This window comes from Streptomyces sp. NPDC045955, assembly GCF_056430805.1.
In genome coordinates, this window is the sequence record NZ_JBWKKY010000019.1 from 21,818 (window position 1) to 135,070 (window position 113,253).

Genomic DNA, 113,253 nt, shown 5'->3' on the forward strand with positions numbered 1-113,253 from the left:
CGCACACCTGCGTGCGTGCCGCGTTGCCGCGCCTCGCACGCTCGCCTACCTGGCGTGCAGTGCTGCCCCGCCCACTCGCCTGCCGTGCAGTGCTGCCCTGGCCCTGCCCGCGTGCCCTGCCGCCGCGAGCAACCCCCGCCTCAGTCGCCCACCCGCTCCAGCAACGCCACCGGCAGCCGCTCGAAAAGTTCCTCCGCGCGCGCGTGTCCCGTGAACTCGCGTGCCGGTTCCAGTACATCCGCCCAGCGGCCGGGCGGCAGTGGCAGTCGGGTGTCCTGCCAGCCGCCCGCCTCCGCGAGCCGTAGTGACAGGCGGGTCACGGCCGTCAGTACCTCTCCGGACCGGGCGAACGCCAGGCAGTGGGCCGCCGCCCGTCCCTGGGCGGGCAGCGGCAGGTACGTCGCCGTGTCGCCGAAGGCGTCGGGGCGTCGTGCCCGCAGCCCCAGTGCCGCCCGCGTCACCGCGATCTTCTCCGCGGACGTCCCGCCGGACTCCTCGGGCGGGAAGCTCACCGCCCGCCGGTTGTCGGGGTCGACCAGCGCCCGGTACTCGGCCTCCGTGCCCTGGTAGACGTCCGGCACACCCGGCATCGTCAGCTGGACCAGGGTCGTGCCCAGCACGTTCGCCCGGATGTACGGCCCGAGAGAGTCCCGGAACGCGGCGATCCGCTCACTCGGCGTCCCGCACGGCCCGGCCGCCACGAACCGCGCCACCGCCTCCTCGTACGGCGGCTCCTGCTCGGTCCAGCTGGTGAACAGGCCCGCCTCGCGCACGTGCTTCAGCAGCGCCCCCTGCACCCGCTCCAGGGCCCCGGACGCCGGGCCGAGCCCGAACACCGTCTGCCAGGCCGCCCAGGCCAGTTGCGCGTCCGGCACGCCTTCGCCCGTGCGCGTCACCTCGGCGAGGACGTCCGCCCAGCGGCCGGGGCACTCGGTGAGCACGTGCAGCGCCGCCCGGACGTCGGCACTGCGCTTCGTGTCGTGCGTCGAGGCGACCGTCCCGGTCACCGGCCAGTCGCGCTGCACGCGCGCGCAGTACGCGTGGAACTCCTCCGGCGACAGCGCCGGACGGCCCGGATTACCGCCCACCTCGGTCGCCGACAGCAGCGGCACGTACCGGTAGAACGCCGTGTCCTCCACGGACTTCGCCCGCAGCGCCGACGAGGTCTGCGCGAACCGCGTCCGGAACTCCAGTTGCGCGGGCCCGTCGCCGTACCGCCCCAGTACGAGGTCCCGTACGACGTCCACCGCGCCGGCCTCCTCGGGCACGGTGAAGGCGAGCCGGGCCTCGGCGGCGGCCTCCTCGGTGACCACGGACGCCGCGTCGACGGACTCGTACGGCCGGTAGACCTCCATCCGCACCAGCAGTTCCTGGAGCGCCGTGCGCAGCGCCCAGGGCGCGCGGTCGCGCAGCGCCGGCTCCGGCGAGGTCGCGCACAGCCGGTCCGCCACCCGCACCAGCCGGTCGGTCTCGGTCGCCAGCTCGTGCGTGAGGACCTTGTACGCCGCCCGCCGCACCGTCGCCTCCCACTGCCCGCCCCGGTCCGTCTGCGGGGCCGCGAAGCGCCGGTACTGCCCCAGCAGCTCCCCGAACCCGGCGGGATCCGTGAAGAGCCCGTCCACGTGCCGCAGGGCGTCGTATCCGGTGGTGCCCGCGACGGGCCAGGAGGCCGGCAGCCGCTCACCGTCGGCCAGGATCTTCTCCACGACGGTCCAGCGGCCCCCCGTCGCCTCGTGCAGCCGCCGGAGGTAGCCGTCGGGGTCGGCGAGCCCGTCGGGGTGGTCGACGCGCAGCCCGTCGATCACGCCCTCGTGGAGCAGCTGGAGGATCTTGTCGTGGGTGGCCTCGAACACCCTCGGGTCCTCCACCCGCACCCCGATCAGCTCCGAGATGCTGAAGAACCGACGGTAGTTGAGCTCGGTCCGGGCCAGCCGCCACCACACGGGGCGGTACCACTGCCCGTCCAGCAGGTGCGGCAGCGGAAGGTCCTCGGTGCCCTCGCGCAACGGGAAGACATGGTCGTAGTAGCGCAGGACGTCACCGTCGACGCGCAGCTCCCCGAGCACCTCGCCCAGCGGCCCGCCGAGCACCGGCAGCAGCACCTGGCCGTTCTGGGCCTCCCAGTCGATGTCGAACCAGCGCGCGTAGGGCGACTTCGGTCCCTCGCGGAGCACCTCCCACAGGGCGCGGTTGTGGCGCGGGGCCATGGCCATGTGGTTCGGGACGATGTCCACCACCAGTCCGAGCCCGTGCTCGCGCGCCGTGCGCGCCAGCGCCCGCAGGCCCTTCTCGCCGCCCAGTTCCTCCCGCACGCGCGCGTGGTCGACGACGTCGTAGCCGTGCATCGAGCCCGGCACGGCCTCCAGGACGGGGGACAGATGCAGGTGCGAGACGCCGAGCGAGGCCAGATACGGCACGACGGCCGCCGCGGCCCCGAACGGGAACTCGGGCTGCAGTTGCAGCCGGTACGTGGCCGTGGGCACCACGGGGTCAGGTCGCTCAGGTGTCATGGAGAGCTACGTACCCGCCCCGCCGCCGTTCGTGTCATCGCCCTCCCCAGGTGCGCCGCGCGTCGCCCGGACGAGTGGCTCTGTCCGGGCGACGAACCTGGGGCGAACCGGGCGAACCGAACCTGGGGCGAACCGGGCTCCGTGCCGTCGGCTACACGGGCCGCTGGAGCACGGTCATGCTCCGGTCGGTCAGGGTCAGCCGGTCCCCGGCCTGCACCTTCGGGCCCGTGCCGGGCGGCACACCGTCCGCTCGGGCCGTGTCGACGACCACCTGCCACTGCCGCCCGTGGTTCACCGGAACCAGGAACTCCAGCGGCTTGGGCGAAGCGTTGAACATCAGCAGGAACGAGTCGTCGGTGATGCGCTCCCCACGCGGGCCCGGCTCCGAGATCGCGTTGCCGTTGAGGAACACCGTCAGCGCCGAGGCCCGTGCCGAGTCCCAGTCCCGCTGGGTCATCTCCCGGCCCTCGGGGGTGAACCAGGCGATGTCGGACAGATCGTCGTGCGTGCCCTCCACGGGCCGGCCGTGGAAGAAGCGCCGGCGGCGGAAGACCGGGTGGTCCCGGCGCAGCCACACCATCGCGCGGGTGAAGGCCAGCAGCTCCCGGCTCAGTCCCCCCTCGGTGTCCTCCCCTCCCTCTTCGGGCCACTCGACCCAGGCCAGTTCGTTGTCCTGGCAGTAGGCGTTGTTGTTGCCGCGCTGGGTGCGGGCGAACTCGTCGCCGTGGCTGATCATGGGCACGCCCTGGGACAGCATCAGCGTCGCGATGAAGTTCCGCATCTGCCGGGCCCGCAGCCGCAGCACGTCCGGGTCGCCGGTCTCGCCCTCGGTCCCGCAGTTCCAGGACCGGTTGTGGCTCTCGCCGTCCCGGTTGCCCTCGCCGTTGGCCTCGTTGCGCTTGTCGTTGTACGACACGAGATCGTGCAGTGTGAAGCCGTCGTGGCAGGTCACGAAGTTGATGGAGGCCAGCGGGCGCCGCCCGTCGTCCTGGTACAGGTCGGACGAGCCGGTCAGCCGCGAGGCGAACTCCGCGAGCGTGCGCTGCTCGCCCCGCCACAGGTCCCGCACGGTGTCCCGGTACTTGCCGTTCCACTCCGTCCACAGCGGCGGGAAGTTCCCCACCTGGTAGCCGCCCTCGCCCACGTCCCACGGCTCGGCGATCAGCTTCACCTGCGAGACCACCGGGTCCTGCTGCACCAGGTCGAAGAACGACGACAGCCGGTCCACCTCGTGGAACTGCCGGGCGAGCGTCGCCGCCAGGTCGAAGCGGAACCCGTCGACGTGCATCTCCGTGACCCAGTACCGCAGGGAGTCCATGATCAGCTGGAGGACGTGCGGGGACCGCATGAGCAGGGAGTTCCCGGTCCCTGTCGTGTCCATGTAGTAGCGGGGGTCGTCCGTCAGCCGGTAGTAGCGCGAGTTGTCCAGGCCCTTGAAGGACAGGGTCGGGCCCAGGTGGTTGCCCTCGGCGGTGTGGTTGTACACCACGTCGAGGATCACCTCGATCCCGGCCTCGTGCAGCGCCTTCACCGCCGATTTGAACTCCAGCACCTGCTGGCCTCGGTCGCCCCAGGAGGCGTAGGCGTTGTGCGGGGCGAAGAAACCGATCGTGTTGTAGCCCCAGTAGTTGTTCAGGCCCATGTCGACCAGGCGGTGGTCGTTCACGAACTGGTGGACGGGCATCAGCTCCAGTGCGGTGACCCCGAGCTCGGTGAGGTGCTCGATGATCGCCGGGTGCGCGAGGGCCGCGTAGGTGCCGCGCAGCTCCTCCGGCAGGCCCGGGTGCCGCATGGTGAGGCCCTTGACGTGGGCCTCGTAGATCACCGTGTGGTGGTACTCGGTGCGCGGCAGGCGGTCGTCGCCCCAGTCGAAGTACGGATTGACCACGACCGACGTCATCGTGTGCGGCGCCGAGTCGAGATCATTGCGCCGGTCGGGATCGTCGAAGTGGTAGCCGTAGACCTCCTCGCCCCAGCTGATCGAACCGCTGATCGCACGCGCGTACGGGTCGAGCAGCAGTTTCGCGGAGTTGCAGCGCAGCCCGCGCTCCGGGGCGTACGGGCCGTGCACCCGGAACCCGTACCGCTGCCCCGGCATGACGCCCGGCAGGTACGCGTGCCGTACGAACGCGTCGCTCTCCCGGAGCTCGACCGCCGTCTCCGAGCCGTCGTCGTGCAGCAGACACAGCTCTACTCGGTCCGCGGCCTCCGAGAAGACCGCGAAGTTCGTGCCGGCGCCGTCATACGTGGCACCGAGTGGATATGCCTCTCCAGGCCAGACCTGCATGGATACGACTCTTTCAGGTGAGCGGCGCCGGTGGGGACGCCTTGGCCCCGAGTCTCCCCGAAAGTGAGGGAACCTCCTATGACTTATGTCCCTCTTACCGAGTGACCAGTGCATATGCGTGATGCCGAACCAGTGGGACCCGTGATGTTTCCGGGGCTTTTGGGGGAGTAGGGGGCGAGTCGAGAAGATCGCGTCCCCCTCGGCGCCGGCAAGGAGCTCACCGTCCCGGACCGGCTCCGCCGCACGGCTGAGAACTACCCTGCCCATCCGGCTGCACCGTCGACCGCTCCCGGAGTACCCTTCCTTGATCGTTGGGTGGGGCCTGGCGTGCCAGACGCCGCGGAGCAGACGGGAAGATGGTGCCAGGCCCCTCGGGAGTGCTCGGGGGAGCGGAAGGCGGTGCGCGGGTGGGCTCGGGAGGGCTGGAGCTGCCCCCTGGTGACGAGGGTCACGAGGGGAACTCCGCAGACGTCCCGACCGCTGCCGTGTCCCTGGCGCGGCCGATGGACGCGACGGGCTCGATCGGCCCGGAGCTGGACTGGGACGCCGACGCCTGGCGCGAGGTGCGCACCCGCGCCCAGCGGGCCGGCCGGGCCTACATCTGGCTGAACCTCGTCGAGCAGCGGCTGCGCGCGGTCGTCGCCGCCGTCCTGCGCCCCGTGTACGAACCCGTCCACGGCGAGGACTGGGTGGTGGCCGCCGCCGGACCCGCCGGGCAGGAGTGGGTGCAGCGGGCGGTCGCCGTACGCGAGGTCAGCCGCCGCAAGGGCTATCTGCTCGACCCGGCCGACGACAACGTCCTGTCCTTCCTCACCCTGCCGCAGCTGCGCGAGCTGATGGTGCAGCACTGGCCCTGCTTCGAGCCCTACTTCGAGGACCGCCGGGACGTGGAGCTCGCCCTGGACGAGCTGGAGGTGACCCGGAACGTCGTCTCCCGCAACCGGGCCCTGTCCGAGGCCGTCCTGAACCAGGCCGAGCGTGCCTCCGCCCGGCTGCTGGAGATGCTCGGCGCCGGCGGTGACGTGCCGTCCGCGCGCCGGCTGCCCATCGACGCGGTCGAGGACCTGGTCGGCGACCGGTACGCCGACGTGGTCGCCGTCCACCCGGACCGGGTGCGGCTGATGCGCCAGTTCCCGGCCGAGGACATCTTCGGCGGCGCCCGCCGCCTCGACGCCATCGGCATCGGCCTCAACCTGCTCGTGCAGAACTTCTCCGGCCGCCGTCTGGTCCGGCTGGCCGAGTCCGGCTGCCGGGTGCGGCTGCTGTTCCTCAACCCGGCCTCCAGCGCGGTCAAGCGGCGCGAGCGCGAGCTGGGCATCAAGCGCGGCGAGCTCAGCCGGGCCGTCGAGATGAACATCCTGCACATGCGCCGGGTGCGGGCGCGGCTGCGCGACCCGGGGGCCTTCGAGATCCAGGTCTTCGACGAGACGCCCCGCTTCACGGCGTACCTGGTCGACGGCGACGGTGCGGACGGCATCGCGGTCGTGCAGAACTATCTGCGCCGGACCCGCGGGATGGAAGCGCCGGTGTTCGTGCTGCGCAACAGCGGCAAGGTGGTCAAGTCGGGCGAGATCGACGAAAGCGGCCTCTTCCCCACCTATCGCGAGGAGTTCGAGGTGATGTGGGCGGATTCACGGCCGGTGTCGTGAACCGTCCCTCCGGGTCGAGTGGTTCGGCGCCTGAGCGGAACGCGGTCCTCTGATTGTCAGTGGTGCATGGGAAGGTGGAGACCACTGGGGGAACGCACCATAGAAGGGGGGCCGCCCATGGGCTGGCACCGGGAGCTGCTGATCGGCTTCGACCTGGAGACGACGGGCACGGATCCGCGCGAGGCGCGCATCGTCACGGCAGCCGTGATCGAAGTCAGGGCCGGGGAGCCGATGGGGCGCCGGGAGTGGCTGGCCGACCCGGGGGTGCCGATCCCCGAGGAAGCGGTGGCGGTGCACGGCATCAGCAACGAGCGCGCGGCGACCGAGGGCCGACCGGCCGACCAGGTGGCGGACGCCCTCGCCGAGGTCCTCACCTCCTACTGGAAGGCGGGCGTGCCGGTCGTCGCCTACAACGCCGCCTTCGACCTGACCCTGCTCTCCGCCGAGCTGCGCCGCCACGGACTGCCGTCCCTGCGCGACCGCCTGGGCGGCGTGGACCCCGCCCCGGTCATCGACCCGTACACCATCGACCGCTGGGTCGACCGCTACCGCCGGGGCAAACGCAACCTCGAAGCGGTCTGCGCCGAGTACGGCGTCGTCCTCGACTCCGCCCATGACGCCCTGGCCGACGCCCTGGCAGCGGCCCGCCTGGCCGGTGCGATAGCCGCCCGCCACCCCAAGATCGCGTCCCTCGGCCCGGCGGACCTCCACCGCCGCCAGATCGAGTGGTACGCGCAGTGGGCGGCGGACTTCCAGAACTTCCTGCGCGGCAAGGGCGATGCGACGGCCCTGGTGGACGGGACATGGCCGTTGCGGGAGCTGGCGGACGCGTAAGCCGCGCCCGGGCCTCAGCAGGCTCGGCCCTCAGCAGGCCCGGCCCCGTCCCACGGCCCGGCCCCGTCAGACGGCCCGGCGCTCTCTCCGTCACGCCGGCGCGGGCGTCGCGATGCGTGCGATGCGGGGCTTGGCCAGTCGCTCGTAGTCGGAGCCCGAGATGAGGAGCGAGCGGTCGAGCCGGGCCGCGTTGAAGTACAGCTTCGGCAGCGCCACGACGTCCGGGTCGGCGACCAGTTCCAGGTCGGGATCGAAGCTGAACGGCAGGACCGTGCCGGGCACGGCGCGGGCCAGCCGTTCGGCGGTCCCGGGGTCGCTGAAGCCCACGTAGCGGGCCGCGAACAGCGCTCTGACGGCGTCCAGGTCCACCCGCCGGTCCCCGGGGACGACCGCGAGGACGTGGCGTGTGGTGCGACGGTCCATTTTGACCCGCAGCACGATGCACTTCGCGGCCTCGCCGGCCGGATGCCCGCGCAACGCGCAGACGGCTTCGGTGGCGCCTTCGGGCTCGTGGTCGATGAGCTGGTAATCGACGCCGGCCGAGTCGAACAGGGAGATCAGGTGGCCGTAGGTGTCGTGCCGATCGGTGTCGTGCCGGCCGGTGTCGTGCCGGCCGGTGTCGTGAGGGCTGGGGTCGTGCGGGCTGGCGTCGCGGTGGGTGCCGTCGGGCATGCGGAGTCCTTGTCGGGGGAGTGGGACGGGGGAGGCAGGGGGGCCGGTGCGCTTCGGTGCGTCCGTTCCACCGCCTGCCCCCAGTACGTACCGGCCACCATGAGGGCCGCCCCGAGGCCGGTGAGGGGCGTGAGGTGTTCGCCGCCGAGGGCTGTGCCCACCGCGACGGCCCAGACCGGCTCGGTGCCCAGCAGCAGGCTGGCCCGGCTGGCGGAGGTGCGCTGCACGGCCCAGGTCTGGGCCAGGAAGGCGAACACACTGCAGAACAGGGCGAGATAGACCAGCTGGGCCCAGGTCGCCGGGTTCGTGCGGACCAGCGTCGGCAGGTCGTGGGCGGTGACCGGCAGGAACAGGGCCGTGCCGACGAGGGTCTGCACCGTCGTCAGATGCAGGGGCCGAACGGCCCGCCCGGTCGTGAAGCGGCCGACCAGCGCGACATGCACGGCCCGGATCAGCGCGGCGCCGAGCATCAGCAGGTCGCCGAGGCGTGGCGCGTGGAAGCCGTTGCCGGACATCAGCAGTCCGACGGCCAGGACGCACACGCCGGTCGCGGCGAAGAAGGAGACAGGCAGCGCGCCGCGGTGGCCGCCGCGGTCGAGGAAAGGGGTGAGGACGATGGTCAGACTGATGATGAGCCCGGCGTTGGCGGCGCTGGTGTGCGCGACGCCGTACGTCTCCACGACCAGGACCGCGGCCTGGGTGAGCCCCAGCGGCACCCCGGCCCGCAGTTCGTCCCGCGTCCACCGGCGCGACCCGCGTCCTCGGGTGGCGACGACGCCGAGGCAGGCCAGGGCGGAGAGGGCATAGCGGGCGAACAGCACCAGCAGGACGGGGAGCGCGGCAGTGGCCGTCTGGGCGGACAGGTAACTGGAACCCCAGACGAGCGCGACAAGGAGGAGTACCGCATCGGTACGGCGGACGTCGGACACCCGCCTACGGTGCACCGGAGCCATCATGAAGCCCAGTACCAGTCTCTAAAACGATCATTTAGCAGCCCTACATCGTCCCTACACTGGGGCGATGGACGAACGTCAGCTGCGGATCCTGCGGGAACTCGGCGAACTGGGCAGCGTCACGGCGGTCGCCGAGGCGCTGCTGGTGACGCCGTCGGCGATCTCCCAGCAGCTGCGGCTGCTTCAGCGCGCGATCCCCGTGCCGCTCACCGAGCGCCAGGGGCGACGGCTGGTGCTCACCGACGCCGGGCAGGCGCTGGCGGGCGCGGCCGTGGAGGTGGAGAGGGCGCTGGCACGCGCACGGCACACCGTCGAGGAGTTCCTCGGACGGCCTGACGGCGAGGTGTCGGTGGCGGCGTTCCACAGCGCGGGCGCCGCGTTCTTCCCGCCGCTGCTGCGCGCGCTGGCCGGTCCGGGCAAGCCGGTGCCGAGGCTGGCCGACGAGGACGTACCGCAGGAGGACTTCCCCCGGCTCACCCGGGAGTACGACGTGGTCCTGGCCCACCGTCTGGACCACGCCCCGCCATGGCCGGACACGGTGGCCACGACGACGCTGCTGCGCGAGCCGCTGGACGTGGCCATGCCCGCCGACCACCCCCTGGCCGCCAAGCGTCGCGTCACCCCGCGCGACGTGGCCGACGAGCCGTGGATCACCGTGCACGAAGGGTTCCCGGTCCTGGCGACCATCGAGGCCATCGCCGCCGCGGCGGGCCGCAGGCTCCGTCTCGCCCATCGCATCAACGAGTTCTCGGTGGTCGCCGAGGCCGTGGCCGCCGGGGGCGGTATCGCCCTCATGCCGCGCTGGACCATGCGCCCGCATCCGGCGCTCGTGCTCCGGCCGCTCAGCGGAGTGAGGGCGCGACGCCACATCGACGCCCTGTGCCGCCCCGAGCGCACGGCCCGCACAGCGGTCCGCACGGTCCTCACGGAGCTACGCCGGGCCGCCCGGAGTGTCCAGGGCAGAGAACCCTAGGCGCTCAGAACGGATACCACCGTACCGTCTCGTCCCCCTCCCGCAGTGAAGCCACCCGCCGCCGGAACTCCGCCAGCGCCTTCGGATTGCTCGGCGCATGCTGAGCGACCCATGCGCAACTGGCCGTCTCCCGGGCGCCGCGCAACACCGAGCACCCCTCCCACTCCCGCACATCCCAGCCGTACGCCTCGGTGAAGGAGTCGTACGCCTCGTCCGGGAGCCCGTACCGGTCGTGGGAGAGGGCCATCACCACCAAGTCGTGCTCGCGCAGGTCGGACGAGACCGTCTCCAGGTCGACCAGAACCGGACCCTCCGGCCCCACATGCACATTGCGCGGCAGCGCGTCCCCGTGGATCGGCCCCGGCGGCAGATGCGGCGTCAGCCCGCCCGCCTCCGCCGCGAACCCGTCCCGCCGCTCCCGCAGATACGCCGCGTCCGCCGGATCGATCGCGTCCCCGGCGAGCCGCAGCCAGCGCTCCACACCGCCCAGCAGATCGCGGGGCGGCAGATCGAAGGAAGGAGGGGGCGTGGCGTGCACGACCCGTAGCAGTTCGGCCAAGTCCCGCGGCTCGGCGGGCCGTACGGCATCCGGCAGCCGGTGCCACACGGTCACCGGGTGCCCGTCGACCAGCAGCGGCCTGGGCTCGGCCGCCCGGACCGCCGGGACACCCGCCTCGGCGAGCCACAGCGCGATGTCGAGTTCGCGTCGCGCCCGGTCGAGGAGTTCGGCGTCGCGGCCCACCTTGACGACCAGCTCACCGGCGGCGAACACCGCGTTCTCGCCCAGCGCGAGCAGCCGTGCCCCGCGGGCCGCACCGGGCAGCACCCCCGCCTTCGCCAGTACGTCCCGGGCCCGTACCTCGTCCATCGTCCGCCTCCGTCGTCACGCTCTCCGCCGTCGTCCTCGTCCTGTGCCGTCGGGTTCCGGCCATCCGCCGGCCAGTGTCGCATCGGCACAGGTCGGGCGGCGTGCGCGGTGCCGTGACGAGGCAGGACGCCTTCACGGCCATGACCTGGCCGGCCGAGCCGTCAAAAGGGCTGATCCCGTGACACTGGTGACCGAGTCTTCGCCCCCCTCGCCACCGAGGAGGACGACCAGCTCCTGACGGTCTTCGAGGGCGGCGAGGCACCCGACATCATCCACGACGCCTCCGACGGCCTCGCCGACTTCGCCTACGGCGGCTACCTCGCCGACCTCACCGATCTGCTGCCCGCCCGGCTGAAGTCGGACATCCCGCGGCGCAGTCGGGAGACCACCACCTTCGGGGACGGTGTCTACGGCGTGCCGTTCCTCCAGGAGCCGCGCGTGCTGATCGCCAACGCGACGTGGCTCAAGCGGTCCGGAGTACGGATCCCGACCCCTGAGAGGCCGTGGAGCTGGGCGGAGTTCCGCCGGATCACCGAACGGCTCAGCGGCCGGGGGACGTACGGCGTCGCCTGGCCCCTGAAGGAACCGGTCTCCGCCACGCTCAACCTCTCCCTGTCGGCGGGCGGACAGCTCTTCCACCGCGGGGCCGACGGCAAGGTGACGGTCCGGTTCGAGGCGGCCGACCAGGTGGTGCCGCGCACCATCCACGCCCAGGCCGGCACCGACCGCAGTGCCTCGCCCACGACCCTGGGCGGCGGCGGCTCGGACACCCTGCCCGGCTTCTTCGGCGGCAGATACGCGATGGTGCCGCTGGGCTTCTCCTACCGCCAGCAGATCGTGCAGCAGGCCCCGAAGGGCTTCGCCTGGCAGGTGCTGCCCGCCCCCGGCGGGCGCCGGGGGACTCACCCAGGGCGTCAGTCCGCAGACGCTGTCCGTCGCCGAGGACTCCCCGCACAAGAAGGAGGCCGCCGCCTTCATCGACTTCCTGCTCAGGCCCAAGAACATGGTCCGCCTCGCCCTCGGCGACTGGATGCCGCCGACCGGCAGCCGGGCGCTGAACGATCCGGCCCTGCGCACGCCCGAGCACGGCTGGGCGACGGGCACCGCGCTCGCCGCCCACCTGCGCCCGGCGCCCGCACAGACCGTACGGGGCTATCCCGAGTGGAAGGACAAGGGGGCGACCCCGGCCCTCCAGGAGTACTACAGCGGCGCCATCGGCCTCCGTGAGCTGCGCAGACGCCTGGAGGAGGACGGCACCCTGGTGCTGGCGCGCTACCAGCGCTGAACCCGCCGACGCGGACCCGTCCAAAACGATTGCACGAGACGTACCGTCTCGCGTACGTTCGGGCGCATGACCAGTCGCGCCCACATCGCCATGTTCTCCATCGCCGCCCACGGCCACGTGAACCCGAGTCTGGAAGTGATCCGGGAGCTCGTGGCGCGTGGCCACCGCGTGACGTACGCGATCCCGCCGGTTTTCGCGGAGAAGGTCGCGGACACCGGTGCCGAGGTGAAGCCGTGGCACTCGACGCTGCCCTCGCCCGACGACGACCCGGAGGCCTGGGGGACCACGCTGCTGGACAACGTGGAGCCGTTCCTCGACGACGCGATCCAGGCCCTCCCGCAGCTGATCGAGGCGTACGAGGGCGACGAGCCGGACCTCGTGCTGCACGACATCGCCTCCTACCCGGCCCGTGTCCTGGCCCACCGCTGGGGCGTGCCCGCGATCTCCCTGTCACCGGCCATGGTCGCCTGGGAGGGGTACGAGGAGGAGGTCGCGGAGCCCATGTGGGAGGAGCCGAAGAGGACCGAGCGCGGCCGTGCCTACTACGCCCGCTTCCACGCCTGGCTGCAGGAGAACGGGATCACTCAGCACCCCGACGCCTTCGGCGGCCGTCCCGACCGCTCGATCGTCCTGATCCCCAAGGCCCTCCAGCCGAACGCGGACCGCGTCGACGAGACCGTGTACTCCTTCGTCGGAGCCTGCCAGGGCGACCGCACCGCGGAGGGCGGCTGGCAGCGTCCGGCCGGTGCCGAGAAGGTCGTGCTCGTGTCACTCGGGTCCGCCTTCACCAAGCAGCCCGGCTTCTACCGGGAGTGCGTCAAGGCGTTCGGCGACCTGCCCGGCTGGCACCTGGTGCTCTCGGTCGGCAAGCACATCGACCCGGCCGAGCTCGGGGAGACCCCCGCGAACGTCGAGGTGCGCTCCTGGGTGCCGCAACTGGCGATCCTGAAGCAGGCCGACCTGTTCGTCACGCACGCCGGCGCGGGCGGCAGCCAGGAGGGCCTGGCCACGGCCACGCCGATGATCGCCGTACCGCAGGCCGCGGACCAGTTCGGCAACGCGCAGGTGCTCCAGGGCCTCGGTGTCGCGCGGTGTCTCCCGACGGAGGAGGCGACCGGCGAGGCGCTGCGCGAGGCGGCGCTCGCCCTCGTCTGCGACCCGGAGGTCGCCCACCGCCTGAAGGAGATCCAGGCGGAGACGGCCCGGGAGGGCGGCACGCGGCGCGCGGCCGACCTCATCGAGGCCGAACTGCCCGCGCGCCTGGGGTAGTCGGGACGGTGGCCCCTCGCCGGTCCGGCACACCGTGCTCACCGGCTGGAAGGGCCCGGCGGTTCCCCCGGAACCGACGGGCCCCGCACGCAGCGGCGGGGGAGCGGGGGATCAGACCGCGACGGGTTCGCCCTCGTCGTCCCGCGCCGCCGGTCCCACGACCGCCTGCGGCGTCTCGTCGTGCGTGAGGTCGGGCAGCCGGTGCAGCCACTTGGGCAGGTACCAGTTGCGCTCCCCGAGCAGTGCCATCACCGCCGGCAGCAGCACGCCCCGGATGATCGTCGCGTCGATCAGCACGGCGGCCGCGAGGCCGACGCCCATCTGCTTCATGGACTGCATGGACAGCGTCCCGAAGATCGCGAACACGGCGACCATGATGACCGCGGCGCTGGTGACGACACCCGCCGTGGTGACCACGCCGTGCTGGATCGCGTCCTTCGTCGTACGGCCCCTCAGACGGGCCTCGCGGATCCGCGACACCACGAACACGTGGTAGTCCATCGACAGGCCGAACAGGATCACGAAGAGGAACAGCGGCAGCCAGGTGATGATCGCGCCGACGCCCTCCGCCCCCACCAGCGAGGCGCCCCAGCCGTGCTGGAAGACCGCGACGAGGATGCCGTAGGCCGCGCCCACCGACAGCAGGTTCAGCAGGATCGACGTGAGCGCGACGGTCAGCGAGCGGAACGACAGCAGCATCAGCGCGAAGGCGAAGACCACGACGAACGCGAAGACCGGGACGACGGCTCCCGCCAGCTGGTCGTTGAAGTCCTTCGAACCCGCGACCTGCCCGGTGATGGGGGCCTCGACACCGTCGACCTCGCCGAGCGTGGCGGGCCGCACGTCGTCGCGCAGCTTGTCCAGGCTGGCGCCCGCCTTGTCGAGGTCGGAGCCGCCGACCAGCGGGACGGAGACGACGGCGAGGTTCTGCGCGTCGTGCAGCTCGATCTCCACCGGGCCGCGCGAGGCGCCCGAACTGACCGCCCGCTCACGGAAGTCGGCGAGCGCCGACCGCACCGCGGGCGCGTTGATGTCGTCGGCCTTCACGATCACCTGGGCCGGGTCCGAGCCGCCCGGGAAGGCCTCGTTGAGCCGGTTGTACGTCTGCACGATCGGCAGCGAGTCGCCGAACTCCTGGTCCAGCGTGAGGTTCTGGGTCTTCATGCCGACCGCGGGAGCCGCGATGGCCAGCAGCGCACCGGTCGCCACCGCGACGGACACGACCGGCTTGGCGAGCACACGCCGCAGGACGGCCGTCCAGAACCGGCTCTCCCCGTTGCCGCCCTGCCCGCGCCGGCGCAGGAACGGGATACGGCCCTTCTCCACGCGCTCACCCAGCAGCGACAGCAGCGCGGGCAGCACGGTCACGGACCCCACCATGGCCACGGCCACCACGATCAGCGAGGCCAGACCCATCGCCTCGAACTCGGCGAGCCCGGTGAACAGCATGCCCGCCATGGCCACGCACACCGTGACGCCGGAGACCACGATCGCCCGGCCGCTGGTCGCGGCGGCGATCCGCAGCGCCGTCTGCGCGTCCCGGCCCGCGGCGCGCTCCTCCCGCTCACGGCGCAGATAGAACAGGCAGTAGTCGACACCGACGGCCAGACCGACGAGCAGCATCACGGAGTTCGCGGCGTCCGTCATCGGCACCGCGTGGCTGATCACCCCCATCAGGCCCATCGTCGCCATGATCGCGGTGAGCGCCAGCGCCACCGGCAGCAGCGCCGCCACCAGCGCGCCGAAGGCGATGAGCAGAATGCCGAATGCCACCGGCACCGCGGAGTACTCGGCCTTCTTGAAGTCGTCCCCGAACGCGTCGGCGAATGTCTTCATCATGCTGGCGCCGCCGATCTCCTCGATCCGCAGCGACCCGTGGTCCTGCTGGACGCCCTCCACGGCCTTCAGCACCGGCTCGACCCGCTCACCGGCGGTGTCCGGCTCGCCGCGCATGTCGAACTGCACGAGCGCGCTGCGCCCGTCCTTCGAGATCGTCTTCGTGTCGTACGGCGAGGTCACGTGGGTGACGCGGCCGGTCCCCTCGACGGCCCGGACCACGGCCGTGACGGCGTCCCGGAACTCGGCGTCGGTGACCTTCAGACCGGAGCCCTTGGCCTGTATCAGCACGGTCTCGCCGGCCGGTTCGTCGATGCCGGCGTCCTCGATGATCTTCGCGGCGGTGTGCGTCTCGCCCTTCAGCTGGTCGCTGTCCTTGACGTCGACCCGGCCCGCCGCCGAACCGAGCCCCGTCGCCAGGACGACGAACAGCACCCAGATCCCGACGGCAGCCCATCGATGCCGGGCGCTCCAGCCGCCGGCCCGGGCGGCCAGGCCCCGCACCCGTGCTTCTCCGTTCTCCATGACGGGCTTGCCCCCTCGTGATGCGAGGGCGGCCCCCTGCCGCCCCCTTCCCACTCGAAGGTATGGGCCGGATAAAGCCGGCACGTCGTGCTGACCGGTGACGTCACGGGGCCGGATCTCATCCCCCCGGTGCCCACCCTCTCCCCACCGGGGAGGACCGGAAAGGGCCGTGGCCCCTTACACCTATCGCTCTCCTCGACTGTGTGGATCCTGAGCAGAAGGTTGTGCCCCGCCATGACCGATGAGTAATTTACGGGACTCGGGCATCCGCCCACCGGCCGTCGTGCCCACCCCCACGGGGCACGACGGCCGCCTGATGTCATGGCATCTCTCTCGGCGGGACACCGAGGGCCGGTCGAACCACGCGGCGTCACCTTCCGGACCGGCCACCGTCGGGCACGGCAGCGCGCACCCGGCGACGTCTTCCCGTCCACGCGCCCACAGACGCGGGCACGGAGCTGATGCGGGCCACGGCGGCGGGCGTGACGACGGCCGAATCCCGGCAGCACCTCTTAAGGTGTGCGGATGACGACGTATGCGGCACTGTTGCGCGGAATCAACGTGGGCGGCAGCAGAAAGGTCCCGATGGCGGACCTGCGCACACTCCTGGCCGGCCTCGGCTACGAGGCCGTGACGACGTACCTCCAGAGCGGCCAGGCCGTGTTCGCCTCAGGCCACGGCGACGAGGAGTCCCTGGCCGCCGAGATCACGAACGCCGTCCACGAGCACTTCGGTTTCGCCGTCGACGTGATCGTGCGCGACCACGCCTACCTGAAGGCGATCGTCGACGCCTGCCCGTTCCCGGCCGCCGACCTGGAGCCCAAGCAGCTCCACGTCACGTACTTCTCCGCCCCCGTGACCCCCGAGCGCTTCGCGGAGATCGACCAGTCCGCCTACCTCCCCGAGGAGTTCCGTCTCGGCGACCGCGCCCTGTACCTGTACGCCCCGAACGGCCTGGGCCGCTCCAAGCTGGCCGAACACCTCGCGAAGCCGCGCATCAACAAGGGGATCGTCGCCACGACCCGCAACTGGAACACCGTCGTCAAGCTGGTGGAACTGACCGGTACCTGAGCCCGGCCTCCGCCCCGGTGCCAGATCGACGGCACCGCATGTTTGGCCGAATCACGCCCGCACGGACCAGGGCCTTGGCACGGTAGGACCATGACGAGCACCGATGACCAGGCGACCCCATCCGGCCGTACGACGGCCGTCCAGGCCATGCGCGGCGCGGCGGCCCAGCTTGCCGAACTGCTCGGCACGACCCCCGACTCCGTCACCGCCGTCCGCCCCACCCCCGACGGCTGGACCGCCGACGTGGAGGTCGTGGAGCTGGAGCGGGTCCCCGACACCATGACCATCATGGCGACCTACCGGGTCACCCTCGACCCGGAGGGCCGGCTCCTGGGCTACGAACGGGTCCGCCGGTACGCCCGCGGCCAGCTCGACCGGGGCCGCTAGGCCGCCCTCTCGGCTTCCCGCCGCTGAGACCCGTTTCGGTGTTTGCGTGAACACGCCCGCCGCCACCCCCGTACCTACGGGCGGCACGAGAACGAGTCTCGCGAGAGGAATCGCACCGTGACCGTCATGACGCAGACCGGCGGGATGCAACCCGCCGCCACTTCCAGCGGGTCGGGGACCGGCGGCCTCTTCGACATCCTCGAACTGATCCTGGACCGCGGGCTCGTGATCGACGTGTTCGTCCGTGTCTCCCTGGTCGGCATCGAGATCCTCAAGATCGACGTACGGATCGTCATCGCGAGCGTCGACACCTACCTCCGGTTCGCCGAGGCCTGCAACCGCCTCGACCTCGAGTCCGGCCGCAAGGCACCCGACAAGCTCACCGACATCGTCGGCAATCTCGTCGAGAGCGGCGCCCGGGGCAAGACCGGCGGCGCGATCGGCGGCGCCATCGACGCGATCGGCGACATCTTCGACCGCGACGACAAGGACGGCAAGGAGGACGAGCGGTGAGCGGCGTCTACGTCTACGCCGTCACCCGCTCCGACCACCCCCTGCGGCTGGACGGCCTGCGCACCGTCGGCGGGACCGACGACTCCCCGCGCGTGGTCGTGCACGGCCCGCTCGCCGCCGTGGTCAGCGCCGCACCCCCCGATCTGCGGCCCAAACGGCGCGACCTCGCCGCCCACCAGGAACTCCAGGAACGGCTCATGGCCGACGGCACGGTCCTGCCCATGCGGTTCGGTCTGCTCGCCCCCGACGACACCGCCGTCCGGACGGCCCTGGAGGAGCGGGGCCAGGCCTACGCCCGCAGGCTCGGCGAACTGCACGGCACCGCCGAGTTCAACCTCAAGGCCGCCCGCGACCAGGACGACCTGCTGCGCGAGGTGCTCGACGAGTCGGAGGAGGCCCGCCGGCTCAACCAGCGCACCCGCGACGGCACCGGAAGCCACGAGGACCGCCTCGCCCTCGGCGAACTGGTCGCCCGGCAGGTCGACGCACGGCAGCGGCGGCAGGCCGAGGAGATCGTCGGACGGCTGTCCTCACTCGCCAGGTCCAGCGTCGTGGCGGACCCGTCCAAGGACGACTTCCTCAACGTGTCGTTCCTCGTCGACCGCGCCCGCGCCGAGGAGTTCACCACGGCCGGCCGGCGCCTGGCCCAGGACTACGGCACCGCCTACGACTTCCGGCTGCGCGGGCCGCTGCCCCCGTACAGCTTCGCCGCCTGACATGGGCCTGCTCACCGGCATCCTCACCCTCCCGCTCGCGCCCGTACGCACCACCCTCTGGGCCGCCGAGCAACTCCAGGCGGCCGCCGAGGCGCAGTACTACGACCCGGCCCCCGTCCGGCAGGCCCTCGTCGACCTGGAACGGGCCCTGCTGGAAGGACGCGTCGACGAGGACGAGTACGACCGCCGCGAGGACGAACTGCTGGACCGACTCGACGAGATCGACGCCCGGAGACGAGCCCTGCGACCATGACCCATCCGGCAACAGGCGGACTCACCGGGCCGCCCCGCCTTCCCTCCCCCTACGGCCACGGGCCCGGCGCCCAGAGCGCCAACCTCGCCGACATCCTCGAACGCGTCCTCGACAAGGGTGTGGTCATCGCCGGCGACATCCGGATCAACCTGCTCGACATCGAACTGCTCACCATCAAGCTGCGCCTGCTCGTCGCTTCCGTCGACAAGGCGAAGGAGATGGGCATCGACTGGTGGGAACACGATCCCTCCCTCTCCTCCCGCGCCGCTCGCCCCGAGCGGTCCCTGGCCGACGAGAACGCACGGCTGCGCGCCGAGATCGCCGCCCTCAAGGCGGCCGACAGGAGGCCGGAGCCATGACCGACCCGACCGACCAGGACGTCGTCTACGTCTACGCAGTGCTGCGCGGCACCCCCGAGGCCGCCGCGGCGGTCGCGGACGTACGCGGGGTCGCCGGCGACCGGATCCACCTGGTGACGCCCGCCTCCGATCCCACCTCCCGGCTCGCCTTCGCCGTCGGCCACGTCCCGGCCGCCGACTACGCCGAGGCACCCCTCCAGGCCCACCTCGACGACCTGGACTGGATGGAGTCCACGGTCCGGTCCCACCACGCCGTCGTCGCCGCGCTCGTCGCGAGCGGCACCGCCGTCCTGCCCCTGCGCCTGGCCACCGTCTACCCCGACGAGGACCGCGCCCGGCAGGCCCTCGACATCCGCCGTGCGTACTTCCAGTCCCTCCTGCACCGTCTGACGGGCCATGTCGAACTCGGCGTCAGGATCTACGCCACACCCGACATCACACCCCCCGAACCGGACACCGACGACGGAGGGGAAACGCACACCGGCCTCGGCGTCGGCCGCGCCTACCTGTCGATCCGCCGCCGCAGACAACGCAGAAACGAGGAAGCCTGGCGTACGGTCGCGCAGGCCGCCGCACACCTCACGCAGACCGCCGGCACGCTCGCCGTCGACCGCGTCGCACACACCCCGCAACGCGGAAGCCTCGCCGGCCCGGCGCCCGGCACCAACGTCGGCAACGACGCCTACCTCGTCCCCGCCGACCGCGTCGACGCCTTCCGCGCCGCCGTGCTGGCGGCCGCCGAGGGCATCCCCGGCCTCCGCGTCGAGGTCAGCGGCCCGTGGGCCCCCTACTCCTTCGCACTCCAGCCGGAGCCGGAACCCGCCGCGTGAGGGCCCGTCGGGGCCCCTGACCCGATGGCCGGTTCCCCGTCAGGCGCCCACAGCCGTCAACGCCGGTACCCCAGCCGCCTCGTAGCGTTCCAGCACCACCCGCGCCACCTCCGGCGCCGGCCCCAGTACGTCCGCCAGGACGTCCGCCTGAGCCGCGGCCCGGGCGATGCGGTCCGGGAGGAAGCCGGGGGCGAGGACGTAAGGGGCGACCGCCACTCGGGTACAGCCGAGGGACCGGAGTTCGCGGACGGCGTCCTGGGTGCGGGGGAGAGACGCGGAGGCGAACGCAGGCCGCACGGCGCACCAACCGGTGTGCCGCCACTCCCGCGCGATGTCTGCGATCACTGCGATCGCCTCCGGGTCGGTGGACCCCGCCGAGGCCAGCACGACCCCGGTCGAGGACTTGTCGGCGGGGGACAGGCCCGCCTCGTACAGGCGTCGCTCCAGGGCGGAGAGCAACAGGGGCGACGGGCCCAGGACCTCCGCCTGGCGGATGCGAAGCTGCGGGGGAGCGTCCGCGAGGACCGCCGGGATGTCCGCCTTCGCGTGGAACGCCCGGGTCAGCAGGAGGGGGAGGGCCACGACGTCACGGACGCCCTGGACCGCCAGGGACTCCAGCACTCCCTGTACCGAGGGCACGTTGAAGTCCAGGAAGCCCGTCTCCACGCGGACGTCGGGGCGCAGGGAGCGGACCCGGCGCACCAGGGCGTGCACCGTCGCGGCGTGCCGCGGGTCGCGGCTGCCGTGGGCGATGACGAGGAGAACGGGCTTGTTGATCACGGGTCACTTCACCAGCAGGCCGCGGCTGCGCAGCACCCACCGCTCCAGCGGGCTGAAGATCAGCAGGTCGATCGCGATGCCGACGATGAGGATGAGGAGGATGGCTTCGAAGACCATGGCCATGTCGCTGGCGTTGCGGCCGTTCTCCAGGAGCTGTCCGAGGCCGACGCCGAGGTCGGGGAAGGAGGCGATGATCTCGGCGGCCATCAGGGAGCGCCAGGAGAAGGCCCAGCCCTGCTTCAGACCCGCCACGTAGCCGGGCAGCGCGGCCGGGAGCACGATGTGCCAGGTTCCCTTCAGGCCGGTCGCACCGAGCGTGCGGCCCGCGCGCAGGAACAGCGGGGGCACCTGGTCGACGCCCGAGACGAGGCCGTTGGCGATGGAGGGGACCGCGCCGAGCAGGATGACGGCGTACATCATCGAGTTGTTCAGGCCCAGCCAGATGACGGCCGGCGGGACCCAGGCGACCGAGGGCAGGGATTGCAGGCCGGACAGGATCGGGCCGATGGCCGCGCGGATGAACTTCACGCGGGCCACCAGCAGGCCCAGCGGGGTGCCGATGACCAGGGCGAAGCAGAAACCGAGCAGACCGCGCGAGACGCTGGTCCAGATGTAGCCGAGCAGTTCGCCCTGGAGCCACGCCTGGTGGACGACGTCCCACACCGCCGACGGCGCGGGCAGCTTGGTCGGGTCGTCGACGACCTTGAAGGAGACCAGTGCCTGCCAGACCGCCAGGACGAGGGCGACGGCGAGGACGGGCGGCAGGATCTTCTCGGTGAGGGTCTGCCGGAACGGTGTGCGGCTGGTCTGCCGCGTCTCCAGCGCGTCGAGGCCCGCCTCCAGCCCGGCGAGGTCGTTGCCGTCCTTGTCGACGGTCGTCGTCGAGTCAGTGCTGGCCATGACGGCGGATCTCCCCACGCAGTTGTTCGGTGATCTCGACGGACAGCTCCGCCACGGCGGTGTCCTCGATGCGGCGCGGCTGCGGGATGTCCACCGTCCACTCGCGGGCGATCCGTCCCGGACGGGAGGACAGCAGCACCACACGCTGCGCGAGGCGGACCGCCTCGCGCACGTTGTGCGTGACGAACAGGACGGACACCTGCGTCTCGCGCCAGATACGGGTCAGCTCGTCGTGCAGCACGTCCCGCGTGATCGCGTCCAGTGCCGCGAACGGCTCGTCCATCAGCAGGAGCCTGCTCTCCTGGGCCAGCGCGCGGGCCAGGGCGACCCGCTGGCGCATACCGCCCGACAGCTCGTGCACCCGCTTGCCGTACGCGCCCTTGAGCCGGACGAGTTCGAGCAGCCGCTCCGCCCGCTCGCGGCGCTCCGCCTTCGGCACACCGCTGAGCTTCAGGGCCAGTTCGATGTTCTTGCCGGCGGTCAGCCACGGGAACAGGGCGTGTTCCTGGAACATCAGGGCGGGGCGGCCGTCGGTGGTGATGTCGCCGGCGGTGGGCCGGTCCAGGCCCGCCACCAGGTTGAGCAGGGTGGACTTGCCGCAGCCCGAGGCTCCCAGGAGGGTGACGAACTCGCCGGGCGCGACATCGAGGGTGATGTCGTCCAGCACGAGCTGCTGCCCGGCGGGGCCCGCGAACGACTTCGAGACGTGCTCGATCCGGGCGGCGTGGGTGGCCGCCTCCGTGCCGTCGGCGGCCTTGGCGAGGGTCGTGGCCATGGTCGTCACCTCCTGGGACTCTTCGGGATCCGGGCTTACTTCGCGCCGAGACCGGCGTCGTCGACCGTGGGCTCGCCCTCGGCCTTGAGGACCTTGTTCAGCGGCGCGAGGTCGTAGATGCCCTTCAGGTCGGGCTTCTGCAGCAGCCCCGCCTTCACGGCGTGCTCGGCCTCGGTGCTGAGGGTGGAGGCCAGCGGGTCGTCGGTGAACCGGATCGACTTCCAGGCCGGGTCCAGTACATCGGCGGGCAGCGCCTTGCCGGAGTCGGCCTCCAGCTGCTTGTTCGCCGCCGCCTTCGCCGCGTCCGGGTGGGCGTTGATCCACTTGTTGGTCTCGACCGAGCCCTTCAGCACGGCCTCGACGACCTTCGGGTGCTTCCTGAGGAACTCCTGGCGCACGATGATGTTCGTGATCACGAACTTCTTGTCCGGCCACAGCGACGCCTCGTCGAGGAGGACCTTGCCGCCCTCGGCGACCAGCTTCGACGCGGTCGGCTCCGGCACCCACGCACCGTCCACCGAGCCGGACTTGTAGGCGTCGGGGGTGACCTTGTTGTCACTGCGTACGACCGTGACGTCGCCCTTGCCGCTCTGCGGGTCGATCTTCCAGCCCTGGTCGGCGGCCCAGTTGAGGAACGCCACGTCCTGGGTGTTGCCGAGCTGCGGGGTCGCGATCCGCTTGCCCTTGACGTCCTTCAGGGACTTGATCTTGTCCGGGTTGACCACGAGCTTCACACCGCCGGACGCCGAACCGCCGATGATCCGCAGGTTCTTGCCCTGGGACTTGACGTAGCCGTTGATGGCCGGGGAGGGGCCGATCCAGCCGATGTCGATGGAGCCGGAGTTGAGGGCCTCGATCTCGGAGGGCCCGGCGTTGAAGAGCGCGGGCTCGGCCCTGGTGGCGCCGAGGGCCTTCTGGAAGAAGCCCTTCTGCATGCCCACCAGTGCGGTGCCGTGGGTGAGGTTGCCGAAGTAGCCGATCTTGACGGTGTCGAGACCGTCGATCTTCTTCGCCCCGGCGGCGACCTTGGTGGTGCCGTCGTCCTTGGCCTGGGAGCCGTAGCCGCAGGCGGCCAGTGTGAGCAGGGGCAGCGCGGCGAGTACCGCCAAGGATCGGCGCAGAGCGGATGGTGCAGGCACGGGAGGGTTTCCTCTCGGAGGCCCCGGCGGTCACGGTCTGTCAGGTCGTGGCCGGGAGGTCGGCAGGTTTTCGTCTACGGCGGTGGGGGGTGAGGGCGCGCGAGCGGTGCGCGTACGTCAGCGCACACATCGCGCGACTCCGCCCTGCCCACTGCCGAGAGCACCGCTGCCGACGCGGCCGCCCTCCTTCGCGAACATCGAGTAGAAGTCGGGGGAGTTCATGTCAGAAGTCCCACCCGTCGTCCTCGGACGCGTCCTTGACCGGATCGGGGGCGGCGAAGGACTCGCCGACCATGCCGGCGGTCAGCGTCGTGCCGTCGTACGGGTCGATCAGGATGAACGAGCCGGTGCGCCGCGAGTCGGCGTAGGAGTCGACCGGAAGCGGCTCGGCGGTGCGGATCTTCACCCGGCCGATGTCGTTGGCGACGAGCTGTCCCGGGTGCGGGTGCAGGGACAGGTCGGCCAGCGTGAGGCGGGAGGGGATGTCCTTGACGATCGCCTTGACCGTGCGGGTGCCGTGCTTGAGCAGCACCCGGTGGCCGATGGTCAGGGGAGCGTCGGCGACGTGGCAGACGGTGGCCTCGATGTCCTGCGTGGTCGCGGGCGCGTCCTTGGTCGGCACGATCAGGTCACCGCGCGAGATGTCGATGTCGTCCTCCAGCAGGAGGGTCACCGACTGCGTCGTCCAGGCCACCTCGACCGGCTCACCCAGCAGATCGATACCCGAGATCTTCGAGGTGCGGCCCGACGGCAGCACCGTCACCTCCTCCCCGACGTGGAAGGAACCGGCCGCGATCTGCCCGGCGTAGCCGCGGTAGTCGGGGTGGTCCGCGCTCTGCGGCCGGATCACGTACTGCACCGGCAGCCGGGCGTGGCAGTGGCTCAGGTCGTGCGCGACCGGGACCGTCTCCAGGTGCTCCAGCACCGTCGGCCCGCCGTACCAGTCCATGTTCGCCGAGGGGTCCACGACGTTGTCGCCGACGAGGGCGGAGATCGGGATCGCGGTGACCTCCGGCACGCCCAGCTCGGTCGCGTACGCCGTGAACTCCTCGGCGATCGCGGCGAACACCGTCTCGTCGTAGCCGACCAGGTCCATCTTGTTCACCGCCAGCACCGCGTGCGGCACCCGCAGCAGCGCGGCGATCGCGGCATGCCGGCGGGTCTGCTCCACCACGCCGTTGCGGGCGTCGACCAGGATCACCGTCAGCTCGGCGGTGGAGGCACCGGTGACCATGTTGCGGGTGTACTGCACATGGCCGGGGGTGTCGGCGAGGATGAACCGGCGCCGGGGCGTGGCGAAGTAGCGGTAGGCCACGTCGATGGTGATGCCCTGCTCCCGCTCGGCCCGCAGACCGTCGGTCAGCAGCGCCAGGTCCGGTGCCTCCTGGCCCCGGCTGGCGGAAGCGCGCTCGACGGCCTCCAGCTGGTCCGTGAGGACGGACTTGGAGTCGTGCAGGAGCCGCCCGACGAGCGTGGACTTGCCGTCGTCGACGGAACCGGCGGTGGCGAACCGCAGCAGCGTGGTGGCCGAGAGCTCCTCGGTCGTGATCGTGCTCATCTCTAGAAGTACCCCTCGCGCTTGCGGTCTTCCATCGCCGCTTCGGACATCTTGTCGTCGGCGCGGGTGGCGCCCCGCTCGGTCAGCCGGGACGCGGCGATCTCCACGATCACCTTCTCGATCGTGTCGGCGTCGGAGTCGACGGCACCGGTGCAGGACATGTCACCGACCGTGCGGTAGCGCACCAGGCGCTTCTCCACGGTCTCGCCGTCCTTCGGGCCGCCCCACTCACCGGCCGTCAGCCACATGCCGCTGCGCCGGAACACCTCACGCTCGTGCGCGTAGTAGATCTCCGGCAGCTCGATGCCCTCCCGGGCGATGTACTGCCACACGTCCAGCTCGGTCCAGTTCGACAGCGGGAACACGCGGACGTGCTCGCCCGGGGCGTGCCGGCCGTTGTAGAGGTTCCACAGTTCCGGGCGCTGGCGGCGCGGGTCCCACTGGGAGAACTCGTCCCGCAGGGAGAACACCCGCTCCTTGGCCCGGGCCTTCTCCTCGTCGCGGCGGCCGCCGCCGAAGACCGCGTCGAACTTCTCCTGCTGGATCTTCTCCGTCAGCGGCAGCGTCTGCAGTGGATTGCGGGTGCCGTCCGGGCGCTCCTTGAGCACACCCCGGTCGATGTAGTCCTGCACCGAGGCGACATGCAGCCGGAGCCCGTGCCGGGCGACCGTGCGGTCCCGGTAGTCGAGGACCTCGGGGAAGTTGTGCCCGGTGTCCACGTGCAGCAGCGAGAACGGCACCGCCGCCGGCCGGAAGGCCTTCAGCGCGAGATGCAGCATGACGATGGAGTCCTTGCCGCCGGAGAAGAGAATCACCGGCCGCTCGAACTCGCCCGCCACCTCACGGAAGATGTGCACCGCCTCCGACTCGAGAGCGTCGAGGTGGGAGAGCGCGTACGGGCTGTCGGTCTCCTCGGAAACCGTGGCGGCGGTCGTCATGCCAGTCCCCTTTCGCTGAGCAGGGCGTACACGGACGCCGCGGACTCCTGCACGGTCTGGTTCTGCGACTCGATGCGCAGATCGGGCGACTCGGGAGCCTCGTACGGGTCGTCGACCCCGGTGAGCCCCTTGAGCTCGCCCGCGGCCTGCTTGGCGTACAGGCCCTTCACGTCCCGCTCGCTGCACACCTCCACCGGAGTCGCCACGTGGATCTCCACGTACGCGGTGCCGTTCGTCTGGTGCCGCTTGCGCACCGCCTCGCGGCTGTCCTGGTACGGCGCGATGACCGGGACGAGGGCGAGCACGCCGTTACGGGCGAGCAGTTCGGCGACGAAGCCGATGCGCTGCACGTTGGTGTGCCGGTCCTCGCGGCTGAAGCCGAGGCCCGCCGAGATGAACTCGCGGATCTCGTCGCCGTCGAGCACCTCGACGCGGTGGCCCTCGGCGCGGAGCCGGCCGGCCAGCTCGTAGGCGATGGTGGTCTTGCCGGCACTCGGCAGACCCGTGAGCCAGACGGTGGCTCCGGTCGTCACGTCGGTCTCCTGAATCGTCTGAGTCTGAGTCGTCTGAGGCGTCTGGGTCTGAGACGTCTGAATCTGAGGCGCCGTCATCCGTGCAGCCCGCACTCGGTCTTGCTGCGGCCCGCCCAGCGGCCGGCGCGCGCGTCCTCGCCCTGAAGGACCCGGCGGGTGCAGGGGGCGCAGCCGACGGAGGCGTAGCCGTCCATCAGCAGCGGGTTCGTCAGGACGCCGTGTTCCGTGACGTACGCGTCCACGTCGTCCTGGGTCCAGCGGGCGATCGGGGAGATCTTGACCTTCTGCCGCTTCTCGTCCCAGCCGACGACCGGGGTGTTCGCCCGGGTCGGGGACTCGTCGCGGCGCAGCCCGGTCGCCCAGGCCTGGTAGTTCTTCAGGCCTCGCTCCAGAGGCTCCACCTTGCGCATGGCGCAGCACAGGTCGGGGTTGCGGTCGTGCAGCTTCGGGCCGAACTCCGCGTCCTGCTCGGCGACCGTCTGGCGGGGCGTGAGCGTGATGACGTTGACGTCCATCACGGCGTCGACCGCGTCACGGGTGCCGATGGTCTCCTCGAAGTGATAGCCGGTGTCGAGGAAGACGACGTCGACGCCGGGCATCGCCCGGGACGCCAGGTGGGCGACGACCGCGTCCTCCATCGAGGAGGTCACGCAGAAGCGCTTGCCGAACGTCTCGGCCGCCCACTGGAGGATCTCCAGCGCGGAGGCGTCCTCCAGGTCGCGGCCCGCCTGCTCGGCGAGGGCCTTGAGCTCCTCGGCCGTGCGCTGTTCCTGAACCGTGGTCATATCTTCGCCCCTCCCGTGTCGGATCGCTTCAGTCCCTGGGCCAGCAGCCCGAGGAACTTCAGCTGAAAGGCTCGGTTGCACGCCGCGCATTCCCACGCGCCGTGCCCCTCCTCGCTCGGACGCAGGTCCTCGTCGCCGCAGTAGGGGCAGTAGAAGGGGGCCGCTCGTTCGCTCACGACAGGGCCTCCTCGCCGGCCCGGGCCGCCCACGTGGCGAACCGCTCGCCGTCCTCGCGCTCCGCCTGGAAACGCTTCAGGACGCGCTCGACGTAGTCGGGCAGCTCCTCGGAGGTGACCTTCAGGCCGCGCACCTTGCGGCCGAAGCCCGCCTCCAGGCCGAGCGCGCCGCCCAGGTGCACCTGGTAGCCCTCGACCTGCTCGCCCTTGTCGTTGACGACCAGCTGGCCCTTGAGACCGATGTCCGCCACCTGGATGCGGGCGCAGGCGTTCGGGCAGCCGTTGAGGTTGATGGTGATCGGCTCGTCGAAGTCCGGCATACGGCGCTCCAGCTCGTCGATGAGCTGCGAGCCGCGCTGCTTGGTCTCGACGATGGCGAGCTTGCAGAACTCGATGCCGGTGCAGGCCATGGTGCCGCGCCGGAACGTGGACGGCCGGGCGGTCAGGTCGAGCGCCTCCAGGCCCTCGACGAGCGACTCGACCTTGTCCTCCTCGACATCGAGGACGATCATCTTCTGCTCGACGGTGGTGCGCACCCGGCCCGAGCCGTGGGCCTCCGCGAGGTCGGCGATCTTCGTGAGCGTCGCGCCGTCGACGCGTCCCACGCGCGGGGCGAAGCCGACGTAGAAGCGGCCGTCCTTCTGCCGGTGCACGCCGATGTGGTCGCGCCACTGCTGCGACGGCTGCTCGGGAGCGGGGCCGTCGACCAGCTTGCGCTTCAGGTACTCGTCCTCCAGCACCTGGCGGAACTTCTCCGCGCCCCAGTCGGCGACGAGGAACTTCAGGCGGGCACGGTTGCGCAGCCGGCGGTAGCCGTAGTCGCGGAAGATCGAGATGACGCCCTCGTAGACGTCCGGGACCTCGTCGATCGGCACCCAGGCGCCCAGCCGCACGCCCAGCTTGGGGTTGGTGGACAGGCCGCCGCCGACCCACACGTCGAAGCCCGGGCCGTGCTCGGGGTGCACGACGCCGACGAACGCGACGTCGTTGATCTCGTGCACCACGTCCAGCAGCGGCGAGCCCGAGATGGCCGTCTTGAACTTCCGGGGGAGGTTCGAGTACGCCTTGTTGTTCAGCACCCGGCGCTTCATCTCCTCCAGCGCCGGGGTGGCGTCGATGATCTCGTCCTCGGCGATGCCCGCCACCGGGGAGCCGATCATCACACGCGGGGTGTCGCCGCAGGCGGTGACGGTGGACAGGCCCACGCCCTCCAGCCGGTTCCAGATCTCGGGCACGTCCTCGATCCGGATCCAGTGGTACTGCACGTTCTGCCGGTCGGTGATGTCGGCCGTGCCGCGCGCGAACTCCTGCGAGATCTCGCCGATGACCCTCAGCTGCCGGGTGGTCAGCGCCCCGCCGTCGATGCGGACGCGCAGCATGAAGTACTCGTCGTCCAGCTCCTCCGGCTCCAGGACCGCCGTCTTGCCGCCGTCGATCCCGGGACGGCGCTGGGTGTACAGGCCCCACCAGCGCATCCGGCCGCGCAGGTCGTTCGGGTCGATCGAGTCGAAGCCCCGCTTGGAGTAGATCGTCTCAATGCGTGTCCGCACGTTGAGACCGTCGTCGTCCTTCTTGAACTGCTCGTTGCCGTTGAGCGGGGTGTGGTGCCCCGCGGCCCACTGACCCTCACCGCGGTGACGGCTCACCTTGCGGCGGGGAGTCGCGGCGGCAGGGTTCTGCGGGGTGGCGGCCATGGTGGATACGTCCTTCGGGACAGGCGGGAAAGCGGCTCTGACCTGCGCGTGCGGGCGCATGGGCAGAGGGCGCGTCATTGCGCGGGAATGCGACGAAAAAGGGGGATGTCGGGCGTTGCGTGAGTGCTCTCAGCGCGCCGGACAGATGGCGCTGGACATGCGGCCGAGGTCGACGTGGCGTCGACTCACCAAGGCGATCCCAGTTCCAGGCATGACGGAAGCGTGGCACGGCGATCTGGACACAGTCCAGCTTCGTCCAAGATTCGGACACTCGCGTCTCGCTATGTAAGACGTGAGTGTCCTTGGTCACATCGGCCCGCCCCAGGGTGTCCGACCAGGTCAGACGGGGAACGCCCCAGGCCACGGTCCCGGAGCGGTGACGTCCGGTTCGTCCTCGACCTTGGTGTCGAACAGCTTGAAGCCGCGGCGCTCGTAGTTGGCCATCGCGTGCTCGCCGTCCTTGCTGCAGGTGTGCAGCCAGACCCGCTTCGTCGGCGTCAGTCCCGCCCAGCGGTCCGCGAGGTCCCAGGCACGGGCCGTGCCGTACGACAGCAGGTGCCCGCCGATGCGCCGGCCGCGAAAAGCGGGGAGCAGACCGAAGTAGGTGATCTCCACGACCGCGTCGTCCTGCGCCTCCAGCTCCACATAGCCCGCGGGTGTGCCCCGGTCGTACGCCACCCACGTCTCCACGCCGGGCCGCTCCAGGTGCTCCAGCCACCGCGCGTACGACCAGCTGAGCCGGTCCGTCCACAGGATGTCGCCGCCGACCGAGGCGTACAGGTACCGGCTGAACTCGGGCGAGGGCACCTCGGAGCGGACGACCCGGACGTCCCCGTCCGGCGCGGCGGCCGGCAGCAGGTCGGTCGGGGCGGTCTGCTCCAGGGACCAGGTGGTCACGGCGATGGTGGTCATGCGGGTCAGAAAACCATCTGACCCACTGGTCTGTCGATCGCGGCCTACCGGTCCGCCGGCCGGCCCAGGGACCGGTCCACCGACGCCAGCGGCAGCGCGAACAGCATCCGCCCCGACTGGGACCAGACCTCGCCGGTCTCCTCCCAGTAGGAAAGGGAACCCGCCCGGCCGCTCCAGCAGTGGCGCGTCTCGTCCGTCGCGCACTCCGTCGCCCGCGCGCCCTTCGTGTCCTGGCGCCACAGCGTCCCGTGCCCGCCGGGCGAGCCCGCCGCGCGGTCGAGATACCAGCCCGAACGGTACGACAGCACGCCCCGCACGTCGGCCGTCTTCGTCTCGTACGCCTCGACCGGGTCCGCGCGCCCCGAGGAGGCTGTGGCCAGCAGGCCGGACCGGGCCGGCTCCCGGCTCAGCGCGTAGCGCCACAGCCGGGTGCGCCGGTCGCCGTCCGCCGGCACCCACTCGCTCGCCACCAGGCTGTCGGGGGAGGTGCTGCGGTCGAGGGAGACCGCGGCCGGGTGCGGCACGTCGCGCCCGCCGGGCAGGGCGTAGGACGCGACCGCGGGCAGCACGTACCGGTTGCCGTACGCCGACCAGCCGCCCCGCACCCGGCCGACCGCGTCGGAGTCGACCGTGGCGCGCTGGATGCGGTCCATGTCGTACACGTACAGCGCGTCCCGGTCGCCCTCGCGGGTCGTCACCAGCAGCTTGTCCTGGTACCAGACCATGCCGGACAGCGGGGAGACCAGCCCCCGGTAGTCCCGCCCGCCGTCCACCGGGACGGCCAGCAGTGCCCAGGTGTAGCGGAGCCGGTCGGGGTCGTTCGCGTCGACGAAGGCGACCTTCGCCAGGCCCCGCTCGGGGGCCGGGCCGTCCAGGGAGCCGCCCCCGGCACCGCCGCGGGTCCAGCCGGAGAGGATCACGCGGTGGTGGCCCCAGCGGCCGTCGTCGTCCGCGTCGCCCGAGGTGGTGACCGCGCCGGGCCGCCAGCCCCGGGTGTCGGCGCCGCCGAAGCAGTACGCGCGCGTGGCTGCCGGCTCGACCGGCAGGCTGTGCTTCTCGGCGCTCGGACAGCCGTCCGCGTTCCGCAGCGTACGGTCGGCGCCGTCCAGCACCGTGCCGGCACCGACGGGCCGGCCCATCTCCGAGGCCAGCCGGTCGAGCCACGGCCCGGGCACCCGCTGCTCGGCCAGCGGCAGCCGCCCGGCCCCGGCGGACGCGGAGATGGGCTTCAGGGCCCCGGGCGCGTCGGCGACCGTGGCCTGCGAGGCGCTGATCAGGGTGGCGGCGGCGGTGAGCGCGAGAGCCGTCCCGGCCAGGGTCCCACGCAGAACCCTGCCCCGCCTGCGCCGCCGGTGTCTGCCGCGATGCTTCATAACGTCCTCCCGAGGCGGGCCAACTGCGCCTTGTGGTCCGTAGGTTGACGGAGGAGCAGGTGGGGTGGCCCGTAGGGGATGCTACGGCAGGTGGGCGGGGCGGGGGGCGAAGACCATGCAAATATGCGCAAGATGCACCCCTGGGGCGGCCGGACGGCACGTCCCGTGAACCTCAGGGGGCCGGTGCGGAGCCGCGCAGCCTCCCCACCGCCGGTGCCGTCGAGTGCGGCAGCAGGTCGTTCGGGTCGTCCGGGGGGAGCACCTCGACCTCGGCGTCCTCGGCGAAGCGGTACGGCCGGTGTTCCAGGAACGCGCCGAGGTAGCGCCGTACCCGCGACATCTCGGCGCGTACCGTCACCGTGCGGGCCGGATCGCCGAACACGTCGCCGGCCAGGTCCGAGGCGCTGCGGCCGGTGCGGTGGACGGCGAGGAGGTACAGCAACTCGGCGTGCCGGGGACTCAGTTCGCGCGTCCAGGAGCCCGCGCCGCCGGACACCGCCACCGTCCATCTGCGGGCCTGTCTCAGGTCCAGCACGATGCTGCTCGCCCCGCGCGCCGCCGGCTCGTCGGCGGCCGCCCGCAGCAGCCAGCCCCCGGCCAGCGGCTCCACCGAGCACAGCCCGAGCGCCGGCACCCACCTCGGGCCCGGCGACAGGGACTTGGGCAGGGCCACGCGCCGCGTGTACGGCATCCCGCTGACCGCGGCGGTCCAGCCGTCCCGGTCGACGACCAGGGCCCGCCCGGCGAGCCGGGCCAGCACCGGCGCCGCCACCGCGCGCAGCCGCTCCAGCGACTCCAGGTGCCTCTCCCGCAGGCGGGCCTCGGCGAGTTTGGCCACCGAGTCGACCCAGGCGAGCGTGGCCGGATGCATCGTCTCCAGCGGGCCGCTCACGTCCACCACGCCGAGCAGCCGGCCGTCCCGCGGATCCGTCAGCGGAGCGCCGGCACACGTCCACACGGCCTGGGAGCGCACGAAGTGCTCGGAGGCGAAGACCTGTACGGGCCGGCGCACCACCGCCGGGGTGCCCAGACCGTTGGTGCCGACGACGTCCTCACGCCAGTCCGCGCCGAGTTCGAAACCGAGCCCGTCCGCCTTGCGCAGCACCGGCGCGCTGCCCTCGCGCCACAGCACCCGCCCCTCCTCGTCGGCGACCACCATGATGTGGTGGGCGACGTCCGCGAACCCCAGCAGCCCCTCCCGCAGCACCGGCAGCACATGGCGCAGCGCCGACGTCTCGCGCCGCCGCTGCACCTCCTCGCGGGACAGCAGATCCGCCCGGAAGTCGTGGTCGGGATCCACACCGCTGCGCAGCATCCGCTCCCAGGACTGCTCGATCACCGGGCGCGGCGGCACGGGCGCGGGCTGCCCGGACAACCGGGCGGAACGGACCTCGCTGAGCACCCGGGCCGCTCGCGAGGTGTCCCTGGCGGCGAGCTGCGTGACGTCCATAGGCGTGTGCCCCCCGGTGTCTTCTCACTGCCCGTCGGAGTCCATCGACCGTCCGCCGGAGTCCTGACTGTCTGTCGGAGCCTTTTGACTGTCCGTCTCATAGTGCCGTCTGCCCCACCGCGGCGCGCGCAGTCCGCCCACAGTCAGCAGCAAGTTGCAACCCCTTGCAACCCTGGTGGACAGCCCGGCCGTGTCCGAAACTTGAGCGGCGCCGTCCCGAGCGGCGTTCAGTGGCTCGAACGGGCCAGTGCGGCGGGGGTGGTGCCGTGTCGGCGCAGCACCACTCCCGCTTTCCGCTGCCCGGATCAGGCCACCGGCCGGGCCCGCTCCACCACCGACGCCAGATCGAGGGTGTGCGGGAGCGTCCCGAACGCCGCGCCCCCGTCGCCGCCCAGCCGCGCCGCGCAGAACGCGTCGGCAACCTGCGGTGGCGCGAAACGCACCAGCAGCGACCCCTGGAGCACCAGCGCCAGCCGCTCCGCCAGCCGCCGCGCCCGCCCCTGAACGCCCTCCAGATCGGCGAGGTCGGTCAGCAGGTTCTTGATGGCCCCGTCGAGCCGGTGATCGGCGCCGCGCGCCTGCCCGACCTCCCGCAGATACGCGTCGAGCGCCCCCGGCTCCCGCTGCAACGCCCGCAGCACGTCGAGGGCCTGGACGTTGCCCGCGCCCTCCCAGATCGAGTTGAGCGGCGACTCGCGCACCAGCCTGGGCAGCCCGGACTCCTCGACGTAGCCGTTGCCGCCCAGGCACTCGGCCGCCTCCACCGCCACCGGCGGGCACCGCTTGGTCACCCAGTACTTGGCCGCCGGCACCGCGATCCGCAGCAGCGCCCGCTCCTGCTCGCCGCCGTCGTCGTAGGCCGCCGCGAGCCGCAGCGCCAGCGTCGTCGCCGCCTCCGACTCCAGGGCGAGATCGGCGAGGACGTTGCGCATCAGCGGCTTGTCGGCGAGCTTCCCGCCGAACGCCTCCCGGTACGTGCAGTGGTGCACCGCCTGCGCCACGGCCTGCCGCATCAGCCCCGCCGATCCCAGCACACAGTCGAGCCGGGTCGCCGCCACCATCTCGATGATGGTGCGCACCCCGCGCCCCTCCTCGCCCACCCGGCGCGCCCAGGTCCCGTCGAACTCGACCTCGGCCGAGGCGTTCGACCGGTTGCCGAGCTTGTCCTTGAGCCGCTGGAGCAGGAACACGTTGCGCGTGCCGTCCGCCAGCACCCGCGGGACCAGGAAGCAGGTGAGCCCGCCCGGAGCCTGCGCCAGCACCAGGAAACCGTCGGACATCGGCGCCGAGCAGAACCACTTGTGCCCGGTCAGCTCGTACGTCCCGTCCTCGGCGAGCGGCCGCGCGGACGTCGTGTTGGCGCGTACGTCGCTGCCGCCCTGCTTCTCCGTCATGCCCATCCCGAACAGCGCCCCGGCCTTGAGGCGGGCGGGCCTGAGCTCACGGTCGTAGACCATGGACGTCAGCCGCGGCTCCCACTCGGCGGCCAGGTCCGGGTCCGCGCGCAGGGCGGGCACCGCCGCGTGCGTCATCGACAGCGGGCAGCCGTTGCCGGCCTCGACCTGCGTCCACACCAGGAACGCGGCGGCCCGCCGCAGATGCCCGGCCGGCCGGTCCCAGGCCGCGGTCAGACCGGCCGAGACGCCCTTGCCGAGCAGCCGGTGCCAGGACGGGTGGAACTCGACCTCGTCGATCCGGTGGCCGTACCGGTCGTGGGTGCGCAGCCGGGGCGGGTTCTCGTTGGCCTGCGCCCCCCACTCCTGCACCTGGGCCGAGCCGGAGGTCCGCCCCAGCGCCGAGAGCTCTCCGAGCACCTCGTCGCGCAGGCCGGGATCGAGATGCCGTTCGACCGCCGCCGTGAGGGCCCGGTCGGCGGAGAAGACGTCGTACCCGACCAACGGCGGGACCTGGTTGTTCACGGAGTGGGTGCTGCCAGCCATGCTGCGAAAGTACCCCGGGGCGGCCCCCTGGTCACCAAGGGGCGGGGCCCGGGCGCCGGAGCCCCACCTGTGGGTGAGTACGGTCAGGCACGACGGATACCGTTAGGGGGTGCAGCCAGCAAGTGAAACCCCCGACACACACTCCGGGCGCCTCCACCGGGCGCGTGCTCTCTACCGGAACGTCTCCAAGCGCAGGACCGCCTGGCTGTTGCTCAAGGACACCGTCAACTCCTGCATCGAGTACCGCATCCTGGGCCTGGCGGCGGAGGCCGCGTTCTTCACGCTGCTGTCGGTGCCGCCCCTGCTGCTGAGCATGATCGGGCTGCTCGGCTATGTCGACGCCTGGACCGGCGCCGACACCATCGAGAGCCTCGAGACCAACATCCTGGAGGCCGCCCGCACGGTGCTGTCCGACCGGGGCGTGCGGCAGATCGCCGAGCCGATCCTGAACGACGTGATGAAGGGCGGCCGGCCCGACGTCATCTCCATCGGCTTCCTGTTCGCCCTGTGGTCCGGCTCCCGCGCCGTGAACGTCTTCATAGACACGATCACCGTCATGTACGGCCTCGACGGCGTCCGCGGCATCGTGAAGACCCGCCTGATGGCCTTCGCGCTGTTCATCGTCGCCCTGCTGATCGGCTCCATCGCGCTGCCGCTGATGGTGGCCGGGCCGGACGCGGTGGTACGGATCGTGCCGTGGTCGACGACGGTCGTGCAGATCCTCTACTGGCCGGTCGTCATCCTCCTGTCCATCGCCTTCCTGACCACGCTCTACCACGTGTCCGTCCCCGTCCGCTCCCCGTGGATCGAGGACGTGCCCGGCGCGCTCGTCGCCCTCGGCATGTGGGTCCTCGGCAGCTTCCTGCTGCGGATCTACCTGACCAGCACGGTAGAGGGCCCGACGATCTACGGCTCCCTGGCCGCGCCCGTCGCCGTGCTGCTGTGGATCGGTGTGGCCGCGTTCGCCGTGCTCGTCGGGGCCGCGGTCAACGCCGCCATCGACCGGGTCTGGCCGGCCGCCGCGACGGCAGCGGCCCGCGAGGCCAACGAACGCCTGCGGCAGGCGCAGGTCGCCGAGTACGTCGCCCGCGCCGCCGCCGCGGGCGAGTCCGACCCCGACATGCCCTCCGAGTTCCCCGAACGCTGGTCCCGCTTCCTCCCCCCGGAGGACGTCACGGCCCGCCTGCGCACCCACGTGAAGAGCACCCACACGAAGCACCCCGACCAGTCCGACGGGGAGCCACCACCGCCCGTGAACAAGTAACGGCCCGCACACCACGGCAGCGCCGCCTGTGCCGCTCCGGCCGTGGTCCGGCCACGACGGGCACCGCTGCCGTCAGCCCTGCCACGTTCCCGTCGTCGTCTCCTCCCGTACGAAGTCCGTGAAGTCCCTGGGCGCGCGGCCCAGAACCTCCTGTACGCCGTGTGAGACGTGGGCGTTGCGGCCGTCGAGGAGGGTGTCGAAGATTTCGGTCAGGGCTGTGACCTCCTGCGGGGGCAGGCCGAACTCGGCAAGCCTCTTGCCGTAGTCCTGTGTCGACACGGCCCGGTAGGTGAGCGGGCGCCCCGTCGCCCGGGCGATTTCCGCGACCGCCTCGCCGAAGGTGAGCAGGCGTGGCCCGGACAGGGTGAGCGTCCGGTCCACGTACCGGTCACCGGACGTCAGCGCGGTCACCGTCACGTCCGCGATGTCCCGTACGTCGAGGAACGGCTCGCGCACCTCGCCGGCCGGGAACACCAGCTCCCCGCGCTCCCGCAGCTCCGCCACCAGCGGCCCCTCGCTGAAGTTCTGCGCGAACCACGCGGCCCGCAGGACCGTCCAGTCCGCCCCCGACGCGTGCAGCGCCTCCTCGGTGGGCAGGGCCTGATCCTCGCCGCGCCCGGACAGCAGCACCAGCCGCCGCACCCCGAGCCCGACCGCCTCCCGCGCGAGGTCCCCGACCGCCTCGGCGGCGCCCGGCGCGCCGACGTCCGAGGGGTACACGAGGTAGGCCGCGTCGGCGCCGCGCAGGGCGTCCGCCCAGGTCGAGCGGTCCCACCAGTCGAAACCGGTCGCCCGCGACGCCGCCCGTACCGTGAGCCCGGCGGCCCGCGCCGCCCGGGTCACGCGGCTCCCCGTACGGCCCGAGGCACCTGTCACCACAACCGTCATGTCCCGCGAGTCACGTGTCGTGTTCGTCATGCCGTCGAGTCAACTGCCGTACACCGCACGGAACCATCGCTGAACGGCTCATTCCCATACGACCGCGTCTACGCTGACCCCATGGATGCGCCCCCACGCTCGAACACGCTCATGCCGGGGGACCCCCTTGCAGGGTTGCTGGAGGGCCCGCGCGCCAGGGGCGCGTTCATGATCAGGGCGTGCTTCGACCCGCCCTGGGCGGTACGCGTGGAGGACCGGGCGCCGCTCACCGTGATGCTCGTCGCGCGCGGCGAGGCCTGGGTCCTGCCCGACCGGGGCGAACCGACCCGGCTGCGGGCCGGGGACCTGGCCATCGCCCGCGGCCCGGACCCCTACACCTGCGCAGACGCCCCCGGCACGGCACCGCATGCGCTGATCCTGCCCGGCCAGGAGTGCCGCCACCCCGACGGACGCCCCCTCAACGGCTCCATGGACCTGGGCGTGCGCACCTGGGGCGACCGGCTCGACGGTGCCACGGTGCTGCTGATCGGCACCTACCCGATGCAGGGCGAGATCAGCGGGCGGCTGCTGGACGCGCTGCCGCCGCTGCTCGCCCTCACGTCCGACGTGTGGGACTGCCCGCTCACGCCGTACGTCTCCGAGGAGATCGTGCGGGACGAGCCCGGCCAGGAGGTGGTCCTGGACCGGCTGCTGGACCTGCTGGTCATCGCCGCGCTGCGCGCCTGGTTCGCCCGCCCGGAGGCGGAGGCGCCCGCCTGGTACCGCGCCCTCGCCGACCCGGTCGTCGGCGGTGTCCTGCGCCTGCTCCAGGACGATCCCGCCCATCCGTGGACCGTCGCCGCGCTCGCCGCCAAGGTGGGTGTGTCCCGCGCCGCACTCGCCCGCCGCTTCACCGCCCTGGTCGGCGAGCCTCCGATGACGTACCTCACCGGCTGGCGCCTCGCCCTCGCCGCCGACCGCCTGCGCCACTCCGAGGACACGCTCGACGCGGTGGCCCGCCGGGTGGGGTACGGCAGCGCGTTCGCCTTGTCGACGGCGTTCAAGCGGGAGTACGGGATGAGCCCGGCGGAGTACCGGGGGCGGGTGCAGTAGGGGCGGGGGAGCGCCGCGGTGTCCCGGTCAGCGGCGGGGGCAAGCCCGGGCCGGGACGCTTGCGGCAGCCTCGTCGCCCGCGGCGTAGCCTGGCTCACGTGTACGTGGAGCGGGCGTCACGGCTGGCGGGAGCGGTCGTGTGGAGCAATGCCCCGGAGCGGGACGGGGCGGCGCGTGTGCTGCCCGACGGGTGCATGGATCTGCTGTGGCACCAAGGACGGCTGCTGGTCGCCGGGCCCGATACCCACGCCCATGTCACGGACGGCGAGAACGGCGCCTGGGCCGGCGTCCGCTTCTACCCGGGCACGGCCCCGGCCCTGCTCGGCGTACCGGCGCACGAGCTGCGTGACCGCCGTGTCGAGCTCGCGGATCTGTGGCCGGCCGCGGAGGTACGGCGACTGGAGGCACGGGTGAACGCGGCCCCCGACCCGGTGAGCGGCCTGGAGGACCTCGCCCTGCGGCAGGCGGCCGGGGCCGATCCGCCGGATCCGCTGCTGCGGCAGGTCGTGACCGCCCTCGGCGCGGGCCGGCCGGTCGCCGCGACCGCCGACGAACTCGGCCTCGGAGCCCGCCAGTTGCACCGCCGTTCGCTGACCGCGTTCGGCTACGGACCCAAGACCCTGGCCCGGATTTTGCGGCTGCGCCGCGCCCTCGCGCTGGCCCGGCGCGGTGTGCCCTTCGCGGACACGGCCGCCCGGGCCGGTTACGCCGACCAGGCTCATCTGGCCCGGGATGTCAGGGAGTTGGCGGGCCTGCCGCTGGGTGAGCTACTCGCCGGCCGCGGCTAGCGGAGCGAACAGGTCGACCCCGTTGCCGTCCGGGTCGAGCACGACGGCGTACCGCTGCCCCCAGAAGGCGTCCCAGGGCTTCAGTTCACCGTGGCACCCGGCGTCCACCAACTCCGCGTACAGCGCGTCCACTTCCTCCGGCCCGTCGCAGCGCAGGGCCAGCGAGGCCCGGCCGCCGTCCGCCGGCGGCCGCCACTCGGGCCGGAAGGAGCGGACCGTCTCCTCGGTGTCGAACATCAGCCGCAGCCCGCCGGGCAGTTCGGCCTCGGCGTGCGGCTGGTTCTCGGCGCCCTCGGGGAAGGCGAACCCGAGCCGGCGGTAGAAGGCGACGGAGGCGGCCATGTCGGAGACGACCAGGCCGATGGCATCGAATCGTGCAGTCATGAGCTCAGCCTAGGCAGGCCTGCGAGGCCCGGTCTTGAAGGAATCGGACACCGGTCGCGGGGGTGTCCGATCCGTTCAAGACAGCCCTCCGGGCAGGCCCGTAACGTCGCCGCCATGACGACCACGACACGGCAGTCCCGACACCTGGGCATCTCCATCGACCGACCCGCACAGGAGGTCTACGACTACGTCTCGGATCCCGTCAACGTCCCGGGCTGGGCTCCAGGACTGGCCCGTTCCATCGAGTTGGTGGACGGCCGGTGGGTGGGGGAGTCGCCCATGGGGCGGGTCGTGGTGGACTTCACGCCCAGGAACGACTTCGGCGTGCTCGACCACGACGTCACCCTGCCCTCGGGGGAGACCGTCCACAATCCGATGCGGGTGCTCGCCGACGGCCCCGGCTGCGAGGTGGTGTTCACCCTGCGGCGGCAGCCCTGGATGAGCGACGAGGAGTTCCACCGCGACGCGGAGGCGGTGACCGCCGACCTCACCGCCCTCAAGCGGCTGATGGAACGCACCTAGTCTTCCAACAGGTCTCCCATGTCTTCTTGCCCGGATACGGAAAGCGATTACTACCGTAGGCTGAGTTCCGGCCACTCGAAAACCGCCCGTGCGACGACGAAGCCGAGCTTGCCGAGCCGTCCCCGTCATTGGGGCGTTGACAAGCGGAACCCGAGACGGGAGCGGCGGTGTGGCGCTGTGCGCTCCTGCTGGTGATCCGGTGAGCACCGGTGGTGAACTGCCCCGTTCGACATGCTGTACCGGTCGCCCGGCCTCTCGTGCCCTGAGCCGCCCATGCTTCCGGAAGGCGCCCGCGACCGGGTAGTCCGTGCACATGGGGCGTCTGTGGGCCTGGCCTGATAGCAGGTTCCGCGTCCTTCGCAACCCGTGGAACAGTGACCACTCGTCAATCGTCGTTCCACTCGACTCGCCGGGCTTCGCCAGGTGAGCTGCGGCAATGCATCGGAGCCGGGATGCCTGTACACCTGAGTCGACTGATCGCGCGGCACCCGGACGGCTCCGCCGTGCCCGGGGCGCTCATTGCTCTGGTGACTGCCGCGGTGCTCACGGTAAGCGGTTGCAGCGGGGCCGAGAACAACCCGGACAAGGCGAAGGCGACGAAATCCACTCGCACCGTCGCCGGGTCGAACACGGCAGGGAGTTGCCGCCCCGCGGTGAAACAGGGCTCCCTTCCCTCGTGGGCGCGCAAGGGATTCCCGCGCGACGTAGCTCAGCGACACATCATCGGCGACAAGGGCGAAATCGCCGCGGTGCTCTTCGGATACCCGTACCACGCGCCGGCAGCCAAGGGCCGGGACAACAAGATCCTCTGGGTGGCGAAGGACGCCGAGGGTGCCGCCGACATGGGGCCTGACGACCGGTTGACCATCAAGGCCAGCCTCGCTGGCACGAACGAAGTGGTCACTCGCTCGGTCACCGGGGGGCCCGGCCCTTCCCTCATCGACATGCCGAAGCCGGGATGCTGGAAGTTCTCCCTCTCCTGGGCCGGACATTCCGACAACCTCGACGTCGAGTACCTCGCCGGCTGACATCGGGCCGTAGCGCGTACGGCAATCAACGGGGGACACATGACATTCACTGACGCCTTACTGGTGTGTGCCGACGCGGTCGTCGTCGCACTGCTCGTGAGGGGCGGCGCGGCCAAGATGGTCGCGCCGGCGCTCGGGGCGGCGGCCGCAGGGGAGCTTCGTCCCGGCAGGGGATCCGTGCCCGCGGCTGTCATCCGTGCCCTGGCCATCGTGGAGATCACGGTGGCCGTGGCCATGGCGCTCCCCTCCTTTCGGGGGCCGGCTCATGTGCCGCTGGCGGCGCTCGGGCTCCTGTTCGCCGGTGCCGGCATCCTCGGACTGCTGCGGGGCAGCACCGAGCCGTGCGGCTGCTTCGGTGCCGACAGCACCCGCCCGCTCGGTGTCAGCAACGTTCTGATGGGAGTCGCCATCCTGGCCGACGCGGTGTCCGCGCTGTGGGTGCACGGCGTGGGCACGTCCGGGACGGACTCCGCGTCCGCCGGTGTCGCGGGGCTGGGGGCGATCATGACAGGAGGCTGGCTGCTCCACTCGCATCGCAAGCACGCATACACGGTGGTCGGAAATCTACTCACACAGCCGGAGTCCGCCGCATGACCGTCCTGCTCTCAGTGGCACTGCTCGTTCTGACCGTAGCCGTCGCACTGCTCTTCGCGATGATGGGGGAACTCTCCTCACGCGTGCCCGACCCGGGTGAAGAGCAGTCCGTCGTCCCGTTGCGGGACGTGACCCTGGGTGTCGCGCCGGCCGACTGGCCGGACGCGCTGCGTGCGCACATGTACCGGGGCCGCAGGGTCCTGCTGGTCCTCAGCCCGGTGTGCGCCACGTGCAGCAAGGTGGGTGAGGAACTCTCCCATCTGGCGACGGAGGAACTCGGCGACCAGTACACGCTGATCGTCTCCTCCGGCAGCGCCGAGGCGGGCGCGGAGTTCGTCTCTCGCCACGCGCTGCAGAAGATCCCCCACCACGTCGACGAGGGCGGTACCTGGACCGTCGGAAGTCTGGGTGTCAACAGCAGCCCCGCCGCCTTGGTGTTCGAGGAAGGAGTGCTGACCGACGCCTACACCTTCGGAACGTTCCGTGCGATCCAGCAGAAGGTCCAGACCGTGATGACAGGAGGACTCAGATGAAGTTCCGCAGACGGGCCGCGTCAGCGGAAGGCACCGAGCCCAAGAAGGGCATGGGGCGCCGTCGGCTCCTCGGCCGCGTCGGCGCCACCGGCCTCGCGGCCTCGGCGGGTGTCTTCGCCGGCGCGCAGGAAGCCGCGGCCGCGCCCGCGTGCTGCAACCTGGCCAACTATCCCGAGAACACCACGTACAGCTACTGCAAGGCGCACGCGGCCTACATCTGGTACTGCGAAACCTCCACCGGCTTTCTCCGCTGCGCCTGCTGCGAAACGGCAGGCAACAGGCTGTCCGCGGCCCAGTGCCTGCACAGCTGACGGGGACTGCGCGATGGTGACATGGATGGTGATCGCCGGTGTCGCGGCGGTCCTTCAGGTCTTCAGCCCTTGAGGCCAGTCCATGGCCGGGGTCGCCGGTCCCATGCTGCGCCGCAACAAACCGCAGGGAACCAGGTTCCTGACGGGGCTTCTCGTCGGAGGATCCGTCGCCTCACTGCTCCTCGCAGCGGTCCTCTTCGGACTCGGCACACTGCTGGAGTGGTGGCTGCCGCCACATGTCCGGCTGGTGGCGGTCGCGGTGACGCTGGTGGTGCTTGGCCTGGCCGACATCGCCAACCGCACACCGCACACCTGGCGCCAAGTACCACAGGCGTACGTCCGCAGCATCCCCCCTGGGAGGCTGGGCCTGGTCTGGGGGTTCGACCTGTCCTTGCTGTTCACGACGCAGAAGAGCACCTCGTTGACCTGGGCGGCTCTCGCCGGAACGGGGCTGCTGGTCCCGTCCGCCGCAGGGTATGCCCTGGTTGGCATGACCGTGGTCGGTGTGCTGACGATCGCGGTGCGGAGCGTCTACTACAGCGTCAAAGGAATGCCCGACCAGGGCGACAGAACTCGGCCCTGGTTCACCTTGATCCGAAGGACCTGCGGTGTCGCGTTGCTGGCGGTCGCCGCGGTCGTCACCCTGGGGAACTGGTGAGATGACCGGACATCGGCGCGTCAGTGATCCGCGGGGGCAGGTGGTCCTCACCCGTTTCGAGTGCCGCGGCCTGCTCTCCCTGCTGCTCATCCTCGCCCTGCACCACAGGGTCAAGCGGGAGGTGCGCAGGGTGGCTGACGGCTACCTCGGTCACACCACGCTCGTCCAGTGGCGCAGCCGGACCCTCCTGAGCTTCTCGCTCTGGGACCGGCTGGACAGTGTCTACGCCATGGGCGAGTCCCAGCGTCACATCACGGCGTCGCGCCTACCGGCCCGTCTGCGGGCCACCACGTCCTGTGGGATCTACGCCTACAGCGGCGAGTGGAAGCAGGTCATGTTCGGTACGCCGCCGACCGCCGCACAGGAACCGCTGTTCGCCGCGGATTCCGCCCTTCACGCAGACCTTCACACAGACAGGAGGAACCACTCATGATCACTCGTACTCCGACAGACCGGGGCGTCGCCTTCATCAAGAACAATCCTGACGGCACCTCGAACGTCTACGTGGCTGCCGACGTCGCTGCCGACGGCAGCCCTCAGGACGTCATCTCGATGCACCTGAACCGCCCGGGAGTCGACGTCGACGAAGCGATACGTCTGGTGTCCGTCGGCTCCATGCGGCGTACGGCCGGACAGGTACGCGTCACGTCGGGACCCGAGGACGTGGTCCTCGTCAAGCCGGGCCGCTCCGGTATGGGACCGCTGCTCGGCTGAGCAATGGCTCAAGACCGGTGCCGGGCCGAGAGGAGCGGCCCGGCACCGGTCTCCGGAGCGGCGAAAGCCGCTCCGCCCGGCGGAGGCGGACGGGAATCGAACCCGCCGGGCGAGGATGCCTCGCCCCACCCGCTTTGAAGGCGGGGAGGCCCACCAGGAACCCTGACGCCTCCGGGCGCCACCGTAGCCGACCCGTCCCTCGCACGGCAGCCGAACCGATCACGGAAGCGCCTTTCGACAGTGGGAAGCATGAACACCGACACCCAGCCCCAGCGGACCCGTTCCGCCCCACGGACACCCGACGTACGGCTGACGCAATACGCCCGCGGCGGAGGTTGTGCCTGCAAGATCGACCCAGGCCGACTCGAATCCATGGTGGCTCAGCTGCCCGATCCTTCAGGAGACTTCGGCCAGGGGGAACTGATCGTCGGACTGGACGGCGGCGACGACGCGGCCGTCGTACGTCTGCAGGGCACGCAGGCGACCATTCTCACCACCGACTTCTTCACACCGGTCGTCGACGACGCCTACGACTGGGGCCGCATCGCGGCCGCCAACGCCCTCTCCGACGTCTACGCCATGGGTGGCACACCTCTCGTCGCCGTGAACCTGCTGGCCTGGCCGACCGACGTCCTGCCCATGGAACTCGCCGGGGAGGTGCTGCGTGGCGGGCTCGACGTCACCCGCGTCGCCAACTGCCATCTGGCGGGCGGGCACAGCATCGACGACGCCGATCCCAAGTACGGCCTGGCGGTGACCGGGATCGCCGACGCGGACCGACTCCTGCGCAACGACGCCGGCCGGCCCGGTCTGCCCCTGTCACTGACCAAGCCGCTGGGGACCGGCGTCCTCAACACACGCCACAAACGCACCGGGGAGAACTTCCCGCAAGCTGTCGCAGCCATGACCACGCTGAACCGGGACGCCTCATCTGCGGCGCTGTCCGCGGGCGCCGTCTGCGCGACCGACGTCACCGGCTTCGGACTGCTGGGACACCTCCACAAGTTGGCGCGCGCGAGCGGCGTCACAGCCAGGGTGGACCCGGCCGCCGTTCCCTATCTCGACGGTGCCCGCGAGGCGGTTCGGGACGGATTCGTCAGTGGCGGGAGCAGGCGCAATCTCGCCTGGATCGACCCTCACACACGGTGGGGCGCGGCCGTCGACGAGGAGGAGCGTCTGCTGCTCGCCGACGCCCAGACGTCCGGCGGACTGCTGATCGTCGGCGAGATACCCGGGGCCCCGGTCATCGGCGAACTGGTGCCCGCCCAGGACCACACCCTCGTCGTCGGATGATGACGGCGAAGCGCGCCGAGGACGATCCGCGCCGACGCGTCCCGGGCACCGACTCCGTGCTGGCCGACCTCCGTCTCGCCGACGCGGCCCGCCGGCTCGGGCATGCTGTCGTCAAGGAAGCCGTCCATGAGGCGCAGCGGCGGGCGCGCGGCGGAGAGATACCACCCGAAGCCGTGGCCGACCTGGCCTCGGCGTTGTTGCCCCGGACCGCCACCACACTGCGTCCGGTCCTCAACGCGACAGGCGTCGTCCTGCACACCAACCTCGGTCGCGCCCCCCTGTCCGCAGCCGCTGTCGAGGCCGTACAGGCGGCCAGCGGCTATGTGGACGTGGAGTTCGACACAGCGAGCGGGAGCAGAGCCCGCCGGGGGCGGGGCACCCTGGCGGCACTGCGCGCGATCGTACCCAGGGCCGAAGAAGCCCATGTCGTCAACAACGGCGCCGCTGCCCTGGTCCTCGCCGCCACGGTCCTCGCCGCGGGACGGGAGATCGTCGTCAGCCGAGGGGAACTCATCGAGATCGGAGACGGCTTCCGCCTGCCCGACCTCTTGGTCAGCACCGGCGCCCGCCTGCGTGAGGTCGGGACGACCAATCGCACACATCTCGACGACTATCGCCGTGCGATCGGCCCCGGCACGGGCTTCCTCCTGAAGATCCACCCGTCCAACTTCCGCGTCGAGGGCTTCACCAGCGCCGTCTCCGTCACCGACCTGGCCACGCTCGGCCCACCGGTGGTCGCCGACATCGGTTCCGGCCTGCTCACCGGCGACCCGGTGCTCCCGGAGGAGCCCGATGCCGACGACTGGCTCGCACAGGGAGCGGACCTGGTCACCGCCAGTGGCGACAAGCTTCTGGGCGGTCCGCAGGCGGGCCTGCTGCTCGGCACTCGCGAGGTCGTCGACGCCCTGCGCGCCCACCCTCTCGCCCGGGCCCTGCGCGTGGACAAGCTGACCCTCGCCGCCCTGGAGGCGACCCTCATCGGGCCCAGGCCACCCGCCTTCGCATTCCTGCACGCGGACCCCGAGGCGCTGCGCGCCCGCGCCGAGAAAATGGCCCGCCGACTCACCGGCCGGCATATCCCCGCTGGTGCGGTACCGAGTGACGGCATCGTCGGTGGCGGTGGAGCCCCGGGCGTCCGGCTGCCCGGCTGGGCGGTCCGTCTGCCCTCCGGTTATACACAGGCGCTACGCGCGGGTGAGCCGTGCGTGGTGGGGCGGGACGAACGCGGGCATTGCCTTCTGGACCTGCGGTGCGTTCCGGCGGAACGCGACGACGAGCTGGCAGAGGCCGTCCTGCGCGCCTCCACGGTTGCGGGGGCGGAGCACGCAGGTGGGAGGAGCGCGGGAGGGAAGCGGGGCGCGGGCTCCCCGGGACGAGGGCAGACCGCATGCGAGTGATAGCCACCGCCGGTCATGTGGACCATGGCAAGACCGCGCTGCTCAGGGCTCTGACGGGGATGGAGACCGACCGGCTGCCCGAGGAGAGGCGCCGCGGCATGACCATCGAGCTCGGATACGCGTGGACCACCCTCCCGGGCGGCGAGACGGCGGCCTTCGTCGACGTTCCCGGGCATGAGCGGTTCCTCACCACCATGCTGGCCGGCGTGGGACCCGCGCCTGCGGCTCTGCTGGCGGTGGCGGCCGACGGGGGATGGGCGAGGCAGACCGAGGAGCATCTCGCCGCACTCGATGCCCTCGACGTGCGGTATGGCGTTCTCGCCGTGACCCGCGCCGATCTCGCCGACCCCGCGCCGACTGTCGCGGCGGCTCGTGAGCGCCTGGCCGGCTCGTCGTTGGCGGCCGTGGAGATCGTGGAAACCAGTGCGGTCACCGGACAGGGCATGGAACGCCTGCGGGAAACCCTCGCGAAGCTGGTCGCCCGGATGCCCATGCCGGATTCAGGGCGGCCCGCCCGGTTGTGGGTCGACCGGGTCTTCACCGTGCAGGGTGCGGGCACCGTGGTCACCGGGACGCTCGGCAGTGGGAGCATCGCCGTCGGCGACGAGCTGCGGATCGCCTCGACCGGCCGCACCGTCCGCGTCCGCTCGATGGAAAGCCTCAAGACGACGGTGAGCGGCGCGGCCGCGGTCTCCCGCGTCGCTCTCAACCTGCGCGGCAGCGCCTCCTCCTCGGTAAGGCGGGGGCAGGCGCTGATCAGCTCCGAAGGATGGACGGTCACCGGCGAACTGGACGTCCGCCTGACGCGGGTGGTGGAGCGACTGCCCAACGAACTCGTGTTCCATCTCGGCTCCGCCGCGATACCCGTGCGGCTCAGGCCTCTGGGCTCGGACACCGCACGTCTGCGACTCGCCGGCCCGGTCGCGGTGCACCAGGGCGAACGCGGTGTGATCCGCGCGCCGGGGAACCGGAAGATCATTGTCGGCGCGGTCGTCCTCGATGTCCTGCCGCCGCCGCTCAACCGGCGTGGGGCGGCAGCGGCGCGCAGCGCGGCACTCGCCGACGTGCCCGACCTTCCCGAACCGGCCCTGGAAGTCGCCCGTCTGGGCGCTGTCACCCGAAGCAGGTTGCTGGCGACGGGGGTCCTGCCCACAGGCAGCGAACCGGCCTTGGACGCCGTCACCGTCGGAGACTGGCTGGTTCATCCGAGACAGTGGGACACGTGGAAGACGCGGCTGCGCCGGGTCACCGACCAGTGGGCGAGCGAACACCCGCTGACGCCCGGGATGTCCCGCGAGACGGCCATGCGGGAACTGGCGCTGCCCGACCCCGGTCTGCTCGACGCTCTGGTCGGCGAGGCCGGTCTGGTCCACGACGCGACCGGAGTGCACCGTGCGGGTGCGAGGCCCGCGTTGCCGGAAGCCGTCGAACGCGCGATGCGATCCATTCGCGATCGCCTGACCGAGGCACCCTTCGGCGCTCCCTCGGTGGACGAACTGCTGTCGCTGGGGCTGACGGAACGGCATCTCGCCGCGGCCGCCCGCAACGGCCTGCTGCTGCGCCTGCCGGGGAGCGTCGTACTGCTGCCCGACGCACCGCAGGTGGCCCGGCAGCGTCTGTCGGCCCTCCCCGAGCCGTTCACACTCAGCCAGGCCCGACAGGCACTGGGAACCACCCGCCGCGTCGCGGTGCCACTGCTGGAACTGATGGACCGGACGGGGCTCACCAAGCGCATCGACGCGACACACAGGCGATGCACGTGAGCTCGCCCCTCGCCACCGTTCCCCGCGCTCACCACGTCACATCGCCCTCGCCACGTCTGAGAACTCCGCAGTGCGGAACACGCGGTCGTCCAAGCGGACTCGCCGGCGCGGTCGAGTGCCTTGTACTCCTCGGCGGCGCGCGCGTACCGGGCCATCTCGGCGTCGTCGTACTGGTACAGCATGGCCCACAGCTCGCACATGCCGCTGAAGAGCGGGCGTCGTGCGGCGTGGCCATGAGCGCGCCGCAGGGCTGCCAGCCGTAGCGGCCGCGCTCGACCACGCCGAAACCGGTGGGCGCAGCACGGGGTCCGGGTGCGTGGCCACCGCCTTTCTCGGAGTCCGCGCGGACGTCGGAGGGGAATCGGGCGCCCGAGTACGCGAACTCGCGCAGCCCAGCCGCAGCGCCCGCCGCCAGGAGGTCCGGGCGGACCGGGTCGAGCACGAAGCCGACGTCCGGGGACGTGGTGTCCTTGGCCTGCCTGTCCACGACTGCCGTGCCGGCTCCGGGTCGGTGAGGCGCGGCGGCTCCAGTCCGTCGTCGTTGCAGCGGGCGAACTCGTCACCGCGCACCACGCGGTAGCCGAACGAACCAACAAAGGCTGTGTCGGGAACGCAAGACGGTGGTCCCCGGCCCACGCGGGTCCCGGACGTCCCACCCTCCGGCGGGACGCCGCCGGGTGACGGCGGTTCGGAAAGGAAGACCGCATGAGCATGCGCATTCGGGCCATGGCGTTGGTGACGGCCGTACTGCTGGGGGCCGGGGCCACCGGAATCGCCCTGGCGCCGGCCGCAGGCGCCGCGCCCGGTAACGCGTCCGGAAGCGGCCGCCAGCGTGTCATGGTCGTCCCCCCACTGCCCGCCGCCGCCCCGGGCAACGGCCCTTCCCCACCGCATCGTTCGACGCCGACCGGTTCCGGCCAGTTCCCCACCACGACGGGCGCGCGGCGCGCGCAAGGGGTGCGCGGCTGCGGGTCGGGCGACCGCCACGGGCGTGCATCGCGCCGGGGCGGCGTGCCGCGAGGGCCGCGGGCGACGACCGGGCGCAGGCAGCTCAGCGTTGGCGCGGGACGCACGCCAGACAGCGCAGGCGCGTGATGCACGCCTGCGGCTCGCCGGATCCCTGCCCGGGCGGCCGCTGCGCGCCGCGGCTACCCGCGCGGCGCCGCCGTGCTCGCCCGTTCCACCAGCCGCGTCGACAGCTCCGTCCGCGTGCTCTCCGGGTGGTGGCCGTCCATCAGGCGCAGCAGCGAGCGCAGGGCCGTCGCGGCCATCTCCGACAGCGGCTGGCGGACCGTGGTCAGCGCGGGGGAGGCCCAGCGCGCCTCGGGCAGGTCGTCGAAGCCCACCACACTGACGTCGTCCGGGACGCTCAACCCCCGTTCGGCCAGGGCCTGGTAGACCCCCAGCGCCATCCGGTCCGAGCAGACGAAGACCGCCGTCGGCGGCTCGGGCAGGTCGAGCAGCTCCCCCATGCGGCGGCGGGCCTGGCTCTCGTCGAAGCCGGCGTGCCGGACGTACTCGGCGCGATGCCGGAGCCCGGCCGACGCGAGCGCCGAGCGGTAACCGGCGACCCGGGCGCTGCTGCACATCGTGCGCCGGTGACCGGCGATGACGGCGATGCGCTCGTGCCCCAAGGACAGCAGATGCTCCGTGGCCGTCAGACCGCCCTGCCAGTTCGCCGCGCCCACCGACGCCACGCCCTCCGGCGGTTCCTGGACCGGGTCGATCATCACGAACGGAATGCGGTGCTGCTCCAGCCAGGCGTACTGGGAATCGCTCAGCTCGGCCAGGTTGAACAGGACCCCGGAGGAACCCCGGGCGACCAGCTTGTCCAGCCAGCCGCGCTCCGGGCGCCCGGCCCGGGTGCGGGTGAGGGCCGCCGACACCACGACCTCCAGGCCCGCGTCGTGCGCCGCCTCCTCCACCCCGTGCAGCACCGCGCCCGACCAGGAGCTGTCCAGCGAGTGCACGACCAGGTCCACCAGCCGGGGTGCCTTCGACGCGTCGAACCGGGGTCTGCGCACATAGCCGAGCCGGTCGAGCGCCTCGGTGACGCGGCGGCGCGTCTCGGGCGCCACGTCCTCCCGGCCGTTGACCACCTTGGACGCGGTCGGCACCGACACCCCCGCCTCGCGCGCCACGACCGCCAGCGTCGGACCTGCCGCCACGCTCGCACTCGCCGTACGGACCATCGGGAACCCACCTCTCCGGCCCGCCCGAGGGCCGTGGAAAGTTTCGACCAGCGCTGCTCCCCGCAATCCCGGAGTCCGACCGGGCAGAAAGCGCTTCCTACTGTAGGTGCGGCGCAGGACGGCGGGAAGACAAGTGAATTCACGGGTTCTCGCCGGTCAAAACTTTCGAAACCCCGAACAACGCCATCAGCCGGGTGCAGGGGTCCGCCGCGGGGACGCGCCCGCCGGGTGCGCGGGGCAGCCGACCGTACGCGTCAGTCGGGTGTGCGAGTCCGCTGGGTGTGCGGGCCCGCCGGGCGTGCGGGGCAGTCGGATCAGGTCAGCCGGAGCAGGTCAGCCGGAACCCCGTGAAGTCCGCAGTGAACGCCGCGTCGACGAGGTCCCGGGCGTGGATGCCCGCCATCGCACCGGTGAAGCGCAGCCGGGACCCGTGGTCGTCGGAGAGCCGGCTGAAGTCCAGGGCCGGACCGATCGCCGTCCCCACCCCGTCCCGGACGTACCAGAAACGTGCCTCGGCTCCCTCGATCGTCACTCCCAGCGTCACGGGCGCCGCCACCGGCACCTCCACGATCGCGGCCTGCCGGACGCCCCCCTCGTCGCGCTCCACGAGACTGAGCACCGTACGGCCCCCCGCGCCGGGCGTGCCCCGCCACTGCTGTCCGCCCTGCGGCTCACCGTCGGGCTCCGCCCAGGTCAGGTCCAGGCTGAGATACGCCTCGGGGTTGTACCAGAGCACCAGCCCGGCGGCCTGGGTGAAGGTGACCGGCCGCGCCTCGACGGTGACCTCGGCCTGAGCGCGGTGCTCGGTGATGCGCTGGGCCAGCAGGCTGCTCGCCCAGCGGGACTCCGGCCCGTGCCGGCCGCGCAGCCGGATCCAGCCGGGCCGGGCCGCCGTGTCGGCCCAGGACGGGTCCGGTGGCTCGCGCCGGGAGCTCCACGGCCAGGACAGGCCCTCGGGCGGGGCGGCGGGAGGCAGCGGGTGCGGCCGCGTCGGTACGTCGACTTCCACCGCCGGGTGCCAACCGCCCTGCCGCAGCCGGGGCCAGCCCTCGGCGTCCCAGGTCACCGCCTGGATAGCGGTCTCCCGGCCGAGCGGGCAGCGGCGGCCCTGCGGCGTGTGCAGCGGACGGGCCGTCAGATGGCCGATCAGCCACTGCCCGTCCGGCGTCTCGACCAGCTCTCCGTGCCCGGCCTTCTGCAACGGCCCGTCCGGGTCGTCCCGGGTGGTCAGCAGCGGCCGTTCGTCGAGTTCGTACGGCCCGGTCAGCTCCCGGCTGCGGGCCACCCGCACCCCGTGCTCCCAGCCCGTGCCGCCCTCCGCGAGCACCAGGTAGTACCAGCCCGCGTGCCGCAGCAACTTCGGCCCCTCGATGAGCCGGTCGTGCTGGAGCAGCAGACGCGTCGGCCCGACGGGTGCCAGGGTGTCCCGGTCCAGCTCCGTGACAACGATCCCGGCGAACCTCCGGCCGCCCGGCCGGTGGTCGTTCTGGAGGTTCAGCAGCCACAGCCTGCCGTCCTCGTGGAACAGGGCCGGGTCGAAACCGTGGCTCGCGATCCGGCGCGGAGCGCTCCACTCACCGCTCACCTCTGTGGCCGTCGACACGTAGGTGTCCAGGTCGAAGTACGGCGTGCCGACCGAGCGCACGACGGTGTACGTCACCCAGAAGCGCTCCCCGTCCCAGCTCAGCGACGGCGCCCAGATGCCCCCGGAGTCGGGCACCCCGGCCAGCGAACCGCCGGGGGCCGCGCCCCGGACGTGCCCCGCGTACTCCCAGTGGGCCAGGTCGCGGGAGCGGTGGACCGGGATCGTCGGGAACCACTCGAAGGAGCTGGTCGCCACGTAGTACCAGTCGCCGACCCGGATCAGGGAGGGGTCGGGGGCGAAGCCGCGCAGGACGGGGTTGTGCAGAACGGTCACGTGAGGGCTCCGGGAGGGGTGGGCGCCCGGGGGCCGCAGGGAGTCAGGGTCACCTGCGGCCCCCGGAGTCAGTCGGCGGCGAGGGAGATCACTTGAGGGCACCGGTGACGTAAGGGCACCGGTCGCCTGAGCGCGCCGGTCACTTGAGGGCGCCGAGCGTCACGCCCGACCGCCAGTAGCGGCGCATCGCGACCATCATGATCGCCATCGGCACGATGGACAGCAGCGCACCGGTCAGCACCAGGCCCGTCAGGTCGATGCCGGACTCCAGGCGGGTGCCGGTCCAGTTGTACAGGCCCAGGTTGAGCGTCCAGTTCTCCTTGCCGCGCAGCACGGTCAGCGGCAGGAAGAAGGCGTTCCAGGTGTTGACGAAGGCCAGCAGGAACACCGTCGCGCCGCCCGTCGTCATCATCCGCAGCACGATGCTGAAGAAGATCCGCAGCTCGCCGGCGCCGTCGATCCGGGCCGCCTCCAGCAACTCGTAGGGGATCGTCGCCTCGGTGTACACCTTGGCCAGATACACGCTGAACGGGTTGATCAGGCAGGGGATCAGCATCGCCCACGGGGTGTCCACCATGCCGAGCGCGGAGAACAGCAGATACAGCGGCAGCGTGAGCAGGGCGATCGGGATCAGGAACGAGCCCACGACACACGCGAAGATGGCGTTGCGGCCGGGGAAGTCGAACCGGGCAAGGCCGTAACCGGTTGCGAGCGCGATCAGCGTGCCGCCGAGCGAGCCGACCCCGGCGTACAGGAACGAGTTGGCCGTCCACCGCAGGAAGATGCCGTCCTGGTAGGTGAACACCTGCCGCAAGTTGTCCCACAGGTGCCAGCCGGAGAACCACAGGCCGTTGCTCTGGTACAGCGCCGTGCGGTCCTTGGTCGCGGCGACGATCAGCCACCACACCGGGAACAGGCTGTAGACGCTGGCCAGGATCAGCCCGACCAGCAGGAAGCGCTGACCACCCCGCCCGCGGGAGGCCGCGTCCGGGCGGGTCAGGCGCCGGACGCTGCGGACGGGGGGCCGCTCGGTGGCGTGCTCGGTCAGCACCATCAGTCGGCCTCCTTCGAGGTGAGCCGGTAGAAGAGGAAGGAGGCCACGCCCAGGATCAGGGCGAGCAGCACGGACAGGGCCGCCGCGTAGTTGTAGTTGCCCGCGTTGAACGCCTGGTTGTAGATGATCATGATCGGGGTGAAGCTGTCGCTGACCGTCTGCGGGGTGATGTTCCGGAACAGCGCCGGCTCGTTGAAGATCTGGAGCATCTGGATGATCGACAGCAGACCCGTCAGCACCAGCGCCCCGCGCACGTACGGGATCTTGATGCTGCGCGCGATCCGCAGCTCGGAGGCGCCGTCGAGCCGGGCCGCCTCGAACAGCTCCCGGGGCACGCCCTGGAGCGCCGAGTAGATGATCACCATGTTGTAGCCGATGCCGTGCCAGGTCAGCAGGTTGCCGATGGACGGCCACACCATCGACGGCGCGAAGAAGTTCCAGTCGAACCCGAGGGCCTTGCCGATCGGGGTCAGCGGGCCGACGTCCGGGCTGTAGAGGTTGACCCACACGATCGCCGCGACCACGCCCGGGATCATGTACGGCACCAGCAGCAGGATCCGGAACCGGCTCGCCACCCTGGAGGCGACCGCGTCCAGGAACAGTGCCAGCAGCAGGCTGATCAGCAGCATGAACGGGATCTGGACACAGGCGAAGAGCACCACCCGCAGGATGGAGTTCATGAACGCCGAGTCCGTCAGCCCCTGGGTGTAGTTGTCGAACCCGACGAACTCCGTCGTCGCACCGCCGAGGCCGAGCCCGGACTGCTTCTCCGTGTACAGCGACTCGTAGACGGCGTAGCCGATGGGCAGCAGATACAGAAAGACGAAGCCGAGCTGGAAGGGCACCGTGAACGCGGCACCCTTCCAGCGCAGTGAGCGAATCATCGAATTCCTCAGCCCTTGACGCTGATACCGCGGGACTTCAGGTCCTTGACCGTCCACTCCTGCATGTGCGCGAGCAGGTCGGTGACCGTCTGCTCCTTGCTGACGACCTTGGCCCAGCCCGCCTGCAGCTCGGTGAACATCGCGGTCCAGTTGGGTCCGAAGGTCCAGTCGGTGGTGACGGTGCCCAGGCTGTCCGTCACGACCTTCTGCGCCGGCTCGTAGTTCTTGCCGAGCAGCTTCTGCGAGATCGACTCACCGACGTAGGACTTGCTGTCCGCCAGCGCCGGCATCACGCCGTTGCCCGTCTCCGGGCTCGCCATCGTCTTGACCGCGTCCTGGTTCGTGGACATCCACAGCGCGGCCTTCGCGGCCTGCTCCTGGTTCTTGCACTGCTTGGTCACCAGCGTCACGCTGCCGGTCAGGTTGGTACCGGCCGGCGTCTTGGGCGCCTCGCCCTTGTACGTCGGCCAGGGTGCCAGGGCCCAGTCGCCGAAGGACTTGGTGAAGTTCTGCACCATGCCGGCCATCTGCCAGGTGGAGATCTGCCGGGTGGCGGTGGCGCCGGTGTCGTAGCTGCGCTGCACGGCCGCGTAGTCGGCGAAGGACAGCTTGGCGTTCAGGTCGTTGTCGATGATCTCCTGGATCACCTTCGCGGCCTTGAGGGTGCCCTCGTCCTGGAAGTTCACCTTCCAGGCGTCGCCGTCGATCGCGTACCAGTGCGCACCGGCCTGCATGGCGAGCACCTCCAGGGTGCTCGGGTCCTCACCGGCGTAGTTGGTGATCTTGATGTTGTGCTTCTTCAGCTCCTTGCCCGCGGCGATGAAGTCGTCCCAGGTCGCCGGGGGCTTCAGGCCGTACTTCTTGAAGATGTCCGTGCGGTAGATCGTGAACTGGGGCGCCGAGCTGGTCGGCACGCCGTAGAGCTTGCCCTGCACCTGCGCGCTCGCCCAGGCGCCGGTGTTGAACTTGTCCTTCTCGCCCTCGACGTAACTCGTGATGTCGGCGAGCGCGCCCTGCGAGACCCAGCTGGTCACGTACTCGGCGGTGTTCTGCACCAGGCAGGGGGCGTTGCCGGCCTTCACCGCGTTGGTCAGCTGCTTCTGCATGGTCAGCTGGTCGGTGACCTTGGTGTACTTCAGCTGGATGTCCTTGTGCGAGGCGTTGAACGCCTTGACGACCGCCTCCTGGCCGTTGGCCCAGCCCCAGAAGGGGAGGGTGACCGGGCCGGACTTCGACGCGGCGTCGTCACCCGAGCCGGACCCGCCGCAGGCGGAGAGCAGACCTGTCAGTGCGATACCCGCGACTGCGGCGGAGGCGAACCTTCTCCGGGGGTTGGTGAAGTTCATCTGACCGTGATCCTTCGGAATAGGGCGTTCTCAGAAGCGAGAGGACGGCAGCGGCTCGGTGGTGCTGGCCAGGAACGGCGGCCGGAAACCGTCGGCTCGCGGTTGCGGGGGGTTCGGCCAAGCTAAGCAGAAGCTGTAGTAAGCGGTTGCTGGGACCGTAGGCGGATCGCTCGGCTCTTAGCAAGAGGTCAGCGGCAATTTGTTACGGCGGATTGTCCGACGGGTGATCTCCGGACACCGGGCGGACGCCCGCTCGCCGCCTCATGTAAGCGCAGGTCAAATGCGGTGCCGGACGCCGAGACCCAAGGCCTCGGCGAGCACGCCGACGAAACCTCGAACGGGTCGCAAAGACTCCGGAAACCGGTTACGTAACTACCTCTGGTCGTTATCCGTGCTGACCCGGCGGCTGCACTGAGTTGCGGACCACGACATGCGTGCCCAGTACCAGGTGGTCGCCGTCGGCGCTCTTGCGGCGCCCCGCGCCGCCCTCGCGCCGGTCGGCCACCGCGCGCAGCGCGACGCGGCCCATCTCCTCGTACGGCACGTGCACGGTGGTCAGTTGGGGTGTGAGCTGGGACGCGAGCGGGATGTCGTCGTAGCCGACGATCGAGACGTCCTCGGGCACCCGCAGGCCCGCCGCGCGCAGGGCCTGCATGGCGCCCGCCGCGACCACGTCCGTCCCCGCCAGCACGGCGGTGAAGTCCGGCGTCTCGTGCAGGGCCGCCTCGACGGCCTCGTAGCCGTGCTCGTAGTCGTAGGGGCCGTGCCGGACCATGCCCGGGTCGAACGGCACGCCGTACGCCTCGAAGGCCCGCTGCGCTCCCCTCAACCGGCCCTGCGCGGTGGTCAGTTCGGCATGTCCCGGCAGGACCAGGACGCGCCGGTGACCGGCCGACAGCAGGTGGCTGGCCATCGCGTAGGCGCCGCCCTCGTTGTCGTAGTCGACGGTCGTGGCCGGGACGTCGCCCTCCAGTGGAGGCCTGCCCACCAGGACCAGGTGCGAGCCTGCCGCGTCCAGCGAGCGGGCGAAGCGGGCCATGCGCAGCTGGTACTCGTCGTAGTCGTAGGCGCCGCCGAGCAGGATCACGGCCGCCACGCCCTGCTGGCGCATCAAGTTCACCAGGGCCAGCTCCCGCTCCGGGTCGTCGCCGGTCGTACCGACCAGGGAGAGCCAGCCGCGCAGGGTGGCGGCGCCCTCGACGCCCTTGGCGACATGCGCGAACGCGGCGCCGGTGATGTTGTTGATGAGGATCGCCACCGTCGGTGTGCCGCCGCCGGCGAGGGAACGGGCGTGGGCGTTGGTGACGTAGTCCAGGTCCCGGACCACCTTCATCACGCGGCGGCGCAGCTCCTCCGACACCGGGTAGTTGCCGGACAGGACCCGCGAGACGCTGGCCACGGAGACGCCGGCCCGCTCCGCGACGTCGCGAATGGTCGCCCGTCCGGCGTCGCTGGTCGCCTTGCGCTGACTCACCCTTGCGGCTCCTTCACCGTTGCGTCCCGATCCGGCGCCGGGGCTGTGCCCCCACCCGTGCGGAAACCGTATCCCATCGTTACTCCAGCCTGGAGGGCCTGTGGACGGCAGGCTGGAGGGCCCGTCCGACGTACTGCGGGCCGCCCTGGCGTGGGCCGGATGCGCTGTCGTGCCGCGATCCGGACCCGCGGCCGTGCCGCAAGCCGGCCCGGGGTCGTCTGCGGGGCGAGGCTCGGGCAGCATCGAGGCACGGCAGGCCGGGGCGTCGGGAACGCCGACGTGGCAAGGCGTCCTGTCGCGGCACGGCGGGGAGGCCGTCGACTCCGCCGCGCCGTCACGCCACCCGCACGAGGTCCGCACGCCGCACCTCGTGCTCCGGTGGCAGGCCCGCCACCAGGCGCTCCAGTTCCTCGACGACGATGCGGCCGAGCCGCTCCAGCTCGTTGCCCAGTGAGCCGGCGATGTGCGGGGTGAGGAACACGTTGGGCAGCTGGTACAGCGGGGAACCGGCCGGCAGCGGCTCCGGGTCCGTGACGTCGAGGACCGCGCTGAGCCGGCCGGAGACCAGCTCGTCGGCCAGCGCGTCATGGTCGACGAGCGCGCCGCGGGCGGTGTTGATGAGCACGCCACCGTCCCGGACCAGGGCGAGCCGATCGCGGTCGAGCATGTGGTGGGTCTCGGGGATGTCCGGGGCGTGCAGACTCACGATGTCGCTGTGTCTGAGCAGGTCCTCCAGCGACAGCGACTCCGCACCGAGGGCGGCGGCCTCGGCCGGGCTCACGTAGGGGTCGTGCAGCAGGACCGTGAGGTCGAACGGCCGCAGCAGCTCCAGCAGCCGGCGGCCCACCCGGGACGCGCCGATAACACCGACCCGGCGGCCGAGGTTGCCCGTCGCCGCGGTCTCGGCGGGGCCCGGGTAGGTGTGGGTGCGGCGGAAGCGCTCACGGTGGTGGAAGGCGTCCTTGCCCACGAGCAGGATCATCGCGAGCGTGAACTCCGCGACGGGCACGGCGTTGCCCGTCACCGCGCTGGAGACCTTCACGCCGCGTTCCCACAGGGCGTCGCCGACCAGGGAGCGCACGGAGCCGGCCGCGTGCAGGACGGCGTCCAGCTTCGGGGCCGCCGCGAGGGCACCGGCGTCCAGGTGCGGGCAGCCCCAGCCGGTGATCAACACCTCGGCGGAGGCCAGGGCGGAGGCCGCGGCCGGATCGGTGAAGTCCCGCACGACCAACCCGGGGTCGATGTCGGCCGTGCGCCTCAGCCGCTCCATCAGCGGCGGAGGAAAGAGCAGCGGGAGGTGTACCGGGTCCATCGCGAACACGGCCCGCGGCAGCTGAGGGCTGGGCATGACTCTCCTGGAGCAGAGGACGGAAACAGTTTCAGAAAGCGCCTTCTACCGTAGATCCGCGGGGAAGCAGCGGTCAATCGGCAGGCCGGGGCGAGAGCTGTGAGTGTCCGGCCGGAGTCGCCGCTGCTCGGCGTGGCTCGACATGGCCGTGATGCGGAAATCGATTACCAGCGTTTCCGTACGCGGCTATGGAGAGCGACCGCACCGCCGCCGGCGCCTGAGCGCCCGGAGGAGCACGACAGCAACCGGTTCCCAGGTCGTTTGCCGAGAGGAGAACCAGGACACTCCTGGTCAGGGCTGGTCCGGTCACCCGTCGATGGCTTGATCGCGACGCCCTGAAACAGCACTCACCCGCACTTTGGCTGATGACGCCGAGGTTACACAGTCTTTTCGAAAATTCGTCAAGGCTCTTGACGCGCCATCCTGACCGCAAGAAGCTCTGCCCCACGCACAACAACCGGTTGCTGAAGCGAGCCCCGGAAAAGCAAGGAGGTGGTGCGTTCATGCGCCCACATGCTGGTGCTTCCCTGAGCCGCCGCCGTTTCCTCGCCCTGTCCGCGGCCGGCGCCGCGACCGGCGCGGCAGCGCTGAGCGGCTGCGCGATGCAGGTCTCCGGTGGTGTCAGCGGCGGCGGCGAGACGGTCACGCTGATGGTCAAGCCCGACGACATCTCCCCGGAGCTGGTCAGACAGGCCCAGAAGGACATCGGCGTCAAGATCGTCACGGTGCGCTACGACATCACCAAGCTCATCGGCATGATGACCAACGGCGCCCCACCCGACCTGGTCCGCGGTGTCGGCGCCACCGACGCGCCCTACTTCGCGGCGCGGGACGTGATGGAGGACCTGGACCCCTACTTCGCCAGGAGCAGCATCCTCAGGGTCGACGACCTGGACCCGGTCAACGACCTGTGGCGCTTCGACGGCCGCACCCAGGGCAAGGGCCCCCGCTACGGCATGGCGAAGGACTTCTCCCAGGACTCCATGTTCTGGTACAACACCGCCCTCTTCGACAAGGCGGGCGTCGACTACCCACCCGAGACCGAGCCGGTCACCTTCGAGGAGTGGCTGGAGAGCGCCAAGCGGCTCACCCGGCGCAAGAGCGGCCAGACGACCGTCTTCGGCGGCAGCTACAACGGCGTCTCCACCCCCAACCTCCTGGCGAGCCTGACAGCGGCGGCGGGAGGGAGCCTGTTCACCGACGACTTCTCCCGGGTCGACTTCACCACGCCCGAGGCCCGCAAGGCGCTGAACTGGTACATCGAGTACGGCCGGACCCGCGTCGGCCCCAGCATCATCCAGCCGGACCCCAACACCTGGGACGGGCCCACGTTCCAGGCGAACCGCATGGCCATGTCCAACTCCGGCTACTGGCTCGGCGGCCTGATCAACGCGGACAAGAAGCTGGCGCCACTCGCCCGCCTCGCCCCGGCTCCCAAGTTCGAAGGCGGTCAGCGGATCAGCCCCTGCCAGGCCGGCACCGGACTGTGGATGCCGAAGAAGGCGAAGAACAAGGACGCCGCCTGGCGGGTCTTCGAGTGGTTCTTCGGCGAGGGACCGGCCAAGGCCCGCGCCTCCAGCGGATGGGGCATCCCCACCCTGAAGTCGCTGCGCCCGCTGATGCCCGCCCAGGAGGACTACCAGAAGCGGGTGCTGAAGGTGCAGAACGCCGAGCTGGAGCACTTCTCGGTGATCGCCTACACCCCCTACGCCACGGCGGACTCGCTCTACGCCCTCTTCAACCAGGAGGCCCCGGCCGCGATGAACGGCCGGATGTCCGTCGACACCCTTGCGGGCCGTCTGAACTCGGCCATGAACGAGCAGCTCAAGCGCGGTAAGGAGCAGGTGGGATGACGGTCGACCAGATACCCGTCACGGGGCGGACCGGCCCGGCCACGAGTGCCGGCCGCACCACGCCGGCTCAGCGGCCCCGGCTGTCCATGACCGCCCGCAGGCACCGCGCTTTCTACCTGTTCACCGCGCCCTGGATCATCGGTTTCCTGCTGCTGACGATCGTGCCGATGGCGTACGCGCTGTGGCTGAGCTTCACCACCTACGACGGCATCTCGCCGCACTGGCGCTACGTCGGCCTCGGCAACTACTCCGAGTTGTTCTCCGACCCGCAGACCTGGAACTCCCTGGGCCGAACCGGCCTGTTCGCGATCACGTCGGTGCCCCTGTCGATCATCGCCGGGCTCGGGCTCGCCGTCCTGGTCAACCGGCCGATCAAGGCGCGCGGGGTGTTCCGCACCCTGCTCTACCTGCCGGCCGTGGTGCCCCCGGTCGGTGTGGGCCTCACCTTCAAGGCGCTCTTCGACCAGAACTCCGGTGCCGCCAACGGCGTCATCACCCTGTTCGGCTTCGACGCGCTGGGCTGGCTCGCCGACCCCTACGCCCGCTACGTGCTGCTGATGAGTGTGCTGTGGGCCGCCGGAAACGTCATGATCATCTCGCTGGCGGGACTCCAGGACGTGCCCAGGGAACTCCACGAGGCCGCCCGGATCGACGGGGCGAGTGCCTGGCGGACCTTCCGCAGCATCACCGTGCCGCTGTTGTCGCCGGTGCTGCTCTTCCAGACGGTGACCGGCGTGATCGCCTCCGTGCAGACCATCATGCCGCTGCTGCTCTCACCGGACGGCACCACGGCCGGCGTCACGGCCCTGCCGCAGTCCAACTACCTGTACATGATGCACGTCTTCTCGCAGTACTTCGCGCTCGGCCGCTATGGCTACGCCTCCGCACTGCTGTGGGTGCTCTTCGTTCTGATCCTCATCGTGACCGGACTCATCTTCAAGTTCACGTCCGGCGTGGTGTTCTACAACGTCGACCCGGAGGCGAAGAAGTGACCGCCACCAGCCTGCCCCCGAACTCCGCGCCCAGGGTGCGGGTACGCGTCAACCGCCTCGTGCTCTACACGGTCCTCGTCGCCCTCACCGGGCTGTTCATCGGGCCCTTCGGCTGGCTCATCCTCTCCGGCCTGAAGACCCCGGCGGAACTGGCCGCCTCGCCCGTGCACTGGCTGCCCACCCACATCCAGTGGCACAACTTCACCGACGCCTTCCATCTGATCGACTTCGTCGGCTACGCCCGCAACTCCCTGATCATCGCCCTGATCTACGCCACGCTCGTCACGCTCAGCTCGGCCTGGGTCGGCTTCGGCTTCGCCCGCCTGGACGCCCCCGGCAAGAAGACCCTGTTCGGCATCCTCATCGGCTCGATGATGCTGCCCCAGATGATCACCCTGCTGCCGACCTACCTGATCTTCGCCAAGCTCGGCATGGTCGACACGTACTGGCCGTGGGTGTTCTGGGGACTGGCGGCCGCCCCCTATCTGGTCTTCCTCTTCCGGCAGTTCTTCGCCGGACTGCCCCGTGAGCTGGAGGAAGCCGCGATCGTCGACGGCTGCGGCTACGGCACGATCTTCTGGCGGATCTTCCTGCCGCAGTCCTGGCCGGTGCTGTCCGCGAGCTTCGTGATCGCCTTCACCTGGTCCTGGGGCGACTACATCGCCCCGCAGCTGCTGCTGTCGACCGACAAGTCGACGCTGGCCGTCGCCGTCATGACCACCTACGTGACATCGGCCGGAACGCCCGTCGCCAACCTCCAGGCCGCGGCCTCCGTGATGTACGTCGTGCCGATCCTGCTGATCTTCCTGATCGCCCAGCGCGGTTTCGTCGCCGGCATGTCCACCACCGGACTGAAGTGACCCCTCTTACCGAACCCTTTGCAAGGAGTTGCGCATGAACACGCCCCTGTCACGCCGGACGACACTCCAGGCCGCCGGTGTCATCGCTGCCGCGGGCCTGGCCGGCAGCATCGCCGGCACCGCACAGGCCGCCGCGGCGGAGGAGAACGGCACCACCGGCGACAGCGTGGTCATCCACCCCACCCTTCCGCAGGTGCCTGTCAACAACTCCTTCACGGTCAAGGTGCGGCCGCTCGGAGGCACCTGGCAGAAGCTCGGCGTCTACCTTGCCAGGCTCGCACTGATCGACGCGAACACCGGCAGCAACAAGGCCCAGAGCTCCTCCTGGGCCGCCTTCGACTTCTCCGGCACCGTCGAGGTCGAGGTCACGTACAACCCGGGCGGCGGCGAGAAGGTCCGCATCCGCCCGGACTCGTACGGCATCAAGCCCGAGGTGCTCGGCAGCACCGCGCGCTTCACCCTGGACCGGCCCCGCAACCTCGTCGTCCAGATCGACGACAAGATCTTCGACTGCCTGCACCTGTTCGCGAACCCGCTGGAGCAGGACGTGCCCGCCGAGGGCGACAAGAAGGTCATGTACTTCGGGCCCGGGCTGCACACCACCACCGACCGGTTGCTGAAGGTGCCCAGCGGCACCACCGTCTATCTGGCCGCCGGTGCCGTCCTCACCTCGCAGGTGATCTTCGAGAACGTGGAGAACTCCCGGCTGATCGGCCGCGGCGTGCTCTACAACTCTCCCAACGGGGCGCTCTTCATCCGCAAGACCGAGAACGTCACCATCGACGGCGTCACGATCCTCAACCCCCGCTACGAGAACGTCCGGGTCGCCGAGTCGCAGAACCTCACCATCAAGAACCTGCGCGCCTTCAGTCACCAGGGCTGGGGCGACGGCATCCAGCTCTACTGCTCCGAGAACGTCACGATCGACGGCTGCTTCCTGCGCACGTCCGACGACTGCGTCGCCCTCTACACCCACCGCTGGGACTTCTACGGCGACACCCGCAACATCACGGTCAAGAACTGCTCACTCTGGGCCGACGTCGCCCACCCGATCAACATCGGCGTGCACGGCAACTCCGAGAAACCGGAGATGCTGGAGAACCTGACCTACGAGAACATCGACATCCTCGACCACCGCGAGCCGCAGGTGACCTATCAAGGCGCCATCGCCTTCATGGTCGGCGACAGCAACCTCGTCCGGGACGTCAAGTTCGACAACATCCGCGTGGAGGACTTCCGCTGGGGCCAGCTCGTCCACATCCGGGTCGAGTACAACCCGAAGTACAACACCTCGGCAGGCCGCGGCATCGAGAACGTCTACATCAAGGACCTCAGTTACAACGGCAAGAACGCCGACCTCTCGATCATGGCCGGCCTCGACGCGGAGCACGCGATCAAGGACGTCACCTTCGAGAACCTCCGCGTCAACGGCAAGGTGATCGCCGACAGCACGGGCAAGCCGAAGTGGTATCTGGCCTCGGACGGCGTGCCCATGTTCGTCAACGAGCACGTGACGAACCTCAAGTTCCTCACCACCGCCGAGGCCGCGGCGGCCGCCGCGTCATGAGCACCGTCCCCGTGAGAAGCACTGCCATGAGCACTCCCGCACCGAGCCGCCGGGGCTTCCTCGGCGGCGCGGCCGCCCTGCTGCTGGCGTCGGGCGCGAGCGGCCTGCTCGCGTCCGGCACCGCCCGGGCCGCCGCCCAGGACGACAAGACCCGGCTCCGCGCCTTCACTCACCCCGGTCTGCTGCACAGCGCCGACGACCTCGCCCGCATGAAGGCCGCGGTCGCCGCGAAGGAATCGCCGATCTATGACGGCTACCTCGCCCTCGCCGCCCACGCGCGCTCGAAGTCGACGTACACCGTCCAGAACACCGGCCAGATCACCTCCTGGGGCCGCGGCCCCACCAACTTCCAGAACCAGGCCGTCGCCGACTCGGCCGCCGCCTACCAGACCGCGCTGATGTGGTGCATCACGGGCGACCGGGCGTACGCCGACAAGTCCCGCGACATCCTCAACGCCTGGTCGGCGTCCCTGACGGCCGTCACCGGCGCCGACGGGCCGCTCGGCGCGGGCCTCCAGGTCTTCAAGTTCGTCAACGCCGCCGAACTGTTGCGGCACAGCGGCTACGACGGCTGGACGAAAGAGGACATCGCGCGCTGCGAGGAGTCCTTCCTGCGCGTCTGGTATCCGGCGATCTCCGGCTACATGCTCTACGCCAACGGCAACTGGGACCTGACGTCCGTCCAGTCCATCCTGGCCATCGCCGTGTTCTGCGAGGAGCCCACCCTCTTCGAGGACGCGCTGCGCTTCGCCGCCGCCGGCGCGGGCAACGGCAGCGTCCCGCACCGCATCGTCACCGACGCGGGACAGGGCCAGGAGTCCGGCCGCGACCAGGGCCACGAGCAGCTCGCCGTCGGCCTGCTCGCGGACGCCGCGCAGGTCGCCTGGAACCAGGGCGTCGACCTGTACGCCTTCGACGACAACCGGCTGCTGAAGAACGTCGAGTACGCCGCCCGCTACAACCTCGGCGGGGACGTGCCGTTCGTCCCCGACCTGGACCGCACCGGCAAGTACATCAAGACGTCCGTCTCCGCCGTCGGGCGCGCAAACCTGCCGCCGATCTACGAGATGGCCTACGCGCACTACGCCGGTGTCCGGGGTCTCGACACCCCGTACACGAAGGCGGCCGTCTTCCGCGGCACGGGCGGCGCCCGCGTCGTCGAGGGCAGCAACGACGACCTGCCGAGCTGGGGCACCCTCACCTTCGCCGGCACCAAGGCCCCGGCCCCGGCCGAGCCCACGGCTCCGGCCGGTGTCACGGCGGTGGGCGGCGACAAGTCCGTCACCGTGGCCTGGCTGCCGTCGGCGTGGGCCGAGTCGTACACGGTCCTGCGGGCCACCGGCGCCGACGGGCCGTACGAGACGATCGCGACCGGCCTCGGCAAGCCGGAGTACACCGACCGTGACGCCCGCGCGGGCAGGCCCTCCTACTACACGGTCACGGCCACCAACTCTCAGGGAACCAGCGCGCGTTCCGCCTGGGCGGCGGCGGTCCCGGGGCTGCCCGACCCCTGGGAGACGCGGGACGTCGGGGACGTGAAGATCCCCGGCTCGGCCGTCTTCGACGGCGAGCGGTTCGTGCTGGAGGCGTCCGGCACCGCCGACACCCACCGCCTGGCGTACCTGCCGCTGCGCGGCGACGGCACGATCACCGCGCGGATCGTGTATCCGCTCAGCTCCCAGTACTCCAGGATCGGCGTCACCGTACGGGCCGGCCTGGACGCGGACGCGGCCCACGCCGCCATGCTGATCCAGGGCCTGCCGCTGCACACCTGGAGCGGCGTGTGGTCCGTACGGACCGAGGCGGGAGCCGCCGTCAAGGGCACCGGCAGCACACCCGTGCCGCCGTCCCAGCAGCAGTCGATCACCACCGGCGCCGCCTTCCCGATCTCCTCCCTCGGCACACTGCCCGAGTCGGCGACCCCGCTCCAGGCCCCGTACGTCGAGGGCGCGGGCGACGGCTACCGGCTGCGCATGCCGTACTGGGTCCGCGTCACCCGCCGCGGCAACCGCTGCACCGGCGCCATCTCCCCGGACGGCATCCGCTGGACCGACGTCGGCTCCACCGACGTCGCCCTCGGCAGCACGGCGTACGCCGGTCTCACCCTCACCTCCTGCCTCGGCGTGGACGAGGACTACGCCGAGACCGGCACGGGCGCCTTCGACAACGTCAGCGTCGTCTCCCGGACCGCGGGCGAGGTCTGGACCGTGCCCCGCCCGGCCACCGCCGCCGGCGACCTGCGGGCCACCGCGGGCGCCGACGCGGCCGAACTGGCCTGGACCGACCCGGACCTCTCCGCCCGCTACAAGGTGCTGCGCGCCACCGCGGCCGACGGCCCCTACGAGACGATCGCCACCGGCATCGGCCCGGTCGGCTTCGGCACCCGCTTCCGGTACGCCGACGCCACCGGCACACCCGGCACCACGTACCACTACGCCGTCGCCAAGACCAACTGCGCCGGACGCGGCCCCCTGTCGGAGTCCGCCGCCGTCGCGATGCCGACACCCTCCGTGCCCCAGCTCACCTCGGCCGGCACGGCGTTCGCGAACAAGGGCGTGCCCTTCACGTTCCTCCTGCGCGCCTCCCACGAACCGATCCGGTTCGTCGCGGACGGACTGCCCGACGGCCTGCGCGTCGACCGGCGCACCGGCCTGATCTCCGGAACCCCCACGGAGACGGGCGAGTTCGAGGTCACCACCACCGCGGGCAACGCGGCCGGGGACGCCACCGGCACCCTCACCCTCACGGTCGGCACCCCGCCGCCCGCGCCCTGGACCTACGGCGACCTCGGTGACGTCGTCCTCGACGACCGCGCCTACGGCACCCTCGGCGTGGTCGCCGTCCGCACCCCCGGCAGCACCGCCCACGAGGACGGGACCTTCGTGGTCCGGGGCGCCGGAACCGACCTCACCGTCAACAACCAGGGCATGACGGGCCAGTTCGTACGACGGCCCGTCACCGGCGACTGCGAGGTCACCGCCCGCCTGGTCTCCCGCGCCGGAGCCACCGGCGACCGGGTCGGCCTGCTCATGGCCAAGTCCCTGTCGCCGTTCGACCAGGCGGCCGGGGCGATCGTCACCGGCGGCACCAGCGCCCAGCTGATGCTGCGCCCGACCGTCGCCGGCAAGTCCACGTTCACGGGCAACGGGGCGGTCACCGCCCCCTGCCTGCTGCGGCTGAAGCGCACCGGGACGCACTTCACCGCATCCGCCTCGACCGATGACGGCGCCACCTGGACCCCCCTCGCCGAGGGAGACATCCCCGGCTTCGGTGACGCCCCCTACTACGTGGGCCTCGTGGTCTGTTCCCGCAGCCCTCTGGCCCGCAGCACCACCGAGTTCGACGAGGTGAGCATCACCCCCATGTAATCCTCACGGATTGGAGATGCACCACATGAGCCGCACTTCCCCCCACACGCACCACGACAGCGGCGCAGTGAGCCGCCGCGGTCTGCTCAAGACCGCCGGCGGCCTCACCGCGGCCCTCGCCCTGGGCGCCACCGCCACCGCCACCACGGCGGACGCGGCCCCGGCGACCTTCACCCACCCCGGCATGCTGCACACCTGGGGCGACATCAACCGGGCCAAGGTCCGGGTCGCCGCGGGCGACGACCCCTGGGCCTCCGGCTGGCGCAGACTGACCGCCAACTCCCACTCGGCGTCCACCTGGACGCCCCGCCCCACCGCCACGATCATCCGCGGCGGCACCGGCGAGAACTACCCCCAGCTCTACAACGACATCCACGCCGCCTACCAGAACGCGCTGCGCTGGCACGTCGGCGGCACCGCCGCCAACGCCGACTGCGCCGTGCGCATCCTCAACGCCTGGTCGTCGACGCTCACCAGCATCACCGGCAACGCCGACCGGTACCTGGCGGCCGGCCTCTACGGCTGGCAGTTCGCCAACGTCGCCGAACTCATGCGCGGCTACGCCGGTTTCGACCTGGGCCGGTTCAAGACGATGATGCTCAACGTCTTCTACCCGCTGAACGACCGGTTCCTGCGCGAGCACAACGACGCCTGCATCACCAACTACTGGGCCAACTGGGACCTGTGCAACATGGCCTCGATCATGGCCATCGGGATCCTGTGCGACGACGGCGCCAAGTACGACCAGGCCGTGAACTACTTCAAGAACGGCGGCGGCAACGGCCAGATCCAGCGGGCCGTGCCGTTCCTCTACCCGAACATCGAGGGCTACGACCTCGGCCAGTGGCAGGAGTCCGGCCGCGACCAGGGCCACACCGTCATGGGCATGGGCCAGATGGGCGCCCTGTGCGAGATGGCCTGGAACCAGGGCGACGACCTGTACTCCTACGACGGCCGCCGCTTCATGAAGGCCGCCCAGTACGTCGCCAAGTACAACCTGAACATGAACGTGCCCTATACCACCTACACCTGGGGCAGCGGGCAGACCTGCTCCCAGCAGTCACAGACGGTGATCGGGTCCGGATCCCGCGGCCAGGTCCGCCCTGTGTGGGCGATGCTGCACTACCACTACGGCCGGCGCCTGCTCCTCGACGACAAGTACATCGCCCAGATGTGCTTCTCCGTCGCCCCTGAGGGCGGAGGAGGCGACTACGGCACCACCAGCGGCGGCTTCGACCAGCTCGGCTTCGGCACGCTGATGTACGCCAAATAGCGTGTCCGCATAGCCTGTCCGCTGCCCAAGACTGAGCCAAACAGCGGTCAAGCCGACTCGTGCACCGGAATACCGATGAGGGATGTGGTGCTCTGGTGTTTCCGGTGCACGAGCGCGGCGAAGGGCTGGTGGGCGTATGACGGCAGGCCAGACGGATCCCGTGGTCAGGAGCCCCTACGGGGCCGTACGCGGCAGATACGAGGGGGGAGTCGCGGTGTTCCGCGGCATCCCGTACGCGGCGCCCCCGTTCGGCCCTCGCCGTTTCCGCCCGCCCGTACCCCTCCCACCCTGGGACGGTGTCCGCGACGCCGGCGCCTTCGGCCCCACCCCGCCGAAACCCCCGTACTCCGAGGCCTTCGCGCGCTACCTCTCCGACCCGGTAGTGCCGGGTGACGACTGCCTCAACCTCAACATCTGGACCCCGGAGCCGGATCCCGGAGCCCGCCTCCCTGTCCTGGTCTGGCTGCACGGTGGCGCCCTGACCAGGGGTTCGTCCGCCGTCCCCGTCTATGACGGTCACGCCTTCGCCCGCGACGGCGTGGTCTGCGTCTCCGTCAACTACCGGCTGGGCGTCGAGGGCTACGGACTGTTCCCGGACACGCCCCCGAACCCGGGCCTGCGCGACCAGATCGCCGCCCTGACCTGGGTGCACGAGGCCATCGAGGCCTTCGGCGGCGACCCCGGCCGCATCACTCTCTTCGGCCAGTCCGCCGGGGCGATCAGCATCGGCGCCCTCATCGCCGCCCCGCAGACGCAGGGACTGGTCCGGCGGGCGGTCCTGCAGAGCGGGCCGCCCGAGGCGTCCGAGCGGGCCAAGGTACGGCGGATGGTGCGCCGCATGGCGTCCCGGCTGAAGATCCCCGCCACCGCGGAGGCCTTCGCCGCCGTCGACCGCGACCTGCTGCTGCACACCCAGGCCGAGGTGGGCAAACTCAGCAGCCCGGTGGTCGGCGGCCCCGCCTTCGGCATCGTCATCGACGGCGACACCGTCCCGCGCGACCCCCTTCAGGCCCTCACCGAGGGCGGCGCCGCCGAGGGCGTCGAACTGATGATGGGCTGGACCCGCGACGAGTACCGGCTGTGGCTGGTCCCGGGCGGCCTCCTGGAGCGCGTCGACCGCCTGGGAGCCGTCGCGTTCGCGGGAGCCATGGCCCGCTGCCACTGCGGCAGCGAGGTCCCACGCGGCTACCGTGCCCTGCACCCCGAGGCGGGCACTGCGGAGATCGTCGGCCAGCTGGTCACCGACCACCTCCTGCGCATTCCCCTGCACCACCTGGCCGACGCCCGTACGGAGCCGTCGTACGTCTACGAGTTCGCCTGGCCTTCGAACCTTCCCGACCTCGGCTCCTGCCACGCGCTGGAGCTCGGCTTCGTCTTCGACACCGGGGAAGTCCCGGAGGCCCGCAAACTGGCCGGGGAAGGCGCCCCGCAGGCACTGGCCGACATCATGCACGCCGCCTGGGTGCGCTTCGCCAAGGACGGCGACCCGGGCTGGGAACGCTGGGACGCGGCCCACCCGGTGCGGGTCTTCGGAGACCGCGCACCGGACGCCGAGAACGGCGTGGCCTACACGGCGTACGGCCCCCGCGACCGCGAACTCGCCCTGTGGGCGACCGACGCCGCCGCCGTCACTCCTGAGGAGCCAGTGCCGACAGGAAGGCGGTCCAGGTGGCGGGGGTGATCGTGAGGTGGGGGGTGGTAGGGGTTTTGCTGTCGCGTATGTGGACTGCGGTGGAGTGAGCTGACACTTCGACGCAGTTGCCGCCCTCGCTGCCGCTGTAGCTGGACTTGAACCACTCAGGTGCGGTGCTGCTCATGCCTCTCCCAGAAGACGGTCCAGCAGGTCCCTCGTGTCCTCGGGAGTGAGGGCCTGTGACCGCAGCATCGCACACTTCTGCGTCAGGATCGCCACCTCATCCGGGTCGGCGATGAGCTGGCTGCCGCGCTGGTTCTCCGTGTAGACGAGCCGCTGGTGTTCGGGCGTTTCCAGCAGGACGAACGGGCCGTCGAGGGAGGCGTGGCTGGTGCGATTCAGCGGCAGGACCTGGAACATGAGACCCGGCAGTTCCGAGCACGCCCGCAGGTGCCGCAGCTGCTCGACCCAGACCTCCCTGCCGCCGATGGGCGCTCGTAAGACCGGCTCCCAGACCACGAAGCAGGTGATGGGCGGGTTCTTGCCTTGCAGGATCCCCTGGCGTTCGATGCGCGCCGCCACCAACTGGGCGATCGTGTCCTCGTCGTAGAACGGCACGCGACTGCGGAACACCGCCCACGCATACGGCTCCGTCTGGAGCAGGCCCGGCAGCACCTGGTTCTCGTAGGACGAGATCGCGATCGCCTCTCGCTCCCGATCCAGGAACTCCTCCGCCCACAACGGAATGAGATCCACCTCCGGCATCTCCGACAAGGCAGCCACCAACGCCCCCTTCGTATCAAGGAGTTGGTCCAACTGCTCCGCGAGATCCATCTTCAACGGCCGTCTGCCCTGCTCGATGGACGCGATCTGCTGCTCGCCGACGACGAAGATCTCCCCGAGGGACTTCTGCGTGTACCCGGCCGCCTCGCGGAAGAGGGCGAGCAGCGCGCCCACCATCCTCATCGCCGAGGCGTTCCTGCGTGACCGTCGTGACCGTGTCGTGGTGCTCATGGCGGCGAACTCCCCACCCGCGCGCGTACTTGCACTGTCGCGCGCACGTACAACAAGGCTGTACGAGTGCGCGCCCTGTTCCATGATGACCACGGAGTGTGACTCTCGTCCCGTGAATGACGAGACTCCACTCCTGCTCCAACCTCCGTCCCCCCGCGAGCGGTTCTACCGCCGGGAGCGCCAGTCGGTTCCGGCCGCACGCGGGTTCGCACGCGACGCGCTCCAAGACTGGGGCGGCTACGGGCGCGCGGAGGACGTGCTGCTCTGTGTGAGCGAACTGGCGACGAACGCGCTGGTGCACGGCGTGCCGCCCGGCCGTGGATTCCTGCTGAGGCTGGTGCCGTTCGGCGAGGGCGGTGGCGTACGGGTCGAGGTGCACGACAGTGGTGAGGGCGTGCCGGTGCTGCCGCGGCAGGACGTCCTGGAGCCCTGCGAGGGCGGGCGGGGCCTGCTGCTGGTGTCGACGCTGGCGGACAAGTGGGGGGTGGGGGCGAGGTGTCCCGGAAAGATCGTGTGGTGCGAGTTCGAAGGCCGGGGTCACTGCGGTGGTGGCGGGTCCTCGGAGACACGTGCCGGTCGGCCATGCTGTCAGGCCGTCGCCCCGGTCGCTTCGGCGTCCTGGTCGCGGTGCTCGTAGGCGAGGGATGTCGCGATGCCCTGTCGCCACAGGTCACAGAGCGCCTCGTTGGCTTTGGTCTCCGCTTCCATGTCGGAGGGCTCCGGCAGTCGCAGTGCGCGGAGCAGATCGAAACGGTGGAGGTCGAACGCCACGTGCACGGCCTCAGCGTAGGCGAGCGCGGCCCGGACGGCGCCCGCGTAGGCCACCAGGGACACCGGCAGGGGGAGGAGCGCGAGCAGCGCCCACCATCCCGAGCGCATCAGCAGAACGGCCGACGCCACGGCGACGACGAACCCCATGACAGTGAGCCGCGCGGACGTATCCAGGTTGTCTCGGCGGTCGTCGACGACGGCTCGTGCGGCGGCACCGAGTACCGGATACAGGCGCGGCCACGCCACGACCGCGTCCATGCCGTACATCCTCCCGGCGGTGTCCTCCATGGCGGTCAGGACGTTGCCCAGGGCGGTGGGCCGCAGCAGATGGTCGGCGGCCGGGAAACAGCGTCGCAACCGTGCGTCCGCAGCACCAGCCCGCTGCACGGCAGCGGGCGTGGGCTCCTCGTCCTGGGGAAGCAGCGCGGCCTCGGCCATCCGCCGTTTCCGAACCGGTCGATGTCATCCGTCAGGCCGGTGCACTGGAAGCGCAGCCGGTGGACGGTTCCCAGCCGGTGCCGGGCGACGAGGACCTCGGACGGCACCGGCTGCGCGATGACCAGTGCCTGCCGGAGCAGGGCAGCCGCCTCGTCCAGAGCCGAGACGCGGCTCGCGGTATCACCGGGCCGTTCGGCCCGTGCGACCGCCGCCTCACTGAGCACCGTGACCTTCAGGGACACCAGGCGAGCGTCGCCTTCTTCCACGAAGGCGCGCAGGGGCGGGGCCAACAGGCCGGGGTCGATGTCGTACAGAACACGGCAGAGCCGGAGGGCCGTACGGAGATCTTCCTCGGCGAGTGCGGGCGGCAGCGCTTGGTAGCGCATCCAGTGCAGCGAGGCCACAACCGTGAGGACGCCGACATCCACACCGCCGGGCCACTCCCGGCTGTGCCACGCCCTGAGTTCGCGGGCCGCCCGTAACGCCTCCGGATCCAGACAGTGACCGAGGTCGTGGTCGGCGAAGACGCGACTGACCGTGGTCGTGATCCGGGAAATCAGCGTGTCGCGCATGCAATGGCCCCCTCCGCCCCAGAACGGCCCCCCGCCGGAGTCGGCCCAGGGTAGCGCCGATCGTCATCCTTGAGCAGCAGGTTTCGCCCGATTCGTCTCCCCTCGACAGCGCATGCCTCATCCGCAGCGCCGGACTCGGCGCGAAGGGCCCGCGCTACTACGACTGGGCCGGCGGCCCCACCGAGTCGCGTACGACGACGTGAGTGCCCAGCAGCAGGTGTTCGTCCGCGGCGCCCGGCGTGTGTTCGAGGGCCGTGCGGACGGCGAGGCGGCCGAGTTCCTCGTAGGGGACGTGGACCGTCGTCAGGGCGGGGTGCAGATCGCGGGCGAAGGGGATGTCGTCGTAGCCGGCGAGAGAGACGTCGCCGGGGACGGTCAGGCCCGCCTCGTGCAGGGCGGTGAGGGCGCCCGCCGCGACCATGTCCGTGGCCGCCACCACCGCCGTGAACTCCAGGCCGTCCTTGAGCGCTTGCTGCATCAGGCGGTGGCCCGCGTCGCGGGTGAAGTCGCCGTGCAGGAGGAGGGACGGGTCGGGGGTCAGGCCCCGGGCCCGGTGGGCCGCGAGATAGCCGCGTTCGCGGCCCAGGGCGGTGGTGTGGTCCGTCCGGCCGCCGAGGAACAGCACCCGGTCGTGGCCCTGGGCGAGCACATGGGCGACCAGGGTGTAGGCGCCGCCCTCGTTGTCGTACTCGATGACCGTGACCGGGGCGCCGGGGTCCAGCGGCGGACGGCCGCAGAGGACCAGGCGGGAACCGGCCGAGGCGAGGGAGTCGGCCATGCGGTGGGTGCGTTCGCGGTACTCGGGGGTGTCGGCGGTGCCGCCGACCAGGATCACGGCGGCGGCGCGCTGGGCGCGCATCATCTCGACGAACTCCAGCTCGTGCTGGACGTCGCCCTCCGTGCTGCACACCAGGCAGAGGTGGCCGAGGCGGGTCGCCTCGCGTTCGACGCCATGGGCCATGTGCGCGAAGGAGGGGCCGGTGATGTCCTCCAGGACGAAGGCGAGTGTGGGGGTGCCGACGCCCGCGATGGCCTTCGCCCGCGCGTCCGCCACATAGTCCAGGTCACGGACCGCCCGCATCACGCGCCCGCGCGTCGCCGCGCTCACCGGGTACACGCCGCCGAGCACCCGGGACACCGTGGACGCCGAGACCCCGGCGCGGGCGGCCACGTCCCGGATGGTGCTGCGGCTCGCGTCCCCGCTCTTCCTCGTCATGACTGCCTCGTCTCTCCCGGGCGCCGGTCCGCACCCACCCCTCGGGAACTGCGGCAACGGTATGACAACCGGTTCCCTGGACGGAGGCTAGCAGTGCTGAGGGGAGGGGGAGGAGGGTTGTGCGCGGACCGGTGGCGAGGTGTGAGGCGGACCGGTGGCCCGGTGGTGAGCCCGTCCGCTCCTACGCCGCCCTCAGCGTCCCCGCGATGCCCGCGATCGCCTCCGGGCCCACCCGGCAGCAGCCGCCGATCAGCCGGGCTCCGGACTGCCGCCAGCCCTTCACCTGGTCGGCGCTGAAGGTGGAACGGCCCGTCCAGGCGCGGGCGCCGGCGTCCCAGGTCTCGCCGCTGTTGGGGTAGACGACGACCGGCTTGCCGGTGACCCGGGCCGCGAGCGCGGCGGCGGTGTCCGCGCCCTCGGGCGCGCAGCAGTTCACGCCGACCGCGATCACCTCGTCCGCGTCGGCGGCCAGCGCGAAGGCCTCCTCCAGCGGCTGCCCGGCGCGGGTGCGGCCACCGGCGACGGAGTACGTCAGCCAGGCCGGCACCCCGAGCCCGCGCACCGCCCGCAGCAGGGCCGTGGCCTCGTCGGCGTCGGGGACCGTCTCCAGGGCGAGGACGTCGGGACGGGCAGCGGCCAGCACCTCCAGGCGGGGGCGGTGGAAGCGCTCCAGTTCGTCGACCGTGAGGCCGTAACGCCCCCGGTACTCGGAACCGTCCGCGAGCATCGCCCCGTACGGGCCGGCCGAGGCCGCCACCCACAACGGGCGGGAGGCGCGGGCCAGGTGGGCCGCGTCCCGGGCCAACTCAACGCTGAGGGCCATGAGTTCCGCTGCCCGGTCGTGGTCGATGCCGCGCTTGGCGAAGCCCTCGAACGTGGCCTGGTAGCTGGCGGTGATCGCCACGTCCGCGCCCGCCCGGAAGTAGGCGAGATGCGCCTCCGTGATCGCCTCCGGCTGCTGCGCGAGCAGCCGCGCCGACCACAGCTCGTCGCTCAGGTCGTGCCCGGCCGACTCGAGCTGGTTGGACAGGCCGCCGTCGAGGACGACCGTCCCCGCGGTGAGGGCTTCGGCGAGGGTGAGGGTGCTGGTCATACGGACGACCGTAGTCCAGATCCGGCGCCGGACCCCAGCCGAGTGTGTCCAGTACATGAACAGATTGCCCAACATGTGGGACGGCGGGTTACGATCACGGCTCTCCCCCCTCTCCGCTCGTCAGGAACGCCCATGACCGTCCCCCGCTCCGCCGAGACCGCCGAACCCGTCGAGCCGGCCCCGGCGCCCCCGCCGCGCCGCACCTTCGGCCTGGCCGCCGCCACGGCCCTCGTCATGGGCAACATCATCGGCGGCGGCATCTTCGCCCTCCCCGCCACCGTCGCCCCCTACGGCACGATCAGCCTGCTCGCCTTCGTCGTGCTCTCGGTCGGCGCGGTCGCCCTCGCGCTGCTCTTCGGCAAGCTGGCGCGGCGCAGCCCGGTCACGGGCGGGCTGTACGTCTACCCGCGGGACGCGTTCGGCGATTTCGCCGGGTTCCTGTCGGCCTGGTCGTACTGGACGATGTGCTGGGTCAGCATCGCCGCCCTGGCCGTCGCGGTCGTCGGCTACGTCGACGTCCTGATACCCCTGCACGGCAACCACGTCTTCCAGGCCGCCGTGGCCATGGCAGCCCTGTGGCTGCCCGCCGCCGCCAACTTCGCGGGCACCCGCTGGGTCGGCGCGGTGCAGGTCGTCTCCACCGTCCTGAAGTTCGTGCCGCTGCTCCTGCTCGCCACGGTCGGCCTGTTCTTCGTCGACGCGGACAACTTCGGTCCGTTCAACGCCTCCGGTCAGAGCGTCTCCGGCGCGCTGGCCGCCTCCGCCGCGCTGCTGCTGTACAGCTTCCTCGGCGTCGAGTCGGCCGCCGTCAGCGCCGGCGAGGTCCGCGATCCCGAGCGCACGGTCGTCCGGGCGAGCGTCCTCGGCACGCTGGCGTCGGCCCTGGTCTACATCCTGGGCACGGTCGCGGTGTTCGGCCTCGTCCCGCACGGCGAACTCGTCGACTCCGGCGCCCCGTTCGCCGACGCGGTGAACGCCCTCACCGGCAGCTCCTGGGGCGGCACGGCCATCGCCCTGGTCGCCGTCGTCTCGATCACCGGCTGCCTCAACGGCTGGATCCTCATGGCCGCGCAGATGCCGTACGCCGCCGCCCGCGACGGCCTCTTCCCCGCACCCTTCGCCCGGGTCGGCAAGGGCGGCGTGCCCGGCTTCGGCGTCTGGGCCTGCGCGGTCCTCGGCACGCTCCTCATCGCCCTCAACTACACGGCGGGCCCGGACACCACGTTCCGCGTCCTCGTCCTGATCACCACGTTCACCGGCTGCGTTCCGTACCTGCTGTCAGCCGCCGCCCAGCTGTACTGGCTGGCCCGCGGCACGGGAGACCGGGTCCGCCCCGCCGGCCTGGTCCGCGACCTGATCGTCGCCGTCCTCTCCTTCGGTTTCTCGTTCTGGCTGATCGCGGGCGCCGGATACGCCGCCGTCTACCAGGGTGTGCTGTTCCTGTTCGCCGGGATTCCGGTGTACGTGTGGCTGCGGGGACGCAAGGACAAGACGGAGGCGCCGGGTTCCCAGCGGGCATAGCATCGGGGCATGCCCGAGGTCGCTGTCGCTGATGCCGAAGTACGTGAGGTCCTGGGAGTCCCGGCGGAGAAGGCGGTGTTCGAGCCGCTCACGCACAATCCGTGGAACGGCGTCACGGCCGGGGTCTGGCGGGTCACCGCCGGCGGCCGGTCGGCCGTCCTGAAGGTGCTGACGCGGACCAAGGAGGTCGGCGTCTCCTGGGCCGCCTCCAACGACCCCCGGCACTGGAACTTCTGGCGCCGCGAGGCGTACGTCTACCAGTCGGGTCTCGCCCAGGTCTGGCAGCGCCACGGCATCCGCGCCCCCCGGCTGCTGGCCTGCGTCGAACGCCCCGGCGGTGACCTGGCGTTGTGGCTGGAGGACGTGCAGGGCGAACCGGCGACGGCCTGGCCGCTCGACCGGCACGTGGAGCACGCGCACCGGCTCGGGGCCGCGCAGGGCGCGGTGGGAGCGGGAGAGGACCGGCCGTGGCTGTCGCAGCGCTTCCTGCGCGACTACACGGCCGGCAAGACGACGGGCCAGGACCTGCTGGATGACGACGAGGCCTGGCGACACCCCCTGGTCCGGGAGCACTTCCCGGCGGGCCTGCGCGAGGACATGGTCCGCCTCCACCACGACCGCGAGTGGTTCCTCACGGTCATGGAGGCCCTGCCGCGCGCCTTCTGCCATCTCGACCATTGGCCGGCCAACGTCCGCTCCGACGGCCGCGACAGTGTCGTTCTCGACTGGGCGTTCGCCGGGGAAGGCGCGCTCGGCGAGGACCTCGGCAACTACCTCCCCGACTGCGTCTTCGACCTGTTCGTCCCCGCCGCCGACCTCCCCGGCCTGGCCAAGGCGGCGTACGACGCCTACCTGCACGGCCTGCGCGTCAGCGGCTGGCGCGGAGACGAACGGCTCGTCCGGCTCGGCGTGTGCGCCTCGGCCGTGAAGTACGACTGGCTCACCGCGCTGATGCTCGCCCGGGCCGACGACGAGCAGGTGGACTACGGCGCCCAGGGCGCCGTCCACGCTGAACTCCGCTACCGCGAACGCGGTCTGACCCTCGCCTTCCTCGCCGGCTGGGCGAGAGAGGCCCGGCTGCTGGCGCCTCGGCTGGGCTTCACGGAGGCGCCGAGCGGCCGCTGACGGCGGATGCGTGAGGCGCACTGCCGGGAGAGGGGAAGGGCATGGTCTCGTTGCCGAAGCGTTTGCCGGACTCCCCGTCGGCGGCCAGGAACATCCGCGCCGCCCGCCACCGATCCCGCCAGGCCGCCTCCTCCAGCCCGGCCTGGCCCAGGTGGTGACGCAGATGAGCGAGCTGCTTGCCGCCCCGCACCACGTGCACCCGGCCCGCCGCCCAGTCCGCCTCCAGACCGGCGAGCCGGTCCTTCAGCGTGTGCAGGCGGCGGGACTTGGCGTGCCACTCCGCCCGCGAGCCGTACCCGCGCACCAGTCCTTCGCGTTTGTGCGCCTTGGCGCCCAGCGGGCGGGCCAGCCGGGCCTCGATCGAGGCGATCTGCCCACGCAGCCACACCAGCTCGGCCGATTGGCCACGCCGGGCCAGCGCCCACTGGTCATGGGTGGCCTTGGTGATGCTACCCGCCCACCGCGCCGACGAACTCCCGGTCAGCTCCCGCTTACGAGCGGCCCACATGGCGGCATCGTGAGCCAGACCCTGCCGGGAGCGTGCTGCGAGATCCCGGGACGCCAGCGCACCCAGGAACCTGCCGACCTCGGCCAACACAGCCGCGTCCGCCTCCGACACCCGCAACCGGGCCCGGATCGCCACCCCCGAAGGGCCGGACACCACAAACGGCGCCGCCACCTCCCGCAGCCCACCCACCCGTCACCCCCGGCCCGGCATCGAACAACCCGTTCACCCACCCAACGAACCCCACACGCCAAGGTCACGCATTCGATACGCAGACTCTCGTTCCCTTCCATCGGGGCCCGCCCACGCCCTCCGGTCGACCGCACCTGGTCGTCAGCGAGGAAGGCGTATACCGGACCCAGCGCCGGGATCCCCGGCTGGCCGTTCCAGCCGGCCGTCACGGCCGACGGCGAACGCCTCACGCTCAGCGCGCCGCAGACCGAAGCCCTGCACCTTCGCGTGGACACCTCCGGTGCCCGGCGGAAGGTCGACCCGGTCGGAACGGCCTATCAGGGCATCGACTAGGGCGAGGGCGGCGTCGCCTTCGGCGCGAAGTTCGCCGTGCTGCGGCCGGGCCGGGTGTCCGTCGGCGACCACGCGGTCGTCACGTCGTGGGGCGAGTCCGAGCTGTGAGCCTCACCGCCGTGCGCGGCCCGCGTGCCGGCCGCCGCCACGGTGCCGCCGGCCGCGCCGCGTCACCACCGGCACGGCGAGGCTGACGACGAGGCCCAGCCCGAGTGCGTACGGCCACCAGCCGAAGCCGGCGTCCTCCGACGCGCCGGCGCTCCGGGGTGCCACGGGGCCGGACGCGGACGCCCCGGGCGCGGTGGGGGAGGGGCTCGGGACGGTTCCGGCGGTCAGGGCGACGTCGTTCCCGTCCCCGGCCCGGTAGTCGATGCGGTAGGTGATGTCGCCCAGCTTCAGACGGGCGCCCTGCCGCAGCCCCTTGAACGTTCCCGAGATCCTGCCGTCGCCCTTGTGTTCGAGGATGGTGACCTCACGAGCCGGCCGGCCCTGGCCCCCGAGGGCCGAGACGTCCAGGTCCCCGGCCAGCCGCACGGGCCCGGTCACCTGCAACGGCTCGTCCCGCAGGACCAGGGTGCCCTCGGAGCTCTGGGTGTAGGCGCCGTTCACGGTGAGGCCGGTCGTGACGGCACCGTCGTTCGTCACCGCTCCCGTGACCGTGCCCTTGCCGGTGAGCGTGGTCGCGACGCGCAGGCCCGCCGGGCCCGCGTCCAGCCGGGCCCCGGCCGCCGTGAGGCGTATGGCCCTGCTGTGCGTGAGCGTGGCGCCCTCGCGCAGGGCCAGCGTGCCCCTGGAGACGGTGGTCGTCCCGGTGTATGTGACGGCGGGCCCCGTCAGGGTCGTCGTAGCGGCTCCCGCCTGGGTGAGCGAGCCGCTGCCGCCGATGCGGGAGAGGGCGAGAGGCCGCTTCGTGTTGCGCAGGACGAGTGAGCCGTCGTTGACGACCTTGTAGTGGCCGCCCGCCGTGTACAGCCCGCTGTCCCCGCCCCGCTTCCCGCTGCCCAGCCGGAGCACCGCGCCCTTCTCGACAGTCGTCGAGCCGTCGTAGTACTGGACGGCCGCGAAGGTCACGTCGTTGCCGGGGGTTCCGGCGATGACGATGTCGCCGGCGCCGGGGGCCGAGAGGGTGTCGTGGAACCTGCCGCCGCCGATGGGGGCGCCGAGCGTCACCGGGCCGTCGTAGTCGAAGGTGAGGCGGGAACGGGAGCGGGCGGCCAGGAGGTTGATGTAGACCGTCTCGGCGGTGCCCGGCATGAAGATCTTGTCGGTCGTGCCGTCGCCCCACTGGACGTTCGCGCCCTTGATGTTGGTGCCGCGTTTGTTGACGTTCTTGCGGGCGGGCGTCCAGTTGAGGGCCGGGTCGCTGAGCGACGGGTCGCTGTCGCCGCCCCGGTCCGACCAGCTGTACTGGCCGGTGAGGACGACCTTGCCGCCGGGCCGCGACTGGACGTTGATGTCGCTGCCGTACTCGCGCTGGTAGAAGTCCATGCCCATCGTGACGGTCCGGCCGAGCGGCGTGTCGACCGTCCAGGTGCCCTGGTTGAGGACCTTGCGAACGTTCGGGAGCGAGGTCGCGTACTCCGGGCGGCCCGCGTTCAGCTGTGTGCCGTTGTCGATCACCCCGGAGAAGGAGTGGGTGCCCGACAGATCCCAGGTGCCCCAGAGGAACCTCGGCTGGGTGATCAGCCCGGAGCCGCTGATGGTGCCGAGGTTGTACGCGCTCCTCAGTGACAGCCGCAGCGTGCCGTCGACCCGGATGTTGTCCTGGTTCAGGCGGAACGCCGGGGTGTCGTACGGGAAGCGGCCGATCAGTCCGGTCGTACCGCCGTCGCCGTACTGGAGCGTCGCACCGCGCGCCACCGTGACCGCCGGCGGGTCGGGGCGGGTGACGGTGACGTACGGGTGGTTCCCGCCCGCCGTCCGCACCCGCTGCCGTCGCTGCGACTCGGGGAGCGTGAAGTCGCTGTCCCTGGTGAGGACCAGGGTCCCGCTGCCGCGCACCGTGAGCGTCCCCTCGCCGCGGAACACGCCGTCGTACGTCGTCGTCCCCGGCGGCACGGTGACGACGGTGTCGCCCGTGAGCGTCACGTCCCGGCCGGCCAGCACGTCGGCGGTGACGTCCCGGGCCCCGGCGGCCGCCGCCGGGGGAGCGACGAGCAGGGAGACGACCGCCGCGAGGACTCCGGCGGCCGCTGCTGTGGTGTGGGTGAGTCTGCGCACGGAGGGGAGACGCGGGCGACGGGCGGCCGATAACAGAAAATCGGCGGTTGCCGTCCGACCGCTCAGTGCCGGGCGAACTGCACTCGCGTCGACTGTTTGACGTCCGGGCGGATCGCGACGCCCTCGACGGTGAGCTGTTCGCCATAGATATCGGTGAGCCTCAGGGGGCCGCCGCAGCCCGTGCCGGCGGGGGAGAGGAAGTAGTTGTACTCGGTCCGGGTCAGCCGGCTCCAGCCGCTGCCCGTCCTGACCTCCAGCCGGGCGAGCGGGTTGCGGTGACCGAGCGCCTGGATGCCGCACCAGTGGCTGCTGGAGCCGGTCTTGTAGCGGATCGAGACGGTGTCGGACGTGCCCGGGCTCAGCAGGCTCCAGGTCACCGGGATCCGGCCGGCGGAGAGGCCGGCGAGTTTCGCGAAGGCCTCTTTGCTGAGGTCGAGCTGGCCGGGGGCGCAGGGCAGTGGGCATTCGTTGGTGATCCGGACCGTGACGGAGGCGCCGTTCGCCGCGCGGACGAGGATGTACGCCCCGCACGCCTTGGACGTCTCGTAGTCGGTGTGGTTCATCGCCGCGACCATGAGATCGGGGCTCGGGCCGTACAGGCAGGCTCCGTCGCCGTCCGCGGCGTCGTAGTGGGTGGCGACCCCCTTGTAGGTGACCTGGGGCTGGATACGTCCCGCCAGCGGTGCCGTGCCGGACGCCGGCCGCGGTGAGGACCGCGGGGCGCCGGTGGGCGAGGGCCGTGCCGACGGGGTGGTCGCGGTCGGCGTCGGGGAGGCCTTGGACGGCTTCGGCTTCGGCTTCTGTTTCGGGCTCGGTTCGGCCCTCTGTTCCGGTGTCGCGGCCGGGGCACTCGACCGGTTGCCGGCGGCGGGCTCGGCAGCGGCTCGCACGGCGTTCTGCTCGCTGTCGGGGCGGAGTGCCATCACCAGGGACAGCAGAACTCCCACCGCTGCCATGGCGACGGCGAGGCCGAGGGCCGTTCGCCGCTTGCGGTGGGGACGGCGGCGGGAGTGGGATGCCACGGTTGCGTCCTTACGTGGTTCAGGGGCATACGCGCTTTCGACCCACCAGTCGCCGCCGGGGCCGGAAAGGTTGCCCCCATTCCCGCAGCCGTCCCTCTTCGTCCCGCCAGACCCGTTGACCTCCTGGTGGCACACCCTTACCTTTTCGGCGTTCGTAATGACAGATGCTGTTCGAAATGCCAGACGACACATCAAGTGACGCATCAGACGACGCATCAGGCGACGTGTCAAACGACGCATCAGGCAACGCCGTGTGTCCCCCAGTGAGAGGCAGGCCCCACCGCATGAGCCGCGACCGCGACCACGCTCTGCCCGAACCCCCCAGCCGCAGACTGCTGCTGAAGGGCGCCGCAGCCGCCGGTGCCCTGGCCGCCGTCCCCGCCGTCCCGGGTGTGGCCCAGGCCGCCACCCCCGCCAGGCCCCCGAAGCCGGCACCCTTCGTGAACCCGCTCGTCCGCAACCGCGCCGACCCGCACATCAACCGGCACAAGGACGGCTTCTACTACTTCACCGCCACCGCCCCCGAGTACGACCGCATCATCCTGCGCCGCTCCCGCACCCTGAACGGCCTGGGCACGGCGGACGAGTCCGTGATCTGGCGCGCCCACCCCACGGGCAACATGGGCGCGCACATCTGGGCGCCCGAACTGCACCGCATCGGCGGCAAGTGGTACATCTACTTCGCCTCCGCGCCCGCCGAGGACGTGTGGGCGATCCGCATATGGGTGCTGGAGAACGCCCATCCCAACCCCTTCAAGGGCACCTGGGTGGAGAAGGGCCAGGTGAAGACGGCCTGGGAAACGTTCTCCCTGGACGCCACCACCTTCACCCACCGGGGCAAGCGCTACCTCGCCTGGGCGCAGCACGAGCCCGGACTGGACAACAACACCGGCATCTTCCTGTCCGAGATGGCGAACCCCTGGACCCTGAAGGGATCCCAGGTCCGGCTCTCCACCCCCGAGTACGACTGGGAGTGCATCGGCTTCAAGGTCAACGAGGGCCCGTACGTCCTCAAGCGCAACGGCCGCCTCTTCATGACGTACTCGGCCAGCGCCACCGACTTCAACTACTGCATGGGCCTGCTGACGGCGGACGCCGACAGTCACCTCCTGGACCCGATGAGCTGGTCCAAGTCGCCGACGCCGGTCTTCACCAGCAACGACACCACCAAGCAGTACGGCCCCGGCCACAACTGCTTCACCGTCGCCGAGGACGGCCGCACCGACGTCCTCGTCTACCACGCCCGCCAGTACAAGGAGATCAACGGCGACCCGCTGAACGACCCCAACCGCCACACCCGCGTCCAGAAGTTCGGCTGGAAGCCCGACGGCACCCCGGACTTCGGCATCCCGGTCGCCGACACCGTGAAGGCGGGTGACTGAGATGAGACGTGCGTACGCGCTCCTCCTCGCCCTGTGCCTGGGCCTGTTCGGCGCCCTCGCCACCGCCGGCCCCGCCCAGGCCGCACCCCAGCTCATCACCAACGGCACCCAGTTCAAGGACACTTCCGGCAACCCGGTCCACGCGCACGGCGGCGGGGTCCTCAAGGTCGGCTCGTACTACTACTGGTTCGGCGAGCACCGCAACGCCGACAACACCTTCCGGTACGTCGACGCCTACCGCTCGACGGACCTGAAGAACTGGGAGTTCCGCAACCACGTCCTGACCGAGGCCAGCGACCCCGAGCTGGCGACCGCCAACATCGAGCGGCCGAAGGTCATGTACAACGCGTCCACCGGCAAGTTCGTGATGTGGATGCACAAGGAGAACGGCACCGACTACAGCGAGGCCCGCGCGGCCGTCGCCGTCTCCGACACCGTCGACGGCAACTACACATGGAAGGGCAGTTTCCGTCCGCTCGGCCAGCACATGTCCCGCGACATCACGGTCTTCGTCGACACCGACGGCGCCGGGTACATGGTCTCCGCCGCCCGCGAGAACTACGACCTCCAGATCTACCGCCTCACCGCCGACTACACCGGTATCGCGAGCCTGGTCGCCAACCCCTGGCCGGGCGGCCACCGCGAGGCCCCGGCCCTGTTCAAGCGGAACGGCGTGTACTTCATGCTGACCTCGGGCGCCACGGGCTGGAACCCCAACCAGCAGCAGTACGCCACGGCCACCAGCATCGCCGGACCCTGGTCGGCCATGAAGAACATCGGCGACTCGACGGCCTACGGCTCGCAGACCGCGTTCGTGCTGCCGGTCCAGGGCACTTCCGGCACCTCGTACCTCTACCTGGGCGACCGCTGGGGCAATTCCTTCGGCGGGACCGTCAACGATTCGCGGTACGTCTGGCTGCCGCTGACCTTTTCCAACTCGACCACGATGGCCATGTCCTGGTCACCCGAGGTCACCATCGACACGGCCGCCGGAACCGTCTCCGGCACGAGCGCCACGTACAACACCCTCATCGCCCGCCACTCCTCCAAGTGCGCGGACGTGACCAGCCAGTCGCTCTGGGCGGGCGCCCAGCTGAAGCAGTACGACTGCAACGGCGGCACCCACCAGAAGTACTGGTTCAAGTCCGTCGGAAGCGGTTACTACCAGCTGATGGTCAGGAACAGCTCCCTGTGCGTGCAGGAGAACGCGAGCACGGTCACGCAGGAGAACTGCTCCTCCGCGACGAGCCAGCAGTGGTCGCTGACCACCACCGGCTCGTACGTGAACGTCAGGTCGCGTGCGACCGGCGAGTGCCTGGACGTGAACGGCGCGTCCACCGCCAACGGCGCCGCGCTCATCACGTACACGTGCAACGGGGGCACCAACCAGCAGTGGACGCGCGGTACCTGACAATCGCCGGGTCGGCCCCTACGTCAGCAGGTCGATCGCGTCGATCGCCGTCCCCGCACTGAGGAAGCCGGTCGTCCCCGACCCGCTCACCACGTCGATCCTGAGCACGTTGTACTGGCTCGCGTCCGTCTTCCAGGCGGACGCCGGGACGCTGTACGTGAACGTGTGGTTGTTGCCGCGGTACGAACCGTTGGTCAGCGACCGGGTGTTCGGCTGGGTGGGCGGGGAGGGGACGGCGGATGTCCAGGCATCGTTCACCGTCACCTGCGGGCGGCCGTTGGCGTACGCCGTCGTCACCCCGATGCGCAGGGTGTGCGCGGCCGCCGCCTGGGCCGCCGTCAGCCGGAAGTACACCAGGATCCCGCTGTTGACGTCCTTCCAGAGGTAGCAGGGGAAGGCCGCGGTCTCGCCGTCGCCGACGACGACGTTCCCCGTCCAGGACGCGGCCCGTACGTCGGACGGATGCGCGTACGTCATCAGGTCCGCGTTCTTGAACCCGCCCGGCGTGCCGTTCCAGTCGCCGATCCGCCAGATCGCGCTCGCGTGGGACGGGTCGTTGGAGGACGGGATGGCGATCGTGTTCAGGGTGGTCGTGCCGCCCGCCGACACGCTCACCGACGTGGTGTACACCGCCAGTTCGCCCTTGAAGACGGTCAGCGTGTACGTGCCCGGCAGCACACCCGTGATGGAGAAGAAGCCGTCCGAGGCACGCGCCGAACCCCAGTACTGCGCGGCCGCGTTGGCCAGCCCGACCGTGTACGGGTACGCGGTGTTCCGCCCGGATATCCCGACCCCCGCCACCTTGCCACGGCCGCTCGCCGGCACGTACCCGGCGATGCCGAGCGAGTCGGCCCACGGCGTGGTCAGCGTGCCCGGGAACAATCCCGAGGAGGGCGCCCCGCCGTCCGTGAAGGCGATCACATACGGGCCCTGGAGGCCGAACCGCTGGTCCTCGGTCTGGTTCTGGCCGTAGTGGAGGATCTCGTACAGGCCGCCGCCGTCCGCGCTCTGGTGGCGCAGCAGCGAGCGGTAGAAGGGGCCGCCGGAGGCCTTCTCGTGGTTGCTGCGCACCATCCACAGGCCGACGCCGCCGGAAGACCAGCCGATGTGGTCGTAGTCCATGACGCGCCGCTTGGAGTAGTGCTTGGAGCGGGTCTGCCCGTCGGACTTGCGGAACACGTCCGAGGCCTCGATGGCGGTGGGCGCGTACGTGTACGAGTCGGGCTCGTCGTTGAGGAACGCGCCCTTCTTCACGCGCACGATGTACCGGGTCGCGGAGACGGACGTGTCGGCCTTGTTCGTCCACAGGTAGACGTTGTTCTCGCCGCTGCGGGCCGCGTAGTAGTGCCGGAGCGTGCCGTGCGTGACCGAGACGAGGATCGTCGAGCCGGACTGCCCGATGCTCACGGTGGAGGCGCCGAGGCCGGACTCGATGTGCGAGTTCATGCCGCCGTAGCCCTGGTACTCCGTGCCCCGGTAGACCAGGGAGGTCAGGTCGCCGGTGGACTTGCTCACCTTGAAGACCAGTTGGGCGCCGGTGTCGACGACGTAGGTGGAGCCGTCGTCGCTCCAGCCGAAGCCGGCTGCGTGTGCCGTGCCGGTGAGGGCCGTGCCGGCGGCGGCGGTGGCGCCGAGGACGAAGGCGCGGCGGCGGACCGGTCTGTTCACGGATCCGGGCATGGGGGGTGCCTCCTTCGGGAGGTGGGGGGTTGCGGGCGAGAGCGAGAGTGACAGTTGAATCGATTTCGCGAAAGGGCTTTCGCAGCCGCGTAGGCAGGATCCTCGGGAAATCGGGCCTAGGTCTAGAAAGCGCTTGCCAGAGGCGATACGTTCAGCCGCCAAGCCTTGTCACCGTGACGGAGGAGTTGCGAGTGAGACGTTTCACCATCGCCGCGCTGGCGGCCGTGACGAGCACCGCCCTGGCCGCCGTACCCGCCCACGCGGACGAGGCCGGCGGAAGGCCGGGCCTCGCGCACTGCGCCGACGGCGCCTGCCACTTCGACGTCCCGCCCGGCACGTACGACGTGCGGGTCGTGCTCGGTGGCCAGAGCGCGTCCGCCACCAGCATCAGCGGCGAGACCCGCCGGTCCCTGCTGCCGGAGACGGCCGCACCGGCGGGCGAGCGCGTCACCCGCAGCTTCACCGTGAACGTCCGCACCCCCGAGGGCGAGCCCACCGGCCCCGACGGAACCCCCGGCCTCGACCTGCGCGTCGGCGGTTCCGCCCCCGCCCTGGCCGGCATCCAGGTCACCCCCGCCCGGCACACTCGCCAGATCTTCCTGGTCGGCGACTCCACCGTCTGCGACCAGCCCGGCGACCCGTACTCCGGCTGGGGCCAGCAGCTGCCCCAGTACCTCCGCCGGGGCGTGTCCGTCGCCAACTACGCCGACTCCGGGGAGAGTACGGTCACGTATCTGGGGAACCCGCGGCTGTGGGCCACCGTACGGCCCCTCATCCGCCCCGGCGACCTGGTCCTCGTCCAGCTCGCCCACAACGACAAGACCACGGACGAGGCCACCTACCGGGCCAACCTGGAGGCTCTGGTGGCGGGAGTCCGCGAGCGGGGTGGACAGCCGGTCCTTGTCACTCCCATCGTGCGGCGCTGGTTCAACACCGACGGCACGCTGAACAACGGAACCGCGCTCCTGGTCAACGGCCTGGGCGTCGACCACCCGGCGGTCACCCGCTCCGTCGCCGCCGAGCGAGACGTCCCGCTGATCGACCTCACCGCCAGGACGAAGGCACTCGTCGAGTCCCTGGGCGTGGAGGGCTCCAAGGCCCTGTACCTCACCAACGAGGCGCGGGACAACACGCACACCTCCGTGCGCGGTGCCACGGCCTACGCGGGCCTGGTCCGCGACGAACTCGTCACCCGGCATCTGGTGCCGAAGGGCAAGGTGCGGGTGGGATGAACCCCTGGGGCGCCCCGACCGGAACCGGGGCGCTCCAGGTCCAGCCCGTTCGCCCGTTCCGACCTGTCCCAGCACGAAAGAGACGCGATGCAGCTGCCTCCCGCCGACCGCACGGCCTCCTCGATCACCGGCTACACCCGCGCCCACTGGGAGGCGGCGGCCGATGCCCTGCTCACCGCAGTCGAGCCGTACGCGACCGGGGACCGCGCGCTCTACCACCTGCCCGGCGACCGCACCAGCTGGTCGGGCCGCCTCTCCGACGGCCTGGAGGGCTACGCCCGCACGCTGCTGCTGGCCGCCTTCCGCCGCGACGAGAAGGCGCTGGAGAGCTACGCCGAGGGACTGGCCGCCGGAGTCTCGGGCGTCTGGCCCCGCATCGAGGACCGCAGCCAGCCCCTGGTGGAGGCGGCGTCGATCGCACTCGCCCTGCGGCTGACCCGGGAACTGCTGTGGGACCGGCTGGACGACGGCGTACGGCAGCGGGCGGCCGGCTGGCTCGGCGACGCGCTCACCGCCGAGGCCTGGCCCTGCAACTGGGAGCTGTTCCCGGTCACGGTGGGCGGCTTCCTGGCCGAGATCGGACACGAGCCGGACGCGTCCCGCGCGGCGATCGACCGCGGCCTGGAGCGCATCGAGCAGTGGTACCTGGGCGACGGCTGGTACACCGACGGCGACGGCCGCAAGTTCGACTACTACAACGGCTGGGCCATGCACCTCTACCCGGTGCTGCACGCCTGGCTGGAGCGGGACGAGCGCCTGCTGGACCTGTACGGGACGCGCCTCGAACGCCATCTCTCCGACTACGCCCGCCTGTTCGGCGGCGACGGCGCTCCCCTGCACCAGGGCCGCTCCCTGACCTACCGCTTCGCGACGACGGCACCGCTGTGGCTGGGCGCCCTGACCGGCCGTACGCCGCTCTCCCCGGGCGAGACCCGGCGCCTGGCCTCGGGAGCACTGCGCTACTTCCTCGACCGGGGCGCGGTCGACGACCGGGGGCTGCTGTCCCTGGGCTGGCACGGCCCCGACGAGTCGGTCCTCCAGGGCTACTCGGGCCCGGCCTCCCCGTACTGGGCCAGCAAGGGCTTCCTCGGCCTGCTCCTGCCGCCCGGCCACGAGGTGTGGACGGCGGCTGAGGAACCGGCCCCGGCCGAACGCGCGGACGCCGTCACCCCTGTCGGCCCGCCCAACTGGCTGCTCCAGTCCACCCGTCGCGACGGCGTGGTCCGCCTGCACAACCACGGCAGTGAGGACGTCCGCTACGACCCGTACTACACGCGCCTGGCCTACTCGACCGTGACGGCGCCCTCCCCCTCCTACGACAACAGCGTGCTCGTCGGCGACGACCCGAGCCGCACCGGCATCGAACCGCTGGGCGTCGGCGAGGGCTGGGCGGCCTCGGGCCACACCGCGGGCGGGGGAGCCCGGGTGACGAGCGTGGTGCTCGCGCACGGGGCGGCGGAGGTGCGGGCGCATCTGGTGACGGGCACGGAGCCCGGGACGCCGGTGCGGATGACCGGCTGGCCGGCGGGAGAGGGCTTGCGGGCCGAACTCCTGCCCGCCGCGGGCCTCGACGACACCCTCTCCGGTGTCACCGGCGAGGGCGCCACGCTCTTCGTCGCCCTGGCCCGGCTGACGGGGGAGCCGGATCCGGTCCCGCTGGCGGAGCTGGTCTCCGTGCGGGTGGACGAGACAGGGGTGGTCGAGGTCCGCTGGAGCGACGGGGACGGGGCGCGGGTCCGGCTGGACGATTCGGGAGTGGAAGTAGCGCCGCTCACATGACGCGCCGACCCTTCGAAACCGCCGACGACATGGCAAAGGCAAGGAGAGAACTCTCCTTGCCACTCTCAACGTATAGCGCACCGGGGGGCTTGCCGCAAGGCCCGGGTCAGGGCGCAGAATCGCCGGCCGGTGCCACACACTGCGGAAATGGGGAACGCGTCGGATGGCTGAGCACTACGTGCGGGATCTTCAAGAGATCGACGAGACACAGGTCGCGGTCGTCGGCGGCAAGGGAGCGCACCTGGGCAGGCTCTCGCGGATCGAGGGCGTCCGCGTACCGGCCGGCTTCTGCGTGACGACGGAGGCCTTCCGGCGGATCATGGCGGAAGCGCCGTCGATCGACGATCTGCTCGACCGGTTGTCGCGCGTGAACCCGGACGACCGGGAGGCGGTCCGCACGCTCAGCGCGCGGATCCGCCGCACCATCGAAGGCATCGCCATCCCGGGCGATCTCGCGGCGGCGATCACCCGCGCGCTTTCCCGCCACGGCGAGCAGGCCGCCTACGCCGTCCGGTCCAGCGCGACGGCGGAGGACCTGCCGACGGCATCCTTCGCCGGCCAGCAGGACACGTACCTGAACATCGTGGGGCCGGCGGCGGTCCTGCGGCACGTCAGCCGGTGCTGGGCCTCGCTGTTCACCGAGCGGGCCGTGACCTACCGCCGGCGCGGCGGCATCGACCACCGTACGGTCCACATGGCCGTGGTCGTGCAGCGGATGGTCTTTCCGCGGGCGGCCGGCATCCTGTTCACGGCCGACCCCGTCACCGGCAACCGGAAGGTCGCCACCGTGGACGCCGGCCTCGGCCTCGGCGAGGCCCTGGTCTCCGGCCTGGTGAACCCGGACGTCTTCAAGGTGCGCGACGGCGAAGTCGCGGCCAGGACGATCGCCGCCAAACAGCGTGCCGTGCACGCCCTGCCGGGCGGCGGCACGCACGAGGTGGCGATCGACGCGCCGCGGCAGGAGCAGCCGGCGCTGACGGATGAGCAGGTCGTGCGGCTCGTGCGGCTCGGGCGGCGGATCGAGGCGCACTTCGGCCGCCCGCAGGACATCGAGTGGTGCCTGGACGGTGATGACTTCCACATCGTCCAGAGCCGGCCGATCACGACGCTGTTCCCCATCCCGGAGACCGGCGACCAGGAGAATCACGTCTACGTCTCCGTCGGACATCAGCAGATGATGACCGACGCCATGAAGCCCCTGGGGCTTTCCCTGTGGCAGCTGACGGCCATGGTGCCGATGCGCGAGGCAGGCGGGAGGCTGTTCGTCGACGTCACCCGGCGCCTGGCCTCGCCCGCCAGTCGCGCCGGCCTCCTCGACATGGTGGGGAGAGGCGATCCGCTGGTCAGGGACGCGCTGGAGACCGTCCTCGACCGCGACGACTTCGTCCCGTCGCTCCCGGACGCGGGCCCCGGTGGGCGGCCTTCGGGCGGTCGCGCGTCCGCCCCGATCGAGACCGATCCGGCCATCGTCACCGAGCTGATCGAGCGCAGCCAGGCCTCCGTCGCCGCCCTGGAGCGCGACATCCGGACGAAGACCGGCCCGGCGTTGTTCGACTTCCTGCTGGAGGCCTTCGAGGAGCACAAGCGCGTCCTCGGTGATCCGCTGAGCATGCAGGTGATCATGGCGGGGATGGAGGCCACGTGGTGGCTCAACGACAAGCTGCAGGAGTGGCTGGGCGAGAAGAACGCGGCTGACACGCTCACCCTGTCCGCGCCCGACAACATCACCTCGGAGATGGGACTGGCGCTGCTCGACGTCGCGGACGCGATCCGCCCCCATCCGGAGGTCGTGGCGTTCCTGGAGGGCGTCGAGGACGACGGCTTCCTGGACGAGCTGGTGAAGCTCCCGGGCGGTACCGAGGCGCGTGACGCCATCGAGACCTACCTCGACCGGTACGGCATGCGCTGCGTCGGCGAGATCGACATCACGAGGCCGCGCTGGCGCGAACGACCCAGCACGCTCGTGCCCGTGATCCTCGACAACGTCAGGCACTTCGGGCCGGGCGCCGCCGAGCGCCGCTTCGAGGAAGGCCGGCGGAAGGCGCTGCAGCGGGAACAGGATGTGCTGGCACGCCTGCGGGCCCTGCCGGACGGGCAGCGGAAAGCCGACGAGACCAAGCGGATGATCGACCGGGTCCGCACCTTCATCGGGTACCGGGAGTATCCGAAGTACGGCATCGTCAGCCGCTACTTCGTCTACAAGCAGGCCTTGATGGAGGAGGCCGGGCGCCTCGTGCGGGCAGGCGTGCTCGCCGAGCAGGAGGACGTCTTCTACCTCACGTTCCAGGAACTCCACGACGTCGTGCGCTCGAACCAGGTGGACGACCGGCTCATCCGGGAGCGCAAGGACGCCTTCCGGTCGTACCAGGCGCTCACCCCGCCCCGGGTGCTCACCTCGGATGGCGAGGCCGTCACCGGGGCGTACCGGCGCGACGACGTGCCGGCCGGTGCCCTGGTCGGCCTGCCGGTCTCCGCCGGGACTGTCGAGGGGAGGGCCCGCGTCATCCTCGACATGGCGGAGGCCGATCTCGAGGCGGGCGACATCCTGGTCACGACCTACACGGACCCCAGCTGGTCGCCGCTGTTCGTCTCCGTCGCGGGTCTGGTGACGGAGGTGGGCGGCCTGATGACCCATGGCGCGGTGATCGCCCGGGAGTACGGTTTGCCGGCCGTGGTGGGCGTGGAGCAGGCCACCCGGCTGATCCGGGACGGGCAGCGGATCCGTGTGCACGGGACCGACGGGTACGTCGAGATCCTGTCTTGATCCACCTGGCTAGTGCCGCGACAGGAACGTTTGCCCGCCAAGGAGCGGCGTCCGGTGCGTGCTCTCGGCGTGCCGCCCGGAAGCCCTCGTACTGGACGTACTTGGGCTTCCGGACGGTGCGGCGAGAGGGCGTACCGGGCGTCGCGACGGGGCGAACGTTGCCTGTCGCGGCACTAGCGTGGCCCCATGACCGCTCATCCGAAGCAGACACCGGACGCGGGGGCCGACGCCGCCTTCGCCGCCCTTCACCACGCCGAGGAGCCCCTCCTGCTGCCCAACGCCTGGGACTGCGCGTCCGCGCGGGCCCTGGCCGGGCAGGGGTTCCGGGCGATCGGGACGACGAGCCTGGGCGTCGCCGCGGCCGCGGGACTTCCCGACGGCGCGGCGGCGACCCGCGCGGAGACGCTCCGGCTGGCCCGTTCTCTCGGCCAGGAGCCGTGGCTGTTGTCCGTCGACGCCGAGGGAGGCTTCAGCGACGACCCGGACGAGGTGGCGCAGTTCGCGTGCGAGCTGTACGCCGTGGGGGTCGTCGCCATCAACCTGGAGGACGGACTCGGGCCGACCGACCGGCACGCGGCGAAGATCGCCGCGGTCAAGGAGGCCGTCCCCGGCCTCTTCGTCAACGCCCGCACCGACACTCACTGGCTCGGCGACGGCGACGCCACGGAAACGTTCGCCCGGCTCGACGCCTACCAACAGGCGGGCGCGGACGGCGTGTTCGTCCCCGGCCTCGCCGACCTGCGGCAGATCACCGCCCTGGTGCGCCACGTGCACGCACCCCTCAACATCCTCTACTCGCCGGCCGGTCCCGCCGTCTCCCACCTCGCCGACGCCGGCGTACGCCGGATCAGCCTCGGCTCGCTGCTGTACCGCCGGGCGCTGGGCGCGGCCCTGGAGGCGGTGGCGGAGATCCGGGCCGGCCGGACGCCGGCGGGGCGGACACCGTCGTACCGGGAAGTGGCCGATCAGGTCCCACCGCGGTAGGCCGCCGCGTCAGGTGCCGAGCGCGGCGACCAGCCGCGACACGGCGGCGAGGTCCGGCAGGCTCCGCAGACAGGTGAGGACCTGCCGGCCCGCGAACTCTCGCTGCGCCGCGGTCACCGCCGGATCGACGGCGCACTCGGCCTGCACACGGATGTAGTTCAGGTCCGTGGCGAAGAGCATCGAGAACGACTCCGGGCCGGTGACCTCGGCCCGGCCCCCGGCATCGCGGTAGGCCCGGGTCAGGCGCCGGGCGGCCGCGATGTCCACCTCGCCCCGGCCCGACCACACGTACACGGCACGCGCGAACTCCCGTGCAGCCGAGACCGGCCCGGCGTTGTCCCAGTCGAGGAGGACCGGCCCGGCGCGGCCGACCAGGACGTTCTGGGGGTGGAGATCGAGGTGCGACATCACGAGGCCGCCGGCGTCCGACGGCGTCACCCAGTGCGCCAGCCGGGGAGCGGACGTCGTGATGAACCGGTCCAGTTCGTCCGCCCACGGCAGGCCGGCGTCCCGCACCTTCTTCAGGACGTCCTCCCAGTCGGCCTCGTCGGGACACCGCTCGTACCAGTCTCCCGGCATCTCGTCGGCGCCCTCACCGGCCCGGTGCAACAGCGCCATGGTCCGGCCGAACCAGTCCAGGACGTCCGGGTCGGAGGCGTCCGCGCGGGTGCCGTCGACCCAGTCGTACAGCTTCACGCACGACCCGCCCGGGCCGAGCCGGGAGACGTGCGCGCCCCGCCGGTTCGGGTGGAGCCGGGGCGAGGCGATGCCCAGGCCGGCCGCTGAGTCCCGGAGCGTGGCCTCGCGGCGGACCTGCTCCTCGTCGCAGCCGAAGAGCAGCTCCTTCACGGCCCACGAGGACCCGTTCCCGGTGAGCTTCCAGATCTGGCCCAGGGCGCCCCGCGTGACGGGCGTCATCGACCAGGGGCCGGTGCCGAGCGAGTAGATCTCCGCTATGGAGCCGGCTGTGTCACGCATCGGTCGTCCTCTTCTCGCGGGGCCAGTTCTGAAGCAGTACGTGCAGGGCGTCGATCGACCTGTCCCAGGACGCCTGTACGTCACGGGGCGCGCCGAAGGCGCCGGTGGACTCCAGGGCGCAGTAGCCGTGGAAGGTGCTGCGCAGCAGGCGCACGGCGTCCGTGAGGTCGGGTTCCTCCAGGCCGTAGGCGCGGAGCATGCCGTAGGTGACGTCGGCCGTGCGGCGCATCGCGGGGGAGTCCGTGAGGAGGTCCTGGTCGATCGGGAGCTGGGTCGCCGCGTACCGGCCGGGGTGTTCCAGGGCGTAGGCCCGGTAGGCGCCGGCGAAGGCGCCGAGCGTGTCCCGGCCGGCCTCCCGCCCCTCGACCGCCGCCGCGATCCGGTCGATCATCTCGCCGCCCGCGAGGAGGGCCAGGCGGGTGCGCAGGTCCTTCAGGTTCCGGACGTGCGTGTACAGACTCGCGTCCTTCACGCCGAAGCGGCGGGCCAGGGCGGAGAGGGTGACATGGTCCAGGCCGGCCTCGTCGGCGAGGTCGGCCGCGGCGGCGACGAGGCGGTCGGGGGTGAGGCCGGCTCTGGGCATGAGGGAAGAGCGTAGTACGGGCTCAGCGGATCGGCGCGTAGATCACACCCAACTTGTCGATCTCCGCGCCCGCGCGGCCCGTGAAGCCCACGATCTGCCGGCCCGCGGGGGCCGTGAAGGTCTTCGCGTCGGACGTGGCGGTGCCGGCGGACAGGCTGCGGTTCTTGTCGGTCGTGAAGGACGCCGAGAAGATCCTGGTGCGGCCGTCCTTCTGGCCCTGCGTCAGCTTCACCGAGGTCAGGTGCTCGCCCGGGGCCAGCGTCAGCGAGGCCGCCGTGCCGCCCGTGCCGCCGTGGGTGAGGGCCGTACCGCCGTCATGGGTCAGGGACACCGAGTCCAGGCGGGTGGCGCCGCGCAGGGTGAGGGTGCGGGGAGCGGGGTTCGCCGGCAGGTCGTCCGCGTCGTTGAAGGCCGTGCCGTGCGGGCCGCCGAAGAAGTCGCTCGCGCGCAGGGACGAGTCGAGCGTGTAGGAGAAGTCGACCGCGTGCGGGAAGTGGTCGGAGAGATGCTTGCCGTCCGAGCGGAGGAAATCCTTCCAGTCGTTGGCGTAGCGGGTCGCGGTCAGGGTCAGCAGCTTGCTGCCCCGGTACAGGACCTTGTCCACGACCTCGCAGTCGTTCGCCGGCGCCGCTTCGTCACAGACCAGCGCGTCACTGCCCTGGGCCGGGGGCGTACCGCCCTTGATCAGCTTCACCCACGCGTCCGTCAGGCCGTTCTCGGACAGCAGGGTGCGGATGTTGTCACCGGTGCGGGTGTACCGCGTGTTCGTGTCGCCCATGACGATGACCGCGTTGCCCGCCGAGTTCGCCTGGATGAAGTCCGAGAGCTGCTCGACGTTGGCCCGGCGTGCGGCGAGCGCGTCGTCGGTCGAGTCGGCGTTGGTGTGGACGTTGTACAGGTCGACGAAGACGCCCTCCGCGATCCTGACCCGCGCCAGCGAGAATCCCTTGGGCGTCAGGCAGTTGGTGCCCGTGCAGTCCTTCCACTTCACCCGCTGGAAGTCCTCGAAGGGGTGGTCCGAGAGGGTGTTGAGCCCGTCGCCGAAGGCCGCGCCACCGCTGGTCGCCGTGCGGTACGGGTGCTTGTCGCCGGCGTACAGCGAGGCGTGGTAGTTGAAGTCCTCCTGCACGTTCACGATGTCGTACGGCCCGAGCCGCTGCCCGATCAGCGGGGTGTTGGTCTCGGGGTCGCTGTCGCCTAGCCCCAGGGGGAGGCCCGCGATGTTGTACGTCAGCACGTTGAAGGAACCGGAGTCCGCGGCGGCGGCGGGCGTCGCGGAGGTCGCGGTCAGTCCGGTGAGGGTCACAGCGGCAGCGGCGAGGGTGCCGAGGAGTCGTCTCATGGTGGGGGTGTCTCCGGTCGGGGAGGCGGAGCGGGACATGAACGATGTTCAGGTTCGACGCCAACTCGGGTGATGCGCAAGGGACTCGGGGGAAACAGTTGAAGATGAAACGGCGGACAGACCCTAGGACCGCGCCCACGGCCGCAGCTTCTCCGGGTTGCGGACCGCCCAGATCCGGGTGACGCGCCCGTCGGAGACGTCGAACGCGGCCACGGTCATGACGACGCCGTCCCGTTGGGCCACCAGCCCCGGAACGCCGTTGACCGTCCGCTCCAGGAGTTCGAGCCCCGGAGCCTTGTCGGCGATGGCGGCCATGTACTGGGCGATGCGCGCGCCGCCCTCGACCGGGCGCAGGGCGGCGCCGCCCATGCCGCCGCCGTCGGCGGTCATCACGGCGGCCGGGTCGAGGACGCCGACGAGAGCCGCGATGTCCTTGCTCTCCCAGGCCTCTTTGACGTGCCTCACCACGTCGGCCCGGCCGGTCGCCGGCACTGGAGCGCTCGCGGCGCCCACCCGCCGCCGGGCGGAGGCCGCCAGCTGTTTGCAGGCCGCTGGAGTCCGGCCGAGGACGCGGGCGATCTCGGCGAACGGATAGCGGAAGACGTCATGCAGGACGAACGCCACCCGCTCCGCGGGCGTCATCGACTCCAGGACGACGAGGAAGGCCATGGACACCGACTCGTCCAGGACGATCTGGTCGGCGGGGTCCGCGGGACCGGTCGGGCCGGTGCCGCCCGCCCGGTCCCACTCGGTCCGGTCGGGCAGCGGCTCGGGCAGCCACGCGCCCACATAGCGTTCCCGGCGGGCCCGGGCCGAGCCCAGCAGGTCCAGGCAGATGCGGCCGGTCACCGTCGTCAGCCAGGCGCCCGGGGACCGGATCTCCTCCTGCCGGCTGCGCGGCAGCCCGTACCAGCGGGCGTAGGCATCCTGCACCGCGTCCTCGGCCTCGGTCACCGAACCCAGCAAACGGTAGGCGACATTGATCAGTTGGCGTCGCTCGCCGGCTATCCCGTCCGTGCCGCCCCCGGCAGTCCCCATGCTTCCGGCCGCCCCCTCGCCTTACCTTTCGCAGGCCCGCGTCGTCGAACTGGTGAGACCTTATCGATCCACTGCCCGAGGGCGGACAAGGGGAACTGTGACATGGCCACTCAGGTGACGGCGACGGCGACGGCTACGGCGGACGTACAGCGCGGCTCCTCCTTCCTGCGGGTCGCGATCGCCCTGCAGACCCTGACCATCTTCCTCCAGGCGGTCTCCGCGGGACTGCTGCTGACCTCGTCCTACGGAGAGACGCTGCACAGTGCCGGAGCCCGCGTGATGTACGGGGCGTCGATGCTGTACCTGCTCGCGGCGGTGCTGGCGTGGAAGCCGGGCGGCGGCTGTGCCCGGCCCATCTGGCACGCGTCGGGTTTCCTCGTCCTCGCCTCGGTCCAGGTCGTGCTCGGCATCGCGCACGTCCCGTCGGTCCATCTCCCGCTGGGTGTCCTGATGTTCGGTCTGAGTGTGCTGGCGCTGGTCCGGCGCTGAGGCCCCGGTGAGTCAGGGGTGACGCAGCAGCTCCAGATCCGCGCCCCAGGCGTCGAGCACCGGGTCGTGGCCGGCCCGCCGTGCCGCCTCCTCGATACCGGCGAAGAGGGCCCGCTGGGTGGGCGGGTCGCCGTCGGCCAGGATGCGGCGGACGACCGGCAGGAGCCGGCCCGCGTCCCACCGGGGTTCCCCCAGCGGCTGCCGCTCCAGCTCCCACTGGAGGTACTTGTTGTAGGGCCGGACGCGGCGGTGCAGGGCGAAGAGCACCTCCAGCGCGTGGGGGACGGACTCGGCGGCGTCCAGGTGGCCCATGGCGGGGCGGCCGTCGCGGTAGCTCTTCAGAGAGCGGTAGGTCTGGTTGACGTACGCGTCGAGCCGGCCGTCGACGGCCGCCCGGGCCTCGGTTTCGCCCAGCGTCCGCTTCTGGTCGAGGATCGCTCGGCACCATCACCGGTGCGCTGCTCGTGGCCCGGTTCCGTCGCCGCCTCGGCTTCGGCCCGACGTGGACCGGCTCGGTCGCGGTGTGCGGGCTGGCCTTCGCCGGTCTCGGCTGGGCCCGGGACGTGCCGGTCGTGGCGGCCCTGACTGCCGCGTTCCTCGCCTGCGTCGGCATGGCGGGCACCTGCTCGATGTCGCTGCGCCAGGAGGTCACGCCCGAGCACCTCCTGGGCCGCGTCACCTCCGCCTTCTGGACCCTCCAGTACGCGGCGGCACCCATCGGCGCGGCCTTGCTGACCTGGGCCGCCGAGGAGCAGGGCACGACCCCGGTGGCCGTGGCCGCCGGAGCCACCTGCGTCCTGCTCGCCGTGACCGCCCCGTTCACGCCGGTCCGCGGGGCCGGCCGGTCACCCGTTGACCCCGCTGTAGTGCCGCAGACTCCACCGCCACACCAGCCGGGATCCCAGGTACGCCAGCAGCCCGAGCAGCGGTGACGCCGCCGCCAGCCAGAACGGCACGCCCGTCGTGTGGCCGTGGCCGGTCAGGACCGCGGCCGGGAAGTAGGCGACGAACGCGAGCGGAAGACCGTACGTCAGGAAGCCGCCCACCGCCTTGGGCAGGACGTTCAGCGGGTAGCTGCCGAACGTGCCGAGGAGTTCCTCCAGCCAGCGGCCCCAGTGGTCGGCGGCCGGGAAACGCAGGGACGCGCTGGCCACGACCGTGAACAGGGCCGCCTCCAGCAGCATGCCGCCGAGCACGGCCGCGACCAGGTACGTGATCCGGCCCGCCGTCCAGTCCAGGTCGCTGCGGGTCAGCGCCCCCACCATCAGACCCGCCGCGACCGTCAGGTCCCCGATGGCGTTGGTGGGGAAGAACGCCAGCTGGATCTGCCGGTGGACCGGCATCGGGCGTGTCAGGTAGATGTCGACCCGCCCTTCCTGGATCTGCCGGCCGGCCCAGTGCATCCGCCCCAGGAACAGCACGAACAGACCGTGCGCCAGCATGCGCGTCGCCGGGATCAGCAGCACGTCGGAGCTGTCCCAGCCGCCCATCCCGGCGAACCGGGACAGCAGCACCGTGGCGAACACGATCACCGACACCTGCCAGATCGCCCCGATCGCGATCATCAGCAGGAACTCGGTGCGGTACTCCATCTGCGCGCGGAAGTTGAGCGCCGTCACGCGCCACACGATCCGCAGAGCCTTCACCGACATCTCAGCCTCCCTGCGAGATCACACGCCGGGCGGCCCGCCGCCACAGCAGCCGGGTGAACAACGCCAGCGTCACGACCCACGCGGCCTGCACGGACAGCTGGAAGGCCGCGTCGGACAGCGGGATCCGTCCCACGTACAGCGACAGCGGCACGCTCAGCGTGGCCTGGAAGGGCAGGAAGGCGCTCATCGTGACGAACCAGTCCGGGAAGAACCACAGCGGCGCGTACACCCCGGACAGCAGGTTCTGCGCGAACAGCAGGATGAGCATCGCGGCGGTGTTGCGGACCGTCCAGAAGCACAACTGGTCGAGCACGAGCATCACGTAGTAGAGGACCCACTGGCCCAGCAGCATGCTGAGCACGAACACCCCGGCCACCGCGGCCGAGCGGGGCGGCTCGACGACCCCCGCGGCCAGGCAGACCGCGTATCCCGTCAGCGCCCACGCGAGCCCGTACAGCTGCTCGCCGGCGGCCCGCAGGGCGTAGTAGCGCTGCGGCGGCAGCGGGCGCAGGTACCAGTAGACGATGGTGCCGAAGTGCATGTGCTGGAGGACCGTGTCCCGGCCCGCGTACTGGTCCAGCTCCCGCAGCCGGGACGCCAGGACGGCCAGCACGGCATAGGTCACCGCCTGGTCGCGGCTCAGGCCGGCGGTCGTGCCGGTCTGCGCGTACAGCCCGCGCCACAGCGACCAGACCAGCACCACCTGGACGGCCAGCCGGAGCGCGACGGCGGTCATCCGGGGCGGGGCGTTCAGCTCGCCGAGCGGGGTGACACGGGCGGCGCGCCAGGCGTGCAGCGCGGCCATGTCAGACCTCCCCGGCGTGCACGTACGCGGCCCGCATCACGTCCTCGAGGTCCGCCTCGTCCAGGGCGATGTCCGTCACCTCGAACCGCTCGATCACGGCCTTCAACGCCTGCTGGACGGTGGGCGCGTCCGCCCCGTCGGGGCCGAAGACGACCTGCGCGCCGCCCCGCCGCAGCAGCGTGATGCCGGGCGGCGGTACGACCTCGGCGTGCTGGTCGGCGAGCGTGGCCCGCACCTGCCAGGTCGAGCCGAACTTCCGGCGGATCTCGTCGAGGGTGCCGTCCAGCACCAGCCGGCCGTGGTTGACCAGCACCACCCGCTCGGCGAGCCGCTCGACCTCCGTCATGTCGTGCGTGGTCAGCAGGACCGTACGGCCGCGCTGCTCCACCTGGTGGCGCAGGAACTCCCGTACCTGCTCCTTGACCACCACGTCCATGCCGATCGTCGGCTCGTCCAGGAACACCACCGGCGGGTCGTGCAGCAGGGCGGCGGCCAGGTCGCTGCGCACCCGCTGACCGAGGGAGAGATGGCGGACCCGGGTGTCCCAGAAGGACGACAGGTCCAGGATCTCGTCGAACTCCTTCAGCCGGGCGGCGTGTTCGGCCTTCGGCACCTCGTAGATGTCCCGCAGGATCGCGAACGACTCGCGCACCGGCAGGTCCCACCACAGCTGGGTGCGCTGCCCGAACACCGCGCCGATGTTACGGGCGTTGCGCTCCCGCTCCAGGTACGGCACCACGCCCGCGACCCGGGCCTCGCCGGACGTGGGCGTGAGGATGCCGGTCAGGATCTTGATGGTGGTGGACTTGCCGGCGCCGTTCGGGCCGAGCAGGGCGAGGAGTTCGCCGCGGGCCACGTCGAAGCTGATGTCGGCCACGGCGTGCTTGGCCACCCGCTCCGGGTTGACCAGGGATCTGACGGCGCCCAGGAAACCGGGGCGGCGGACGGTGGTGTGGAAGGTGCGGGTCAGCCCGCGGACCTCGATGGCGACATTCAACCGACCCACCCGCTTCCTCGTGGTGAAAACAGTCGCGGCCGGTCGGCTGCTAGGGCCGACCGGCCGCGGATGATGTCCCGACACTGTCGGAATGTCGATCAATTGGTCAATCGATTAATCGAGTTCTTACATCGTTCTCTCACCTGGTGGTCGAGAAGACGAACGCGAACTGAGCCGGCTCGGCCTTCAGGAAGTACTGCGGCAGCGGACCCGGGCCGCAGGACTGGGAGCCGATGCCGTGCTGCCCGTGGTCGAGGTTGACCCACACCGTGTCGCCGGGCGTGAGGTCGGTGCGGTGCCGGGCCGCGTCCAGCTGCTCGGTGGTCCAGCGCCGCGCGGTGAACCAGAACTCCGGGTCGCCCTCGATCCTGAGGCCGCCGAGCTCCACCCACCGGACGTCGGCGCGGGCGCCGTTCTCCTGCGGGCGGACGTACGGCGTCTGGAGCCCGTCCACCGTCGACTGCCACCGGCCCACCATGGACGCCGCCCGGGTGTCCGGGTACGCCTCGCCCGGGCCGCCGCCGAACCACTCCACGGCGTCGGCCTGCGACAGACCGAACCGGACGCCGAGCCGGGGCAGCGGCACCGTCCAGTCGCCTTCCGGCGTCACGGACACGTCCAGCCGCAGCCGCTCGCCGTCGGACGTCCAGCGGTACACCGTGGCCAGGCCGACCTCGCGGGCCGCCGGCGCCACCCGGGTGCGGACCGTCAGCGCGTCGTCGCCCGCCTCGACCGAGACCAGGCGGTGCCGCATGCGGTGCAGGCCGAGCGTGCGCCACAGCGTCCCGTAGCGGGTGTCGCTCTGCCACTCCGCGCCGTCGTCGTTGTCGGTCGTTGCCCGCCACACGTCCAGCCGCGGGGCGCTCACCGCGACCCCGCCGATCGAAAGCAGCGCACCGGTGCGGGCGTCGAACGCGGCCGGGCCGAGCGTGAACCGGTCCCCGTCGCGCACGGGCCGGTCGGTCGCCGGGAAGGTCGGCAGGGGCCGTGCCCCCGCGGCGAACTGCCCCCAGGCCACGACATGGCCCTTCGCGGCCCACAGCGTGTCGTCCGCGAGCAGTGCCCGCACGGTCCACTGGCGCTCGCCGCCCCGGCCGTCCACGGGCGGCTCCGGCAGCTTCACCTCGGCGCTCTCGCCCGGCGCGAGCGCCGGCACCGACAGCGAGCCCGACTCGACCGTCTCGCCGTCCACCTGGCAGGACCACTCGAAGGCCAGGGCGGACAGGTCGGCGAAGTCCTGCTTGTTGGTGATCCGCACGATGCCGTTCGCGCCGTCGCCCTCGATGTGGACCGGCTCGATCACCTTCTTGTACTCGATCAGGCCCGGCGACGGCGTCCGGTCCGGGAAGACCAGCCCGTCGCAGACGAAGTTGCCGTCGTGCAGCTCCTCGCCGAAGTCACCGCCGTAGGCGTAGCCCAGCTCGGGGTGCTTGACGCCGTGGTCGATCCACTCCCAGATGAACCCGCCCTGGAGCCGCTCGTGCCTCTCGAACAGCTCCTGGTAGTCGGCCAGCCCGCCCGGGCCGTTGCCCATGGCGTGCCCGTACTCGCACTGGATGAACGGCAGTTCGCGGCGCTTGTGCGTACCGCCGTCGAGCCGCTGCCCGATCTTGTCGACCTCGTCGTGGAAGGCGTACATCCGCGAGTACACGTCCGTGTCGCGGCAGTTCCAGTCGCCCTCGTAGTGCACCAGCCGCTCGGGGTCGCGGTCGTGGATCCACTCGGCCATGGCGGTGAGACCGCGGCCGGTGCCGGCCTCGTTGCCCAGCGACCAGAACACGATCGACGGGTGGTTCTTGTCCCGCTCGACCATGCGCGCGGCGCGGTCCAGCAGGGCCGGGGTCCAGCGGTCGTCGTCGACCGGGTTGTCCCGCCAGTCCTGCTCGGTGAAGCCGTGGGTCTCCAGGTCGCACTCGTCGATGACCCACAGGCCGTACTCGTCGCACAGGTCGAGGAAGGCCGGGTGCGGCGGGTAGTGCGAGGTGCGCACGGCGTTGAGGTTGTGCCGCTTCATCAGCAGCACGTCCTCGCGCATGGTCTCCAGGTCCAGCGCGCGGCCCTTCTCGGGGTGCCACTCGTGCCGGTTGACGCCCTTGAAGAGGACGGCCTTGCCGTTGACCTTGACGAGCCCGTCCTGAAGGACGACGGTGCGGAAGCCGATCCGCAGCGGCACCCGCTCGCCCTCGGTGGCCAGCACGCCGTCGTAGAGCTTCGGCGTCTCGGCCGTCCACGGCTCGACGGCGACCGTCACCGGCTCGCCGGTCGCGACGTCGATGCCCAGGGCCGGGACGGTCACCCGCCCGTCGACGTCGGAGTCGACGCGCAGGGTGCCCTCGCCGGTGGTGTGGTCGTAGGAGGCGTGCACGAAGAAGTCGCCGACGCCGCCCGCCGGGCGGTGCAGCAGCGTCACGTCACGGAAGATGCCCGGCAGCCACCACTGGTCCTGGTCCTCCAGGTACGACCCGGCCGACCACTGGTGCACGCGCACGGCCAGCACGTTGCCGCCCGGCTTCAGCAGGTGCCCGACCGCGAACTCGTGCGGCAGCCGGGAGCCCTTGAACTCGCCGAGCTCCGTGCCGTTCAGCCAGAGGCGGGCACAGGACTCGACGCCGTCGAACCGCAGCACCGCACCGCCGTCCGACGGCCAGTCGGAGGGCAGGTCGAAGACGCGCAGGTGGTCACCGGTCGGGTTCTCCGTCGGGACGTGCGGCGGGTCCACCGGGAAGGGGTACAGGTGGTTGGTGTAGATCGGGGACCCGAACGCCCCGTCACCCTGCAGGACCCAGTGCCCGGGGACCGTGACCTCGGCCCAGTCCCCGGCCTCGAAGCCCTCCTCGGCGAACGAGTCGTCCTCGGCGTCGATCGTCGCCGACAGCCGGAAACGCCAGCTGCCGTTCAGGGACAGGGACTGCGCGTCCGAGGACGCGTACCAGGCGCGGGGCGCCAGGGCCCCGCTGCCCGGGGAGACGTCCTCGACGTAGTCGACGGAGGTGGTGCGGAAAGACATCGGTCTCCTTGCTCAGCCCTTGATGCCGGTCTGGGCGATCCCCTGCACCAGCCAGCGCTGGAGGAAGAGGAACACGAACACCAGGGGCAGGATGGAAATGGCCGTGGCCATGAAGATCATGTGGAAGACGACGGTCTGGTTGGTCATGTAGCTGGAGAGCGCGACCTGGACGGTCCACGAACTCGGATCCTGGCCGATGACCAGGGGCCACAGGAAGGCGTTCCAGCCGTTGATGAAGGTGATGGTCGCCATCGCCGCGAAGAAGTTCAGCGAGTTGGGCACGACGACGCGCCAGTACGCACCCCAGTAGCCCAGTCCGTCCATGCGCGCCGCCTCCTCCAGCTCCTTGGGGAACCCCAGGAAGTACTGCCGGAAGAGGAAGCAGGTGAAACCACTGAACAGGCCCGGAATGATGAGACCCCGGTAGGTGTCCACCCAGCCGAGCGAGGAGACCAGCACGAAGCTCGGCACGAAGGTGACCGCGGTCGGAACCATCAGGGTGCCGAGTACGGCGTAGAACACCTTGTTGGCGTGCTTGTACGGGATGCGTGCCAGACCGTAGCCCGCGAGGGAACACACCAGCAGGACGCCGACGGTGTGCAGGGTGGCCACGACCGCGGAGTTCCACAGGGACTGGGCGAAGGGGACCGTCCCGTCGCTGAAGAGCTCGGTGATGTTGCCCCACTGGATGTCCGTGGGGAAGAACTTCCAGTTCTCTCCGGTGATCTCGGCGTCGGTGGAGAGGGCGTTGCGGACGAGGATGTAGAACGGGATCAGGAACAGGAAGGCGGCGACGCCCGTGGCGATGTAGAGGCCCGTGGAGTTCATCACCCCGCCGCCGCGCTTGACCCGGCTGGTCGTGTCCGACGTCGGCGCGGGCTTGCGCACCTTGGGCATGGTGGTGGTCACTTGGACTCGTCACCCCTTCCGAAGCCCATGATCTTGCCCTGGAGCAGGGTCACGGCACAGATCAGCACGGTCAGGATGAGGGCGCCCGCGCTGCCGGCGCCGTAGTCCTGGCTCTCGCCCAGGGCCTTGTAGTACAGCTCGACGAGGGGCGGGCGGCCCCACGTGGTCTTCGACAGCAGGTTGAAGAACTCGTCGAAGGCCTGGTAGGCGGCGATGAGCAGCAGCAGGATCACGGCTGTGGACGTCGCGCGCAGCTGGGGCAGGGTGATGTACCGGAAGGTCTGCCAGCCCGGCTTGGCGCCGTCGATGGCGGCGGCCTCGTACAGCTCGTCCGGGATGTTCTGCAGTGCCGCGATGAACAGGATCATGTAGAAACCGGACTGCAGCCACAGTCGGGCGGTCACGATGACCAGCCAGTACCAGGGCGGGTTGGGGTCGATCAGCCAGGCGATGTTCTCGATGCCGAACCAGCCGAGCACCGTGTTCATCAGGCCGAAGCGGACCCCGCTGAAGATGGACATCTTCCAGATCAGCGCCGCGGCGACGTAGCTGACCGCGGTCGGCAGGAAGAAGACCGAACGGAAGAACGCCCGCATGAAGCGCATCCGGTTCACCAGCAGGGCGAGCCCCAGGGACAGAGCCCAGGTGGTGGGCACGATGAACGCGGCGAAGACGGTGAAGGTGCCGAGCGAGCCGACGAAGTCGTCGTTCGTCAGCATGTACACGTAGTTGTCGAAGCCGACGAACTTGTCGGGCGTGACGGTGAAGCGGGCCTCGAAGAAGCTGAGCCACAGGCTCCAGAGGATCGGCGCGTAGACGAAGATCGCCAGGCCGATCAGGAACGGCCCGGTGAAGAGCCAGAAATTGACGGTGGGGCTGCCCCGCAGACCCCGCCGCGGCTTGGCCGAAGGGGCCTGGGCCGAGGCGGGGCTCGCGAGGTCGAGCTTGGTGGTCGTCGACATGTCGTGTTCCGTCCCGCGACCTATCCGAACAGCTTCTTGAGCTCGCGGTTGACGGCTGCGTCGGCCCTGTCGAGAGCCTTCTCCGGATCCATGTCCTTGCGGACGGAGTTCGCGAAGACGTCCTCGAGGGCGGTGATCATGGCCTGGGTCCAGCCGATGTTGTCGAAGTGGCCGAACTCGTTGAAGAGCCTGACGCCTTCAGCGGCATTGCCCGACTTGAGCTTGTCGGCCGTCTTGGCGAGCGAGGTGCGGGGCGGGATGTGGAAGCCGTAGGAGGTGGCCCAGTCCTCCTGGTACTCCTTCTGGTCGATCCACAGCCACTTCACGAACTCCTTGGCCGCGTCGGCGTTCTTGCTCTTGGCGTTGACGAACATCGACCAGCCGCCGTTGTAGACCGACTGCTTGCCGGAGTCGACGGTCTTCGGGAAGGGGAAGACCCCCCAGTCGTCGCCGAGCGCGTCCTGGATGGCCGGCATCGCCCACATGCCGCAGAACTGGATGGCGCACAGGCCCTGGTTGAACGAGGACGGGTCCCAGGACTCGGTCGGAGCGCCGAGGAGGAGGTCGCCGCTGGTGAACAGCTTGCGCATCTTCTTGATGCCCTCGATGACACCGGGGGTGTGGTAGGCGATCTCGTTCTTCTCGTTGAGCGTGTCGGCGCCCGCCGACCAGATCATCGGGTTGATGACCGAGTGCAGGTCGTTGCCCATGTACAGGCCCTTGACCTTGCCGGTGGTGAGCTTGGCGGCGGCCTCCATCAGCTCGTCGAGCGTGGTCGGCACCTCGACCTTGGCCTTCTCCAGCATCGACTTGCGGTAGAAGAAGAACTGCGGGTCGTCGATCATCCGGACGCCGTATATCTTGCCGTCGACCGTGTGCGACTTGATGTCGGCCGGGTTGAAGTCGTCCTTGACCGGCTCGATGATGTCGGTCAGATCCGCCACCTGGCCGCTCTTGACCATCTGGATCTGCGGGTGGAACTCGAAGAGGTCCGGGGCGTTCTTGGTGAGCAGGGCCGAGAAGAGCTTGCTCTCGAAGTCCGAGCTGGTGATCCACTGCGTGGTCACGTTGGCGCCCTTGTACGCCTTCGCGTACCGCTTGATGGCCTGCTCCGTGCCTGCCTCGCCGTAGGCGTGGAACATCTGCACCAGGTTGGTGCCCGAACCGGATCCACCGCCCCGTCCGGTGTTGCTGCCGCACGCGGCGAGTCCGCCGGCGGCGGCCAGGCCCATCGCGGCCCGCAGTACGTTGCGGCGGTCCCAGTTCATGTTGCTCGATGCCGACATGCTGACGTCCTTGTCTCGAGTGCGGCTGCGGCTCTGCGGCTCACTGCCTGATGGCTCACGGCCCGGGGGCTCGCGCCAGATGGCTCAAAGAGAGGTGCGGTGCGGGACGCTAGAGCTTCGGCTAAGGCTTCGGCAAGGGGTTGGACGAAGTCTGTTCGAAGCGTTGTGTCCGGTTCGCGATTTCGAACAAGCGGGAGTGGCGGAGGAGTTGATTCCGCCGTTACGAGGGTGGAGCGGTGGTGCGGCTCCGCGCGCGGGTGGTGCTCTTTGCCGGGGTGGTGCGTGTGCCGTTCCGCTGCCCGACGGCCTGGAGCGCCCCTTCGAGGGCGAACGTCGCCGCGCCCAGGCACACCGGGTCGGTGGGGATCGGGGAGAGGACGATCTCGGTGGCGGCCAGCGGCCGCGGCAGCGCGTGCCGGGCCACGGCCTCGCGCACCTCGTGCAGCAGCGGATCGCCCAGGGTGCGGGCGACCCAGCTGCTCAGCACGACGATCTCGGGGTTGAACAGGTTCACCAGGTCGGCGACGCCGGCGCCCAGATAGCGCGCGGTCTCGTGAACGGCCCGGCGCGCCACCGGGTCGTCCGCCGCGACTCCGCGGGCCAGCGCGTCGATGGTCGCCGTCTGGTCGTCCGGATGCAGCAGCGCGCTGTCCGGGCCGATCTCACGCAGGTTCAGCATGATGCCGCGCGCACCGACGTACGTCTCCACGCAGCCGTGGTTGCCGCAGCGGCACAGGCGTCCGTCCAGCACCATCGTGGTGTGGCCCCACTCCCCGGCGCTGTTGCTCACGCCGCGGTGCAACCCGCCGCCCAGGACGAGCCCGGCGCCGACCCCCGTCCCGAGGTTGACCACGACGGCGTTCCCCCGTCCGCGCGCGGCCCCGAACCACAGCTCGGCCACCGCGCTGGCCCGCAGCGGGTTGTCCAGGTACAGGGGATAGGCGATGTGCTCGGTGAGCAGGTCGAGCAGGGGTACGTCGTGCCAGTCCCAGTTGGGCGCGTACTCCGAGGTGCCGGTGGCGCGGTCCACCTGCCCCGGCACGCTCACCCCGACCCCGAGCACCCGGGCGCCCTCGATGCCGGCCTGGGTGACCACCGAGCCGACCGCGGCGGCCACATGGCCCACCACCTGCTCCGGCAGGCTCTCGCCGGCGCGGACGTCCTCCTCGGCGCGGGCGAGGACGTTCAGCCCCAGGTCGAACAGCTCGACATGGACGTAGGTCTCGGCGATGTCGACGCCGATCAGCGCGCCTCCCGAGGAGTTGACCGCCACCAGGCCCCGGGGACGGCCACCGGCCGAGTCCTCGAAGCCGACCTCCGTGATCATGCGGAGGTCGAGCAACTCGCCGACGAGCGTGGCGACCGTGGCCAGGCTGAGGCCGGTGGCGGCCGCCAGTTCCTGCCGGGAGGTCGGTGACTCGGCGATGATCTGGCGCAGCACCTCATAGCGGTTCGCGGTGCGGATGTCTCGTGACGTGCGCTTCACCGGGGTGCCCATCCCTTCCCAGGCCGGCTCGGGCCGGGTCGACGTCGGCACCGGCGCGGCGCAAGGCTATGGGCTGCCGGGACTTTCGACAAGGGGTTAGGAAAGGGGCTTTATAAAGTGCGCGCCTGGTGAGAGCCTGTGGTGGCCGGTCGGCGCCCGGTGGCGGCCTGCTCATGATGCCTCAGGAGACGCCGGCCCCGTCCTCCGCCGCCCCGCTCCGGGGCGCCGTACTCGCGACCGCCGCCGCGAGTTGCTGCTGCACCGGCTCGGGCAGCGTGCCGCCGTGCACGGCGGCCACCAGGTCCCGGGCCAGATGGTGCAGCTTGGTGTTGGTGTTCTGGGAGGTCCTGACCAGCACGCTCCAGGCCCTCTCGGGGCTCAGGCCGAAGGAGGCCATCAGGATGCCGCGGGCCAGGTCTATGGTCGGCCGGGTCTGCATGGCCCGTCGCAGTTGGGTGACTTCGGCGCGGAGTTCCCGGTCGTCAACCGCCCCCTGGCCGGGCTCGCCCTCGGTGGCGGGGCGTGCGCCGTCCTGGTGCGGGCCCGGCGCCGCGAACAGCTCGCGCGTGCCGGTCAGGTCGAGCAGGCGCTCGACCGCGCGGCCGCTGGAGCGGACGGTGACCGTCTTGCCCTCGTCGAGGGCACGCAGCCGCAGGTCGAGAAGCATGTTGAGCCCGGAGCAGTCGCAGAAACCGATCGCGTCCAGACGCAGGTCGATGCCGCTGCCCGACAACGTGAGGATGTCATGCAGGTCCGGCAGCAGCCGCCGGCTGCCCAGGTCGAGCTCGCCCCACACGGTGACGGTCATCCGGTCGCCGTCCGGCGTGACGTCCATGGTCGCCATGCAGGGCGGGATCGCCGTCACCGGGTGCGCAGGGTCCGGCATGGCCCCGTTCTCCCTTGTCTCTTCGCCGTTTCTCCGCTTCCCAACGTTGCCCCTCTACCCCACACACGTCAACAAATACATGAAACGCAGTACGTGTTTTTGAATACGTGTACGCCTGGTCGGTAGAGTTGGGGTATGGATGGAGTGCCCGAGCCACACACCGGATGGACGTTTCTCACCAACCATGCCCGGGTGCTGGCGGCCATCGCCGACAACCACAACGCCCGCATCCGGGACATCGCGGCTCACTGCCGGCTCACCGAACGTGCCGTCCAGAAGATCATCGCCGATCTGGAGCAGGACGGTTATCTCTCCCACACCCGGGAGGGCCGCACCAACACCTACCGGATCGACCCCGCCAAGGTGCTGCGTCACCCCGCCGAGGCCGGCCTGACCGTGGCGTCGCTGCTCTCCCTGCTCGTCCAGGACGAGGCCGACCGGGCCACCCCCGGCGACCGCGGCCGGCCGCACGCCACGACCTGACCGCGGACCGCCGCGCGTCGTCCCTCCGGCCCGCTATGCCTCCCGCAGCACATCCCGCACGAAGGCGTTGGCGAATGTCCCCTCCGGGTCCAGCTCCCGCGCCAGCGCCCGGAAATCACCGAGCCGCGGATACAGCCCCGGCAGAGCGGACGCGGGCACGGTGAACACCTTCCCCCAGTGCGGCCGCGCCCCGAACGGCTCCAGTGCCTCCTCCACCCGCCGCACCACCGGCAGCACCGCCGGTGTGTCCTCGACCCAGGTGAAGTGCGCCGCGACGGTGTCCCGGCCGAAGGAGGGGCTCAGCCACTGGTCGTCGCCGGCGACCGTGCGCACCTCGCAGGTCTGCAGGACGGGGGCGATGGTCTCCCGGATCGCGTCGAGCGCGTGCAGCATCTCGACGGCGTGCCCGCGCGGCAGCAGGTACTCCGACTGCAACTCCGCCCCGCTGCTCGGGACGAACTCCGCGCGGAAGTGCGGCAGCCGCTCGTGCCACGGCCCCGGCACACCGAACTGCTCGGTGCAGTTGACCGCGGGCATGCCCGGCACGGGGTGCATCTTCCCGGTGGCGGGGCAGGCCCAGGGGAAGGCGGGCAGCGGCTGGTCGGAGCGCCGCTTGAGCCACACCTGCCGGAAGCCCGGCGCGCGCCAGTCGGTGAACAGGCTGACGCTGTACGCCGTCGCCATCACCGTCTCGAACGTCCCCGAGTCCAGCCCCGCGAAGGGCAGTTCGCTGAACACGTGCTGCTCGACCTCGAAGGTGGGCTCCAGGTCGAGGGTGAGCGCGGTGACGACGCCGAGCGCGCCGAGCGAGGTGACGGCCCCGCCGAACCGCTCCTCGTCCCGGCCTATGGTCACCGCCCCGCCGTCCGCCGTGACCAGCTCCACCTCGCGCACGGCCGCCGAGAGCGGGCCGTTGAGCACGCCCGAGCCATGGGTGCCGGTCGCGACCGACCCGGCCACCGAGATGTGCGGCAGGGACGCCATGTTGTGCAGTGCGAGCCCCTGCCCGTGCACCCGGCGGGCCAGCTCCGCGTAGCGCACGCCGCCGCCGACCCGGACCGTGCGGGCCGCCGTGTCGACGTCCACCTCCTGCGGCAGGTCGGCCAGCGACAGCAGGACGCCCTCGGCGCCCGGCTCGGCGATCTCGTTGAACGAGTGTCCGCTGCCCAGCACCCGCACCCGGTCGCTGTCCGCGACCAGGGCGCGCAGCGCGGTGAGCGAGCCCGGCCGGTGCAGTTCCTTGGCCGCGTAGGTGATGTTCCCCGCCCAGTTGGTCACGGTCCCGTTCATCGCGTCGTCCTTCCCCGAAACGGCGGGGACCGGAAAGCCCCTTGCCGGAACCTACCCCGGCCCGCCCTCCGTTGCCGCTGCCGCCCGGCTCGGTCTACCGTGGAGAGGCGGTAGAGAGCGTTTTCTACCGGTGTTCCGGGCGAGCCGTCCCCGGCCCTTCGCCCCCAGCCCCTCTCCGAGCCGGAAGGTCACCTCCTTGAGCCAGCGCCCCCAGGCACTGTTCGCCATGACCGCCGAGAACGTGCCGCAGGTCTTCCCGCCCGAGGTGCTGGCCCGGCTGCGCGAGTCCGTGGACATCGACCCGGCGCTCGTGGTGCGGGACTTCGCCGACCCCCGCGTGCGTGACGCGCTGGCCCGGACCGAGATCCTGGTGACCGGCTGGGGCTGCCCGCGGATCGACGAGGCGGTCCTCGACGCGGCTCCCCGGCTGCGCGCCGTGCTGCACTCGGCCGGCTCGGTCAAGTCCTTCGCCACCCCCGGGATCTGGCGGCGGGGCATCGCCGTCTCCTCGGCCGCCGCCGCCAACGCGGTGCCGGTCGCCGAGTACACCCTCGCCATGATCCTGCTCGCCGGGAAGGACGTGCTCGCCGCCCGCGACCGGATGCGCACCACCCGCACCTCCTCCGGCTGGGGTGTCGTCCCCGGCGTCGGCAACTACGGCCGCCGCGTCGGTGTCATCGGCGCCTCCCGCATCGGCCGCCGCGTCCTCGAACTGCTCCGCCCCTTCGATCTGCGGCCCGTCCTCACCGACCCGTACGTCGACGGGCGGGAGGCCGCCGCGCTCGGCGTCCCCCTGCTGCCGCTCGACGACCTGTTGCGCACGTCCGACATCGTCACCGTGCACGCCCCCGAGACGCCCGAGACCCACCACCTGATCGGCCGCCGCGAGTTGGCCCTGATGCCCGACGGGGCAGTGCTCATCAACACCGCGCGCGGCGCCCTGGTCGACCACGACGCCCTCGTGGCGGAACTGCGCGCCGGGCGCCTGACTGCGATCCTCGACGTCACCGACCCCGAGCCGCTGCCCGCCGACTCACCCCTCTACGACCTGCCCGGAGCCTTCGTCACCCCGCACCTCGCGGGTTCCCAGGGCAACGAGCTGGCCCGCCTCGGCCTGACGGTCGCCGAGGAGGCGGAACGGCTGCTGACCGGCGGGAAACTGGCGTACGCGGTCGACCCGGCGGCACTGGAGCGCGCGGCCTAGGCTGCCCGCCCTGCCTCCTTCCCGGGTCAGGACCATGCCCCGAGCGCGCGCCTGCGAAGAAGAGGCACAGCACCAGTTGGACCGCCCCGATGAACGGGTGCCCGAGCCGCAGCAGCAGAACGCCCGTCACTCCCGCGGCCAGGGCCAGGGCGCCGAAGCACAGCAGTGGTGCCCAGTCCGTGGGCGGCGGGCCGGCCGGGGGCTGCCCGGCGCCGGCGTCCATCCGGCCCAGCCCCCGTACCGCGAGCAGGAGGACGACCAGAAATCCGGCCGCCGCGTCCGCACCAGCACGAGCAGCAGGAGACATCCCGCGGTGAGCGCATCAGTCCCGGCGGCGGGCTGCCTGTCGGCGTCTTCCGGCATGTCCACATCCTCGTGCGGAATTCACCGTTCCTGCAGACTGAGCAGGAGTGAGTTCCTGCTCACCCGGTATCACGGGAGCCGGTACACCAGGGAATCGCGCCCCCGGCGTCGGCGGACATGGCCACGCCAGCCCGCCAGCACCGCCATCAACGTCCACGTCACCGTGCCGCCGACCAGGCCGCCCAGCCGGCCCGCGGCGTCCACCTCGTCCGCCTGCTCCATCGGGACCTCGCCCTCGGGGTCGCTGATGACGTCGAGCCGGTCACCCACCTTCGGAGCCCAGGCGTCACCGTTGAACTCCAGTTTCTCCTCCAGCTCCGTTCCGTCCGCGCCCCGGAGGGTGAAGCGGTGGTTGTCGCTGGACGTGGCGGCCGCGGAGTCGGCCACGATCACCACGCTCTCGCGCACGCCGCGCCGTTCCAGGGCTGCCTCGGGCGCGTACTGGACGGCTCCGACGAGGACGAACAGCGCGGGCACCGCGGACAGTACGGTCAGCCACAAGGCCCGGTGGAGC

98 protein-coding genes, 1 tRNA gene and 5 pseudogenes (1 of these 104 running past the window's edge) are annotated in these 113,253 nt (G+C 71.2%); 46 read left to right on the forward strand and 58 right to left on the reverse strand.

The window, feature by feature from the left end; translation table 11 throughout:
• Positions 1-140 precede the first annotated feature (140 nt).
• Positions 141-2,510 (reverse strand): malto-oligosyltrehalose synthase, encoded by a 2,370-nt coding sequence (gene treY, locus AC07F0_RS31025; RefSeq protein ID WP_478983332.1) that lies wholly within the window; start codon positions 2,508-2,510, stop codon positions 141-143.
• 151 nt (positions 2,511-2,661) lie between these two features.
• Positions 2,662-4,797 carry a glycogen debranching protein GlgX gene (gene glgX / locus AC07F0_RS31030; RefSeq protein WP_478983333.1) on the reverse strand — a complete coding sequence of 712 codons (2,136 nt, stop codon included), beginning with the start codon at positions 4,795-4,797 and terminating at the stop codon, positions 2,662-2,664.
• 356 nt (positions 4,798-5,153) lie between these two features.
• Here glgX and AC07F0_RS31035 point away from each other — a divergent pair, with 356 nt between their 5' ends.
• Positions 5,154-6,446 (forward strand): SAV2148 family HEPN domain-containing protein, encoded by a 1,293-nt coding sequence (locus tag AC07F0_RS31035; protein ID WP_478983334.1) that lies wholly within the window; start codon positions 5,154-5,156, stop codon positions 6,444-6,446.
• Between the two features lie 117 nt (positions 6,447-6,563).
• Positions 6,564-7,280 (forward strand): exonuclease domain-containing protein, encoded by a 717-nt coding sequence (locus tag AC07F0_RS31040; protein ID WP_478983335.1) that lies wholly within the window; start codon positions 6,564-6,566, stop codon positions 7,278-7,280.
• A 90-nt stretch (positions 7,281-7,370) separates the two neighbouring features.
• On the opposite strand, the gene AC07F0_RS31045 is transcribed toward AC07F0_RS31040, so the two are convergent.
• Entirely contained in the window at positions 7,371-7,952 is a 582-nt protein-coding gene (locus AC07F0_RS31045; protein WP_478983336.1) for a YbaK/EbsC family protein, read from the reverse strand.
• Positions 7,838-8,881: a DMT family transporter gene (locus AC07F0_RS31050; RefSeq protein WP_478983337.1), complete on the reverse strand. Its 1,044-nt coding sequence runs from the start codon at positions 8,879-8,881 to the stop codon at positions 7,838-7,840. Before AC07F0_RS31050 ends, AC07F0_RS31045 begins: the two co-directional genes overlap by 115 nt.
• 91 nt (positions 8,882-8,972) lie before the next feature.
• On the opposite strand from AC07F0_RS31050, the gene AC07F0_RS31055 reads away from it, so the two are divergent.
• Positions 8,973-9,878 (forward strand): LysR family transcriptional regulator, encoded by a 906-nt coding sequence (locus tag AC07F0_RS31055; protein WP_478983338.1) that lies wholly within the window; start codon positions 8,973-8,975, stop codon positions 9,876-9,878.
• Positions 9,879-9,882: 4 nt separating this feature from the next.
• Here the strand turns inward: AC07F0_RS31055 and AC07F0_RS31060 are convergent, their stop codons facing one another.
• Positions 9,883-10,746, reverse strand: coding sequence for a phosphotransferase enzyme family protein (locus AC07F0_RS31060; RefSeq protein ID WP_478983339.1), 864 nt, complete (start codon positions 10,744-10,746; stop codon positions 9,883-9,885).
• Positions 10,747-10,971: 225 nt separating this feature from the next.
• Here AC07F0_RS31060 and AC07F0_RS31065 point away from each other — a divergent pair.
• Positions 10,972-12,031, forward strand: a pseudogene (locus tag AC07F0_RS31065) (ABC transporter substrate-binding protein); the annotation flags it as partial.
• Positions 12,028-13,300 (forward strand): annotated as a pseudogene (locus tag AC07F0_RS31070) (glycosyltransferase). The pseudogenes AC07F0_RS31065 and AC07F0_RS31070, both read left to right, overlap by 4 nt.
• 111 nt (positions 13,301-13,411) lie before the next feature.
• Here the strand turns inward: AC07F0_RS31070 and AC07F0_RS31075 are convergent.
• On the reverse strand, positions 13,412-15,661 hold the full coding sequence (locus tag AC07F0_RS31075; RefSeq protein WP_478983340.1) for an MMPL family transporter: 2,250 nt from the start codon (positions 15,659-15,661) through the stop codon (positions 13,412-13,414).
• A 525-nt stretch (positions 15,662-16,186) separates the two neighbouring features.
• On the opposite strand from AC07F0_RS31075, the gene AC07F0_RS31080 reads away from it, so the two are divergent.
• The 7 genes from AC07F0_RS31080 to AC07F0_RS31110 all read left to right on the forward strand — a co-directional run bounded on the left by AC07F0_RS31080 (position 16,187) and on the right by AC07F0_RS31110 (position 19,790).
• Complete coding sequence (locus AC07F0_RS31080) at positions 16,187-16,732, forward strand: DUF1697 domain-containing protein (protein ID WP_436729474.1); 546 nt, start codon at positions 16,187-16,189, stop codon at positions 16,730-16,732.
• A gap of 90 nt (positions 16,733-16,822) precedes the next feature.
• Complete coding sequence (locus AC07F0_RS31085; protein WP_478983341.1) at positions 16,823-17,119, forward strand: gas vesicle protein GvpO; 297 nt, start codon at positions 16,823-16,825, stop codon at positions 17,117-17,119.
• A 126-nt stretch (positions 17,120-17,245) separates the two neighbouring features.
• Positions 17,246-17,632, forward strand: coding sequence for a gas vesicle protein GvpJ (gene gvpJ / locus AC07F0_RS31090; protein ID WP_436729493.1), 387 nt, complete (start codon positions 17,246-17,248; stop codon positions 17,630-17,632).
• Complete coding sequence (locus tag AC07F0_RS31095) at positions 17,629-18,348, forward strand: GvpL/GvpF family gas vesicle protein (RefSeq protein WP_478983342.1); 720 nt, start codon at positions 17,629-17,631, stop codon at positions 18,346-18,348. Before gvpJ ends, AC07F0_RS31095 begins: the two co-directional genes overlap by 4 nt.
• A gap of 1 nt (position 18,349) precedes the next feature.
• Positions 18,350-18,601: a gas vesicle protein GvpG gene (locus AC07F0_RS31100; protein WP_478983343.1), complete on the forward strand. Its 252-nt coding sequence runs from the start codon at positions 18,350-18,352 to the stop codon at positions 18,599-18,601.
• Positions 18,598-18,960, forward strand: coding sequence for a gas vesicle protein (locus AC07F0_RS31105; protein WP_478983344.1), 363 nt, complete (start codon positions 18,598-18,600; stop codon positions 18,958-18,960). The genes AC07F0_RS31100 and AC07F0_RS31105 overlap by 4 nt, the downstream gene beginning before the upstream one ends.
• The gene (locus AC07F0_RS31110; RefSeq protein WP_478983345.1) at positions 18,957-19,790 is read left to right on the forward strand and encodes a GvpL/GvpF family gas vesicle protein; all 834 of its coding nucleotides are present in this window, start codon (positions 18,957-18,959) and stop codon (positions 19,788-19,790) included. The genes AC07F0_RS31105 and AC07F0_RS31110 overlap by 4 nt, the downstream gene beginning before the upstream one ends.
• A 39-nt stretch (positions 19,791-19,829) precedes the next feature.
• On the opposite strand, the gene AC07F0_RS31115 is transcribed toward AC07F0_RS31110, so the two are convergent.
• From AC07F0_RS31115 to AC07F0_RS31185, 15 genes are all read right to left on the reverse strand, one after another.
• Positions 19,830-20,570 carry a sirohydrochlorin chelatase gene (locus AC07F0_RS31115; protein WP_478983346.1) on the reverse strand — a complete coding sequence of 247 codons (741 nt, stop codon included), beginning with the start codon at positions 20,568-20,570 and terminating at the stop codon, positions 19,830-19,832.
• 3 nt (positions 20,571-20,573) lie between these two features.
• Positions 20,574-21,470 (reverse strand): ABC transporter permease, encoded by an 897-nt coding sequence (locus tag AC07F0_RS31120; protein ID WP_356924673.1) that lies wholly within the window; start codon positions 21,468-21,470, stop codon positions 20,574-20,576.
• A complete protein-coding gene (locus AC07F0_RS31125) occupies positions 21,457-22,245 on the reverse strand; it encodes an ABC transporter ATP-binding protein (protein ID WP_436729481.1) in 789 nt (262 codons plus the stop codon). Before AC07F0_RS31125 ends, AC07F0_RS31120 begins: the two co-directional genes overlap by 14 nt.
• Positions 22,246-22,280: 35 nt before the next feature.
• The gene (locus AC07F0_RS31130) at positions 22,281-23,384 is read right to left on the reverse strand and encodes an aliphatic sulfonate ABC transporter substrate-binding protein (protein ID WP_478983347.1); all 1,104 of its coding nucleotides are present in this window, start codon (positions 23,382-23,384) and stop codon (positions 22,281-22,283) included.
• Between the two features lie 223 nt (positions 23,385-23,607).
• Positions 23,608-24,942 (reverse strand): sulfate adenylyltransferase subunit 1, encoded by a 1,335-nt coding sequence (locus tag AC07F0_RS31135; protein WP_478983348.1) that lies wholly within the window; start codon positions 24,940-24,942, stop codon positions 23,608-23,610.
• Positions 24,943-24,944: 2 nt separating this feature from the next.
• The gene (gene cysD, locus AC07F0_RS31140; protein ID WP_356924677.1) at positions 24,945-25,880 is read right to left on the reverse strand and encodes a sulfate adenylyltransferase subunit CysD; all 936 of its coding nucleotides are present in this window, start codon (positions 25,878-25,880) and stop codon (positions 24,945-24,947) included.
• Entirely contained in the window at positions 25,877-26,413 is a 537-nt protein-coding gene (gene cysC / locus AC07F0_RS31145) for an adenylyl-sulfate kinase (protein WP_010042583.1), read from the reverse strand. The genes cysD and cysC overlap by 4 nt, the downstream gene beginning before the upstream one ends.
• A 74-nt stretch (positions 26,414-26,487) precedes the next feature.
• On the reverse strand, positions 26,488-27,198 hold the full coding sequence (locus AC07F0_RS31150) for a phosphoadenylyl-sulfate reductase (RefSeq protein WP_478983349.1): 711 nt from the start codon (positions 27,196-27,198) through the stop codon (positions 26,488-26,490).
• Positions 27,195-27,374: a hypothetical protein gene (locus AC07F0_RS31155; protein WP_086600493.1), complete on the reverse strand. Its 180-nt coding sequence runs from the start codon at positions 27,372-27,374 to the stop codon at positions 27,195-27,197. Before AC07F0_RS31155 ends, AC07F0_RS31150 begins: the two co-directional genes overlap by 4 nt.
• Complete coding sequence (locus AC07F0_RS31160; RefSeq protein ID WP_436729486.1) at positions 27,371-29,068, reverse strand: nitrite/sulfite reductase; 1,698 nt, start codon at positions 29,066-29,068, stop codon at positions 27,371-27,373. The genes AC07F0_RS31155 and AC07F0_RS31160 overlap by 4 nt, the downstream gene beginning before the upstream one ends.
• Before the next feature lie 129 nt (positions 29,069-29,197).
• On the reverse strand, positions 29,198-29,281 hold the full coding sequence (locus tag AC07F0_RS31165; protein WP_310887545.1) for a putative leader peptide: 84 nt from the start codon (positions 29,279-29,281) through the stop codon (positions 29,198-29,200).
• 126 nt (positions 29,282-29,407) lie between these two features.
• A complete protein-coding gene (locus AC07F0_RS31170) occupies positions 29,408-29,980 on the reverse strand; it encodes a GNAT family N-acetyltransferase (protein ID WP_436729487.1) in 573 nt (190 codons plus the stop codon).
• Positions 29,981-30,024: 44 nt separating this feature from the next.
• Positions 30,025-31,353, reverse strand: a complete 1,329-nt coding sequence (locus tag AC07F0_RS31175) for a hypothetical protein (RefSeq protein WP_478983350.1) — start codon at positions 31,351-31,353, stop codon at positions 30,025-30,027.
• 172 nt (positions 31,354-31,525) lie between these two features.
• Complete coding sequence (locus AC07F0_RS31180) at positions 31,526-32,803, reverse strand: GAF domain-containing protein (RefSeq protein WP_478983351.1); 1,278 nt, start codon at positions 32,801-32,803, stop codon at positions 31,526-31,528.
• A 305-nt stretch (positions 32,804-33,108) separates the two neighbouring features.
• A complete protein-coding gene (locus tag AC07F0_RS31185; protein ID WP_478983352.1) occupies positions 33,109-34,743 on the reverse strand; it encodes an acyl-CoA dehydrogenase family protein in 1,635 nt (544 codons plus the stop codon).
• Positions 34,744-34,852: 109 nt separating this feature from the next.
• Between AC07F0_RS31185 and AC07F0_RS31190 the strand changes: the two genes are divergently transcribed.
• A complete protein-coding gene (locus AC07F0_RS31190) occupies positions 34,853-36,007 on the forward strand; it encodes a YihY/virulence factor BrkB family protein (RefSeq protein WP_478983353.1) in 1,155 nt (384 codons plus the stop codon).
• A 72-nt stretch (positions 36,008-36,079) separates the two neighbouring features.
• Here AC07F0_RS31190 and AC07F0_RS31195 read toward each other — a convergent pair whose 3' ends face one another.
• Positions 36,080-36,925 (reverse strand): NmrA family NAD(P)-binding protein, encoded by an 846-nt coding sequence (locus AC07F0_RS31195; protein ID WP_478983354.1) that lies wholly within the window; start codon positions 36,923-36,925, stop codon positions 36,080-36,082.
• Between the two features lie 111 nt (positions 36,926-37,036).
• Between AC07F0_RS31195 and AC07F0_RS31200 the strand changes: the two genes are divergently transcribed.
• Together AC07F0_RS31200 and AC07F0_RS31205 are read left to right on the forward strand one after the other, a co-directional pair.
• Positions 37,037-37,978 (forward strand): helix-turn-helix transcriptional regulator, encoded by a 942-nt coding sequence (locus tag AC07F0_RS31200; protein ID WP_478983414.1) that lies wholly within the window; start codon positions 37,037-37,039, stop codon positions 37,976-37,978.
• Between the two features lie 98 nt (positions 37,979-38,076).
• A complete protein-coding gene (locus tag AC07F0_RS31205; protein WP_478983355.1) occupies positions 38,077-38,766 on the forward strand; it encodes a DUF6597 domain-containing transcriptional factor in 690 nt (229 codons plus the stop codon).
• Here the strand turns inward: AC07F0_RS31205 and AC07F0_RS31210 are convergent.
• Complete coding sequence (locus AC07F0_RS31210) at positions 38,746-39,150, reverse strand: VOC family protein (RefSeq protein ID WP_478983356.1); 405 nt, start codon at positions 39,148-39,150, stop codon at positions 38,746-38,748. The genes AC07F0_RS31205 and AC07F0_RS31210 overlap by 21 nt on opposite strands.
• Before the next feature lie 114 nt (positions 39,151-39,264).
• On the opposite strand from AC07F0_RS31210, the gene AC07F0_RS31215 reads away from it, so the two are divergent.
• The 8 genes from AC07F0_RS31215 to AC07F0_RS31250 all read left to right on the forward strand — a co-directional run bounded on the left by AC07F0_RS31215 (position 39,265) and on the right by AC07F0_RS31250 (position 43,510).
• The gene (locus AC07F0_RS31215; protein ID WP_399412943.1) at positions 39,265-39,672 is read left to right on the forward strand and encodes an SRPBCC family protein; all 408 of its coding nucleotides are present in this window, start codon (positions 39,265-39,267) and stop codon (positions 39,670-39,672) included.
• A gap of 452 nt (positions 39,673-40,124) precedes the next feature.
• Positions 40,125-40,700, forward strand: a complete 576-nt coding sequence (locus tag AC07F0_RS31220; protein WP_478983357.1) for a hypothetical protein — start codon at positions 40,125-40,127, stop codon at positions 40,698-40,700.
• 39 nt (positions 40,701-40,739) lie between these two features.
• Positions 40,740-41,294: a MauE/DoxX family redox-associated membrane protein gene (locus AC07F0_RS31225; protein ID WP_478983358.1), complete on the forward strand. Its 555-nt coding sequence runs from the start codon at positions 40,740-40,742 to the stop codon at positions 41,292-41,294.
• Entirely contained in the window at positions 41,291-41,827 is a 537-nt protein-coding gene (locus tag AC07F0_RS31230) for a hypothetical protein (protein ID WP_399412937.1), read from the forward strand. The genes AC07F0_RS31225 and AC07F0_RS31230 overlap by 4 nt, the downstream gene beginning before the upstream one ends.
• Complete coding sequence (locus tag AC07F0_RS31235; RefSeq protein ID WP_399412935.1) at positions 41,824-42,138, forward strand: hypothetical protein; 315 nt, start codon at positions 41,824-41,826, stop codon at positions 42,136-42,138. Before AC07F0_RS31230 ends, AC07F0_RS31235 begins: the two co-directional genes overlap by 4 nt.
• A gap of 82 nt (positions 42,139-42,220) precedes the next feature.
• Positions 42,221-42,796: a hypothetical protein gene (locus AC07F0_RS31240; protein ID WP_399412933.1), complete on the forward strand. Its 576-nt coding sequence runs from the start codon at positions 42,221-42,223 to the stop codon at positions 42,794-42,796.
• A 1-nt stretch (position 42,797) separates the two neighbouring features.
• Entirely contained in the window at positions 42,798-43,229 is a 432-nt protein-coding gene (locus AC07F0_RS31245; protein ID WP_399412931.1) for a hypothetical protein, read from the forward strand.
• A complete protein-coding gene (locus AC07F0_RS31250) occupies positions 43,226-43,510 on the forward strand; it encodes a hypothetical protein (protein ID WP_399412929.1) in 285 nt (94 codons plus the stop codon). The genes AC07F0_RS31245 and AC07F0_RS31250 overlap by 4 nt, the downstream gene beginning before the upstream one ends.
• A gap of 80 nt (positions 43,511-43,590) precedes the next feature.
• Here AC07F0_RS31250 and AC07F0_RS31255 read toward each other — a convergent pair.
• Positions 43,591-43,683: transfer RNA gene (locus tag AC07F0_RS31255), tRNA-Sec, on the reverse strand.
• A gap of 76 nt (positions 43,684-43,759) precedes the next feature.
• Between AC07F0_RS31255 and selD the strand changes: the two genes are divergently transcribed.
• From selD to selB, 3 genes are read left to right on the forward strand one after another with little or no spacing between them, the layout of a single operon-like run.
• Positions 43,760-44,803, forward strand: a complete 1,044-nt coding sequence (gene selD / locus AC07F0_RS31260) for a selenide, water dikinase SelD (RefSeq protein WP_478983359.1) — start codon at positions 43,760-43,762, stop codon at positions 44,801-44,803.
• Positions 44,800-46,200, forward strand: coding sequence for an L-seryl-tRNA(Sec) selenium transferase (gene selA / locus AC07F0_RS31265; RefSeq protein WP_478983360.1), 1,401 nt, complete (start codon positions 44,800-44,802; stop codon positions 46,198-46,200). Before selD ends, selA begins: the two co-directional genes overlap by 4 nt.
• Positions 46,191-47,963: a selenocysteine-specific translation elongation factor gene (gene selB, locus AC07F0_RS31270; RefSeq protein WP_478983361.1), complete on the forward strand. Its 1,773-nt coding sequence runs from the start codon at positions 46,191-46,193 to the stop codon at positions 47,961-47,963. The genes selA and selB overlap by 10 nt, the downstream gene beginning before the upstream one ends.
• Positions 47,964-47,999: 36 nt before the next feature.
• On the opposite strand, the gene AC07F0_RS31275 is transcribed toward selB, so the two are convergent.
• The 8 genes from AC07F0_RS31275 to AC07F0_RS31310 all read right to left on the reverse strand — a co-directional run bounded on the left by AC07F0_RS31275 (position 48,000) and on the right by AC07F0_RS31310 (position 58,179).
• Entirely contained in the window at positions 48,000-48,857 is an 858-nt protein-coding gene (locus AC07F0_RS31275; RefSeq protein ID WP_478983362.1) for a DUF5954 family protein, read from the reverse strand.
• A gap of 254 nt (positions 48,858-49,111) precedes the next feature.
• Complete coding sequence (locus AC07F0_RS31280; RefSeq protein WP_478983363.1) at positions 49,112-50,155, reverse strand: LacI family DNA-binding transcriptional regulator; 1,044 nt, start codon at positions 50,153-50,155, stop codon at positions 49,112-49,114.
• Between the two features lie 319 nt (positions 50,156-50,474).
• Positions 50,475-52,073, reverse strand: a complete 1,599-nt coding sequence (locus tag AC07F0_RS31285) for a glycoside hydrolase family 43 protein (protein ID WP_478983364.1) — start codon at positions 52,071-52,073, stop codon at positions 50,475-50,477.
• A 139-nt stretch (positions 52,074-52,212) separates the two neighbouring features.
• Positions 52,213-53,127, reverse strand: coding sequence for a carbohydrate ABC transporter permease (locus AC07F0_RS31290; protein ID WP_478983365.1), 915 nt, complete (start codon positions 53,125-53,127; stop codon positions 52,213-52,215).
• A complete protein-coding gene (locus AC07F0_RS31295; RefSeq protein ID WP_478983366.1) occupies positions 53,127-54,011 on the reverse strand; it encodes a carbohydrate ABC transporter permease in 885 nt (294 codons plus the stop codon). The genes AC07F0_RS31290 and AC07F0_RS31295 overlap by 1 nt, the downstream gene beginning before the upstream one ends.
• A gap of 8 nt (positions 54,012-54,019) precedes the next feature.
• A complete protein-coding gene (locus AC07F0_RS31300) occupies positions 54,020-55,357 on the reverse strand; it encodes an ABC transporter substrate-binding protein (RefSeq protein ID WP_478983367.1) in 1,338 nt (445 codons plus the stop codon).
• A gap of 385 nt (positions 55,358-55,742) precedes the next feature.
• On the reverse strand, positions 55,743-56,831 hold the full coding sequence (locus AC07F0_RS31305; RefSeq protein WP_356924699.1) for a LacI family DNA-binding transcriptional regulator: 1,089 nt from the start codon (positions 56,829-56,831) through the stop codon (positions 55,743-55,745).
• Between the two features lie 334 nt (positions 56,832-57,165).
• Complete coding sequence (locus AC07F0_RS31310) at positions 57,166-58,179, reverse strand: hydroxyacid dehydrogenase (RefSeq protein WP_478983368.1); 1,014 nt, start codon at positions 58,177-58,179, stop codon at positions 57,166-57,168.
• 503 nt (positions 58,180-58,682) lie between these two features.
• Between AC07F0_RS31310 and AC07F0_RS31315 the strand changes: the two genes are divergently transcribed.
• The 7 genes from AC07F0_RS31315 (at position 58,683) to AC07F0_RS31345 (ending at position 69,773) form a co-directional block, all read left to right on the forward strand.
• Positions 58,683-60,032: an extracellular solute-binding protein gene (locus AC07F0_RS31315; protein ID WP_478983369.1), complete on the forward strand. Its 1,350-nt coding sequence runs from the start codon at positions 58,683-58,685 to the stop codon at positions 60,030-60,032.
• The gene (locus AC07F0_RS31320; protein ID WP_436727651.1) at positions 60,029-61,024 is read left to right on the forward strand and encodes a carbohydrate ABC transporter permease; all 996 of its coding nucleotides are present in this window, start codon (positions 60,029-60,031) and stop codon (positions 61,022-61,024) included. The genes AC07F0_RS31315 and AC07F0_RS31320 overlap by 4 nt, the downstream gene beginning before the upstream one ends.
• A complete protein-coding gene (locus AC07F0_RS31325) occupies positions 61,021-61,884 on the forward strand; it encodes a carbohydrate ABC transporter permease (RefSeq protein WP_478983370.1) in 864 nt (287 codons plus the stop codon). Before AC07F0_RS31320 ends, AC07F0_RS31325 begins: the two co-directional genes overlap by 4 nt.
• A 34-nt stretch (positions 61,885-61,918) precedes the next feature.
• Positions 61,919-63,451: a glycosyl hydrolase family 28 protein gene (locus AC07F0_RS31330; protein ID WP_478983371.1), complete on the forward strand. Its 1,533-nt coding sequence runs from the start codon at positions 61,919-61,921 to the stop codon at positions 63,449-63,451.
• 26 nt (positions 63,452-63,477) lie between these two features.
• The gene (locus AC07F0_RS31335; protein ID WP_478983372.1) at positions 63,478-66,819 is read left to right on the forward strand and encodes an alginate lyase family protein; all 3,342 of its coding nucleotides are present in this window, start codon (positions 63,478-63,480) and stop codon (positions 66,817-66,819) included.
• A gap of 25 nt (positions 66,820-66,844) precedes the next feature.
• Positions 66,845-68,092 (forward strand): alginate lyase family protein, encoded by a 1,248-nt coding sequence (locus AC07F0_RS31340; RefSeq protein ID WP_478983373.1) that lies wholly within the window; start codon positions 66,845-66,847, stop codon positions 68,090-68,092.
• Positions 68,093-68,228: 136 nt separating this feature from the next.
• Complete coding sequence (locus AC07F0_RS31345) at positions 68,229-69,773, forward strand: carboxylesterase/lipase family protein (RefSeq protein WP_478983374.1); 1,545 nt, start codon at positions 68,229-68,231, stop codon at positions 69,771-69,773.
• Here AC07F0_RS31345 and AC07F0_RS31350 read toward each other — a convergent pair.
• Positions 69,721-69,909 (reverse strand): DUF397 domain-containing protein, encoded by a 189-nt coding sequence (locus AC07F0_RS31350; protein WP_436727646.1) that lies wholly within the window; start codon positions 69,907-69,909, stop codon positions 69,721-69,723. The genes AC07F0_RS31345 and AC07F0_RS31350 overlap by 53 nt on opposite strands.
• Positions 69,906-70,739: a helix-turn-helix domain-containing protein gene (locus AC07F0_RS31355; protein ID WP_478983375.1), complete on the reverse strand. Its 834-nt coding sequence runs from the start codon at positions 70,737-70,739 to the stop codon at positions 69,906-69,908. Before AC07F0_RS31355 ends, AC07F0_RS31350 begins: the two co-directional genes overlap by 4 nt.
• A gap of 85 nt (positions 70,740-70,824) precedes the next feature.
• Between AC07F0_RS31355 and AC07F0_RS31360 the strand changes: the two are divergent.
• A pseudogene (locus AC07F0_RS31360) lies at positions 70,825-71,265 on the forward strand (ATP-binding protein); the annotation flags it as partial.
• Between the two features lie 62 nt (positions 71,266-71,327).
• Here AC07F0_RS31360 and AC07F0_RS31365 read toward each other — a convergent pair.
• From AC07F0_RS31365 to mmuM, 4 genes are all read right to left on the reverse strand, one after another.
• On the reverse strand, positions 71,328-71,867 hold the full coding sequence (locus AC07F0_RS31365; RefSeq protein WP_478983376.1) for a hypothetical protein: 540 nt from the start codon (positions 71,865-71,867) through the stop codon (positions 71,328-71,330).
• Positions 71,804-72,520 (reverse strand): hypothetical protein, encoded by a 717-nt coding sequence (locus tag AC07F0_RS31370; RefSeq protein ID WP_478983377.1) that lies wholly within the window; start codon positions 72,518-72,520, stop codon positions 71,804-71,806. Before AC07F0_RS31370 ends, AC07F0_RS31365 begins: the two co-directional genes overlap by 64 nt.
• Positions 72,521-72,677: 157 nt before the next feature.
• The gene (locus tag AC07F0_RS31375) at positions 72,678-73,736 is read right to left on the reverse strand and encodes a LacI family DNA-binding transcriptional regulator (RefSeq protein ID WP_478983378.1); all 1,059 of its coding nucleotides are present in this window, start codon (positions 73,734-73,736) and stop codon (positions 72,678-72,680) included.
• Between the two features lie 181 nt (positions 73,737-73,917).
• The gene (mmuM, locus tag AC07F0_RS31380) at positions 73,918-74,829 is read right to left on the reverse strand and encodes a homocysteine S-methyltransferase (RefSeq protein WP_478983379.1); all 912 of its coding nucleotides are present in this window, start codon (positions 74,827-74,829) and stop codon (positions 73,918-73,920) included.
• A gap of 132 nt (positions 74,830-74,961) precedes the next feature.
• Between mmuM and AC07F0_RS31385 the strand changes: the two genes are divergently transcribed.
• Together AC07F0_RS31385 and AC07F0_RS31390 are read left to right on the forward strand one after the other, a co-directional pair.
• Entirely contained in the window at positions 74,962-76,350 is a 1,389-nt protein-coding gene (locus tag AC07F0_RS31385; RefSeq protein ID WP_478983380.1) for an amino acid permease, read from the forward strand.
• A 9-nt stretch (positions 76,351-76,359) separates the two neighbouring features.
• The gene (locus AC07F0_RS31390) at positions 76,360-77,475 is read left to right on the forward strand and encodes an aminoglycoside phosphotransferase family protein (RefSeq protein ID WP_478983381.1); all 1,116 of its coding nucleotides are present in this window, start codon (positions 76,360-76,362) and stop codon (positions 77,473-77,475) included.
• Between the two features lie 22 nt (positions 77,476-77,497).
• On the opposite strand, the pseudogene AC07F0_RS31395 reads toward AC07F0_RS31390, so the two are convergent.
• From AC07F0_RS31395 to AC07F0_RS31405, 3 genes and pseudogenes are all read right to left on the reverse strand, one after another.
• Positions 77,498-78,172, reverse strand: a pseudogene (locus tag AC07F0_RS31395) (IS200/IS605 family accessory protein TnpB-related protein); the annotation flags it as partial.
• A gap of 444 nt (positions 78,173-78,616) precedes the next feature.
• Complete coding sequence (locus AC07F0_RS31400) at positions 78,617-80,725, reverse strand: autotransporter-associated beta strand repeat-containing protein (protein ID WP_478983382.1); 2,109 nt, start codon at positions 80,723-80,725, stop codon at positions 78,617-78,619.
• A 62-nt stretch (positions 80,726-80,787) separates the two neighbouring features.
• On the reverse strand, positions 80,788-81,747 hold the full coding sequence (locus tag AC07F0_RS31405) for an expansin EXLX1 family cellulose-binding protein (RefSeq protein ID WP_478983383.1): 960 nt from the start codon (positions 81,745-81,747) through the stop codon (positions 80,788-80,790).
• A gap of 284 nt (positions 81,748-82,031) precedes the next feature.
• Between AC07F0_RS31405 and AC07F0_RS31410 the strand changes: the two genes are divergently transcribed.
• Positions 82,032-83,129 carry a glycoside hydrolase family 43 protein gene (locus AC07F0_RS31410; RefSeq protein ID WP_478983384.1) on the forward strand — a complete coding sequence of 366 codons (1,098 nt, stop codon included), beginning with the start codon at positions 82,032-82,034 and terminating at the stop codon, positions 83,127-83,129.
• 1 nt (position 83,130) lies between these two features.
• Positions 83,131-84,540, forward strand: a complete 1,410-nt coding sequence (locus tag AC07F0_RS31415) for an RICIN domain-containing protein (protein ID WP_478983415.1) — start codon at positions 83,131-83,133, stop codon at positions 84,538-84,540.
• Positions 84,541-84,558: 18 nt separating this feature from the next.
• On the opposite strand, the gene AC07F0_RS31420 is transcribed toward AC07F0_RS31415, so the two are convergent.
• Complete coding sequence (locus AC07F0_RS31420) at positions 84,559-86,220, reverse strand: rhamnogalacturonan lyase B N-terminal domain-containing protein (protein WP_478983385.1); 1,662 nt, start codon at positions 86,218-86,220, stop codon at positions 84,559-84,561.
• A gap of 191 nt (positions 86,221-86,411) precedes the next feature.
• Between AC07F0_RS31420 and AC07F0_RS31425 the strand changes: the two genes are divergently transcribed.
• From AC07F0_RS31425 to AC07F0_RS31440, 4 genes are all read left to right on the forward strand, one after another.
• Positions 86,412-87,452: a rhamnogalacturonan acetylesterase gene (locus AC07F0_RS31425; protein WP_478983386.1), complete on the forward strand. Its 1,041-nt coding sequence runs from the start codon at positions 86,412-86,414 to the stop codon at positions 87,450-87,452.
• A gap of 87 nt (positions 87,453-87,539) precedes the next feature.
• Entirely contained in the window at positions 87,540-89,231 is a 1,692-nt protein-coding gene (locus AC07F0_RS31430; RefSeq protein WP_478983387.1) for a DUF2264 domain-containing protein, read from the forward strand.
• Between the two features lie 163 nt (positions 89,232-89,394).
• Complete coding sequence (gene rph / locus AC07F0_RS31435) at positions 89,395-91,995, forward strand: rifamycin-inactivating phosphotransferase (RefSeq protein ID WP_478983388.1); 2,601 nt, start codon at positions 89,395-89,397, stop codon at positions 91,993-91,995.
• A gap of 186 nt (positions 91,996-92,181) precedes the next feature.
• On the forward strand, positions 92,182-92,979 hold the full coding sequence (locus tag AC07F0_RS31440) for an isocitrate lyase/PEP mutase family protein (RefSeq protein ID WP_478983389.1): 798 nt from the start codon (positions 92,182-92,184) through the stop codon (positions 92,977-92,979).
• Between the two features lie 9 nt (positions 92,980-92,988).
• Here AC07F0_RS31440 and AC07F0_RS31445 read toward each other — a convergent pair whose 3' ends face one another.
• The 4 genes from AC07F0_RS31445 to sigJ all read right to left on the reverse strand — a co-directional run bounded on the left by AC07F0_RS31445 (position 92,989) and on the right by sigJ (position 96,920).
• Positions 92,989-93,957, reverse strand: coding sequence for a phosphotransferase enzyme family protein (locus AC07F0_RS31445; protein WP_478983390.1), 969 nt, complete (start codon positions 93,955-93,957; stop codon positions 92,989-92,991).
• A complete protein-coding gene (locus tag AC07F0_RS31450; RefSeq protein WP_478983391.1) occupies positions 93,950-94,540 on the reverse strand; it encodes a TetR/AcrR family transcriptional regulator in 591 nt (196 codons plus the stop codon). The genes AC07F0_RS31445 and AC07F0_RS31450 overlap by 8 nt, the downstream gene beginning before the upstream one ends.
• A gap of 22 nt (positions 94,541-94,562) precedes the next feature.
• On the reverse strand, positions 94,563-95,882 hold the full coding sequence (locus AC07F0_RS31455; protein ID WP_478983392.1) for a jacalin-like lectin: 1,320 nt from the start codon (positions 95,880-95,882) through the stop codon (positions 94,563-94,565).
• 123 nt (positions 95,883-96,005) lie between these two features.
• Entirely contained in the window at positions 96,006-96,920 is a 915-nt protein-coding gene (gene sigJ, locus AC07F0_RS31460) for an RNA polymerase sigma factor SigJ (protein WP_478983393.1), read from the reverse strand.
• Between the two features lie 102 nt (positions 96,921-97,022).
• Here sigJ and AC07F0_RS31465 point away from each other — a divergent pair, with 102 nt between their 5' ends.
• Complete coding sequence (locus tag AC07F0_RS31465) at positions 97,023-97,409, forward strand: hypothetical protein (protein ID WP_436727624.1); 387 nt, start codon at positions 97,023-97,025, stop codon at positions 97,407-97,409.
• Between the two features lie 12 nt (positions 97,410-97,421).
• Here AC07F0_RS31465 and AC07F0_RS31470 read toward each other — a convergent pair whose 3' ends face one another.
• Complete coding sequence (locus AC07F0_RS31470) at positions 97,422-97,721, reverse strand: hypothetical protein (protein WP_478983394.1); 300 nt, start codon at positions 97,719-97,721, stop codon at positions 97,422-97,424.
• A gap of 119 nt (positions 97,722-97,840) precedes the next feature.
• On the opposite strand from AC07F0_RS31470, the pseudogene AC07F0_RS31475 reads away from it, so the two are divergent.
• Positions 97,841-98,254, forward strand: a pseudogene (locus AC07F0_RS31475) (MFS transporter); the annotation flags it as partial.
• Here the strand turns inward: AC07F0_RS31475 and AC07F0_RS31480 are convergent.
• From AC07F0_RS31480 to AC07F0_RS31520, 9 genes are all read right to left on the reverse strand, one after another.
• Positions 98,255-99,061 (reverse strand): ABC transporter permease, encoded by an 807-nt coding sequence (locus AC07F0_RS31480; RefSeq protein ID WP_478983395.1) that lies wholly within the window; start codon positions 99,059-99,061, stop codon positions 98,255-98,257. It lies immediately after the preceding pseudogene.
• Position 99,062: 1 nt separating this feature from the next.
• On the reverse strand, positions 99,063-99,866 hold the full coding sequence (locus AC07F0_RS31485) for an ABC-2 family transporter protein (protein WP_478983396.1): 804 nt from the start codon (positions 99,864-99,866) through the stop codon (positions 99,063-99,065).
• Position 99,867: 1 nt separating this feature from the next.
• Complete coding sequence (locus AC07F0_RS31490) at positions 99,868-100,863, reverse strand: ABC transporter ATP-binding protein (protein WP_478983416.1); 996 nt, start codon at positions 100,861-100,863, stop codon at positions 99,868-99,870.
• A 139-nt stretch (positions 100,864-101,002) separates the two neighbouring features.
• Positions 101,003-103,870, reverse strand: a complete 2,868-nt coding sequence (locus tag AC07F0_RS31495) for a glycoside hydrolase family 2 TIM barrel-domain containing protein (RefSeq protein ID WP_478983397.1) — start codon at positions 103,868-103,870, stop codon at positions 101,003-101,005.
• Positions 103,871-103,882: 12 nt separating this feature from the next.
• Positions 103,883-104,779: a carbohydrate ABC transporter permease gene (locus AC07F0_RS31500; protein WP_478983398.1), complete on the reverse strand. Its 897-nt coding sequence runs from the start codon at positions 104,777-104,779 to the stop codon at positions 103,883-103,885.
• Positions 104,776-105,741 carry a carbohydrate ABC transporter permease gene (locus AC07F0_RS31505; RefSeq protein WP_399412838.1) on the reverse strand — a complete coding sequence of 322 codons (966 nt, stop codon included), beginning with the start codon at positions 105,739-105,741 and terminating at the stop codon, positions 104,776-104,778. The genes AC07F0_RS31500 and AC07F0_RS31505 overlap by 4 nt, the downstream gene beginning before the upstream one ends.
• A gap of 20 nt (positions 105,742-105,761) precedes the next feature.
• Positions 105,762-107,027, reverse strand: a complete 1,266-nt coding sequence (locus AC07F0_RS31510; RefSeq protein WP_478983399.1) for an ABC transporter substrate-binding protein — start codon at positions 107,025-107,027, stop codon at positions 105,762-105,764.
• 220 nt (positions 107,028-107,247) lie between these two features.
• Positions 107,248-108,525 carry an ROK family transcriptional regulator gene (locus AC07F0_RS31515; RefSeq protein ID WP_478983400.1) on the reverse strand — a complete coding sequence of 426 codons (1,278 nt, stop codon included), beginning with the start codon at positions 108,523-108,525 and terminating at the stop codon, positions 107,248-107,250.
• A gap of 169 nt (positions 108,526-108,694) precedes the next feature.
• Positions 108,695-109,399, reverse strand: coding sequence for an ANTAR domain-containing protein (locus AC07F0_RS31520; protein ID WP_478983401.1), 705 nt, complete (start codon positions 109,397-109,399; stop codon positions 108,695-108,697).
• A 135-nt stretch (positions 109,400-109,534) separates the two neighbouring features.
• Between AC07F0_RS31520 and AC07F0_RS31525 the strand changes: the two genes are divergently transcribed.
• A complete protein-coding gene (locus AC07F0_RS31525; RefSeq protein ID WP_478983402.1) occupies positions 109,535-109,882 on the forward strand; it encodes a helix-turn-helix transcriptional regulator in 348 nt (115 codons plus the stop codon).
• A 33-nt stretch (positions 109,883-109,915) separates the two neighbouring features.
• Here the strand turns inward: AC07F0_RS31525 and AC07F0_RS31530 are convergent, their stop codons facing one another.
• Positions 109,916-111,172: a D-arabinono-1,4-lactone oxidase gene (locus tag AC07F0_RS31530; RefSeq protein ID WP_478983403.1), complete on the reverse strand. Its 1,257-nt coding sequence runs from the start codon at positions 111,170-111,172 to the stop codon at positions 109,916-109,918.
• 196 nt (positions 111,173-111,368) lie between these two features.
• Between AC07F0_RS31530 and AC07F0_RS31535 the strand changes: the two genes are divergently transcribed.
• The gene (locus tag AC07F0_RS31535; protein ID WP_478983404.1) at positions 111,369-112,376 is read left to right on the forward strand and encodes a hydroxyacid dehydrogenase; all 1,008 of its coding nucleotides are present in this window, start codon (positions 111,369-111,371) and stop codon (positions 112,374-112,376) included.
• A 432-nt stretch (positions 112,377-112,808) separates the two neighbouring features.
• On the opposite strand, the gene AC07F0_RS31540 is transcribed toward AC07F0_RS31535, so the two are convergent.
• On the reverse strand, positions 112,809-113,253 hold the 3' portion of the coding sequence (locus AC07F0_RS31540) for a hypothetical protein (protein WP_478983405.1). Its footprint extends 221 nt past the window's final position; the window shows 445 of its 666 coding nt (coding positions 222-666); its start codon lies beyond the right edge, outside the window — the gene reads right to left on this strand; it ends in the stop codon at positions 112,809-112,811.

What these genes read in the sequence shown, in the direction of transcription:
- treY (WP_478983332.1), bottom strand. Translation starts at nt 2,510, where the DNA reads ATGACACCTGAGCGACCTGACCCCGTGGTGCCCACGGCCACGTACCGG.
- AC07F0_RS31045 (WP_478983336.1), bottom strand. Translation starts at nt 7,952, where the DNA reads ATGCCCGACGGCACCCACCGCGACGCCAGCCCGCACGACCCCAGCCCT.
- AC07F0_RS31075 (WP_478983340.1), bottom strand. Translation starts at nt 15,661, where the DNA reads ATGGAGAACGGAGAAGCACGGGTGCGGGGCCTGGCCGCCCGGGCCGGC.
- AC07F0_RS31385 (WP_478983380.1), top strand. Translation starts at nt 74,962, where the DNA reads ATGACCGTCCCCCGCTCCGCCGAGACCGCCGAACCCGTCGAGCCGGCC.
- cysD (WP_356924677.1), bottom strand. Translation starts at nt 25,880, where the DNA reads ATGACGACCGCCGCCACGGTTTCCGAGGAGACCGACAGCCCGTACGCG.
- AC07F0_RS31445 (WP_478983390.1), bottom strand. Translation starts at nt 93,957, where the DNA reads ATGCGTGACACAGCCGGCTCCATAGCGGAGATCTACTCGCTCGGCACC.
- AC07F0_RS31175 (WP_478983350.1), bottom strand. Translation starts at nt 31,353, where the DNA reads ATGAAGCATCGCGGCAGACACCGGCGGCGCAGGCGGGGCAGGGTTCTG.
- AC07F0_RS31470 (WP_478983394.1), bottom strand. Translation starts at nt 97,721, where the DNA reads ATGGGCCACCTGGACGCCGCCGAGTCCGTCCCCCACGCGCTGGAGGTG.
- AC07F0_RS31485 (WP_478983396.1), bottom strand. Translation starts at nt 99,866, where the DNA reads ATGGCCGCGCTGCACGCCTGGCGCGCCGCCCGTGTCACCCCGCTCGGC.
- AC07F0_RS31310 (WP_478983368.1), bottom strand. Translation starts at nt 58,179, where the DNA reads ATGCCCAGCCCTCAGCTGCCGCGGGCCGTGTTCGCGATGGACCCGGTA.
- AC07F0_RS31170 (WP_436729487.1), bottom strand. Translation starts at nt 29,980, where the DNA reads ATGACCACCATCGCCGTGACCACCTGGTCCCTGGAGCAGACCGCCCCG.
- sigJ (WP_478983393.1), bottom strand. Translation starts at nt 96,920, where the DNA reads ATGGGGACTGCCGGGGGCGGCACGGACGGGATAGCCGGCGAGCGACGC.
- AC07F0_RS31240 (WP_399412933.1), top strand. Translation starts at nt 42,221, where the DNA reads ATGGCCGGGGTCGCCGGTCCCATGCTGCGCCGCAACAAACCGCAGGGA.
- AC07F0_RS31375 (WP_478983378.1), bottom strand. Translation starts at nt 73,736, where the DNA reads ATGACGAGGAAGAGCGGGGACGCGAGCCGCAGCACCATCCGGGACGTG.
- selB (WP_478983361.1), top strand. Translation starts at nt 46,191, where the DNA reads ATGCGAGTGATAGCCACCGCCGGTCATGTGGACCATGGCAAGACCGCG.
- AC07F0_RS31120 (WP_356924673.1), bottom strand. Translation starts at nt 21,470, where the DNA reads ATGGCCAGCACTGACTCGACGACGACCGTCGACAAGGACGGCAACGAC.
- AC07F0_RS31085 (WP_478983341.1), top strand. Translation starts at nt 16,823, where the DNA reads ATGACGAGCACCGATGACCAGGCGACCCCATCCGGCCGTACGACGGCC.
- AC07F0_RS31230 (WP_399412937.1), top strand. Translation starts at nt 41,291, where the DNA reads ATGACCGTCCTGCTCTCAGTGGCACTGCTCGTTCTGACCGTAGCCGTC.
- AC07F0_RS31455 (WP_478983392.1), bottom strand. Translation starts at nt 95,882, where the DNA reads ATGAGACGACTCCTCGGCACCCTCGCCGCTGCCGCTGTGACCCTCACC.
- AC07F0_RS31125 (WP_436729481.1), bottom strand. Translation starts at nt 22,245, where the DNA reads ATGGCCACGACCCTCGCCAAGGCCGCCGACGGCACGGAGGCGGCCACC.
- AC07F0_RS31480 (WP_478983395.1), bottom strand. Translation starts at nt 99,061, where the DNA reads ATGTCGGTGAAGGCTCTGCGGATCGTGTGGCGCGTGACGGCGCTCAAC.
- AC07F0_RS31370 (WP_478983377.1), bottom strand. Translation starts at nt 72,520, where the DNA reads ATGCGCGACACGCTGATTTCCCGGATCACGACCACGGTCAGTCGCGTC.
- glgX (WP_478983333.1), bottom strand. Translation starts at nt 4,797, where the DNA reads ATGCAGGTCTGGCCTGGAGAGGCATATCCACTCGGTGCCACGTATGAC.
- AC07F0_RS31390 (WP_478983381.1), top strand. Translation starts at nt 76,360, where the DNA reads ATGCCCGAGGTCGCTGTCGCTGATGCCGAAGTACGTGAGGTCCTGGGA.
- AC07F0_RS31280 (WP_478983363.1), bottom strand. Translation starts at nt 50,155, where the DNA reads ATGGTCCGTACGGCGAGTGCGAGCGTGGCGGCAGGTCCGACGCTGGCG.
- AC07F0_RS31345 (WP_478983374.1), top strand. Translation starts at nt 68,229, where the DNA reads ATGACGGCAGGCCAGACGGATCCCGTGGTCAGGAGCCCCTACGGGGCC.
- AC07F0_RS31330 (WP_478983371.1), top strand. Translation starts at nt 61,919, where the DNA reads ATGAACACGCCCCTGTCACGCCGGACGACACTCCAGGCCGCCGGTGTC.
- mmuM (WP_478983379.1), bottom strand. Translation starts at nt 74,829, where the DNA reads ATGACCAGCACCCTCACCCTCGCCGAAGCCCTCACCGCGGGGACGGTC.
- AC07F0_RS31055 (WP_478983338.1), top strand. Translation starts at nt 8,973, where the DNA reads ATGGACGAACGTCAGCTGCGGATCCTGCGGGAACTCGGCGAACTGGGC.
- AC07F0_RS31200 (WP_478983414.1), top strand. Translation starts at nt 37,037, where the DNA reads ATGCCGGGGGACCCCCTTGCAGGGTTGCTGGAGGGCCCGCGCGCCAGG.
- AC07F0_RS31220 (WP_478983357.1), top strand. Translation starts at nt 40,125, where the DNA reads ATGCCTGTACACCTGAGTCGACTGATCGCGCGGCACCCGGACGGCTCC.
- AC07F0_RS31160 (WP_436729486.1), bottom strand. Translation starts at nt 29,068, where the DNA reads ATGGCCGCCACCCCGCAGAACCCTGCCGCCGCGACTCCCCGCCGCAAG.
- AC07F0_RS31185 (WP_478983352.1), bottom strand. Translation starts at nt 34,743, where the DNA reads ATGGCTGGCAGCACCCACTCCGTGAACAACCAGGTCCCGCCGTTGGTC.
- AC07F0_RS31210 (WP_478983356.1), bottom strand. Translation starts at nt 39,150, where the DNA reads ATGACTGCACGATTCGATGCCATCGGCCTGGTCGTCTCCGACATGGCC.
- gvpJ (WP_436729493.1), top strand. Translation starts at nt 17,246, where the DNA reads ATGACGCAGACCGGCGGGATGCAACCCGCCGCCACTTCCAGCGGGTCG.
- AC07F0_RS31165 (WP_310887545.1), bottom strand. Translation starts at nt 29,281, where the DNA reads ATGCCTGGAACTGGGATCGCCTTGGTGAGTCGACGCCACGTCGACCTC.
- AC07F0_RS31315 (WP_478983369.1), top strand. Translation starts at nt 58,683, where the DNA reads ATGCGCCCACATGCTGGTGCTTCCCTGAGCCGCCGCCGTTTCCTCGCC.
- AC07F0_RS31510 (WP_478983399.1), bottom strand. Translation starts at nt 107,027, where the DNA reads ATGTCGGCATCGAGCAACATGAACTGGGACCGCCGCAACGTACTGCGG.
- AC07F0_RS31515 (WP_478983400.1), bottom strand. Translation starts at nt 108,525, where the DNA reads ATGGGCACCCCGGTGAAGCGCACGTCACGAGACATCCGCACCGCGAAC.
- AC07F0_RS31135 (WP_478983348.1), bottom strand. Translation starts at nt 24,942, where the DNA reads ATGAGCACGATCACGACCGAGGAGCTCTCGGCCACCACGCTGCTGCGG.
- AC07F0_RS31465 (WP_436727624.1), top strand. Translation starts at nt 97,023, where the DNA reads ATGGCCACTCAGGTGACGGCGACGGCGACGGCTACGGCGGACGTACAG.
- AC07F0_RS31420 (WP_478983385.1), bottom strand. Translation starts at nt 86,220, where the DNA reads ATGCCCGGATCCGTGAACAGACCGGTCCGCCGCCGCGCCTTCGTCCTC.
- AC07F0_RS31295 (WP_478983366.1), bottom strand. Translation starts at nt 54,011, where the DNA reads ATGATTCGCTCACTGCGCTGGAAGGGTGCCGCGTTCACGGTGCCCTTC.
- AC07F0_RS31350 (WP_436727646.1), bottom strand. Translation starts at nt 69,909, where the DNA reads ATGAGCAGCACCGCACCTGAGTGGTTCAAGTCCAGCTACAGCGGCAGC.
- AC07F0_RS31495 (WP_478983397.1), bottom strand. Translation starts at nt 103,870, where the DNA reads ATGTCTTTCCGCACCACCTCCGTCGACTACGTCGAGGACGTCTCCCCG.
- AC07F0_RS31530 (WP_478983403.1), bottom strand. Translation starts at nt 111,172, where the DNA reads ATGAACGGGACCGTGACCAACTGGGCGGGGAACATCACCTACGCGGCC.
- AC07F0_RS31110 (WP_478983345.1), top strand. Translation starts at nt 18,957, where the DNA reads ATGACCGACCCGACCGACCAGGACGTCGTCTACGTCTACGCAGTGCTG.
- AC07F0_RS31520 (WP_478983401.1), bottom strand. Translation starts at nt 109,399, where the DNA reads ATGCCGGACCCTGCGCACCCGGTGACGGCGATCCCGCCCTGCATGGCG.
- AC07F0_RS31195 (WP_478983354.1), bottom strand. Translation starts at nt 36,925, where the DNA reads ATGACGAACACGACACGTGACTCGCGGGACATGACGGTTGTGGTGACA.
- AC07F0_RS31525 (WP_478983402.1), top strand. Translation starts at nt 109,535, where the DNA reads ATGGATGGAGTGCCCGAGCCACACACCGGATGGACGTTTCTCACCAAC.
- AC07F0_RS31430 (WP_478983387.1), top strand. Translation starts at nt 87,540, where the DNA reads ATGCAGCTGCCTCCCGCCGACCGCACGGCCTCCTCGATCACCGGCTAC.
- AC07F0_RS31245 (WP_399412931.1), top strand. Translation starts at nt 42,798, where the DNA reads ATGACCGGACATCGGCGCGTCAGTGATCCGCGGGGGCAGGTGGTCCTC.
- AC07F0_RS31415 (WP_478983415.1), top strand. Translation starts at nt 83,131, where the DNA reads ATGAGACGTGCGTACGCGCTCCTCCTCGCCCTGTGCCTGGGCCTGTTC.
- AC07F0_RS31335 (WP_478983372.1), top strand. Translation starts at nt 63,478, where the DNA reads ATGAGCACTCCCGCACCGAGCCGCCGGGGCTTCCTCGGCGGCGCGGCC.
- AC07F0_RS31505 (WP_399412838.1), bottom strand. Translation starts at nt 105,741, where the DNA reads ATGTCGACGACCACCAAGCTCGACCTCGCGAGCCCCGCCTCGGCCCAG.
- AC07F0_RS31355 (WP_478983375.1), bottom strand. Translation starts at nt 70,739, where the DNA reads ATGAGCACCACGACACGGTCACGACGGTCACGCAGGAACGCCTCGGCG.
- AC07F0_RS31035 (WP_478983334.1), top strand. Translation starts at nt 5,154, where the DNA reads ATGGTGCCAGGCCCCTCGGGAGTGCTCGGGGGAGCGGAAGGCGGTGCG.
- AC07F0_RS31060 (WP_478983339.1), bottom strand. Translation starts at nt 10,746, where the DNA reads ATGGACGAGGTACGGGCCCGGGACGTACTGGCGAAGGCGGGGGTGCTG.
- AC07F0_RS31215 (WP_399412943.1), top strand. Translation starts at nt 39,265, where the DNA reads ATGACGACCACGACACGGCAGTCCCGACACCTGGGCATCTCCATCGAC.
- AC07F0_RS31150 (WP_478983349.1), bottom strand. Translation starts at nt 27,198, where the DNA reads ATGACCACGGTTCAGGAACAGCGCACGGCCGAGGAGCTCAAGGCCCTC.
- AC07F0_RS31100 (WP_478983343.1), top strand. Translation starts at nt 18,350, where the DNA reads ATGGGCCTGCTCACCGGCATCCTCACCCTCCCGCTCGCGCCCGTACGC.
- AC07F0_RS31410 (WP_478983384.1), top strand. Translation starts at nt 82,032, where the DNA reads ATGAGCCGCGACCGCGACCACGCTCTGCCCGAACCCCCCAGCCGCAGA.
- AC07F0_RS31225 (WP_478983358.1), top strand. Translation starts at nt 40,740, where the DNA reads ATGACATTCACTGACGCCTTACTGGTGTGTGCCGACGCGGTCGTCGTC.
- AC07F0_RS31450 (WP_478983391.1), bottom strand. Translation starts at nt 94,540, where the DNA reads ATGCCCAGAGCCGGCCTCACCCCCGACCGCCTCGTCGCCGCCGCGGCC.
- AC07F0_RS31080 (WP_436729474.1), top strand. Translation starts at nt 16,187, where the DNA reads ATGACGACGTATGCGGCACTGTTGCGCGGAATCAACGTGGGCGGCAGC.
- AC07F0_RS31105 (WP_478983344.1), top strand. Translation starts at nt 18,598, where the DNA reads ATGACCCATCCGGCAACAGGCGGACTCACCGGGCCGCCCCGCCTTCCC.
- AC07F0_RS31320 (WP_436727651.1), top strand. Translation starts at nt 60,029, where the DNA reads ATGACGGTCGACCAGATACCCGTCACGGGGCGGACCGGCCCGGCCACG.
- rph (WP_478983388.1), top strand. Translation starts at nt 89,395, where the DNA reads ATGGCTGAGCACTACGTGCGGGATCTTCAAGAGATCGACGAGACACAG.
- selA (WP_478983360.1), top strand. Translation starts at nt 44,800, where the DNA reads ATGATGACGGCGAAGCGCGCCGAGGACGATCCGCGCCGACGCGTCCCG.
- AC07F0_RS31040 (WP_478983335.1), top strand. Translation starts at nt 6,564, where the DNA reads ATGGGCTGGCACCGGGAGCTGCTGATCGGCTTCGACCTGGAGACGACG.
- selD (WP_478983359.1), top strand. Translation starts at nt 43,760, where the DNA reads ATGAACACCGACACCCAGCCCCAGCGGACCCGTTCCGCCCCACGGACA.
- AC07F0_RS31440 (WP_478983389.1), top strand. Translation starts at nt 92,182, where the DNA reads ATGACCGCTCATCCGAAGCAGACACCGGACGCGGGGGCCGACGCCGCC.
- AC07F0_RS31340 (WP_478983373.1), top strand. Translation starts at nt 66,845, where the DNA reads ATGAGCCGCACTTCCCCCCACACGCACCACGACAGCGGCGCAGTGAGC.
- AC07F0_RS31180 (WP_478983351.1), bottom strand. Translation starts at nt 32,803, where the DNA reads ATGGACGTCACGCAGCTCGCCGCCAGGGACACCTCGCGAGCGGCCCGG.
- AC07F0_RS31275 (WP_478983362.1), bottom strand. Translation starts at nt 48,857, where the DNA reads ATGCGGTGGGGAAGGGCCGTTGCCCGGGGCGGCGGCGGGCAGTGGGGG.
- AC07F0_RS31300 (WP_478983367.1), bottom strand. Translation starts at nt 55,357, where the DNA reads ATGAACTTCACCAACCCCCGGAGAAGGTTCGCCTCCGCCGCAGTCGCG.
- AC07F0_RS31235 (WP_399412935.1), top strand. Translation starts at nt 41,824, where the DNA reads ATGAAGTTCCGCAGACGGGCCGCGTCAGCGGAAGGCACCGAGCCCAAG.
- AC07F0_RS31290 (WP_478983365.1), bottom strand. Translation starts at nt 53,127, where the DNA reads ATGGTGCTGACCGAGCACGCCACCGAGCGGCCCCCCGTCCGCAGCGTC.
- AC07F0_RS31250 (WP_399412929.1), top strand. Translation starts at nt 43,226, where the DNA reads ATGATCACTCGTACTCCGACAGACCGGGGCGTCGCCTTCATCAAGAAC.